Genomic DNA, 115,343 nt, shown 5'->3' on the forward strand with positions numbered 1-115,343 from the left:
CGGGAGCGGACGGCCGCGTGCTCCGCCTGCCGGCGCCGGACCGGTCCCCTTTCAGGTGAAGGGGGCGGCCCCGCCGGTCCGTGGCCTCCCGGCGCAGGGAAGGGGAATGCCCGTCGACGCTGACGAGGGAGAACCCATGCCGACCGACGATGTCGCGCGATTCCTGCATGCCCTGAGCCCGGCCCACCGCGAGGAGGTCCGGCACCAGCCGCGCGAGCGGCAGGAGAAGCTGGCCGCCGCCTGGGAGAAGGAACTGCGGGAGGACACCGCCCTCGACACGCTGAGCGAGCTGTCGCCCGCCGCCGCCGAGAGCGAGGCGGCCAGACGGGTCATCGAGGGCCCTTCGTAACGGCCGGGGGACCGCGAGGTCACGGGGCGCGCCGCACCGTACGCCGCGCCCCGGCGTGGACCCGCAACACCGGGTCGGGGCCGGTCGTCGCTCCGTCAGGAGCCGGGGCACCGCTTCCAGGCGAGGTGGTAGACGAGGCGGGCGTCGCTTCCGTCGGTCGATTCCAGCGTCAGGAAGCTGGTCGTCGTCGAGGTGTCCGAGGTGCCGGCGTTCACCCGCAGGGCGAAGGAGAGGTTGAACGCCTGCGACACGGAGCACGGTGCGTAGACGACGGGGTCGGGGGCGCCGGACAGCTGCCAGTTCTCGCTGACCGGGCCGGTGAAGGTGCGCTTCCGGGGTGCGGGCGGGGTGCCCTGCACGTAGTTGTCGACGGTCACCTCGCCCGAGGCGCCTTTCGCCAGGTGCACCATGCCCGCGTAGTCCGCTCCGTCGAGCGCGTACGTGTATCCCTGCGGCGGGTGGACGGACAGCCGGACCTGACAGCTTTTCAGGGAGTCGGACGGCTTGGAGCCGAGGCCCACCTGGGCGATGACGCTGCCGAACGTGATGGTGAAGGCCGCGTTGTCCGGAGCCACGGCCACGGCCACGGTTCCGGCAGGGCATCCCGCACCGTTGACCGTCGCCACCTCGATGAGCACCCTGCCGGGCGGCGGATCCTCCGCCGCGGCAGCCGCCCGGGGCGTGAACGCCGTGGCGGCGAAGGCCGCGGCCGCACCCATGGCCGTCAACGCTCTGAACATGGAGCCCCCACTCGCTCGCGGACCCGCCCGACGAGGCTCATGGCACCACCGGCACCGGGGCCCGTACAGCTCAACTCAGGTCAACCTCACTGCCGTTCGGCCGGGGCGGGCGGTGGCCGATTTGCGGTGGGGACCGGGGAGCCGGCGTGGCCTAGCGTGTGGTGAGCGCTGCGGCCCGCTCTTCGGGAGGAGCTCGGATGACAACGGCGAAACGCGGACCCGGCGCGTACGAGCGCGCCTACGAGTGTGCCTACGAGCACGCCTACGACCGTGACAGGCTGCGGCGGTTCCTGTCGGGAGAGGCGGTGGGGGAGGGGCTCTCCCGCCGGGGCGTGCTGCGCTTTCTGGGAGCTGTGACGGGGCTCGCCGTCACCGGCACCGGGGCCGGCATCGCGACCGCGGCGTCAGCGACCGCCGAGTCAGCGACCGCGGCGTCAGCAGCCGCGGAGTCAGCGGCCGCGGATCCGCGGGCACCGGGGATCATCAAACCGCTGCCCGCCGAACTGCTGACGGTCCGGGGCACGAACGCGGAGACGAACTGGGCGGCGCTGCGGGGCACGGGCTACCACACGCCGGTCGACCGGTTCTTCGTCCGCAACCACACGGCGACGCCCGTCCTGGACCCCGCGCGGTGGCGCCTGACGGTGTGGGGCAGCGGGCTGCGCGGCGGCGCGGTGGAGTTCTCGTACGCGGACCTGCGGGCGCTGCCCGCCGTGACGTCGAGCGCGTGCCTGGAGTGCGCGGGCAACGGCCGGAGCTACTTCACCACCCAGCAGGGCGACCGGGTCACCGGCACCCCGTGGACGATGGGTGCCGTCGGAGCGGCCCGATGGCGGGGCGCACGGCTGTCGGACGTCCTGCGCCTGGCGGGACTCTCGCCGCGGGCGGTCGACGTGATGCCGCGCGGCCTGGACGCGGCGTTCGTCGCCGAAGGGACGGACCACGGGCGGGTGCGCCGGCCGATGCCGGTGGCGAAGGCCCTCGACGACGTGCTGCTGGCGTACGAGATGAACGGCCGCCCGCTCGTGCCCGACCACGGCCGGCCGGTGCGACTGGTGGTGCCGTCCTGGGCAGGCGTCGCCTCGATCAAGTGGGTCGGGGACATCGAAGTGTCCGACCGCCCGCTGTTCTCCCCGTGGAACACCGTCTTCTACCGGCTCTTCGGCCCCGCGCACCCGCGCGGCGGCAGCGCGCCGCTGACCCGCCAGCCGGTCCGCAGCGCCTTCGAGCTGGCTCCCGGCGCGGTGTTCGCCGCGGGCCGCGGGCACCGGCTGACGGGGCGCTCGTGGTCGGGGCACGGAGGGATACGCCGGGTGGAGGTGAGCACGGACGGCGGAGGCACGTGGCGGCAGGCCCGCCTGCACGACGCCCCGCACCCGGGCGGCTGGGTGCGCTGGAGCACCACCTGGCACCCGCGGGGCACCGGCCCCGCCCACCTGCTGGCCCGGGCCACGGACACCTCCGGCAACACCCAGCCCGCCCGCTCCGTCCCCAACGAACAGGGCTACTTCTTCGACGCGGTGGTCCGCCACGCCGTCGAGGTCGTCTGAGCGCGCCGGAGACGGTGCCACGGCGGCGGCCCGGGCCGCCGCGCTGCGGCCGGGTAGGGTCCGTGCTCATGACCGAACCGGACTTCCTGAGCACGACCCGGGCGTTCTACGACGCCGTGGCCACCGACTACGCCGATCGTTACCGCGATTCCCTTGCCGCCCAGCCGCTGGACAGGGCGATGCTCGGGGCCTTCGCCGAGCTCGTGCAGGACGCCGGTGCGGGAGCCGGGGCGGACGCCGGTGCGGGAGCCGGCGCGGGAATGGTGGCCGACATCGGGTGCGGTGAGGGCCGCGTGACGGCACACCTGAGCGCCCTGGGGCTGTCCGTGTACGGCATCGACCTGTCGCCGCAGATGATCGCGCTGGCCCGGCGGACGCACCCGGAACTGCGCTTCGAGGTGGGCTCGATGACGGCGCTCGACATACCGGACGGCACCCTCGCCGGCGCCCTGGCCTATTACTCGATCATCCACACCCCGCAGGAGCTGCTGCCGGAGGTCTTCGCCGAGTTCCACCGGGTGCTGGCCCCGGGCGCCCACCTGCTGGTGGCCTTCCAGGTGGGTGACGAGCCCCTGCACCTGGACCGGCCCTTCGGCCACCCGGTCTCGCTCGACTTCCACAGGCGGCAGCCGGACCGCATCGCCGAGCTGCTCGGCCGGGCCGGACTGGTGATACACGCCCGGCTGGTGCGCGAGCCCGGGGAAGGCGTGGCCGAGCCTGCGCAGGCCTGTCTGCTGGTCCGGAAGCCGTCCTGACGCCGTAAGTCCCGGAAGCCGTCGCCGCTGCCGCGCGACCGAAGGACTAGGCCCGGCGGCGCGGACTCTGGTCCCCGGGCCCGATCCGGAGTCACGCGGGCCTGCATAGCGTGTCCGGCATGGACACCGACACCACCGACACCCCCGACACGAGCGGTGTGCTCGACGAAGCGCTGCAACGCCTGCACGCCTCGGGCCCCGAGCGGCTCGGGCGGCTCACCAACCACGCCCCGATGGTGGCCGAGGCGCTCGTGGCACACGGGCAGCAGGCCGCGGTGCACCGCTGGCTCGACCGCTACGAGGACCTCCTGGAGGACTTCCCCGCCCCGGTGGCACCCGTCACCGACGCCGACTGGGCCGCTGCGCTGGGGGATCCCCGCCGGGCCGCCGACTGGATCGCGTACTTCACCCGCGCCCTGTCCGAGGACGGCTGGAGGAGCCTCCTCGCGACGTGGTGGCCGCGCCTCCTGCCCGGGATGTGCGGAGGATCCACCCATCCCGTGATCCGGACGGGCCACGCCGTGCGCGCCCTCCTCGACCACGGGGAGACCGAGCCCCGGCTGGCCGAACTGGCCCACGCCCTGGGCTACTGGGCCGCCCGGCACCACCCGCTCCCCGGCATCACGTGGCTCCCCGGCGCGACGGACGCGGACGATGCCCTGGACGCCGTGCCCGCGATCCGTGTCCGTGAGGGAGGCTTTCCCACCCGGCTGGCCCTGGTCGGCGGCCTGCCGGCCTGGTCCGGCGACGTGACCGGCCCCGACGCGGCCCGGCGGGGGCTCACCGAGCTGGTGCGCGCCGCGACCCACCGCTACGCCACCCACGGCCACGGCGATGCCACCATGCTGGTCCACGCGGCCACGGCCCCCAACGCCGTACTGCGCAGCCTCCGCGCCCTCCCGCGCACCCTGTGGGTGCCGAGCCTGCACGCGGCGTGGAAGGCATCGGCCGCCGTGACGGCGATGTACGCCCCGGCGGAGCCCGTCCCGGCCGTGCCTCCCCGCCGCATCTCCGCGGGAGAAGTCGTCGAACGCGCCCTGGCACACGGCGACGAACACGTCATCAAGCTCACCGACACCGCGCTGGACGTCGGCGACGAACAAGCGCTCGCCGCAGCTCTGCGCGCTGTCGAACTGAGCGCCCCCGCCCGCTGAAGCCGGACACCGGGCCGGTGTGGCTGGTGGGGCCGGTCGGGCCGGCGAGACGGAAACGGCCCGCAGTTGCCGAGCCGGCACTCGTTCGGCCCAATACGTGGTGCGCCATTCGGGGTATGTGACATGTGGTACCCGGCCGGTATCGGTGTCTCGGATCCGGCGCGCTCGCTTCTCGAGCACCCGCCCGGCGTACGGCAACAGGGGGCGAGATGACCACACCCGCATCGATCCGCATTCTGCGCGGCACCGATCTGCTGGACCTCTCCTTCGGCTTTCCGGGGCTGAAGTTCGACGACCCCACGGGGAGGCGGCGGCTCGTCCGCGCGGATCCGCAGCGCGAGGGGCTGCTGGTGGTCACCTTCGGCCCCCAGCACGTGGTGGAGCAGGTCTTCAGCGATCAAGTGCCGGGCGAGTCCAGGGACCTTCCGGTGGACTCCCGGATCAGCGGCAGGAGCGTGCTGGTCTTCGAGGTCGGGCCGCAGGACTCCATCGCCTACACCGAGGACGGGCTGCTCGACGCCATGCGCAGGCTCCCCATGCGTGTGGTCGATGCGGCCCGGGAACCCGAGACGGCACCGCTCGCCCTCACGATCCGGCCGGCCGGCGGCACTGCCGATATCGGCAGCGATGAAAGTGACGGCAGTGACGGCAGTGACGGCGACGGCCGGAGCGCCACGGCCAGGACCGTCGCCCTGGTGCAGCTCCTGCGCACCACCGCCGAGCTGACGGCCCGCTACGGTCTCGACGCCACCCTCGAAGCCGCCGCCGCGGCGGGAGCCGTGATCGAGGCCTCGACCGCCGCCCCCCAAGGCACAGCCGCCCCCGAAGGCACCGCCGTCCGCGACGACACCGTCCCCGAAGGCACCGCCACCTCCGAGGACGCCCCCGCCGCGCCGCCGGTGATCCGCCCTCAGGACCCCCTCGCCGACCCCGGCCACCCCGCCACCGGCATCGAACTGCCCTACCGCCTCTACCTCTCCCCCTCCCAGAAGGGCCGGTGGATCCACCGTTCGGCGATCACCGGCCCGGGCCCGGGGGAGCGCGTCGAGCTCTGGCACACCCGGCTGAACGGCGCCACGGTGCGCGCGGTGTGGGACAGGGAGGGCGGCCGTACCCCGGGCCCCGTCGAGCCCTCCCCCTTCAGGGAGCCGATGACGCCGCGGGACCGGCACGACATCGTCGAGCTCACCGCGAACGGCGGACTGCTCAAACCCGACGGGCAGCCGTACCTGCCGAAGCCCGTTGACGTGAACAACCTGATGCTGTCGGCGGTGGGCGGCTGGCTGGACAGCCTCGGCACGTGGCCGGAGCGCCCCGCGGGCGTCTCGCTCTCGGAGTGGCGCCACCGCGCGTCGATGGGCCGGGACCACTACGTCAGGGTGATGCGGGAGGGCTACCTGTGCCCGTTCGGGCACAAGGCAGTCCGCGTCGAGGTCACCGAGCGCAAGTTCGGTGATCCCCGCGGCACCTATCTGATCAAGCGGGTGTTCGTCGTGGTCCGCCAGCCCCTGCGCACCTACGACCCCGGCACGCCCCTGCCGGCCGGCCCCGCGGCGGACAGCGACCTGGCGAACGTGCTCTTCCCGTTCACCAGCGTGCGGATCGACACCGTGGTGACGCCGGATCTCCTCCCGCCCGCGGACGACAAGAAGTTCTTCCCGGCGACCGGCTCCGAGAACCCCTACCGGTTCAAGATCACCGCGGTCGACCACTCCGGGCGGATCGTGGAATTCCGCACCCCGCTCCTCTTCCTCGACGAGACCAAGGCCTTCGGCAGCGAACTCGCCGCCGCCGTAGCGGAGTACAACCGCCTGGACCGGAACCCGCCCACGGCCGCGACGGCCGCCGCCGCGGTGGAGGTCCCCACCGAGACCGGCGCCGACCTGCTCGGGCAGTCCGTGGCCCTCGCCCCCTCGGCGAAGCCCGGCGACACCCGGCTGGAGGTGGCACAGATGGTGTGGGGCATGGCGGCGCCACCGGCCCTGGCCGGTCCCGGCCCCGGAAATCCGTCCGTGTCGCGGAACGCCCAGTTCGTCCCGCAGCTCCGCTGGGCCTACGCCAATGTGCCCGCGGTCAGCAGCCTCTCCGGCGCCGACGCCACGGTGCCGGTGGCCTACGCCAGGCGCTACGCCCTCTCCGGCTTCTCGCAGGCGACGGACCCCGTCCGCCGGGCCAACAAGGGCCAGGTCTTCCTCAGCCTCCTCACCCCGGCCGGCTCGCCGCTGAAGCTGGACTTCCGCAATCAGCGCGACCGCTCCGGAGGGCTCTCGGCGCCGAGCATCGCCGTGGCGGGCCTGTCCCGGCTGACGGGGCCCGTCTCCGGCGTCGCGGCCGCCGCGGGCGGGGACCCGCTCGAAGCCCTCGCGAACGGCACCTTCCAGCCGGACGGGTTCTTCCGCCCGCTGGACGGCCTCGACACGATCGGCCCCAACCTGCTGGGCCTGATCCCGCTGGCGAAAGTGATCAAGGCGGTGGAGGGGCTCGGCAAGCCCCTGAACGTACCGAACTTCTTCACCGAGACCATCACCGCCGTCACCGGCTTCCTCTCCGACCTCGGCCGCGTCCGGGAGCTGATCGACCACGAGATCGACCGCTACCCGGCCGCGGCCCGCCGCGTCGTCGGCACCGCGGAGGCCTTCGTCAGGACCGTCGGCGACTTCATCGCCGAGAGGCTTCCCGGCCGCCCGCCCCCCACCACCCAGATGCGGGACGTCGACAACGCCTTCAACGCCTTCGCCGCAGCCCTGACCGACCTGCTGAACACCCTGCCCGCCGACGCCGACCCCGGCGTCCGGGCCCTGCTGAACCGCGTCCGGCAGCAGGTCGCGACCTGGACCGCCGCCGCCGGGCAGGCGATCTCCCTCCGCGACGCCGTGGAGAAGACGGCCCTGGGCGCCAGGCTCCCCGAGACCGTCAACGCGCGCCTGGAGTGGAGCCCGGCGATCCAGAAATACCCGTCGGACCTGCCGGTCTTCGTCCCGGACGAAGGCGGCCGCTTCTCCGTCGTGGTCGACCTGCGCGGATCGCTGCGCCCGGACCTGTCCGTCGGCGCGGACGTCACCTGCAGCCTGGAGAAGTTCAGCCTCCTCCTCGTGCCGGCGTTCAACGCCCTGCAGCTGTCGTTCACCCGCGTCCGCTTCAGCGCCCGCGCAGGCAAGAAGGCCGACATCGACGTCGTCCTCAAGAGCGTCGACTTCATCGGGCCCCTGTCCTTCGTCCAGACGCTGCGCCGCCTCATCCCCGTCGACGGCTTCAGTGACCCGCCCGGCATCGAGGTCACACCCTCGGGCATCACCGCCCGCTACGCTCTGCCGCTGCCGAACCTCGCCATCGGGGTGTTCAGCCTGGAGAACCTGCGCCTGGGCGCCTACCTCGACCTGCCGTTCATCGGCCGGACGGTGGAGATCGGCTTCTTCTTCTGCACCCGCCAGGCCCCCTTCCGGCTCACCGTCTCCCTGCTCGGCGGCGGGGGCTTCTTCGGCATCGTGCTGACCCCCGAGCGGGTGGCGGTGCTGGAGGCGGCCCTGGAGTTCGGCGCCGCGCTGTCGATGAACTTCGGGGTCGCGAGCGGAAGCCTGTCGGTGATGGCGGGCATCTACTACCGCCTGGAACTACCCTCCAACGAGTCCCGGCTGACGGGCTACTTCCGGGCCCGGGGCGAGGTCGACGTCCTCGGCATCGTCTCCCTCTCCATCGAGATCTGCCTGGAGCTGACCTTCGAGCCGCCGAACACCGTCTCCGGCCGGGCCCGGATCTCCGTCAGCGTGCACATCGGGTTCTGGTCGCAGTCGGTCACGATCGAATGCGAGAAGCGCTTCGTGGGCTCGTCAAGCTCCCTGAGCGCGCTGACCGGTGAGGCCGCCACGACCGGTGAAGCCGCGCTGCCGGGCGAGGCCGCGCCGGCCGCGGCGGCGCCCGGCGCCGGCCGTCCGGTCACCTTCGCCGAGATGATGGCGCCCTACGCCGACCCGGTCACGGGCATCCGGCGCGACCCCGTCGCCGAGTACTGCACCGCCTTCGCGGAAGTGAGCTGAGCCATGCCCGAGACGATCCGGTGGACCGTACTGCCCGACGGCCCGGCCGCCGACGGCAAGCTCCGGCTGACCGTCCTGGTCAGCCCGCGCCTGACCGGCGGGGACACCCTCAGGGCCTTCCCGGGCTTCCTGGACTGGCCCGGGACGCTGCGCACCTACGCCGCGGCCCTCCAGGTGGAGTTCAAGGGCCCCGGCGGGACCGTGACGGTGCCCACCGAGCCGCAGACCGGGCGCTTCCCGCCCGCCGACAGCGCGCTGTGGCCCCAGCTGTTCGGCCCCGACACGAAGGTGAGCGCGCCCGGCGGCGCCCTGGCCGCCGCCCCCCAGGGGCCGCCCACCCTGCGCTCGTTCCCCAGCCGGGCCGTCCACGAGCAGGTCAGGGGACTGTACGAGGCTGCGGTGACCGCCACGGCACAGCGCCGGGCGTTCCCCCGCAGCGGCGGATCCGAGCAGCGCGGCGCCTCCGCCGGCCCCGATGCCGGTACGGACGCCGCAGCCGCTCCCGCACCGCAGGGGAGCTGGGACCATCCCGAGCCGGGCGACCTGCTGGGCAACCTCACGGGCACCATCCTGGGCTTCTCCCGGGACGTGGCCACCGGTTACGGCCGGCTCGACAGCCTGATCCGCGGCACCCCGGGTACGCCGGGCACATCCGACCCGTCCGACCCATCCGACCCGTCCGGCGGCAGGCCGCACGCAGCCCGGGCGGCGAACCCCTACCGGCCGCTGTACATGGACCGCAGCAGCCCCCAGTACCGGGAGGACCACGCCCTGCTGGGGCTCGCCGAGATGTACCGCTTCTACGACCGCGCGAGGCCCGCGCGCCCGCCGGCCCCGGCCCCGGCCTCCGGCACCGGCGCCGGCCCGGACGACGGAGCCGCCGCCGATCCGCCCCCACCGCCCCCGCCACCGGTACCCCCGGACCTCGACTTCCACGCCGCGTGCGCGCTGCTCGCGGACTACCCGGAACTGCTGCGCCGCTTCGGCCTGGCCCTCGACCTGCTGGTCACGCCCCCGCCCGGGCTCGCCGACCGGTGGCAGGCACGGGTGTCCTTCACCGCCGCGCAGGGGCGGCTGAACGCCGACGAGAGCCTGCGGCCGTGGACCGCGCTGCGCCACGTCGAAGGCCGCCGCTTCGAGGCGTACGCGGCCGACGACGGGCTCTACGGCCACCGGATGATCAAGCTGGGAGCCGACGAGGTCCACACCCTCGACCTCGACGTGGACGGCGCGGCGATGAAGTACGTGGAGTTCTCCCGCGTCCTCGACCAGCTGCTGACCCGCGCGAGCGATCCGGCCAAGGCGGCCTCCGGCGACCCCACGGCGCTTCCGGCGCTGCACGGCGCGGGCCTCACCGTCCTCTACGAGAGCCGCGACGCCTCGCTCGCCGACCAGATGGAGGCCGACGCCCGCCACACGGCCGGAGTCGGTCCCGACGGCAACCCGGTCGCCGCGGCCGTCCTCGACGCCGCCCACCTGGTGCGCGGCTACCGGGTCGACGTCGGCGTCGTCGACCCGGCGACGGGCCGCGTCGCCGCCTGGTCCCCCCTGTGCGCCCGTACCGGCGAGTACGCCCTCCGGCGCGCCGGGCAGCCTCCCGTGCCCATCACGGCCGGCCCCGACGAGGGCCACGTCAAGGCCACCGCCGTCACCCACGACAAGCAGGGCGCCAACCAGCTCTTCGTCCACCAGGCCCTCTTCGGCTGGCGGGGCTGGAGCCTGGCCGCGCCCCCGCCCGGCCGGACCATCGGCGCGGACAACCTGCCGCGGGTGCCCGACCCCGAGGTCTCGGACCGCTTCCCGCTGGACGCCACGTTCCGGCCGACCGCCGGGACCCTGCCCGCCCTGCGCTACCGCCGCACCTACCGGCTGCGCGCCCGGCTCGTCGACCTCGCCGGCAACAGCCTCGGCCCCGGCGCCCCGGCCGTGGAGGGCACCGCGACCGACCCGGTCACCTACGCGCGCTGGGAGCCCGTCCCACCGCCCGCGATCGTTCCCAAATGGCCCTTCCTGGAAGGCGAGTCGGAGCCGCGTCTGGTCATCCGCAGCACCGTCGACGAGCACGGCCTGGCCATGTCACCGCTGGAGTGGGCCCAGCGCCGCAACGCCGAGGTGCCCGACCACGGGCCGGGCGACCCCCTCGACGGCCCGGACCGGCGCTACCGCCACTTCGACGAACGGCACATCAGCCCGCCCAAGTCCTCGCTGCTCATGGCCGAGGAGCACGGGCAGTACGACGGCGTCTTCGGCCCCGGCAAGCCGGACGCCGTGCGCGAGGCGTACTTCGCCGCCGCCTCCCGCGAGTCCGGCACCTACCTCGACACGGTCGTGCGCCTGGCCGAGAACCCGCGCGTCACCCGCGACCTGAAGGCACGTCACGAGATCCACGTCGTCAAGCACAACCCGCACGACACCTCGGCGCTCACCGAGCTCCCCGTAGAGCGCGGCAGCGGCCTCAAACAGGGCGAGTACGTCATCCACGACGCCGATCAGCTGCTGCTGCCCTACCTGCCCGACGTCCTGGCGCGCGGCGTCTCGCTGCGCGGGCTGCCCGGCCCGAACCCCACCGAGACGTACGAGTTCACCGGGCCCTGGCCGCAGGCACGCCCGCTGCGGCTGAGGATCGAGGAGGGCGACGGACCGCCGTCTCCGCCGCTGGGCGGCGTCGTGACCGTCTTCCTGCCCAAGGGCGAGACCGCGACGGTCCGCATGAGCTGCCGGGTCGACGCCGCGGGCCTCGGCGTCTTCCGCATCTGGCAGCTCCTGACCGGCTCGTCGCTGTGGCAGGACCCGGTGCGGCTGCCGCAGCAGAAGAAGGACGAGCTGACCGCCGCGGCGGCGGCCGGCGAGAACTGGATGATCACGCCATGGGTGGACGTCACCCTGGTGCACGCCGTGGAGCGGCCGCTGGAGCCCCCGGTGCTGGGCGAGCTGTCGTTCTTCCGCGAGGAGGGGAAGACCTCGGCCGAGATCTCCGGCACCGTGCACTGCCACGCGAAGAGCACCGGCCGGATCGACCTCGACGCGACGTGGACCGAGTGGCACGACGACGTGACCGAGCCCGCCCCGCAGCGCATCACCGGGCAGGCCCACGCCGGCGAGGTCACCGTGATGCCCTTCGAGAACGACCTGCGGATCGGCGGCTTCCGCCACGAGGTCCGGCACGAATTCCGTGACACCCGGCACCGCAACGTCACCTACACCCCGACCGCGACCACCCGCTTCCGGGAGTACTTCCACCCCGCGATCACCGACCGGACCGAGCTGATCACCAGCCGGGGGCCGGCCGGTCAGGGGCCCTCCGGCAACGGCTGGCCGGTGCTCAGCACCCGCCGCCCCGAGCCGCCCGAGGCGAGCCACCTCGTGCCCACCTTCGGCTGGGAACGCACCGTCGACCACGCACGGCACCAGGTCACCCAGGTCCGCCGGCACGCCGGGGTCCGCGTCTACCTCAAGCGCCCCTGGTTCTCCTCCGGCGACGACGAACTCCTCGCCGTCGTCCTCGACCCGGGCAGCCGCCTGCCGGCCGAGCTGGTCACCCGGTGCGGCATCGACCCCGTGTGGGCGGACGACTCCGTCCTGCCCCGCCTGCGGCCCGCCAACTTCCCGAACGCCGAGCGCACCGCCACCGGCGTGCTCGCCGAGCGCGTCGACGGCGCCCCGGTGACCGTGCCGCTCGTGGCGTTCGCCCCGGAGTTCGACGGACGGCTGGGGCTGTGGTCCTGCGACATCGACGTGGACCTCGGCGACCTCGCCGACAGCCCCGCCTACTTCCCCTATGTGCGACTGGCCCTCGCCCGCTACCAGCCGTGGTCCCTCGACCCGCTGCACCTGTCGAAGGTCGTGCTTTCGGAGTTCGTCCAGCTGCTGCCCGACCGCAGGGTCACCGCCGCCATGACGGCGGGCAACCAGTTCCGGATCGAGCTGAGCGGCCCGGCCGCCGCCGACGCCGCAGGCGAGTTCGCGGGGACGGGCCGGGCCGCGATGGCCGCGAGCCGCCGCGTCGTCGCCACGGTGCAGAAGCGCGGCAGCGGAACCGGGGACCTGGAGTGGACGGCCGCCGGCTCCTCCCTCGAACTGACCTGCACCGCGCGCGGCACCGGCTTCGTCTGGTCCGGCGAGCTCGCTCCGCCGGCCACGGCGCTGCTCACCGAATACCGCCTCCTGATCGAGGAGTACGAGACGTACCTCACCGACCCGTCCACGGCCACCGGTACGATCACGGCCGGCGGCACGACGCGTCCGGTGGGCCGGCGGCTCGTGCACGCCGACTACTTCGGCCTGACGGTGACGCTGCTGGGGCGGATCGTCCTTCAGGAATGAGAAGGAGACGGGGTGTGTGACGGGCCTCACGTCCCGTCGGCTGGACCTTCACATATATGTGAGGGTTCCAGGATTCACGTCATGACGATAAGCGAAACAGAGCGGCCCGTTGATTCCGTAGTCGGTGCCGGTGCCGGTCAGGAGAAGCAGGAGAGGCTCCCGCTGGCGGCGCTGCTGGCGCTGGCCACGGCCGTGTTCATCACGAGCCTGACGGAGACGCTGCCCGCGGGCGTGCTGCCCGCGATGAGCCGCGACCTGGGAGTGAGCGAGTCCGCCGCCGGGCAGACGGTGACGATCTACGCGATCGGTACGGCCCTCACGGCGATCCCGCTGACCGCGGCCACCGCCGGCTGGCGGCGCAAGGGACTGCTGCTGACGGCGATGGCGGCCTTCGCCGTCGCCAACACCGTCACTGCGGTCTCGGCGGACTACCTCCTGACCATGGCGGCCCGGAGCGCGGCCGGCGTGGCGGCGGGCCTGGCCTGGGCGCTGCTGGCCGGGTACGCGCGCCGCATGGCGCCGGTTGCCCTGCAGGGCAAGGCGATCGCGATCGTGATGACCGGCATCCCGGTCGCCCTCTCGCTGGGTGTGCCCGCGGGCACCTTCCTGGGCAAGGCGCTGAGCTGGCAGGTGGCGTTCCTGGTCATGACGGGGCTCACCCTCGCCGTCATCGCGTGGATCGTGGCGACGGTGCCCGACTACCCCGGGCAGGAGCGCGGTGAGCGCGAGCCCGTCCTGCGGGCCCTGAAGGTGCCCGGCGTGGCGCCGGTCCTCTTCGTCGTGACCGTCTTCGTGCTGGCCCACACCATCCTCTACACCTACATCGCCACCTTCCTCGACCGGCTCGGCATGGGCGGCTCGACCGACCTGGTGCTGCTGGTCTTCGGCGCCGCCTCCCTGCTCAGCATCTGGATCGTCGGCGTCCTGATCCACCGCCGGCTGCGCGCGCTGACGATCCTCAGCGCGCTGCTGATCGCCGCCGCGGCGGCCGTCCTGGCCTTGCTGTCCGACAGCCCCGCGCTGGTCTACGCGGCGGCGGTGCTCTGGGGCCTGGGCTGGGGCGGCGCTCCGACGCTCCTGCAGACCGCCGTGGGCGACGCGGGCGGCGAGCAGGCCGACGCGGCGCAGGCCATGCTCGTCACCCTGTGGAACGTGGCCATGGCCGGCGGCGGAGTCGTCGGCGGCGTCCTCCTCGGGCTGTGGGGCACCACCTCGTTCCCCTGGAGCGTGCTGGTGCTGCTGGTGCCGGTCCTGGCGGTCGTGCTCGGTGCCCGGGCGCACGGCTTCCCCGCCGCACGCGCGCGTGCGAACTCGTGAACGCCGCACGGCACATCACGGCCCCGCGAAGACCCGGCCGGGTCCTCGCGGGGCCGTTCCCCGCTCTCCGTTATGCTCGAACCGTCACACGTGTGTCAGGGGTCAACTCGACGGACTGCGAGGGTGAATGATGCGGATCGGAGAGCTGTCGGAACGCACCGGCACGTCCCGCCGGCTGCTGCGCTACTACGAGGAGCAGGGGCTGATCGTCTCCGAGCGCTCCCCGAACGGCTACCGCCACTACGACGAGCGCCTCGCGGACCGCGTCCTGCAGATCAGGGGGCTGCTCGACGCCGGGCTGCCCACGCGCATCATCAAGCAGATCCTCCCGTGCCTGGACAAGCCCCGCGTCATCCACTTCCCCGACGCGACACCGGAGATGCTCGCCACCCTCGAACTCGAACGCGACCGCATGACCGAGCGCATCGAGTGCCTGATCCGCAACAGGAACGCGGTGTCCGAGTACTTGGACACCGTGCGCACCAACCGCCGGCCGGACGTGGCAGCGTGACATACGCGCCCGGGACGTGGACCGCCGGGGACGCCGGCGTGCTGCAACTGCCTTCCGGACGCCTCGTCAGGGGTCGTGGACTGCGCCGGCCCCTGCCCGGCGGCCCGGCTCCCTCCTTCGCGGTGTACCTGCTCGGAAAGCAGCCCCCCGAGGTCCCGTGGGAGACCAGGTGGCTGCGCTGGCCCGACTTCCGGCTGCCCAGTGATCCTGCGGACGCCCGTGCCGCCTTCCGCGAGGCGTGGACGCGATCCGCGGCCGAGCGCGTCGAGATCGCCTGCGGCGGCGGCCGGGGCCGGACCGGCACGGCCCTGGCCTGTCTCGCCGTCCTGGACGGGGTCTCCGCCGGTGAGGCCGTGGACTTCGTACGCCGTCACTACGACCGGCACGCCGTCGAAACCCCCTGGCAGAAACGCTACGTGCGCCGCTTCACCGCGTGACGGCCCTGAGCGCCAGGCGGCAGCGCGTACTCACGTCCCGGACCGGCCCGATCTGAGTACGGAGACGGATGTCCGCCGGTGGGCGCGGTTCGTAGCGTCTGTCACATGGAGAACACCAGCACCGCGTCCGACACCCCCGCTTCCACCCCGCCCTCCGCCCCCGGCCCGATCCGCCCGGCCGTGCCCCCGCGGCGTACCGCCGCCGACTGGGTCTGGCTGGTCGTCGTCGCGGCGGCCGTCATCGCCTTCGGTGCCTTCGCCGGTGTGCTGGGACCGCTGCTCGCCATCGCCTGCGACTCCTGCCAGGACGGCATCCGCGGTCCGCTGCGCTTCGACGGGGTGTTCGCCGCCGTGTGGGGCCTGGTGCCGCTCGTCACGCTGGGGACGGTGGCCGGCATCTTCCTTCCCCGGGGCGGCGCCCGGGTGGGCGCCTACGGACTGGGGGCGCTGGCGCTCCTGCTGACGGTGATGCTGATCCTCGGCCGCATCACGGCCTGACCCGGATCCGTGCCGTGGCGGGACCGCCGCTACCGTACACAGGCGATCCCGGCCGGAACCAGGCCCGGACCGGAACGAAAACGACGAGGAGCAGTCCCATGCACGCGGCAGCCCAGGACGAGGCGCACGACGAGTTCTTCCCGCTCGTCCCGGCACCGCAGGACGGCTCACGCTGGCAGGCGCCCACCGATCTGGAGCAGTACCTGTACAAGCTGAGCCGGGCGGACAACGCGTACGCGTACCTCCGCACGCTCGCCATCGAGGGCGTGTACTACCCGGTGCGACTCGACCAGGCGCAGGCCGCCGGCGAGGACGAGCACCCCATGCTGACCATCGAGACCCCCGACGGGCACACCGCGGCGCAGGTTTACACCCCCGGCCTGCTGCCGCGGCCGCACCCGTTCCTCGTCTACGAGTACGCGACCCTCGGCGCGCTCGCGCAGATCGTCCCCGAGGACGTGGGCGTCCTCGCCGTCAACGCGGCGACGCCCTGCGAGCAGTACTTCCTGATCAGCGACGACGAGCGCGAGGTGTGGCTGGACCTGCACCACGAACTGTTCTCGTCCGACGCGCTGATGGACCGTGTGACGACCCGGCGCACCGGCGCCCCCGCGCCCGGCCCGCTGCTGCACGGCCTGGCCTGCGGGGCGCACCTGTGCTACGCCAACGGCGACGCGTGGAACACCCTGCACTGGCACGGCATGGGCTACCGCGGCGAGGTGGAGCGGATCGCCGACAGCTGGGGCGTGCACGGCCGCGAGGACTGGCTCTCGGTGCAGGAGCGGCTCCTCGACCGGGAAGTGAGCCCCTGGTACTGGGACTTCGTCCTGGGGGCGCGCACCGCGCTGGCCCGCGCGCGGGGCGGCCGCGTCGATCCGGGGGAGTGGCGCGACACCGTGGAGACGACGCTGCGTGTCCGCGCGCAGGAGTCCGGGAACGCCGGGGACGGCGACGCCGAGTTCGCCGGTTTCGTGGCGCACCTGCGCGCCCTGGTGGGCGAGGTGCTGCGCTACGAGGCCCGCTTCCGCGCCGACGGACTCCTGCCGCCCGACGGCTTCGTGGACACGATCGCCGCCTGGGACATAGGCCGCGCCTCCAAGATGGCCCGCTGGGGCCGCGGCGCGCGGTATGCCACGGAGGCCGAGATGCACGCGGCGATCGAGCGCGCGTCCGGGGAGGCGCGGGCCGCGTACGACTCGTGGGAGGAGTTCTCGGCCGGTTACGTCCTGGGCCGGTGCCTGCACTTCGACGAGGAGGAGTTCGGCCCCTGGTACACGACGGTCCTCGACGCCCACCTGGCGCTGACCACGGACCCGGAGAGCCCGTGGCGGACGGTGCCCTTCAAGGACTGACCCAAGGACTGGCCCAAGGGCTGGCTCATGGACTGACTCAAGGGCTGACGGTACGGCGGCGCACCACGTAGGCGAAGGGCACGGCCACGAGGGTCGCCGCCGCCAGGGCGGTCAGGGCCACGAGCGTGGGGTTGACCCAGGCCGGGACGATCTCCACGCCGTTGCAGACCGTGCTGAGCGGGAAGAGGCTGGAGGAGTCCGGGTGGTCCCTGTCGCCCATGGTGAACATGCAGGTCTTGTCTCCCCAGAGCCCGGGCGAGTACGTGCCCTCCGCGTAGCTGAAGATCAGGAACGCGGAGCTCAGCGCCGCCAAGGACACCAGAGCCAGCGGTTTGGGGCTCGCCAGACGGGGCCGGTGCCCGCCCCGGAGCCGCCGTGCGGCGTGCACGGCCAGGTGGATGAGGGCCGCCGCAAGGATCACCATCGTCGGAATGATGAAAACGAAGAACATGCACCATGATCACATGTGCCCTCCGGGCCGCTCGCCCCGCAGACACCCGGAAGGCCCAGCTTCACCTGCGCGGCACGGCCCTTCCGGGAGAGCGTGAGGGTATGGAGACGACGCCGCAGGGGCTCGCCCGGCCTGTCGGCGGCACCGGGCCGCCGCCGCTGGTGCTGGTCGCGGGGGCCACGGGCTACATCGGGGGCCGGCTGGTGCCGGTGCTGCTCGGTGCCGGATACCGGGTGCGCTGCCTGGTGCGCGACCCCCGGCGGCTGCGCGACCAGCCGTGGGCCGGCCGCATCGAGGCCGTCCAGGGCGACGTCACCCGCCCGGACACCCTCGACGGCCCCTGCGAGGGCGTCGACGTCCTCTACTACCTGGTGCACGCGCTCGGCACCGGAGCGGACTTCGAGGAGACCGACCGCCGGGCGGCCCTCGCGGTGGGCAGGGCGGCGAAGAAGGCCGGGGTGGGCAGGATCGTCTACCTCGGCGGGCTCGCCCCGCGGCAGGTCGCCGAGCGCGACCTCTCGCCCCACCTGCGCTCCCGCTCCGAAGTCGGACGCATCCTGCTGAACAGCGGAGTGCCCACCGCGCAGCTGCGGGCGGCCGTCATCATCGGCTCCGGCTCGGCCTCCTTCGAGATGCTGCGCTACCTCACCGAGCGGCTGCCCGTGATGGTCACCCCCAGCTGGGTCGCCACCCGCATCCAGCCCGTCGCCGTGCGGGACGTGCTGCGCTGCCTCCTCGCCGCCGCCCGGCTCCCGCCGGACGTCAACCGCGGCTTCGACATCGGCGGCCCGGACGTGCTGACCTACCGGCAGATGATGCTGCGCTACGCCGCCGTGGCCCGCCTGCCGCGGCGGCTCATCGTGCCGGTGCCCGTCCTGACCCCCGGCCTGTCCAGCCTCTGGGTCGGCCTCGTGACCCCGGTCCCCGCCTCGATCGCCCGCCCGCTGGTGGAGTCCCTGCGCCACGAAGTCGTCTGCCGCGAAAACGACTTCGCCCGCTACGCCCCCGGCCCTCCCGAGGGCCTGATCGGGTTCGACGAAGCGGTACGCCTCGCCCTCAAGCGGGTGCGCGACACGGACGTGGCCACCCACTGGTCCTCCGCCTCCCTGCCCGGCGCCCCCAGCGACCCGCTGCCCTCGGACCCGGCGTGGTCGGGCGGCACGCTCTACGAGGACCGCCGCGAGGCGCACATCGAGGCCCCGGCGCGCGAGCTGTGGCGCGTCGTCGAGGGCATCGGCGGCGAGAACGGGTGGTACTCCTTCCCCCTGGCCTGGTCCCTGCGCGGCCTGCTCGACCGGCTGGCCGGCGGAGTGGGCCTGCGCCGCGGCCGGCGCGACCCGTACGCGCTGCGCCTGGGCGACTCGCTGGACTTCTGGCGCGTGGAGGAGATCGAACACGGCCACGTGCTGCGGCTGCGGGCGGAGATGCGGCTGCCCGGCCGCGCCTGGCTGGAACTGACCGTCACGCCCGAGGGGCCCTCGCGCTCCACGTACCGGCAGCGGGCCCTCTTCCGTCCCCACGGGCTGGCCGGGCACGCCTACTGGTGGAGCGTGGCCCCCTTCCACGCGCTCGTCTTCGGCGGCATGGCCCGCAACATCACACGGCGTGCCCTGCAGGAAGCGGCCCGGCCCGGGCTGGAGTGAGCCGTGAAGAGCCCGGGCCGGCCGGCGGAGCGGCTACGAGCTCCGCGTGCCCGTCACGGCGGGCCGGGGCGGTCGTCGATGACGATCACCGTCCGCTGCCGCTCCCGGCCCCGCGCCGCCTGTCCCTCGCCTTCGCCGCCGTCCGGGCGGACGGTGTCCACGACCTCGGCGATGCGCTCGTAGAACTTCGTGGCCAGCGCGCAGTCGCCGGGATCACCGCCGGGGCCCTGATGCCTGACGGCGTCCAGGGCGGTGAGGATCGCCATCAGACTGCGCCCGGACACGATGACGCGTGTCCGGCCGTCGTCCCCGGCCGAGACCTCGCCGGGAACCCTGAAGTGGGCGTTCCGTGCGGCCTGCTCCACGATGAACGCCCAGCTGTCGCGGTGGCACACCAGCTCCGCGGCGCCGACGCCCGCGGCCCTTTCCAGCCGTTGCCCGGGCGTGGCCTCATCGGCCTCCGGTTCCGCGGCCGGGCCGGCTTCCGCCGCTGCGTGCGCCGGAGGGGCGAGGAGAGCATTCCGGGTTGTCCGTCCGGCCTTGCGCGGCCCGGTGCGGCCTTCGGCGGCCTCCCGGCAGGCGGCCCGCAGCTCCTGCCGCAGCGCCTCGTTCTCCCGGCGGGTCGCGGCGACGTCCTCGCGCACCAGGCTCAACGCGCCCCGCAGCTCGCGCAGCTCTTCGTGCAGCTCACCCAGCCTGCCGCCCAGACCGCCGCCGAGTTCCTGACGCAGCTCGCCGTTCTGCCGGCGCAGTTCCTGAAAGCCGTCCCGGAGAGCCCTGCTCATCTCGCTCTGCAAGCCGGCTATGGCCTCTCCGAGCTTCCTCAGCGGCTCCTCGTCCGGCGATTTCCTCCACCTGATCATGCGGCTCCCCGTCCCTGCGGCCAGTCCGGTGACCGGAACCGTTCAAGGATCCCGGCCCCTCCGCAGAGGAGGAGAGAAGTCCGTTAGGGGTGGCTTGTTCCCTCTGGTGGCCGTCCGGAACCGCCTGGTTGCACCGGCCGCTCCCTGCGTCACCGAGAATGCCGGGATGCGCGCGATACCTGACCGACCCTTTCTCGAAGCCGGCTGGCCGTACTGGGCCGGGGTGAGCGCCGACGGCGTCTGGCTGGCCGCCAAGGCCTCCGGGGAGGGACCGGGCGGCGGGCCGCGGGTGGCCGTCTACCGGAAGAGCGACTTCTCCCTGTGGGACCTCGTGGAGGTCGACCACGACGTGGAGGCCTTCTCCTTCCATCCCGTCCTCCCTCTGCTCGCCCTGGTCACCGAATGGGGCGAGGAGGAGGACCGCGTGGGCGGCCTGTTCCTCTACGAGCCGCACACGCGGCGCCGCGTCTCCGTCCCCGTCACCGGCGCGGGGATCACGGGGGTGCGCTGGCTCGACGAGCGCAGGCTCAAGGTGACCTTCTCCCTGCCGGACCTCTCCTACGAGCGGGACGGCGAGGACGGCTACGCGCAATGCGTCATCGAGCGCGACGTGTGGCCGGGTGTCGAGGCCGGAGAGATCGACCTCGGGGTGCGGGAGGCCGTGGCGGCCGAGGACGTGGACTGGGGCCCGCCGCTCGACCCCGGCTACCGGCCGGGCGACCATCTCGCCGCCCTGGCCGCCGAGGCGGGGATGACCTGGACGTACCGCGACGACGTCATGGCGGTGGAGGCGCTGCGGGACGGCCGGGTGATCTGCAGCCTGCTCCGCACGAGCCTGCTGGAGTGCTGGTCGCCCACGGGCTCCCTGCTGTGGTCCGTGCCCGTGCCCGAGGGCACCTTCGACCAGCCCGGCTGCCAGGTGTACGTGGCGCCGGACGAACACACGGCATGGACCGTCGTTCTCCTCGGTGACAGCTCCCACAGGCGGACGCTTCTCCAGCGGATCGACCTCGCGGACGGCACGGTCATCGCCGAGCGCTGTCTCGACTTCCCGGCCAGGCTCTCCGCACGGGCCGACGGTGCGTGGGCGGCCCGTGACGCGCGTGACCGGTACCGGCTGGACCGTGAGCCGCCCTCCGGAGCACCGGTGTTCACGCCTGCGGGACGACAGCTGGGCACGGTGGCGCTGGGGGAGTACGACGCCTCGTCCGCGTTCGACATCCGCCGCTGCCCGCACCTGCTCTTCCTGCAAGGCGCCGGTGACGGGCCGAGCCCGGAGAAGTGGGTGGTGGAGGCCTCACCCAAGGGCGTCGAGAACCTGTTCCCGCTGCGGTGGGAGGAGTGCCCAGCGGGACCGGTCGGCGGTGGGCCCGGGGTGTACGTCCGGGACGCCCTGGGGCCGGGGATCGTGCATGCCGTGGCCACCACGGAAGGGTCGTTGCTGCTCCGCCGTGCGTTCCCCCACGGTGAGGTGGTGTGGGCGCACCGCACGGACGCCGAGGTCAGGGCGGTGGACGCAGGCGGCGGGCTTCTCCACGTCGTGACCGGTGCGAAGGAACTGCTGACCTTGCGCCCGGCCGACGGCGAGGTGACAGCCCGTCAGCCCACCGCCGTGGACGGGCACGACTTCACTCCGCGGAGCCTGAGCGCCGCACCGGGCGGGGGCGTGTTCATCGGAACGGCGGAGGGACGGATCCTCGTACTCGAACGGCCCTAGCTCTCTACCCCTGGCTCTCCACCCCTGGCTCTCCACCCCTCAGCTCTGCACTTCGCGGACCCAGGCGGTGAGCCCCGCCACGAACCCCGCCCGCTCGTCGGGTGTCAGCCCGTCCAGGGCGCGCAGCAGCGGCTCGGTCCGCCGGACGATGAAGGTTTCGAGCGGCGGACGGAACTCCTCGGCCAGGGACACCAGGACACGCCGGCGGTTGGCCGGGTCCTCGGCCCGTTCCACGATCCCGGCCCGGCTCAGGCCGCCGACCAGGTCGCTGGCGGTGGGCAGCGAGACCTGGAGCCGCCGGGCGATCTCACTGACCGTCAGCGGCGGCCCGGCCAGCAGCTGGGGCAGGACAGCGCCGTGACGGGGTGTCAGTCCATGGGTCTCCATTGCCTCGCGCAGTGGTGCCGGCATCAGGCCCCGTACCACCGCGCCGCGGTAGAACGGCTCCAACAGCGGTACCAGGCCGACGACTTCGAGCTCGGCCGGTGTCGGCTTCCGTGAGGGCTTCCCGGATTCTGGGGTGTGCTGCATACTACGAGTGTATATGGTTTTGATCTCCAAACTGTTTGGATAGTCGAAGTTAATCGAAGTTAGCCGAAGGGTCTCACCATGACGTCGATCAGCTACAGCGATGCGCTCAACGATGCTCTTGAACGGATGGACGACCTCGGGTACGAGCGCGGGCAGGGCGCCGACCTCGCCAACCACGGCCCGATGGGCGCCGAGGCGCTCGCCCTGCTCGGGCAGGAGGACGAGGTCGCCCGCTGGGTGGTGCGCTACCGGAAGGCGATGGAGCACCACGAGCCCCCGGCCGCCCGTTTCGCCCTGGACCCCGCGGACGAGTCCTCGTGGCGCCCCGCCCTCGGGGCCTTCGACCGGGCGGGCGACTGGGAGCGGCTCTTCGTCCGCGAACTGGCCGAGGCGCACTGGCGCGAGGTCCTCGTCCGCTGGTGGCCCCGCCTGATCCCGGGCCTGTTCGCCGGCCTCACCCACGGGCTCATCCGCACCGCCCACGCCGTCCGCGGCCTGTACGCGGCCGCCGACAAGCCGTCACCTCTTCAGCTGAACGAGCTGGCCCGCGGCCTGGCGTACTGGGCCGCCCGGTACGCCGAGCTCCCCGGCCGGCCGCGGCTCGCCGGATCCCACGACCTGCCCGCCGCGGTCGCAGCCCTGCCCCGCGTGGCCCCGGACGGCCAGATGGGCCCGGATGCCGCCCGCCGGCGCCTGGAGTCGCTCGCCCAACTGCCCGGCTACGACGAGTCGCTGGGCCGGCTGGCCCCGGAGCAGGCGCCCCGGCTGCTGAGCGAGATGACGGCCCAGTTCGCCGACGTCTACCTCGGCCACCCCGAGGTCTTCCCGGTCCCGCTGATCCACGGCGTGACCGCCCCCGCCGCCGCCCGCATCGTGCTTCCGCACCTGCCGCACGAGCTGTACGAACCGACGCTGGCCCGGCTCTGGCAGGTGCACACGGCCTTCCTGCTGGTCTTCACCACCGACCGGCGCGAGGAGGGCACGGAGGCCTGGCGGGCGGAGGCGCGGGATCTGCCCCCGCTGGACGAACTGGGCGCCCGGGCCGCCGAACACGGCGACGAACACGTCATCAAGTTCACCGAGGCGTGCCTGCGCGAGTACGCGCTGCGCCCCGACCCGCGCTACCCGGCCGCCGCCTACGCCGCGCAGCGCCGCATCACCCGCCTGGACGACGGCGGCGCGATCCGGCGGGTCTGACGCCGGCGAGGGCCCGGTGCTCGTCGTCCCAGCCGCGCAGTGCCGACGACGCCTCGCCCTCGTCGCGACCGGCGTACCGGAACACCACGATGGACAGGCACACGAAGAAGAGGGTCGTCAGGGGCAGGCCGACGTCGTGCAGCAGTACCCCGGCGACCAGGACCGCACCGAACACGAAGGCCGGCTTCGGCAGGCCTCCCCGGATGCCCGCGAGGCCGGCGGGGAGCCACCTGCGCGGGCTCCGGAGGGGCGGCTGATAGGCGGCACCCAGCCGCACGGCCTTCGGCAGGCGGGCTGCGTAGGCCGCCAGGGTCAGCCCGGGCAGGTGCCAGGAGACCGTCGCGGCCATGGACGGCCACGTCCAGCCCCACACGAGCCAGGCCGCAGGGACCGTCACCACGCCCCAGGCCCCCAGCCAGAGCGTGACGCGGGCGGCTGCCCCCAGCCGGGCGGCGGGTGTGCACCGCGCGGCTTCGTAGACGATCCACTGACGCTCGTATTCGGCATGGGCGGCCGCGACGGCACGGGCTTCCGCTTCACGTGCCGCCTGCTGTGCCAGCTGTTGCGCATCGGCTGCGGCGAACGCGGCGAAGTCGCTGCGCACGAGCAGCCCGACGGGGGAGTCCGGATCGCCGCCCTGCGCGCACAACCGGTCGTACCAGCCGACCCTTCCGGGGGCGGGCGGCATCACGCGTCCGAGGGCGGTGCGGATCCGCTCCCCGGCGAGAGGATCGGGCAGAAGCGCTGCGAGCAGCAAGCCGCGTGCGCCGTCGCCGGCCCACTCCCGGGCAGCGTCCGGCAGGCCGGCCGCCCCGGCCACCTCCTGCCAGGCTTGCCAGGTGTCGTCCCATGCCTCCTGCGTCCCGCCGAGGCCGCGCAGGTCGGTGAAGGCGGCCAGGGCGTCCAGCAGTCCGCCCGCACACAGGTCGCGGTAGATCCCCGCTGCCGGGCCCTCGGTGTCCAGACGGCCCTGCAGGCATGCCGTGGCCAGCGATTCCATGGTCACGCGAGTGCCCTTCCAGGCCGCCTCCCCGTCCGGGTCGAGCCAGCCCAGCAGGCGCAGGACCTTCAGGTCGGGCGTCACGTCCGGGTGTGTCAGCCACCGGTCGATCAGGGTGCGCCGGCCCTCGACGTCGTCGGTGAAGGGGTCGTCGAACCGCTGCAGCCACGCCAGCAGATCGCGCCATCCGTCGGTGGGTTCGGAGGGTGTGCCCATGCGGTCGAAGAACTGCTGCCGGGCGGCGGCCCAGTGCGTACGGACGGTCGCCGCCAGATCCCGCGGCGCCGAGTGCAGCGAACCGGCCAGTGCGAGCGGCTTCCTCGCCCGCGTGGCCGACGACAGTCCGGTGACGAGCGGCGCGGTCCCCGCATGGCGGGTGAAGGCGTCGACGAAGGCCGCGTCGTCGAGCAGCGTCCTGCTCTTGACCGCCTCCAGCCGCTGGTGCCGCCAGTTGCGGGGAGCCTCCGCCACGACGCCCAGCAGGAGCCCGTGGGCGAAGAGCGCGGCGCCCGACATGCCCTCCCACGGCGAATCGCCGCTCGCGAGCTCCGGCGAGACGTCCTTGACGTCCAGGACGTACCGGTTGCGGACGATGCCCGAGCCGGGGCGCAGCGCGCACTCGATGTGCTCGATGTCCACGCCCCGTGTCCTGTTCTGCTGCGCACGGGGGAAGCCCATGGCCTGGCAGCCGCCGAGGGGGGAGTCGTCCGTCAGCCTCGCCCAGTGCACCGGGGACAGACGGCCGGCCGTCTCCGGCCGGACGAGGTCCTGGCCGGAGACGAGCAGGGCGGCATCGCAGGCCCCCTCCCCGCGCCACGCCACCTCGGCGCCGTGGCTGCCCGTGCCGCCCACCACCGCCACCCGCGCCCGGCGTTCGTCCTTGACGACGTGGGCGGCGGTGAGAACCAGCCGCGGGGTCAGGAGATAGCCGCTGCCCCGGCTGCCGGTGATCTGCACGGCGGCGACGCGGCTGTGCTCGGGACCCATCGGCCGGCCGGCGCGTAAGGCGCCGCTCACGGCGTGCCGACACCGGCGAGACCGGACACGTCACCCTCGTCGTCGGCGGAGATGAGCACCGGATCCCCGTCGGCCCGGACGGGCTCCAGGGTGAGCGACACGCGGTGCGTGCGCGTGCGGCTCACTCCGGCGTCGGTCTCCCCGGAGACGACGAACGCGCGGATGCCGCCTCGCGCGCGGGCGTCCTTCCGCAGCTCGACGGTGAACTCCAGCGCGATCGGCCCCACCTTGAAGGTGATGTCGCTCCCGGCGCCTTGAGCGGCCGCACTCATCAGCTCGTCGCGCACGGCCTGTACCGCCGCGGCGAGCTCCATGTCCCCGGACCCCAACGCATCCCCCTCGTGCTGTTGTTCGCGCATCGGTTCACGCAGCTGTTCACGTGTCTGTTCACGTGTCTGTTCACGCCTCGAAACTCTGCTGCCCCAGGGTAAATCAGGGGGCGGCGGTTTCGAGGTCGGCGATGCTGCCCGACATGATGGTCCGCACGTGCTCGGTGATGAGCTCCGCAGGCCAGTCCCACCAGGCCACGGCCAGGAGCCGGGCGACGTCCTCGTCGCTGTAGCGGGTGCGGATGAGGCGGGCGGGGTTGCCGCCGACGATCCCGTAGTCGGGCACGTCCGAGGTGACGACGGAGCCCGAGCCGATGATCGCACCGTGTCCGATCCGCACGCCGGGCATGACCGTCGTGCCGTGGCCGAACCAGACGTCGTTGCCGACGACGGTGTCGCCGCGGCCCGGCAGGCCGGTGAGCAGGTCGAAGTGCTCGGACCACGAACCGCCCATGGTGGGGAAGGGGAAGGTCGACGGGCCGTCCATGCGGTGGTTGGCGCCGTTCATGATGAACCGCACCCCCGTGCCCAGTGCACAGAACTTGCCGATGACGAGCTTCTCCGGCCCGTAGTGGTAGAGCACGTTGCGCGTCTCGAACGCGGTCGGGTCGTCCGGATCGTCGTAGTAGGAGTACTCCCCGACCTCGATCAAGGGGGACGTCACCAGCGGTTTGAGCAGCACCACTCGCGGCTGGCCGGGCATGGGGTGGAGCACTGTCGGGTCGGCGGGAACAGGCATGGCGAACGATTCCTCACAGGCGGTGTACCGGTATCCGGTTCCATGATCGCAGCGTTGGATCCGGCTGCGCCCGCCTGGTCTGCGCTACCGGGCGGACGGCGGCGACGTGAGGAAGCGGCCGATCTCGCGGGCCACGGTCTCGGGCTCGTCCAGCTGCGACAGCACGTACGCCCCGGGCACTTCGGCATAGCGCCCCGCGGGGAGCAGCTCGGCCAGGCGGCGGCCGTGTTCGAGCGGCATCACGCGGTTGTCGGGTGACCACAGGACGAGAGCGTCCCCGGCGAACCGGCGCAGCGCCTCGGTGTCGCGGACGAGTTCCTTCTTGTCGAGCGGTCCGCGGCAGTACGCGAGCAGGTCGCGGCGGATGCGGGGGTCGCTCAGGAGGGGTTCGGTCCAGCGGTGGACGAGAGCGTCCGGCAGCGGTCGCCGGCCCATCTGCCCGAACATCATGGGCAGTCGGCGGAGCGCACCGACCCGCAGCCCGCCGGCGGCGAACCGGAGCCCGCCGGGCAGGCGGACCGTCAGTGTCAGCATCTTGCCGGGGAGCCCGGGCGGGAAGTTGCCGAAGGCCTCGCACGGGAGGATCACCTGCCGGGCGATACGCCGGTCCAGGCCGTGGGCGGTCAGGAACAGGCCCCCGCCCCAGTCGGAGTGCACCAGGGTGACGCCGTCGAGGCCGAGGGCGTCGAGGAAGTCGGCGAGCAGGCGGACCAGTCCGCGCAGGGTGAGGTCGGCGTCCGGCTTCATCGGCTGCCGGTGGGCTCCCAGCGGCAGGACGGGGCGCACGTAGGTGAAGCCCTGCGGGAGGAGCGGCAGCACGCGGTCCCACAGGGTGTGGTCCATGATCAGCCCGTGGAGCAGGACCACCGGTGGCCCCGATCCGATCTCGTCGTACTCGATGACACCTGCCGGTAACGCGACGTTCCTCACGACAGCCTCCCGAGAGAACGGTTGCCCTTCGCACGCACAGTCGTTATGGAAGCACTGTACGGAAGCGCTGCAGGAGCGTCGTCGACTGCCGCCCCGGGGCGGGGCCTGACGGCCCGCCCCGGGTCCGGGCCGGGATCAGGGGTGCCAGATCTCCTTGATGGTCTTCACCTTGCCCTCCGAGTCGACCGTGATGTCGTAGATGTTCCCCGAGCAGCTGTACGGCGACTTCACGGCGGAGCTGTTCGTCATGCAGTCACCGGCGTGCATCCAGAGCTCCCCGACGGGAACCGTCTTGGTGGAGCCGGAGCCGGTGGCCAGCTCCGCCTTCACGTTCTCGGAGAAGGTGTAGTAGTTCGCCTTGCCCTCGCCGTGGTAGATCCAGTCGTTCGGCGTGCAGGCCGGCTTGGCGTCCTTGGCGGACATCGAGCCCTTGGAGGGCGGAACGGCGATCTCGACCATCTTGTGGCCGGCCGGGAGCTTCGGCGGCTGCCCGCAGTCGCCGCCGCCGTTGTCCGCGGAGCCGCCCCCGCCGTTGCTCGCGGAGCCGCCGCCTGCGCTCGGCTTCGCCGAGGGCCGGGAGGAGGCGCCGGAGCCACCGGGGCCGCCGGCGTTGTCCTCCTCGGGCCCGCAGGCGGTGAGGGCGCTCAGCGCGGCCACGACGGCGAAGGCGCCGATGAGGCGCCGAGTGTGAAGGTGAGCCATTTCTGATCCCCCGTAGTGAAAAATGACGTGATCATGATCGATCGAGGGGGATTTCTACACCACGGAGCGGGTCGAGATCCAATCGGCGCGGGGGATACGCCGCAGGTGGGGGCGTGTACGCCCGGGCGGCTGCGGTCAGATCACATCCCACGGCGCGGCCTCGTACAGCTGCTTCAGCATGCGCACCGGTTCCGGGTCCGGCGGGAACCGCACGTCGTCGATCAACGGCACGGCGGAGACGCCCACGGAGTTGCAGGCGAACGCCGCGCCGAAGCGCGCCACCTCGTCGAGCCGTACCGGCTGCCGCCGCCACGGCACGCCCGCCCGGTCCAGCTCCCGCTGCAGTACGAGCATGGTGATGCCGTCCAGGGCGGGGGCCGAGGGCCAGATCACCGTGTCGCCTTCGAGGAAGCCCACGTTGGTGATGGCGCCCTCCGCCACCGAGCCGTCGGGCTCCACCAGCAGCGCCTCGTCGAAGCCCTCCGCCTTCACCCGCCTGAGGTGGTACGCCTGCCCGAAGACCCCCACGTGCTTGAGGTGGGCGGTGGGCCGCGCGTACGGGACGCTGCGCAGCCTCTGCGGGCCGGGTTCCGGCACGGCGGGCCGCAGGATCACCGCGGTCACGGTCCTGTCGCCCGGCTCCGGCGCGTACACGTAGACCCGCGCCGATGCGTCGCGCACTCCCGTCTCGCCGAGGGCACGCCGGATCCGGTCGCGGACCAGCCCGCCGTCGAGGCCCTCGCCGAAGAGCTCCTTGGTGGCCGCGTCCAGCCGGGTGAGGTGGAAGTCCAGCCCGCGCACCCGGCCGTCGCGGATCTGCATGGCGGTCATGTGCCCGTAGCCGCCCATCAGCGCGAGGAACAGCGGATCGGCGTCGACGGCGCGGCCGTCGACCTCGACGTACGGAGTGGAAAGATCGTTCATGGCGACCACCGTACGTCGCAGGTCAGGGCGTTGCCCGTAGCCGGGGCACGTTCAACGTGCGGCTGCGGCTGCGGCCCTGCGCACGACCCGGGCCGCGTCGTGCGCCACCCCGGTGAGCCAGGCCTCGGTGTCGGCGATCAGCAGCACCGTGGCGGCAACCGTCGGCTCAGGCCCCGGCTCCGGCCCTTGCGTCTGCAACTGCACCTGTGCCACCGCACAGTGCAACGGCGCCGACTCCGCCGCCGGATACGGCCCGGAGAGTTCCGGCACGTCCGTCCCCGCCGAGCGGACGACCTCGGCGGCCCGCAGGCAGTCGGCCGCCACACGGTCGGCCAGGGCCGTGAGCAGGGCGGCCGCGTCCGGCGGCAGGGCCGCGCCGTCCCCGTCCCGGCGGGACGCGAGGAGCAGTTCGCCGCCGCTGACGGCGTGGTGACCGGGCTGCATGGCCGTCTCCCACGGAGGAGTCGCCGTCTCGTCCCGGCCGGCGTGCTCCGTCCGGTACTGGGTGTGGGCCGCTTGGGCGAGGAGCATCGCGTTGCGGGCCGGGCGCAGCGGATCCGCACTGCGCTCGTCGGCTGAACTGTGGTGGCCGGGCCCGGGCCCGGGCCCGGGCCCGGGCTCGGCCCGGAGCCGTAGCCGGCGTCGTGGCACAGCCGGAAGGTCACCGTCTTGCACGCCTCCGCGCCCCGGCCCATGAAGTTCATGACGGCGCGCCGCAGTTCGCCTCCCGCTCCCTTGGGCCACGCGAGCAGGGCGGCCGCGGCACCCAGGGATCCTCCGATCACCACGTCGAGGAGCCGCACCGCGGGCAGTTGCCGGTCCGGGGGCAGGATCTGGGTGAAGAGCAGGATGAGGACGAGGGTGAGCGCTGCCTGTGTCCAGGCGGTGCCCAGCACGGGGCCCACGCTGAAGCCCACCAGGAACACGACGGGCGCCGCGGCGATGTAGAAGGCGGGCGTATCGCCCACCACGACGAGCATCAGCGTCGCGAGCGCCGCGCCGGCGGCCACCCCGAGGAACGCGGACGGCAGGGCACCCCGGGTGTCCGCGGCCGAGGTGCGCATCAGGCTGATGATCGCCAGCAGCACCCAGAAGCCGTGCGGCAGGTCCAGGGCGCCCACGATCAGCCGTGCCACCGCCAGCGCGAAGGCGAGGCGCAAGGCGTTCTGCAGGAGGACCGAGCGCGGGGTGAGGTGCAGCCGCAGCCGCCGCCACCATCGGGCGGGAGCGTGCAGCGCGGCGTACGGGAACGGTCCGCCCGGCCGCCGCCACCGGGCGTCGAGCGGTGCCCCGAAGGCGATCCGGGCACCTTCCCCGGCCAGCACCGCGCCCGTGGCGGCCGCTTGGACGACCGAGTCCTGCCGCAGCCGCAGGGCCGTGACACCGGCGAGCCGCCGGGCCCGCTCGGCGCGGAAGGCGGACAGGGCGGTGGCCAGCGTGTCGTCGCGCGGCCCCGGGGTTCCGGAGCGCAGGACCCGCCCGGCGCCCCGCAGGGCCGCCGCGGTGCGGTCCAGCAGGTGCGCGGCGCCGGGGTCGGGCCCCCGGGCGCCGACGAGCAGCCGGTCCAGCTGGGCGCGTACGTGCCGCACGGCCGCACGGACGTCGTAACAGGCCCGGTCGCACAGCGAAGCGGAGGTCGGACGCTCCGCCGGGGCCACCCGGGACAGCAGTGTCGCCTGCAGCGCCCGGTAGGCCGCCTCCGCGTCCCGCTGCGCGGTATCGCCGGGACCCGTACCGGCCAGGAGACGCCCGGCGGAGGTGCAGTAGCGGGCCATGGCGTCCACCGCGTCGGCGAGGAGGACCCGGTACGGGACCGGCTGCTCGTCGCGCCACAGGAGCCGGTCCACGAGCGCGGTCAGCAGGATTCCCACGGTGAGCCCGCCGAGCCGCTGCCCCAGCGTCCCGGGGGCGTAGGGCGGGAAGCACGGGAGCAGGTAGTACAGCTGGAAGGCGGAGGCCAGCCCGCCCAGGTGCGGGCCGCCGACCCCCAGGTACGAGGTCGTGAAGGCCACCACGAACATGCCGCAGGCGGCGCTCCACGAATGCGCCGCGAGCAGCGTGCCCGCGGTGACCAGGACCCAGGCGGCCGGCAGCACCGCGAGCACCGTACGCGTCCGCTGCTGCGCAGGCCCCGGGACCTGGGAGAAGAGCGCGAGCGGGAGCGAGCCGAACAGGGCGTAGAGGGCCGTGCCGGGTGCGCCGAAGCCGTAGCGCAAGACGTAGAAGCCGGTGAGCCCGGAGACGGTGGCCCAGGCGGCACGCCGGAGGTGCTCCGGCCCCTGGTCCTGCTGCAGCAGCCACCGGAGTGGGCGGGTCACGTCTGTCACCCTAGGTGAGCTGCGCGCCTTCGCAACCGGGACGGTCGGTCGCCCCCGCCCCCGCCCCCGCCCCCGCCCCCGCCCCCGTCCCCGTCCCCGGCCTCGTCCCCGTCTCAGCTCTCCACCGTCTGGACCTGCGGCGGGTGGCCGTTCCAGGTGACGAACACCGACGTCGTCTTCGTACCGGCCATGAAGTCCACCCGGATCCAGGCGCTCTGCTTCCACACCCGCATCTGCCACCCCTCCTCCGGCGTCGCCGAGACGAGCGTGGCGGAGCTCCGGCCGAGGTCGAAGACCGCCCGGCCGCCCCGGACCGGATAGCTCTTCACTTCACCGTCGCCCGGGCGGGGTTGGGCCTCGGGGTTTTGCGCCGGCCCGGATCCCGGTGCGGGCGTGGACGTGGGCGCCTGCGGCTTTCCGGACGGGGCTGCGGAGCCCGCCGGTGACGGGGAGGGCGGTGGGCCCGGGGCGCGGGTCGAGGAGGCCGGTTCGCCTATTCCCGGCGCCGCCGTGCCGGAGATCGGCAGCGCGCGCGGCGGCTCGTAGGCCGTGCCGGCCAGCACGGTGCGCACCCCGTACCAGGACACCGCCATGGCGGCCGCGGTCGCCAGCGTCCACGCCAGGGCCTGCATGATTCCTCGTCTCACCTGGCTCATGGTGCCTCACCCGTATGGCGTACGGTGCGGGCCATGGCAAGACTGCTCGTAGTCGAGGACGACCCGTTCGTGCGCTCCGCCCTCATCCGGCAGCTGACCGAGGCCTCGCACACCGTCCGCAGCGTCGGAACCGCTCTCGAGGCGCTGCGCGAAGTGGCACAGGTCGGCTTCGACCTGGTCATCCTCGACCTGGGACTGCCGGACCTCGACGGGGCCCAGGCCCTGAAGATGCTGCGCGGCATCACCGACGTGCCCGTCATCGTGGCCACCGCACGCGACGACGAGGCGGAGATCATCCGGCTGCTCACCGACGGCGCCGACGACTACCTGGTCAAGCCGTTCTCCGTGGCGCACTTGACCGCGCGCATGGCCGCCGTGCTGCGCCGGGCCGGCCGGGGCGGACCGGCGGGAGAGCCCGCGCCGTCCGCCGCGCTGCAGGTCGGCGGCCTGTCGGTCGACCCCTTGCGCCGGCAGGCGGAACTGGACGGTGCCCCACTGGACCTGACGCGCCGTGAATTCGACCTGCTGGCCTACCTGGCCGGCCGCCCGGGCGTCGTCGTCCCGCGCAAGGAACTCCTCGCCGAGGTCTGGCAGCAGTCCTACGGGGACGACCAGACCATCGACGTGCACCTGTCCTGGTTGCGCCGCAAGCTCGGCGAGACCGCCGCCAGCCCCCGCTACCTGCACACCGTCCGCGGGGTCGGCGTGAAGCTGGAGCCCCCGGAGACGCCGCCGGGCCCGGGGACGGGGACGGCGTCTCCGGAGAAGCCGTGAGATGGGCGCTCGTCAGGGTCTCGCTGGCCGTCACGGTCATGGTGGTGCTGGCCTTCGCCGTGCCGCTCGGCCTGGTGGTCAAGGAGCTGGCCCGCGACCGCGCCTTCGCCGACGCCGAACGGCAGGCCGCCCAGATCCGGCCCGCGCTCGCCATCACCACCGACCGCGACCAGCTGGAACGGGCGGTCGCCAGCTCCCAGGCGGGCGGAGACGGGCGGATGGCCGTCCACATACCCGGCGGCGACGGCGTACCGCAAGGGGAAGGCGCTGATGCGCGCGAGGGGCACCAGGCCTACGACATCGGCCCCCGCCGGGCCGACCCGCACGCCGTGGAGACGGCCCGCCGCGGCCGCTCCGCCGTCACGTCCGTGCCCGGCGGCTACGCCCTGCTGCAGCCGACGGCCCTGAGCACCGGCGAGTTCGCGGTGGTCGAGGTCTACGTGCCGCACCGCGCCGTCGGCAACGGCGTCACCACCTCCTGGGTGATCCTCGCCGGCGTGGGCCTCGGCCTGATCGCCGGCTCCCTCGTCACCGCGGACCGCCTCGGACTGCGCCTCGTACGCCCGGCGGAGCGGCTCGCGAAGGCCGCCGTCGAACTGGGGGAGGGCAAGCTGGGCGTCCGCGTGCGCGAGGACGGGCCGGCCGAACTGCGCGCCGCGGCCGTCGCGTTCAACTCCATGGCCGACAAGATCGTGCAGCTCCTCTCCCACGAACGCGAACTCGCCGCCGACCTCTCCCACCGCCTGCGCACCCCCCTCACCGTCCTGCGCCTCAACGCCGCATCGCTCGGCGAGGGCCCGGCCGCCGAGCAGACCCGCGCCGCCGTCGCCCAGCTGGAGCGCGAGGTCGACCAGCTGATCCGGGCGGCCCGCGAACAGGGCGAGCAGAAGGAACGGCCCACGCTCGGCTGCGACGCCTGCGAAGTGATCCGCGACCGGATGGACTTCTGGTCGGCGCTGGCCGAGGACGAGGGGCGCACGGTCCGGCTCTCGGGCGTCGACGAGACCGTGCGCGTCCCCGTCGCCCGCCCCGAACTCGCCGCCGCGCTGGACGCGATGCTCGGCAACGTCTTCCGGCACACCCCCGAGGGCACCGACTTCGCAGTGGACGTGCACCACAGCGACGACGCCGTCATCGTGCTCGTCTCCGACGCGGGCCCGGGCATCACCGACCCGGACGCGGCACTGCGCCGCGGCCACGGCGACGGCGGCCCCGGCTCCACCGGCCTCGGCCTGGACATCGTGCGCCGCGTCGCGGAGTCGACGGGCGGTGACGTACGGATCGGGCGGTCGGTGCTCGGCGGCACGGAGGTGCGGGTGTGGCTCTCGCCGGACGGCGGCGGCTCCCGGCACCGCGAGCGCCGCCGCCGGGTACGGCGCGGCCGGCCGCGCCGTTGAGCCTGGTCGCCGACCCGCGCGCCGCCCTCCGTTTCCGGCTCCGCCCCGCCGGCTCCGTCGGCCGACCTGCGGCGCCACCCCCCTCATTAACCCCCGCCGATGCCTTCCTTAAGCCCGCCATAAGGAGTGGGCCCGGGAAGGCGATTCGGCGATTTGCCTGGTTTGCTCTCGCTAGCGTGCCGCAGGTACCCACCCCCCCCAACCCAGAACAGGCAGGCACGCGATGGGTTCCTCCGCACACCGCCGACGAGTGAGCCGCAAGGCGAAGCTCGCCGGCGCCGGCCTCGCCGCGGCGATCGCGACGGGCGCCGCGTTCACCCTCACCGGCACGGCGCAAGCCGCCTCGGTCGGCGCGGCCTTCTCCCGGACCGGCGCCTGGTCGGGCGGCTACACCGGGCAGTACGTCCTCACCAACGACACCGGCAAGGACCTGCCGGGCTGGAAGCTCACCTTCGACCTCCCGGCCGGCACGAAGATCACCTCGCTGTGGAACGGCAAGCACACCGTCAGCGGGCGCAGCGTCACCGTCGAGCCGGAGGGCTGGAACGCGACCATCGCCCCCGGCAAGTCCGTGACCGTCGGTTTCGTCGCCGCCCGCACCGGCGCCGGTACGGACGACGCCCCCGCCAACTGCCGGATCAACGGCGCGAAGTGTTCCGTGGACAAGAGCCCCGGCCCGCAGCCCACGGGGTCCACCGGGCCCACCACCCCCACGCCCGCCCCGACACAGTCGCAGCCGCAACCGCAGCCGACCGTAACCTCGCCCGCCCCCGGAGGCGCGAGCGCCGCGTTCGCCCCGTACGTCGACACCTCCCTCTATCCCGCCTACGACCTCCTCGACACCGCCAAGAAGACCGGCGTCAGGAACTTCAACCTCGCCTTCGTCACCTCAGGAGGCGGCTGCACGCCCAAGTGGGGCGGCGTCACCGACCTCGGGGGCGACGCCGTCGCCCGGCAGATCGGGAAGCTGCGGGAGGCGGGCGGCGACGTACGGGTCTCCTTCGGCGGCGCCGCCGGCTCCGAGCTGGGACTCGTCTGCTCCTCCGCCGACGAACTCGCCGCCGCGTACGGCAAGGTCGTGGACGCGTACAAGCTCACCAAGGTGGACTTCGACATCGAGGGCGCGGCCCTGCCCGACACCGCCGCCAACACCCGGCGCGCCCAGGCGATCGCCACGCTCCAGAAGAAGCACCCCGGTCTCGACGTCTCCTTCACCCTCCCGGTGATGCCCACGGGCCTCACCCAGGACGGCGTCAACCTGGTCGAGAACGCGAAGAAGAACGGCGTGTCCGTCTCCGCGGTCAACATCATGGCGATGGACTACGGTTCGTCCTTCAACGGCGACATGGGGCAGTACGCGATCGACGCCGCCACTGCGACGCACGCGCAGGTCAAGGGCGTGCTGGGGCTGAGCGACAAGGCCGCGTGGAAGGCCGTGGCGGTCACCCCGATGATCGGTGTCAACGACGTGTCCGCCGAGGTCTTCAAGGCCGACGACGCGGCGCAGCTGGCCGCGTTCGGCCGGTCCAAGGGGATCGGCTGGCTGTCGATGTGGTCCGCCGCGCGCGACAAGCAGTGCCCGGGCGGCGCGCAGAACTCCGCGTCCGCGACCTGCAGCTCGGTCCTGCAGGACGAACTCGCCTTCACCAAGGCGTTCGCCGCCCGCAAGGGCTGACACACAGGCCGCAAGGGCTGACGCACTTCCCGTTCCCCTGGTACCCCCCACACCGCCCCGCACGCACGGCACCCCCCACTTCACGGCCGGCGTGCGGGGCCACCCCCTCACCACCCACAAGGAGACCCGCATGCGCACGCGTCACAAGGCCGTACGGATGACCCTGCTCGGCGCCGCCCCTCTCGCGCTCACCGTGCTGACCGCCGCACCGGCCGGGGCGCACGGCTCCATGACGGACCCGGTCAGCCGGGTGTCCGCCTGTTTCGCGGAGGGGCCGGAACATCCGCGCTCGGCCGCCTGCAAGGCGATGGTCGCAGCGGGCGGCACCCAGCCGCTCTACGACTGGAACGAGGTCAACATCGGCGACGCCGCCGGACGTCACCGCCGGATCATCCCGGACGGCAAGCTGTGCAGCGCCGGCCGCGCCAAGTACAAGGGGCTGGATCTGCCGCGCGCCGACTGGCCGGGCACGAAGCTGGCCCCGGGCAAGCACACCTTCCGGTACCGGGCGACCGCACCGCACCGCGGCACGTTCGAGCTGTACCTCACGAAGGACGGCTACGACCCCGGGAAGCCGCTGAAGTGGTCCGATCTGGAGGCCAAGCCGTTCGCCAAGGTCACCGACCCCACGCTGAAGGACGGGAGCTACGTCTTCGACGGCACCGTCCCGAAGAAGTCCGGCCGCCACCTCGTGTACAGCATCTGGCAGCGCTCGGACAGCCCTGAGGCCTTCTACACCTGCTCGGACGTGGACTTCGGCGGAAAGGGCGCGGGGACGAAGGCACTGGCCGCCCCTGAACTGGACGCCCCCGCACCAGATGCCCCCGCACCGGCCGCGTCCGCTCCCAGCGACCGGCAGATAGCCGAGGGGGCCGGGAAGTCGACGGTCGACCACGGGGGTCACGGCGGTGACGGCGGTGACGGCGGTGACGGCCACGGCGAGCACGGCCGGGCCGGGGCCGGAGGCGCCGGAGCGGGGGACCCCGGTGCCGGGAACGAGCCCGGGTCCGCGGTGAAGGCGGCCAACGCCCCGGCCGCCCAGGGCGGGCGCCTTGCCGAGACCGGCGGCGGCGACCGTACGGCCGTGCTGGCCGTCACGGGCGCCGGCGTCCTGGCAGCCGGTTCCGCCACCCTCTTCCTGGCCCTGCGGCGACGCTCGGCCCGCAACCACGCCTGAAACCGGACGGCAGGTCGGCAGGTCGGCCGGTCGGCCGGGCGATCAGGCGCCCGGGCGCCCGGCGGTCAGCCGTCGCGCCCGGGGCCCGTCCGCCGGAGCCATACGTCCGGCGGGCCGACCGGCACCACGACCGGAGCGTGCCTCCGCGGCGGCCGCTCCGCCCCGCGGGCGTCCTTCACGTCCGCCTCGCCGGGGTGGACGACCATGACGGGGCCGCGGGCGTGCCGGAGGCAGTGGCGGCTGACCGAGCCGTGGAGGAAGCGGTGCCACAGCCCGTGGCTGCCCGCCCCGAGCACCAGCATGTCCGTGTCGTGACGGGCGCTGGCCACCAGGGCCGGTCCGGGCTGCGCGCGGATGACCCGCGGGGCCACCCGCAGGCGGAAAGGCGCGGCGCCGAGCGCCCTCTCGCACGTCTTCGCCAGAGCCCTGCGGGCCTGTGCCTCCCAGTGCGCACGGACGTCGGCCGGCGCGGGCTGCAAGGCGTCCGCCGCCTCCCCGCCCGGCGGCGACCAGGCCAGCACCGGGCACAGGGCCGCGCCGTGGCGGGCCGCCTCCTGCGCGCCCTGCCTCAGCGCGGCGACACTCCCTGCCGAACCGTCCACGCCGACCACGACGCGCTCCACCGTTCCGGACATGCCATCCGCCTTCCTCGGGATTCCGCTGAATCCGCTGATCCGCTGTACGGCAACGTGGTCCACGCTAGGAAGCGCCCGCCGGATACGTATCGTCCGAATGGGTGGCAAATCGGGCAATAACCCCCTCCAGTCGGAGGGGGTCCGTTCGACGGACCGGGAAATCCCGTCCCCGGGATCGGGAAATCCCCTCCCGGAGGGTGCCGCCGGCCCGCCCGGGAACCGCAGTCTTGGACGAGACCGGTGACGAGACGAGTGACGACCGGTAACGAACACGGAACCCGGGAGGCACGTGTGGCGCGGGACGACGAGCAGCACACCGGGCGGCTCTGGACGGTGCGGATCACCTCGGACCGGTATCCGCAGCCGGGGCCCATGGCACTCCGGTGCTCCGAGCCCGGATGCCGGCCCGACCCCGTCCCGCTGCCGTCCGCCACGGCCGCCCGTACGGCCGCGGCGGGCCACCTCGCCTCCCACGGGCACACGGCGGGCCCGGTGCCGCAGGCGACCGCGTGCCGCTGCGGCACGGACGGCTGCTCGTGGCACGCCCGGTCCGTCCCGGGGTGCGAGGGGCGGGCGGTCCGGCAGGTGATCACCTATACCTGCGCGGGCCGGGTGTGGCGCCTCGCCGAGATGTGCGCGCAGTGCGCCGGGGCAATACCGGACGCCCGGATACTGCGCCCGCTCAACAGCCACGCCGGCAACCCGCCCGGCATCCAGCCCGACCCGACCGCGATCCCGCCCGCCACTGTGCCGCCACCCGGCGTGCAGTACGCCGGGCCCGTCGTCGTTCAGACCTGGTAGCGGTCCGGGGCGAAGAGGTGCAGGTGGTCCCGGACCCAGTCCGAGGTGCGGGCCAGGCCCTCCTCCAGTTCCACCCGGGGCCGCCACCCGGCCCACTCCCGGGCCCGGCTGTTGTCCGACAGCAGCCGTTCCACCTCACTGCCGGCGGGCCGCAGCCGCGACGGGTCCACCACGACCTTCGCGTCCCGTCCGGAGGCCCGGACCAGCGACTCGGCGAGGTCTCCGATGGAGATCTCCCGCCCGGTGCCGAGGTTGACGGCGTGCCCCACGGCCCGGTCGCAGTCCGCGAGCGCCAGGAAGCCCTCGGCGGTGTCGGTGACGTAGGTGAAGTCGCGCGTCGGCGTCGTGGATCCCAGCCGGATCTCCTCGGCCCCGGAGTGCAGCTGCGCGAGGATCGTCGGGATCACCGCGCGCGCCGACTGCCGCGGCCCGTAGGTGTTGAAGGGCCGCACGACCGTCACCGGCAGCTCGAAGGAGTGCGCGTAGGACAGGGCCAGCATGTCCGCGCCGATCTTCGAGGCCGAGTACGGCGACTGCGGCTGCAGCGGGTGGTCCTCGCCGATCGGCGCGGTCAGGGCCGTGCCGTACACCTCGCTGGTCGAGGTGTGCACCATGCGCCGCACCCCGTGGCGGCGGCAGGCCGCGGCCACGTTCTCCGTACCGGCCACGTTGGTCTGCACGTACGCCTCGGGCGACGCGTAGCTGTACGGGATGCCGATCAGTGCCGCCAGGTGGAAGACGGTGTCGCACCCGGCCACCGCGTCCATCACGCGCCCGGGGTCGCGGACGTCACCGGCGAGCGTCTCCACGGGCGAGCCGGGCCCGAGGTAGCGGGCGAGGTGCCCGCGCTCGGCGTACGGCTTGTAGTGCACCAGGACCCGCACCCGCGCCCCGCGCTCGACGAGCAGGTCGACGAGCGTCGAGCCGATGAATCCCTCGGCCCCGGTGACCAGCACGCTGCGGCCGGCCCAGTCGCCGGTGGTGTTCAGGTCGGTGATCATGCGTGATTCCTCTCGACAGCCTGGAACGGAAAAGGGTTGACGGGGGCGCGGCCCGCCAGGCGCAGCACCCATGCGGCCATGAGGTCGGCCGCGAGCGCGTGGGTGCCCGGGTGCGCCGCGGCGCCCATCGCGGCGAGCCGGCCCGGATCGCAAAGCAGCGGATCGATCAGGGCGGCGAGCCGTTCGCCGGTGGCCTCGCCGTCGGGGAGCAGCAGCCCCGCGCCGGCGTCGGAGAGCACCCGCGCGTTGTGCGTCTGGTGGTCGTGGGGCGCGTGCGGGTACGGGACGAGCACCGCGGGCATCCCCACGCTCGACAGCTCCGCCACCGTCGCCGATCCCGCGCGGCACACCATCACGTCGGCGGCCGCGTAGGCGAGGTCCATTCGGTCGAGGTAGCCCACCGCGGTGGCCACCCGGTCGCCGCCCTCGGCGGCCAGGCGGGCCCGTACCCGCTCCAGCGCATCCGGCCCGGTCTTGATCACCAGATGGACGTCCGGCCGCCCGCGCCACCGAAGGGCCAGCTGCAGCGCCGCCTCCGTCAGGCGCGCCGCGCCCAGGCTCCCGCCGTTGAACAGCACCACCCACGCGTCGTCCGGCACGCCGAACCAGCGGCGGGCCTGTCCGCGCAGGGCCGCCCGCCCGGCCCGGTCGAGCCCCGCGACATCGCTGACCAGCGGCATGCCCACCGTCTCCGCACGCACGGACGTACGCGCCGGCAAGTGCTCGCGGGTGCGGTCGAAGGCCAGCGCCACATGCGGGGTGAGGGTCGCAGCGAAACGGTTCGCCCTGCCCGGCACCGCGTTCGACTCGTGCACCAGGACCGGTCGGCGCGCCATCCGCGCCCCCAGCACCGCGGGCGCACTGGGATAGCCGCCCATGCCGACGACGACCTGCGCACCCTGGCCCTCGATCACGCGCTGCGCCTGTCTGCCGGAGCGCACGAGGTCGGCGGGGAGCAGGTACCGGCGGGCCCCGAGGGAGGAGTCGAAGGGGATCATGTCCACGGTGTGGAGCCGGTATCCCGCATCCGGTATCAGACGGGTCTCCAGACCGCGTTCCGTACCGATGAAACTGATGACGGCGTGAGGCACTGCTCTGCGGAGCGCGTCGGCGACCGCCAGCCCGGGGTAGATGTGCCCGCCGGTACCGCCTGCGCCGATGACCACCGAAAGGGTGTCGTCTGCTGTAGCCATGGCCGCAGCCTGACGAAATGCTTTAAGAGCACCCTAAGAAAGAAAGCCGGTCACCGGTGGCCTGCCTCTGTTCGGCATCCGCACTTCCGGCCTGAAATACAATCTTCCGGTGAACGAGAACCTGCCGCCGTGCCCCGAGTGCTCCAGCGCCTACACCTACGAGATGGGCGTGCTCCTGATCTGCCCCGAATGCGGGCACGAGTGGTCGCCCGCGGCCGCCGAATCCGCGGACGGTGACCAGGAGAACGTCATCAGGGACTCGGTCGGCAACGTGCTCGCCGACGGCGACACCGTCACGGTGGTCAAGTCCCTCAAGGTCAAGGGCAGCGCGACCGGCATCAAGGCCGGCACCAAGGTGCGCAACATCCGCCTCGTCGACGGCGTGGACGGCCACGACATCGACTGCAAGATCGACGGCTTCGGCGCCATGCAGCTCAAGTCCGGCGTGGTCCGCAAGGCCTGACCACACCACAACTTGCTCACTGCATGCGTGTGACTCACTGCATGCGTTGCACATTCCACAGCGGCAGTCCTTCGAAGAAGGCCACCGCCTCCTCGCGCCAGTGGGGCCGCCAGCCGGAGGCTTCCGCGGCGGCCTCCTCGGCGTAGCGGCGCATGCCGGCCCGGAGCGCGTCGTCCACGCCGTGCTCCAGGGCGATCTTGCGGATGCGGTCGACCGTCCCGGCCGTGCAGCGGGGGTCGCCGAGCGCGGACTCCACCAGGCTGCGCTCCGCGGCGGTGGCGGCGGCCAGGACGGCGCGGAGGGCGTAGCTGCGGCGGCCCGACCGGATGTCGGAGCCCGGGGACTTCCCGGTGACGCTCTCGTCGCCGAAGAGGTCGAGGTAGTCGTCGCGCATCTGCCCGCTGATGCCGGCCGGTGTCGCGTAGCGGCGCAGCCGCTCGTCGTGCTCGGCCAGGTTCTCGCCGGCGGCCAGCAGCCCCAGCCTCAGCGGGGCGAGGATCGAGTACCGGGTGGTCTTGTACTCGCAGACGGTGTGCAGCAGGTCCTCGGACGGCAGCGGCTCGAAGTCGCGTTCCAGGTCGGTGATCTGGCCCGCGACCGTCTCCGCCCCCGCACGCAGCTGCACCCCCAGCATGGCCTGCTTGATCTCCGCGGGGGCGTCCGCCTCCAGCAGGACGTGCATGGACAGGAAGGACGCGAGGTCTCCCGCCAGCACGGCGAGGCCCAGCGCGGTCCCGTCGTCGCCGGGGAACTCCCGGCGGTAGGCGTAGTACGTGGACGGGCCGCCGCGGCGTACGGGCGCGTCGTCGATGATGTCGTCGTGGACCAGGCCGTGCGTCTGGAGCAGTTCGATGCTCAGCGCGGCCTCCTCCAGGCCGGGCGGCCGCTCGTCGGTCACCAGCCGTGCCGCCTCGTACAGCAGGGCGACCCGCAGGCGCTTCCCGCCGCGCAGGGAGAGGTCCCGCAGGAGTTCCAGGCAGCGGGGGGTGAAGCGGCTGAGCGCCGGGGTGTCGAGGTTCTCCGCGAGGGCGTCGAAGTACGCCTCGAAGCGGGTGTCGAACCGGTGCCGGCAGCCGGCGACTCGCCGCTGGGCGGCGGCCGCGATCGTTTTGTCCATGGGCCCACCCTTTCAGCAGGCCGGCCGGGGCGGACGAGGGGGCGGCCCTATCATCTCAGTGGCCCGGCGCCCGGCTGCCGAACGCCGGGCCCACCAGCGTTCTTTCGGCGAAAGGCCAACGGGGAATTGCGCAAGAAAAGCAAGGTGCGTATATCCGCCGTCGCGGTGTGTACCGCGGCGGCGATCGCGGGGGGTCTGCAGATCTCGCCCAGCGCGTTCGGCACCGACGAGAAGGAGCCGGAGGCCGCACGCCCGGCCGTGGCTCCGGCGAGCACGGGGGCGGACGCGTCCGCCCCGGAGAACGAATCCGCCTCGGAGGACTCCGGCACCTCCGACACCGACGGGACGCCCTTCAAGGACGGCGTCATGTCCCTGAACACGGCGGTGCCGCACGCGCCGAGAGCGGCTGCGGCCGCCGCTGCGCCGCCCCAGGGGGAAGGGTGGAAGCTCTCCGGCGCGACCAGGATGCTGCCGACCGGCTACACCATCAAGTTCTACGACCAGAAGTCCGTGGACTGGCTGGCCCGCTACGTCCAGGCGTCGGCCGCGGACCTGCAGCGCGTCACGAGCCTGCCCGTCACCGTCGACACCAGGCCGGTGGGCTGGGACTATTCCCGGCCCAAGGGCGAGGTGGTCATCGGCCTCCTGAAGCGCCCGTGCATCCCGCCCGCGGACAACGGCAGCAAGGGGTGGAAGATCGTGCGCGACGGATCGGGGGTCAAGAACCTCAGCTGCGGATTCACCGCCTCCTCCGTCCCCGGGACCGTGACCAGCGGGCACGCCTACATCGACACGGAGTTCTTCACCGCGGACGGCAAACCCCTGCCGGCCTGGGGCGAGCCGTACATGCGCAACCACATCAGCCACGAACTCGGGCACACGCTGGGGCTGACGCATGCGAATCGCAGCGCGGCGCGGGGCGATTGCGTCAAGGGCACCGACTCCGGCGAGAAGCCGGTCATGTGCACGCCGACCTATGCGTACCAGGACAAGCGCGCGGGCACCTACGTCCAGCAATTCGACGTACAGGGCCTGCGTTTCCTCGCCGCCGGTGCCGGCGCGGCGCTGTCCCCGCAGGGCAGGGTGACCGGGCTCGGCGGCAAGTGCCTCGACGTCAAGGGAGGGAGCGCGGCCAACGGCACGCAGATCCAGCTCTCCACGTGCAACGGCGCAGTGGCGCAGTCATGGATCCTGGGCAAGGACGGCACGTTCCGGGCGCTGGGCAAATGCCTGGACAACGCGCGCAACGCCGGCACTGACGGCAACAAGATCGACCTTTACGACTGCAACGGGCAGCCGTCGCAGCGGTGGTCGGTCGATGCGAAGGGCCGGATCGTGCACGTCGCATCGGGCAAGGTCCTCGACGTGACCGGCGGCAAGACCGCCGACGGCACGAAGGTCCAGCTCTTCACGGCGAACACGAACAAGCGCCAGGTCTGGGTCACCCCGAAGTAGCATCCGGCGGCTCCGCCACCGCGTCAGGCGGGACCCGGCCGCAGCCGGGTCCCGCCTGACGGCCGGCTCGCAAGCGTTAGTGCTGGCTGTTGAGGAAGCCGATGACGACGGCTCCCCACCAGCAGATCTGGGAGACCAGGGCAGTGGCTCCGCCCCAGGCCAGGAGGCGCGGTGCGGGCGCGGCGGACGGCTGCTCGGCCATGCGCTTGTTGAGGAGGCCCGCCTGCAGGCCGTTGAGGCTGAGGAGGAGCACCAGCACCAGCTTGACGGCGGTGAGGGTGGAGGACGGGCTGGGGTGGAGCAGCATGCCGCTGAGGACGAGGCCCACGAGACCGGCCCAGATGGGCAGGTGCAGACGGCCGGCGCTGCCGAGGGCCTCCTGGAGGCTGCAGCGGCCCGTGATCCACAGCAGGCCGTAGTAGTCGGCGACGAGTACGGCGCCGAAGCCGAGGACGAGGCCGGTGAGGTGGACGAAGAGGGCGGCGGTGTGAAGCGTCGCGTCGGCCGTCAGGTGGAAGGAGATCCACACGCAGCCGGCCCAGACCGCGCACAGCATCAGCGCGGCACCGGCCACCGTCCACCAGGAGTCGTACAGGCCGAGCGGCCGTGCGTGACGTGCGCCGGAGGTGAGGGTGCGGGTCGGTTCAGGCGGGCGGACGACGGACAGGGGCGTCTCGGACGGAAGAGCAGACACGCAATTCTCCATGGCCTCGAATGTGTCCGGCTTGTTGCCGGAATGAGACCTTCTTTTCTGAATGGCAGAAATCGATCAATGCCATCGGCGTCCCGGCTCCGTCGACTTCTTCGACGTGGTGCCGGGGAAAGCCGGGCTCGGCACTCGACAAACCTGAACACTCTCGTGGAGAAATCGCAAGCTTTGCAGGTCACGGGCGGAATCCGCGCCTATTGATCCATATCCGTTCCGGCCTGATTGCAGGTAATTCGATCGCGGAATGGTGATCGCTATTCTTCGGAATGTGGGACACGGCACATTTCCTGAGCGCGTGAGCGCATGGCTGCGGAGTGTGTGAGCGCATATGTACGGAGGGCTGCGGGCCCGCCCTCGCGGACAGGCCCGCAGCCCCCGTGGAATCAGCCCCTCAGCGGCCCTTCACATGTGAAGTCCGCCGATCCCGCGGGGCGGTCCGACCAGAGGTCGACCTTGCCGAAGGAGCAGTTCATGTCGGCGAAGTTGTTGGTGCCCTTCTTCGTGCGGTCGAGGATGAAGTAGTCGACCGTCCCGGACATGTCCTTGAAGACCAGGTCGGGACTGCCCGGGCTGTTCAGGTTGGCGGTGATGCGGCCGGTGCAGGTGAAGCGGGGGCGTTCCGGGGCCTCATTGGTGCGGCATTCGGGCGTGATGCCGGTGGTGGCCTTGAAGGAGGCGCGGACCGTGGCGGGGTGGCCCGCGTCCAGCCCGCCGACGGGCCGGAACGACGTGCTCGGCACGTACAGGTTCTTGACCTTGGCGATCTGCTGGTCGAGGAAGGTGTCGTACGCGCGCTGCAGGCCGCCGTCCCGGCCGAGCCGGTCCCGCCAGGCGTCGAATCCCGCGACGTCGTTGTCGCGGAGGTGGCCGTACATCTCCCTGAGCAGCGAGGGGTGTTCGCTCCACAGGAACTCGAAGAACGTGCCGGCGTACGAGTAGAAGCGGAATCCGTCCCGGTCGTACTCCGCGTGCAGCAGCTCGTACACGCTCATGCGCGGCTTGGTGCCGCCCGCCGTGTCGTTGATGATGCTCTGGACCAGGGACTTGCGGACCCTGATGCCCTCGCCCCGGGTGGCGCCGTCGAAGAACTCGGCCGTGCCCTCGTCCATCGCCGTGGTGCGGTCGCCCTGGTACCAGGGGCCCTCGCCGAAGAGCCCGGGGACGGCCCAGCGGCCGTTGAGGTAGTGCGTGTACTCGTGCCGGAACAGCTCCTCCAGCGTGAGCGTGGAGTCCTGGGGGACGCGCCGCTCGTACGTGTAGAAGGTGGCGCCGTTCTCGATGTAGATCCCGCCGTTGTTGGTGCCCATGCCCGTCAGCAGCGGGTGGTAGACCTCGTAGTCGGCGCGCGAGGCGTACAGCACGATGTTGAGCGTGGTGTTGGTGTCGCCCGCCAGCGGCTGCTCGGTGCCCAGCACCCGGTGGAACTGCGCCTTGACCTGCTTGCTCGCGTAGTAGAGGCGGTCGACGGTGGCGCGGGGCAGGGCCGTGCGGACCTTGATGCCGCCGTTGTCGTACGTGTAGGTGGACGGGAAGATGCGGCGCTCGATGTCGGCCTTGCACACCCCGTACTGCTTGCAGGCGTCGAACGCGATCAGCCAGGTGACGACCTTGGCCCAGGGCTCGCTGCCCTCGCCGAAGTTGCCGGTGGTGGTGGCCAGCAATCCGCCGAGGGCGGAGGTGATCTCGCTCCTGAGCGCGTCGATCTGGCCCATCCGCCCGTACTCCCCGACGGCGTCGCGCACCACCCAGGCGTTGGACGTGCCCTTGAGGTGGGTGTAGCCGGCGAAGGCCTTGAAGGCCGCGCGGTAGGAGGTGTCGGCGGCGACGGCGGCGTGGAAGGCGGCGTCGTGGTTGCCCGGGTAGACGCCCAGGTAGTTGAGGGAGAGCGCGGCGAGCGCGGCGCCGGCCCAGGAGGTGTCCTTGGCGGTGCCGGGGTGCTCGGCGTCCATGGTGGCGAGGACGCGCTTGATGAGCGGCAGCTGGTGCTGGCGCAGGCCCGGGGCGCTGGCGGCGTAGAGGGCCTCGCGCAGGGTCTCGGCGTTGGTGCGGGTGACGTCGAAGGTGTGCGCGGCGGTGCCGAAGGCGGACACGGCCCGGCGCATGGCCTCCACGGTCGGTGCGTCGGTGACGTCGATCTCGGTGCGCGAGAAGTCGTGGTACGCGACGGCGTGGAGGTAGGTGAACATCTCCAGCAGGTGGCTGCCGTTCTTGCCGTCGTGCGCCGCGGCCAGGCCCTCGATCCGGCGGGAGACCGCCTGGACGTGCGCCCTCGACATGACCGGGGCCAGCCGCTGGTCCCAGGTCCACAGGGTCGTGCGCAGACAGCCGTCGGCGGTGACGGCCTGGTCGGCGAGGAAGTCGGCGAGCTGCTCGGGAGCGAGGCGCGTGATGCCGTCGAGCGTGCACGGAACGGCGGTGCCGCCGAGGGTGGCGCGGGGCGCTGCGGCCGTGGGCTTCGGCTTGGCCGTGAGAGCGCCGGGGACGCGGCCGTCCGTGAGGCCGCCGGGGGCGGTGGGAGAAGCACTGGCCGGCTTGGGCGCGTTGGCCAGCCGGGTGACCTCGTCGAAGGGGTTGGGCGTGGGGGTGTCCTGCCGCACGCCCGCCGCGGGGGCCGCGGCGGAGGGCCTGGGCGCGGGCGAGGGGGAGTCCGCGTGAACGGGCTGGACGGCGGTGGCGCAGAGCGCCGTGGCTATGGCGGTGGTGAGCAGGGATGCGCGCAGCGATCTGCGCAGCGATCTGGAGTGGGACACCGATGACTCCTGTGTGGGAGGTGTGGGTTGAGGCGCGCACGTGAAGGGAGCGGGTGCGCGCGACAACAGGGAAAAGTGCGGAGACAGTGGCGCAGGGGGTGATTCAACTGCCGTCTGACAGGCGGCGCGTGGGGGACTGCTGCTGCGCCATGTCATGCGTAACGTAGTAATGTGAAATGGTACTGACAACCCCTCAGACGCTACGGGTTGTCCGCGGCCGCGAAGTGGCAGGCCACCTCACGCGCCTCGCCGGGCGCGGCGACCCGCAGCAGCGGCGCCTCCGTCCGGCAGATCTCCTGCGCTTTGGGGCAGCGCGGGTGGAACGTGCAACCGGACGGGGGAGCCGCCGGGCTCGGAGGGTCGCCGAGCAAAGTGATCCGCTCGCGCGCCCGCTCGGCGACCGGGTCCGGCAGCGGCACCGCCGAGAGCAGGGCCTGCGTGTACGGATGGGCCGGGGCCGCGTACACCCGCTCCTTGTCGCCCACTTCGACGATCCGCCCCAGATACATCACGGCCACCCGGTTGCACACCCGCTTCACCACCGACAGGTCGTGGGCGATGAAGAGGTAGGCGAGCCCGAGTTCACGCTGCAGCCGCTCCATCAGATTGACGATCTGGGCCTGCACGGAGACGTCCAGGGCCGAGACCGGTTCGTCGGCGACGATCAGACGGGGGCCTGTGGCCAGCGCGCGGGCGATGCCGATGCGCTGTGCCTGACCGCCGGAGAACTCGTGCGGATAGCGGTCGATGTGCTCGGGGATGAGCCCGGTCATCTCCATCAGCTCCGCCGCCCGCTTGCGCGCGCCGGCCGCCGCCATGCCCTGCACCAGCAGGGGGTCGGCGATGATGCGGGCCACGGTCTGGCGCGGGTTGAGGGAGGAGTGCGGGTCCTGGAAGACCATCTGCAGGTCCTTGCGCAGCGGTTTGAGCTCGCGCCGCCCGAGCCGGCTGATGTCACGGCCGTCGTAGGTGATCGACCCGGTGGTCGGTTCCAGGAGCCGTACGATCATGCGGCCGGTGGTGGACTTGCCGCAGCCGGACTCGCCCACCAGACCCAGGGTCTTGCCCGCCGCCAGATCGAAGGAGACGCCGTCGACGGCCCGGACGGGCGCCGAGCGGCCTCCCCGCCGGCCCGGGAAGGTCATCGTCACGTCCCGTACGGAGAGCAGGGGGACGGAGGGAGGGGGGACGGAGGGCAGGGGCGCGGTGCCGGCGGTCATCGGGTGCCTCCCTGTACGCGGGCAGCGGTGTGCAGGGACAGGTGGCAGGAGACCAGGTGCCCTTGGGAGGGCCGGAGCTCTGGACGGACGCCGGCGCAGTGCGCGCGTTCCGCAGGTGTCGCGGCCGCGGCGCGCGGGCAGCGCGGCGAGAACGCGCAGCCCGGGGCCGGGTCCAGCAGCGAGGGAGGGCTGCCGGGGATGGCCCGCAGGGGCGCGTCGTCGCTGTCGTCGAGGCGGGGCAGCGAATCGAGCAGACCGCGGGTGTAGGGGTGGCCGGGGTCGGCGAACAGGGTGTCGACCGGGGCCTGTTCGGCCGCCCGCCCGCCGTACATCACGAGCACCTCCCGGGCCACGCGCGCGACGACGCCCAGATCGTGCGTGATCATGACGACGGCGAGTCCGCGCTGCTCCTGCAGGCGGGCGATCAGCTCCAGGATCTGCGCCTGGACGGTGACGTCGAGGGCGGTGGTCGGCTCGTCCGCGATGAGCAGGTCGGGCTCGCAGGCGAGGGCCATGGCGATCATCACGCGCTGGCGCATGCCGCCGGAGAACTGGTGCGGGTACTCACCTGCCCGCCGCGCGGGCTCGGGGATGCCGACCTCCGCGAGCATCTCCACGGCCCGCTTGCGGGCCGCCGCCCGGCGGGAGCCGAAGTGGACCCGGTGGTGCTCGGCGATCTGCTCGCCGACCGTGTAGTAGGGGTGGAGGCTGGAGAGCGGGTCCTGGAAGATCATCGCCATGCGGCGGCCGCGCAGCCGGTTGAGCTCGCGCTCGGGCAGGCCGTTCAGCTCCCGGCCGACGAGGGCGATGGAGCCGGTGACCCGGGCACCGGTGTGCAGCCCCATCACGGCCAAGGACGTGACGGACTTGCCGGAGCCGGACTCGCCGACGATGCCGAGCGTCTGCCCGCGGCGCACCGCGAAGCTCAGGGAGTCCACGGCCCGTACGTCCCCGTGCCGGGTGGGGAAGGTGACGGTCAGGTCCGTGACGGACAGCAGGGGCTGTTCCTCCGAGGCGGCCGGGCCGGCTGGGGCGGCTGGGTCGGTCGGGACGGCTTGGGCGGCCATCAGTACCTCACTCGCGGGTCGACGACGGCGTAGAGCAGGTCGACGGCCAGGTTGGCGACGACGATGAAGGCGGCCGCCAGGAGCGTGACGCCGAGGATGACCGGCTGGTCGCCGGTGGACAGCGCGCCGTAGAAGAGCCGCCCGATCCCCGGCAGCCCGAAGATCGACTCGGTGATGACGGCGCCCGCGAGCAGCCCGCCCAGGTCCATGCCGAAGAGGGTGAGGATCGGCGTCATGCCCGCGCGCAGCCCGTGTTTGACGACGACGGTGCGCCGCGGCAGACCCTTGGCGCGGGCGGTGCGGATGTACGGCTCCGCCATCGTCTCGATCATCGAGCTGCGGCTCTGGCGGGCGTACATGGCGGCGTAGAGCACGGCCAGCGCCAGCCAGGGCAGGAGCAGGTTGGACGCCCAGTGCAGGGGGTCGTCGCCGAGCGGTACGTACTGCGGGTAGGGCAGCAGCCCGGCCGTGCGGATCAGCCCGTAGATGAGCATCATCGAGGTGAAGTAGACCGGCAGCGAGGCCGCGGCGACGGCGCCGACCATCAGGGCGCGGTCGGTGAGGCTGTCCTTGCGCAGGGCCGCGGTGACGCCGGCGCTCAGGCCGAGCGCCAGCCACAGCACGGCCGCGCCCAGCGCCAGGGAGGCCGAGACCGGCAGGCGGTCCATCAGCAGGTCCCAGACGGCCTCGGAGTTCTCGTAGGAGTAGCCGAGGCAGGGGAAGGCGCAGTGCAGCGCGTATTGGCCGCTGCCCATGGTGCGGCCGGTGAAGATGCCGGTGACGAAGTCCGCGAACTGCCGCCACAGCGGCCGGTCCAGGCCCATGTGGGCGCGGATCGCCTCCAGGCGGTCGGTGCTGCAGGACTTGCCGCAGGCGGCGGCCGCGGGGTCGGAGGGCAGGACGTAGAAGACGGTGAAGGTGACGGCGGCGATGGCGACGAGCACGCCGGCGACGGCGAGCAGCCGGCGCCCGAGGTAGAGGGTCATGTGCGGCCGCTCCTCGGGTCGAGGACGTCGCGCAGCGCGTCGCCGAGGAGGGTGAAGGCGAGCACGGTGAGGAACAGGCAGGTGCTCGGGATGACGAAGTACATGGGATCCGTGTCGTAGAAGGCGACGCTCTCGGCGATCATCTGGCCCCAGGAGGGGGTGGGCGGGCGGACGCCGACGCCCAGGTAGCTCAGGGCCGCCTCGGTGGCGATCATGCCGGGGACGATGAGGGTGGTGTAGGCGATGACGGGCCCGGCGACGCCGGGGAGGATGTCGCGGGTGAGGATGCGCCAGGGCCCGGAGCCGCCGACGCGGGCCGCGTCGACGTACTCGCGGTGTCTGAGCGAGAGGGTCTGGCCGCGTACGACGCGGGCGACGCCGGGCCAGCCGAACAGGCCGATGACGGCGGTCATCAGCAGGATGCGGTTGACGTCCTTGGCCACCGACATCATCGCGATCATGAAGATGAGGGAGGGGAAGGACATGGTGAGGTCCATGAGGCGGGAGAGCACGGCGTCGGTGCGGCCGCCGAAGTAGCCCGCCGTGATGCCGGCCGCCGTCCCGGCGAGGACGACGATCGCGGTGGCGGTGAGGGCGATCAGCAGCGACACCTGGGCGCCGTGCACGACCCGGGCGAACAGGTCGCGGCCGGTGACGGGTTCGACGCCGAGCCAGTGGTCGGCGGAGATACCGCCCAGCGGGCCGAGGGGACGGCCGCCGAGGTAGGGGTCGACGGCCGTCTTGTCGAACTCCTCGGGCGACCAGCCGGCGAGCGAGCTCAGCAGCGGGGCGCCCGCCGCCATGAGCAGGAAGAGCGCGACGACGGCGAGGGAGACCTTGACGGCGGTGCGGCGGCGCAGTTCGGCGCGGGCCAGCTGCCAGGGGCCGCTGCCCGCGGGGACGGCCGCCGGGGCGGGGGAGGAGGCGGGCGTGGGCGTGGTGGTCATGGGGTGACGGCCCTCAGTCCCGGCTCTTGGCGGGGTCCTTGAGGCCGACCGTGGCGTAGTCGATCTGGCCGCCGAAGGAGGTGTGCCCGTACGCGCCCGCGATGTTGGTGCCCAGGACCAGCGGCCACCGCCGGACGAGCACCGGGACGGTCGGCGCCTGGGCGAGGATCCGCCCGTCCAGCTGCTGCCAGGCCTCGGCGGCCGCCTTGGTGTCCGTCATCGCGCCGATCTCGTCCATCCGCTTCATCGTCGCGTCGTCGCGGAAGAGGGAGTGGTTGCCGGAGTTTCCCTTCTCCTTGATGAAGCGGCCGTCGAAGACGAAGGGCAGGAAGGTGGAGCCGGAGGGGTAGTCGGGGCACCAGCCGGTGTAGACCATGTCGGTGCGGTTCTCGGTGTCGCCGATGGTGGCGTAGAAGGCCGACGGGTCCACGGTCTCGATGGTGACCTTGATGCCGGCCCGGCCCAGTGACTGCTGGACGGCCTCGGCCCGGCCCTTGTCGCCGGCCGATGCGGTGATCTTCGTGGAGATGCCGTCGGGCTTGCCCGCCTCCTTCAGCAGCTGCCTGGCCTTGTCCGCGTCGCCCGTGACGGGGATCTTCAGGGTGTCGGGCTGCTTGCCGCCGAAGAGGGACGCCGGCATGTACGCGGTCGACAGGTCGTTGAAGGCCGGGCCGCCGGAGGCGGTGAGGACGGCGTCCCGGTCGAGGGCGTACTGCACGGCCCGGCGGACCTTGGGGTCGTCGAAGGGCGCCCGCCCGGTGTGCATCTGGACCATGTCGGTGCAGTTGGTGGACTCGGCGAGCAGCCGCTCCCGCACCCGGGCGTCGGGCAGGACCTTGGCTGCGCTCTCGGGACGCAGGGCGCCCCAGGAGACGGCGGAGGCGTCGGCGCCCTGACTGGCTATCAGCCGGTCGTCGATCTGGTTGGCCTTGAGGCCCATCAGGACGACCAGTTTGTCCGGGTACGCCTTGCGGACCTCGTCCGTACCCGGGTCCCAGTGGTCGTTGCGGACGAGGACGAGCTTCTTGCCGCGCGCGTAGGAGTCGACTTTGTACGGGCCGGAGGAGAACGGCCGGTTGTCGTACTGCGGGCCCTTGTCCTGCGCCTGCGGTACGGGGGCGAAGGTCGGCATGACGGTGGCGTTGGGGAACTCGGCGAAGGGCTTGCGCAGTTCGAAGACGATGGTGCGGTCGTCCGGCGTCTTGACGGAGTCGAGGTGCCTGCCCTGGGCGGGGCCCCGGTAGCCCTCGGCGCCGGCGAGGTAGCGGGCGGCGTAGTCGGCGCCGCCGGGCAGGTCGGGGGAGAAGGACCGCTCGACGTTGTACTTGACGTCCTGCGCGGTGACGGGCGAGCCGTCCTCGTACTTCACCCCCTGTTTGAGGTGGAACGTCCACGTCCTGGCGTCGGCGGACGGCGTGCCCAGGTCGGTGGCCAGGTCGGGGACCAGCCCGCCGCCCTGGGTCCCGGGCGTGGCCTTGTACGTCACCAGGGTGCGGTAGAGCAGCCGGGTCCCGAAGTCCATGTCGTTCATGACCCAGTTGCGGGCGGGGTCGAGGTGGGTGAAGTCCTGGTTGGACAGCACCGTCAGCGTGCCGCCCTTCTGCGGAGTGCCGCCGATCGCCGTGCCCTCGTGGGCGGCGGCGGGGTTCTTGCCGTCCTTGCCGCCGGCCGACTGCTTCCCGCCGGAGCAACCGGCCGTTCCCAGGGCGAAGGAGGCCGCCAGCACGGCGGCCAGGGCAGTACACGTGCGCTTGTTCATCAGTGGTCACTCCGTGAACAGTCGAACAGCCGGACGGCTGAAATGTGACCCGTAACATAGTAATGTGAAATTGCACTGACAAGGCGTCAGTCACTCCGTTACCCACCTGTGTCCGAGGAGGAGTCCCGTGCAGGAACCCGCAGTTGCCGCGATCCGTACGGTCAGTCATGACCTGCCGGTTTCAGCCGAGTTCGAGGCGTTCATGGCGGAAGGCTGGGCGGCGACGCCGCTGCCCGCCGACATCCGGCTGCCCGTGGCGGACCTCGCCGCAGCGCGCCGCGCGAAGCTGTCGGCGCGCTTTCCCGGCGAGCGGTTGATCGTGCCCGCGGGCGAGTTCAAGGTCCGCTCCAACGACTGCGACTACCGCTTCCGCCCGCACAGCGCCTACGCCTGGCTGACCGGGCTCACCGGCGAGGAGCAGGCCGGTCACGTGCTGGTCCTGGAGCCCGACGGCCCGCACCGGCACGAGGCGGTGCTGTACGTGCGGCCGCGCTCGCCGCGCGCCGGCGAGGAGTTCTACCGCGACCGCCGCTACGGCGAGTTCTGGGTCGGCCGCCGCCCCGACCTCGCCGAGGCCGAGCGCCTGACCGGCATCCGCTGCGTGCACCGCGAGGACTACGACCGGCTGCCGCCGGGCCGCGACGCCTCCGGCGACGCCGAGCTGGCCGCCGCCTTGAGCGAGCTGCGTCTGGTCAAGGACGCCTGGGAGGTCGCGCAGCTGCAGCTGGCCGTGGACCACACCGCCGCCGGGTTCGAGGACGTCGTACGGGCGCTGCCCCGCGCCCTCGCCCACCCGCGCGGCGAGCGCTGGATCGAGGGCGTCTTCGGCCTGCGCGCCCGCGCGGAGGGCAACGGCCCGGGCTACGAGACCATCGCGGCCTCCGGCGCGCACGCATGCGTCCTGCACTGGATACGCAACGACGGCCGGCTCGACCCCCGCGAACTCCTCCTCCTGGACGCGGGAGTCGAGACCGACACCCTCTACACCTCCGACATCACCCGCACCCTGCCGCTGTCCGGACGCTTCTCGCCCGTCCAGCGGCAGGTCTACGAACTCGTCCTCGCCGCCCAGGACGCGGGCATGGCGGCCCTCAAGCCGGGGGCGAGCTTCCGCGACTTCCACCGGGCCGGGATGCGGGTCATCGCCGAGGGGCTCGCCGAGTGGGGCGTGCTCAAGAGCGCCGAGGGCGACTTCCACCGCCGGTACACCCTGTGCAGCAGCGGCCACATGCTCGGCCTGGACGTCCACGACTGCGCCCAGGCGCGGGCGGACGCCTACCTCGACGGCGTCCTGGAGGAGGGGCAGGTGCTCACCGTCGAGCCCGGGCTCTACCTCCAGCCCGACGACGAGACGCTGCCGGCCGAACTGCGCGGCATCGGCGTGCGGATCGAGGACGACCTGGTCATCACCGCCGACGGGGCCCGGCTGATGTCGCACGCGCTGCCCCGTACGCCCGACGCGGTCGAGGCGTGGATGGGTGAGCTTCTCGGGGGATAGGCCGCGAAATAGGCGGGGGCGTCAACCATCAGGTACGGACCGGCTCTTGGCAGCGCGCAGTGCAATGTGAAATATTACTGACGTGCTCATGAGCAACTCCTCCTCGGACGTCATCGTCGTCGGAGCGGGTGTCGTCGGCGCCGCCTGCGCCTACTACGCCGCCCGCACCGGCCTCTCCGTCACCGTGGTCGACCGCGGCCCCGTCGCCGGCGGGACCACGGGAGCCGGCGAGGGAAACCTCCTGGTCTCCGACAAGGAACCCGGCCCGGAGCTCGAACTGGCCCTGCTCTCCACGCGGTTGTGGCACGAGCTGGCCCGGGAGCTCCCGGCCGGGATCGAATACGAGGCCAAGGGCGGCCTCGTCGTCGCCTCCGACGCCCATGCCATGGCCGCGCTGCGGAAGTTCGCCGCCGCCCAGGCCGAGGCCGGCGTCACGACCGAGGAGATCCCGGCCGACCGGCTGCACGAGGCGGAGCCGCACCTGGCCCCCGGCCTCGGGGGCGGCTTCCGCTATCCGCAGGACGCCCAGGTGCAGCCCGCCCTCGCCGCAGCCCACCTGCTGCGGGCCTCCGGCGCCCGGGTGCGCACCGGCGAGGAGGTGGCGGCCGTCCTCACCGGCGCGAACGGCGAGGTGCGGGGCGTCCGTACGACGGCCGGCGAGCTGCACGCCCCCTTCGTCGTCAACGCCGCGGGGACCTGGGGCGGCGAGGTGGCCCGGCTCGCCGGCGGCCGGCTGCCCGTCCTGCCCCGCCGGGGCTTCGTGCTCGTCACCGAACCGCTGCCGCGCGTGGTGCGGCACAAGGTCTACGCGGCCGACTACGTCGCCGACGTGGCCAGCGGCTCGGCGGCGCTGCAGACCTCCGCGGTGGTCGAGGGCACCCCGGCGGGCCCGGTCCTGATCGGCGCCAGCCGCGAGCGGGTCGGCTTCGACCGTACCTTGTCGGTGGAGGTGCTCCGGCGCCTCGCTGCCCAGGCCACGGCCCTGTTCCCGGTGCTGGCAGGAGTGCGGGCCATGCGCACGTACGCGGGGTTCCGCCCGTATCTGCCCGACCACCTGCCCGCCATCGGCCCCGATCCCCGCGTCCCCGGGCTGCTGCACGCCTGCGGCCACGAAGGCGCGGGGATCGGGCTCGCCCCCGCCACCGGCCTGGCCGTCGCCCGGCAGCTGACGGGCGGCGAACCCCCGCTCGACCTCGGACCCTTCCACCCCGGCCGCTTCGCCGCGGCCGCCTGAACCCCGGGCCGCCTGAACCCCCGCCCCGCGTCCGCCCGTTGTCCCGAACCGTCCCGAGAGGAGGCCCGCACGTGGCCCGTACCCCCGCCGACCTGGTCAGGGCGGAGCCCGACCCGCCCTTCGAGATCACCTTCGACGGCCGTACGGTCACCGCCCTGCCCGGCCAGTCCGTGGCCGCCGCCCTGTGGGCGGCGGGCATCCTCGCCTGGCGCACCACCAGGCACGGCGGCCGCCCGCGCGGGGCCTTCTGCGGCATCGGGCAGTGCTACGACTGCCTCGCCACCGTCAACGGCGAACCCAACCGCCGGGCCTGTCTGGTGCCCGCCCGGCCCGGGGACGCGATCACCACCCAGGAGGGACACGGCCATGCCGGGCTCGCCGTCTGAACCGTACGACCTCGTGGTGATCGGCGCAGGCCCCGCCGGCCTCGCCGGAGCCGTGACCGCCGCCCGGCTCGGCCTGTCCGTCGCCGTCGTCGACGCCGCCGCACAGACCGGCGGCCAGTACTTCCGCCACCCCGCCCCGGGCCTGGGCGCCGCGCGCCCGCAGGCCCTGCACCACGACTGGCCCGCGTTCGCCGAGCTGCGCGGGCGCTTCGAGGCGAGCGGGGCCGCGCACTTGGCCGGACATCATGTGTGGGCCGTCACGCGGCAGGACGAAGAAATGTGGAGCGTGCACGCGCTCGTCGGCGAAGACAGTGGCGCAGTCGGCTCCGGCACCGGCAGCGCCGAGGTTTCGGGATCCCCCAGTGGCGGCGGCACCGGCAGTGACGGCGAAGGCCGCACCCATGAGGGCTTCAGCGCCGAGCGCGAGCGCCCCGTACGCCTGCAAGCCCGCGCCGTCCTGTTCGCCACCGGCGCCGGCGAGCGCCACCTGCCCTTCCCGGGCTGGACGCTGCCCGGCGTCGTCGGGGCCGGCGGCGCCCAGGCCATGCTGAAGTCCGGGCTCGTCCTGCCCGGGCAACGGGTCGTCGTCGCGGGCAGCGGTCCGCTCCTGCTCGCCGTCGCCTCGTCGCTCGCCGCGGCCGGCGCCCACGTGCCCGAGGTGGCCGAGGCATCCGGCTACCTCGGCTACGCCCGCCGGCCGCGCGCCCTCGCGGCCAACCCTCACAAGCTCCTCGAAGCCGCCGTCCACGGCACGGCGCTCCTGCGCCACCGCATACCGCTGCGCACCCGCAGCGCGGTCACCGCAGTGCACGGCACCGACCGCGTCGAGGCCGTCACGGTCTCCCGGCTCGATCGCGACTGGCGGGCGCTCCCCGGCACGGGACGCCGCATCGCCTGCGACGCCCTGGCCGTGGGCCACGGGCTCGCACCGCAGACCGAGCTGGCCACCGGCCTGGGCTGTGCGACCCGCCGCACGCCCGACGGCACGCACGCCCTCGTCCTCGACGGCCTCCAGGAGACCTCGGTGCCCGGCCTGTGGGCCGCGGGCGAGACCGGCGGGACCGGAGGCTGGCAGCTCGCCCGGACCGAGGGCGAGCTGGCGGGCATCGCGGTGGCCGCCCGGCTGCGCGCGCTCCCCGCCCTCACCCGCAGCCGCCGCGTCCGGGACCTGGCCCGGCGCCGCGACCGCATGCGCGCCTTCGCCGAGGCCATGGTCGCCGCCCACGCCCCCGGCCCCGGCTGGACCGCATGGCTCGACGACGACACCGACGTCTGCCGCTGCGAGGAGGTGACCGCCGGCAGCATCCGCGACGCCGTCACCGCACTCGGCGCCCGGGACGCCCGGACCGTCAAGCTCCTCACCCGGGCGGGCATGGGCTGGTGCCAGGGCCGGATGTGCGGCGCGGCGGTGGCCTGCCTGGCGGCGTCCGGTACGGCGCAGGGGACCGTACCGCCGTCCGCCGACCGCAGGCCGCTCGCCGTGCCCGTACCTCTCGGGGCCCTGGCCGCCCTGCCCGAAGAACCCGGACACGCCTGAACCACCGCCCGACCCGCACAACGCGCATGTCCCACGTCACAGAGCCATAGAAGGGTTACCGCTATGACCGCCTCCTCCTGGACCCCCGACCGCCCCTGGCGCGGCATCATGGTCGCCACCGCCCTCCCGCTGCGCGCGGACCTCTCCGTCGACTACGACGCCTACGCCGAACACGTCCGCACGCTCATCGAGAGCGGTTGCGACGGAGTCGTCCCCAACGGCTCCCTCGGCGAATACCAGACCCTCACGCCGGAGGAGCGCGCCCGCGTGGTGCGCACCGCAGTCGAGGCGGCGGGCGACGGGGCGCGGGTGATGCCCGGCGTCGCCGCGTACGGCAGCGCCGAGGCGCGCCGGTGGGCCGAGCAGGCCGCCGAGGCGGGCTGCGGCTCCGTCCTGCTGCTGCCGCCGAACGCCTACCGCGCCGACGAGGAGGCCGTCCGCGCCCACTACACGGAGGTCGCCGCGGCCGGGATACCGGTCGTCGCCTACAACAACCCCATCGACACCAAGGTCGACCTGACCCCCGCCCTGCTGGCCAGGCTGCATGCCGAGGGAAGCATCGTGGCCGTCAAGGAGTTCACCGGCGACGTCCGGCGCGCCTACGAGATCGCCGAACTCGCCCCCGAACTCGACCTGCTGATCGGCGCGGACGACGTCCTCCTCGAACTCGCCGCCGCCGGAGCCGTCGGCTGGATCGCCGGATACCCCAACGCCTTCCCCACCACCTGCGCCGCGCTCTACCACGCCGCCGTCGCAGGGGACCTGCAGACGGCACTGCCCCTCTACCGCTCGCTGCACCCGCTCCTGCGCTGGGATTCGAAGACCGAGTTCGTCCAGGCCATCAAGCTCTCCATGGACATCACCGGACAGCACGGCGGCCCCACCCGCCCGCCGCGCTCCCCGCTCACGGGCGAGACCGAGGCCGCGGTGCGCGCCGCCACGGAGAAGGCCGTCGCCGACGGACACCACTGACCTCCGCCGGCTTCCGGGCCTTCCTCCGATCCTTCTCTCCCGCTGATTCCTGCTGATTCCCGCTGCCGACAGGAAAGGACATCCGTGCGTACCCGTCATGTCTTCCATGCCGTCGACTCGCACACCGAGGGCATGCCCACGCGCGTCATCACCGGTGGCGTCGGCGTGATACCCGGCGCCACGATGGCCGAGCGCCGGCTCCACTTCATCGAGCACATGGACCACCTGCGCACGCTCCTGATGTACGAGCCGCGCGGCCACGCCTCGATGAGCGGCGCGATCCTCCAGCCTCCCACCCGGCCCGACGCCGACTACGGAGTCCTCTACATCGAGGTCTCGGGGGTGCTGCCGATGTGCGGGCACGGCACCATCGGGGTAGCGACCGTGCTCGTCGAGACCGGCATGGTGCCGGTCAGCGAACCGGTGACCACTGTGCGCCTCGACACCCCGTCCGGTCTGATCACCGTCGACGTCCAGGTCGAGGACGGTGCGGCCAAGGCCGTCACACTCATCAACGTGCCCTCTTTCTCCGTCGGTCTCGACCGCAAGGCCGACGTCCCCGGCTACGGGACGGTCACCTACGACCTCGCCTTCGGCGGCAACTTCTACGCCTTCGTCGAACTCGACTCCCTGGGACTGCCCTTCGACCGGGCCCGCAAGGACGACCTCCTCGCCGCCGGGCTCGCCGTCATGGAGACGGTCAACGCCTCGCCGGACCGGCCCGTCCACCCCGAACACCCCGAGATCAACGGCCTCAAGCACGTCTACCTCGCCGCGCCCGGCTCGGACGCCCGGCACTCCGTGCATGCCATGGCCATCCACCCCGGCTGGTTCGACCGTTCCCCCTGCGGTACGGGCACCTCCGCCCGGATGGCACAGCTGCACGCCCGAGGCGCGCTCCCGCTCGACCGCGACTTCGTCAACGAGTCCTTCATCGGCACGCGGTTCACCGGCCGCCTGGTGGGGGAGACGCAGGTCGGCGGCGTGCCGGCGGTCGTGCCCGCCATCACCGGGCGCGCCTGGATCACCGGCACCGCCCAGTACTTCCTCGACCCGGACGACCCCTTCCCCGGAGGTTTCCTCCTGTGACCGCCGCCCCGACCTCCTTCGCCTCGCACAACCCGGCCGACCCGTCCGACACCGTCACCGAGGTGCCCGCGCCCGGTGCCTCCGCCGCCGCCGAGGCCGTCGAGCAGGCCCGTGCCGCCCAGCCCGGCTGGCTGCAGGCCGGCGCCGCCGCCCGGTCCTCCGCGCTCTCCGCCGTGGCCGCGGCGGTCGAGGCCGCGTCCGGCGAACTCGCCGCCCTCGCTGTACGCGAGGTGGGCAAGCCCCTCGCCGAGGCGCGGGCCGAGGTGGCCCGCACGGCCGCGATCTGGCGCTACTACGCCCAGGCCCCCTACGAGCCCACCGGCGCCGTCCACGAGACGGCCGGCGGTCCCGGCCTGCTGCTGACCCGGCGCCGCCCGCACGGCGTCGCCGGCCTGATCACGCCCTGGAACTTCCCCTTCGCCATCCCGTCCTGGAAGGCCGCGCCCGCGCTCGCGGCCGGCAACACCGTCGTCCTCAAGCCCGCACCCGAGGCCACCGCGTGCGCCCTGCGCCTGGCCGAGCTCGTCCGGCAGGCCGTGCCCGCCGAGGTGTTCACGGTCGTGCCCGGCGGCGCGACCGAGGGCGGCGCCGTCCTCGCGACCGCCGACGCCGTCTCCTTCACCGGCTCCACCGCCGTCGGCAGCGCGGTCACCCGCGCCGCCACCGCCCGGGGCATCCCGGTCCAGGCCGAGACGGGCGGGCTCAACGCGGCGATCGTCCTGCCCGATGCCGACATCGAGCGGGCCGCCGCCCACATCGCCGCGGCCCTCGCCGGATACGCCGGGCAGAAGTGCACCGCGACCAGCCGGGTGATCGCCGTCGGCACGGCCCTCGACCCCCTGCGCGAGGCCCTCGCCGCAGCCCTGCGCGCCCTGCCCGTCGGCGACCCGGCCGATGCGGCCACCGTGTGCGGCCCCCTCATCTCGGCCCGGGCCCGGGACCGATTCGACCAGGCCCTGTCCGGCGCCTCCGTCCTCGCCGCGGGCGCCGCTCCGGAAGGCCCCGGCTGGTACGCGGCGCCCACCGTCGTCGAAAAGGTGCCGGCCGGACACCGGCTGCTCACCGAGGAGGTCTTCGGCCCTGTCGCCGCCCTGCTGCCCGCGGACGACCTGGCGCACGCCGTAAGGATCAGCAACTCCGTACCGTACGGCCTGGTCACGTCGGTCCACACCGGCGGGCTCGAAGCGGCGCTGCACGGTCTCGACCACCTCGACACGGGCATGATCCGCGTCAACGCCCCTTCCACGGGCGTCGACTTCCACCTGCCGTTCGGCGGCACCAAGGCCTCCGGCCACGGCCCGCGCGAGCAGGGTCGCGCGGCGCTGGACTTCTACACCTCCGGCCGGACCTACACCCTGGCTCCCTGAGAACGATGTGACATTGTACGCTCGTTGATCCGTCCAGGTACGGACCAGCCGGGGAGCGCGGCTGCGCACGTACCGCGGACGCGGCTGCCGGACCTCGGCCGCCGCACCGGCGACGAAGGGAACGGGACACCATGGGCCACCTCAAGCAGCGCACTCTCATCACCGCCACCGAGCGGCTGCGCGACCAGGTCGCCCATGCCCTGCGGGCCGCGCTCATCTCCGGCGAACTCCGCCCCGGCGAGGTCTACTCCGCGCCGCAGCTCGCGGAGGACTTCGGCATCTCCGCGACCCCGGTGCGCGAGGCCATGCTCGACCTCGCCCGCGAGGGCCTGGTCGAGCCGGTCCGCAACAAGGGATTCCGGGTCACCGAGGTCAACGAGCGCGACCTGGACCAGTACACCGAGATCCGCACGCTCATCGAGGTCCCCACCACGGGCCGCGTCACGCGCACCGCAGCCCGCGAGGACCTCGAAGCCCTCCGCCCGGTCGCCGAGGAGATCGTGCGCGCCGCCCGCGACCACGACCTCATCGGCTACCTGGAGGCCGACCGGCAGTTCCACCTCACCCTGCTGGCCCTCTCCGGCAACGAACGCCTCGTCGAGACCGTCGGCGACCTGCGCAAGCGCTCGCGCCTGTACGGGCTGACCGCGCTCGACCAGCGCGGCGAGCTCATCCCCTCAGCCGAGGAGCACCTCGAAATCCTCGACCTGATGCTCGCGGGTGACGCCGAGGGCGCCGAGCAGTGCATGGCACGACACCTCGGCCACGTGCGCTCCCTGTGGGCGAGGGGCAGCGACAAGGACTCATGACCACGCGCCGGAGGCCGGCGCGAGAAGGAGGGCGGACATGCGCACTTCACCCCTGATCGCGGCGGTCCTCGCCGGCTGCCTGGCGGTCCCCGCGACGGCGTGGGCGTCCCCCGCCCGGCCCCCGTCCGCGCGCGGCTGTGCGCTCAAGGGCACGACCGGCTGGACGGACGAGGGCCATGACACCGATCCCGTCCGCTTCCGGCGCGCCACCGGCACACACCGCGTCCTGACCCTGTTCGCCGACTTCCCCGACGCGCAGGCCACCGGCCCCACCGCCCCGTACGCCGCTCACCTCGCCCCCGCCGCCGACTGGTTACGCACGGCCTCCTACGGCCGGGCGCGGCTGGAGATCACGCCGCTGCACCGCTGGATCCGGATGCCCGCGCCCTCCACTTCCTACGGCTTCCAGCGCGGCCTCACCTTCGAGGCCCACGAGCGCTACCTGCGCGACGCGGTCACGGCCGCCGACCCGTACGCGGACTTCTCCCGCTACGACATGGTCTACGTCGTCCCCGTGAGAGAGGCGGCCGCGATCTCCTTCTCCCCGACCTACCTCTTCGACCCCACAACGCCCGGCGTCACGGCCGACGGCACCCGCATCCGATGGGCCGTCACCTTCGGGCAGGACATGTGGCGCTGGGGCCACAAGGTCGCCGCCCACGAGACCGGCCACGTCTTCGGCCTGCCCGACCTCTACGCCTTCACGGGCGAGACCCACCGCCACGTCGGCGGCTGGGACCTCATGGGCAACATCGCCGGCACCGCCCCGCAGTACCTCGGCTGGCACTCGTGGAAGCTCGGCTGGACGCGGGACGACCAGGTCGCCTGCCTGGCCGGACCCGGTCGGCGCACGGTCCGGCTGACCCCGGTCGAGCGCCCGGGCGGCACCAAGATCACGGTGGTCCGCACGGGGGCGACGAAGGCCTACGTCGCCGAATCGCGGCGCGCAGAGGGCAACGACGAGGGCTCGCCCTCGACCGGCGTGCTGATCTACGAGGTCGACTCCGCGACCCCCACCGGCGAGGGCCCCGTCCGGGTCGTCAAGGCCCGCGCCCACGCCCCCGGAGAGTCCTTCACCGACCCGGCCGCCGGTGTCCGTATCGACGTGCTGGCGGGCGACCGTGGCGGAGACGTGGTGCGCGTCGTCCGCCTGTCGCCCGGGGCGTTGTCAGTGGTCGGTGCGACGATCGTTCCGACGGCGCGGGGCGAGTCCGTGTCGTGACCCTTGGAACGAGGAAGAGGACGGCGTCCCGTGCGCATCGTGGTCAGTGAGTTCATGAGCCTGGACGGCGTCGTGCAGGCGCCCGGGGGACCGGAGGAGGACACCGACGGCGGGTTCGCCCACGGCGGCTGGTCGCACCCGTTCTTCGACCCGGAGACGGTGGGCGGCGCCTTCGCCGATGCCCTGACCAAGGCCGAGGCGCTGCTGTTCGGCCGCCGCACCTGGCAGACGATGGCCGCGGCCTGGCCCGAGCGGGCGGGCGACCCGTTCGCCGACCGGATGAACGCGATCCCCAAGTACGTGGTGTCCGAGACGCTGAGCGACGCCGACCTGACGTGGGACCACACCACGCGCATCCCCGGCGACGAGGCCGTCGCCCGCATCCGGGAGCTGCACGGGAAGGCGGGCGGGGACCTGCTGGTCATGGGGAGCCCGACGCTCGTGCGCACCCTCCTGCACGAGGGCCTGGTCGACGAGCTCCGGCTCATGATCATGCCGGTGCTCCTCGGCGGCGGTAAATCGATCTTCCCCGAGGACGGCGCGCAGCGCACGCTGGAACTGGTCTCGACGGTCACCAGCAGCGCGGGGGTGCAGGTGAGCACGTACCGGCCGGTCGCCGAGGGGCGGTAGGACAGCGGCCCGCCGGGCCGAGCCCTCGGCCTTGATCCGCTCCGGTCAGACGATCGGGGAGAGGAGGTTCGGGAGTACGAGGACGTCCTGGCCTTGGAGGGAGACGGCCAAGGTGCCGTTCGCCTTCACACCGACCACACCCCCCAGGACGGAGGAGTCGATTTCGGCGTGTGCAGGTGCTGCCAGTGCCGCCGATCCGGCGGTGAGCAGGGCGGTGGCGGCGAAGGCGGTCAGGACGCGGCGGAGGGTGGTCTTCATGGACTCTCCCTTGTCGATCAGGTGCAGGGGCAAGCCGAGTTCTTTCCTCCTGGTAGTCCGACAAACGACGGCCGCTCGGTGCGCGGCAGTGTGCGCCCGGCGCACGCACAACTCCTCCGCGCCCCTTACGGGGGCGGCGGCGAGTGGACGGTGCGACCGGCCCAAGCGGCCTTCTGCACTGCCGAGTTGTGTGGTCAGCCCAGAGCGTCGAGCAGTTCGCGCTCGCGCCCGGCGCTGAGACCGGCACGCCGCTCCCGGTGCAGACCCTGCTCGCGTTCCCACACCAGCGTGTCCGCCAGCAGTTCCGCCCGGGGGCGGTGACGCAGCCCGGCTGCGGCCGCGGCGGCGCCGCTGCGGGCCGACCACCCTTCCCACCCCGGTTCGACGATCCACATCGGCAGCGACTCCGGGCCCATGTACTCGGCCACCCCCTGGGTGAGCAGCCATGCCGAGTCGGCGCGGAGCAGCGGTCCCGTGTGCCCGCCCGCGCTGCGGGACATCTCGACCCACTCCTCGAAGGGCAGGGCCGGGCCGACGGCGTTGTACGTGCCGGTGGTGCCCGCCTCCGCGGCGTCGAGCAGCCAGGCAGCGAGGTCCCGTACGTCCACCACCTGCGTCGGCAGGGCGGGCGTGTCGGGAACAAGCATCGGCCCGTGCGGATCCCGTGCCGCACGGGCCGCCCAGTAGCCGGAGCGGCCGCTGTGATCGCCCGGGCCGCCGATGAGGCCGGCCCGGGCGATGAGGAGGCGGTCGCCCACGGCGGCCTCCGACGCCCGCTCGCAGGCGGACTTCGCCTCGCCGTACAGCTCGCGGCCGACCTCGTCCCGGTCGGTCGGTGCCAGCAGCTCCGCGGATTCGTCCGCGCCCGGCAGGCCGTGGGAGGCGTAGGCGCTGACCGAGGATATGTACGCCCAGTGCTTCGCCTTTCCGCCCAGGGCCTCCAGGGCCTCGCGGACGAAGCGGGGCTGCCACGACACCTCGACGACCGCATCCCACTCGCGGTCGAGCAGCGGACCGTACGCCGCCGGATCACGCCGGTCGGCGGCCACCAGCACCGCTCCGTCCGCCACGTGCCCGCTCTCGCCGCGCGCGAGACACGTCACCTGATGGCCGCGGCCCAGCGCCTGCCGCGACAGTTCCCGGCCCACCCATGCGGTGCCGCCCAGTACCAAGATCTCCATGCGGTCACTCAAGCACCGCGCGCGCCGGGTACCAAGGGGATCTGCTGCGGGCAGATCCCGGAACGCCCGCGGCGGAGGGCCGCCGGCCTGCAGTTCCGGTTGTCCGAGCTTCAGTTCCGGTTGTCCGCGGTGATCCGCGCGGCGGCCTGCTCCGCGGCCCCGTTGAGCCGCTGGACGACCTCCAGCAGGAACGCGAGCTGCTCGTCGCCGTAGTCGCCCAGGACGGTGGTCACCTCCTTGCCGAAGCCGGAGAAGATCTCCTGGATCTCGGCGTCGTGGTTGCCGGTGGGCACCACGACGACCTTGCGCCGGTCGGCGGCCGAGCGCTGCCGCTCGAGGAAGCCGCGCCGCTCCAGGCGGTCGAGGACGGCGGTGACGGCCGAGGTGCTCAGGCCGGTGACCGCGGCGATCCGCCCGGCGGTCAGCTCCGGTTCGCTGCGGGCCAGGTCGAGGCACTTGAGGTCGGTGAAGTTCAGCCCGAACCGCTCGGCGATGGCGCCGTGCAGCATCAGCCCGCGGCCCGCCTGGTCGCGCATGGCCTTCATCAGCGACTCGATCAGCTCGGGTCTGCTCTTGCTTGACACGGCTCCTCCTCGGACCCACTATCTCGTTTCAGCGGATATCTCGATGGATGGGAATATCCACTTTCTGGGACTAGTCTAGGTCCCGTGGGAGGGAACCGTGAACACCCAGTCCACTTCTGTCTCTGTCCTGATCGTCGGAGCCGGCCTCGGCGGTCTGTCCACCGCGCTCTTCCTCGGCCTGCACGGTGTGCCCGCGCTGGTCGTCGAGCGCCACCCCGGCACCTCGACGCAGCCGAAGGCCCGCGGCCAGATGCCGCCCGCCATGGAGGCCCTCCGGGCGGCCGGCCTGGAGAAGGAGTTCCTCGCCGCGGCACCCCCGGGGCGGCCCGAGATGACCATCGTCATCGCCGAGAGCGTCACCGGGCGCGTCCTCCACAGCATCACCGAGGCCATGCCCGACTTCGGGCTCTTCTCGCCCGCCCCCGTCGGCATGGTGAGCCAGGAGCGGGCCGAGCCGCTGCTGGCCGCGCGAGCCGCCGGACTCGGCGCCGACATACGGTTCTCGACGTACCTGGAGTCGTTCACCGACGGGCCGGACGGGGTGACGGCCGTCCTGCGCGACACGGCCGGCGGCGAGACGTACGAGGTCCATGCCGCATTCCTGGTGGGTGCCGACGGCCACCGGGGCCGGATCCGCGAGGCGGCCGGCATCGGCACGCACGGTCGCGGCACGCTGGGGGAGAACACCAGCGTGCTCTTCGAGGCCGGCCTCGACCTGGTGCTCGACGGCGCCGCCGTGCAGATGCACTACCTGCAGAACCCGGAACTGCCCGGCGGATCGGGCGCCTTCGTGTCCACCGACACCCCCGGCAGGTACGTGGCGGCGGTGGAGGAGCCGACGGACGACGCGCACGCCCGCGAGCTCGTCCGCCTGGTCACCGGCGTTCCCGGCCTCGACGTGAAGATCCTCGGCAGCACCGTCTGGTCGACCGCCTGCCGGGTCGCGGACCGCTTCTCGTCGGGCCGGGTGCACCTGGTCGGCGACGCGGCGCACGTCATGCCCCCGACCGGGGGACAGGGCGGCAACACCGCACTGATGGACGGCTACCACCTGGCCTGGAAGCTGGCGGCGGTCGTCCGCGGCCAGGCCGGCCCCGGGCTGCTGGACAGCCACGACGCCGAGCGCCGGCCCTTCGCGGAGTTCGTGGTCGAGCAGCAGTACGCGAACATGGTCCAGCGCACGGCACCGCACCTGGCCGACGACACCGTGGCCGAGCTCGTCGACGCCGCGAGCGCGCTGTTCGGCTACCGCTGCCCGGCAGGCGCGTTCCTCCCCGAACCGGGGGACGGCGTGCTCCTGGAGCACCCGGCCGCACCCAGCGGACGCCCCGGGGCCCGCGCACCGCACGTGGTGCTCGGCGACGGCCGCTCCACCCGGGACCTCTACGGCCGGGGGTTCGTCCTGCTCACCGGCAGCCGGGCCTGGCGCACCGGAGCCGCCCGCGCGTCCGAGCGCCTCGGCGTCCCCGTCGCCGTCCCCACCCTCGACGGGGACTGGACCGGTGCGCACGGCGTCACCGCGTCCGGCGCGGTGCTCGTCCGGCCCGACGGCATCGTCGCCTGGCGCAGCGCGGCCGAGGGCGACCCCGGCACGGTCGAACACGCGCTGCGGACCGTGCTCGACCGCTGATCGCGCTGTTACATCGTCCACATTGTGTATCGGGAAGGTAACCGGCTGAGGCTTTCGCGGAGCAGGCTCCGTACAGGGGGGTGATGGCCCTCGGGGAGGAACCGGGGCCCACGACTGGGGGGATCTCCCATGTTCCGCAAGAGCACTGCAGCGATCGTGACGTCGGCCGCCGCCGGAGCCCTGCTGCTCACCGCCTGCGGGGGCGGGGGCGGCGACGGCAAGGACTCCTCGGCGCCGGCCACCTCGGCCTCCGCCGGTGCCGCCGCCCGGGCGGGCGCCAACGCCGATGCCGGGTCCGCCGGGCAGGAGCTGAACCTGCTCAGCGGCACCGCGAAGAAGAACAACGCCCAGCCCATGACCGGCGACTGGGCGAACGAGCCCGGGAAGCCCGCCGTGAAGCCCGAGGCGCGGCGGTGGGTGCAGCTCTCCGCGTCCAAGGCGGGCGGCCTCGACCCGGTCGTGGTCAACGGCGCCGGCTTCACCCTCTACCGCTTCGACAAGGACACCGCGAACCCGTCGAAGTCCGCCTGCAACGGAGACTGCGCGGTCACCTGGCCGCCGGTCGTCGTCGCGCCGGGCGGCAGGATCTTCCTCGACGGCGTCGACAAGGCGAAGACCGGCACCGTCAAGCGGGACGACGGCACCCTTCAGGTCACCGTCGGCGGCTGGCCCGTCTACCGCTTCAGCAAGGACACCAAGCCCGGCGACACCAAGGGGCAGGGGGTCGGGGGCACCTGGTTCGGCGTCACCCCCGACGGCAAGAAGGCCGGCGGCACCGGCGCCGGCACAGGCACCGGCGGGAACAGCGGCAGCGGCGGCCCGCAGAACAAGCCCGCCACCAGCGTCGTCCTCTTCGACAACCGCAACTTCGGCGACCCCGCCCAGGGCCTGGCGGGCAAGGGCTGCCAGAACGTGGCCCGGGACAACGTCGCCTCCTCCCTCCAGGCGCAGGGCAGCCTGAAGATCTGGTCCGAGCGCAACTGCACCGGCAAGTCCAAGGTCGTCAACGGCGACGTCGCCGACCTCGCCGCCATAGGCTTCGACAACGACGTCTCGTCGGTCTTCTTCGGCTGATACGGGTAAAGTCGCGCTCTTCGGAAGCGCCGGCTTCCGGAGTCCGGAAGGCTGCGGCCACGATGCATTCCGATCCGTCCCTCGACGCGGCACTCGACAGGCTCGCCGAAACGTTCCGCGGTATGACCGCTCATCCGCAGGAGAGCAACTGCGAGTGCCACTGGGGCAGCGCGGAAGAGCTTGCACAGCTGAAGACGCCGGACACCGAGCTCGACCCCGATCTGCTGCAGCGGACGTGGTCGGCCGTCGACTGGAGCGACCATCCGCGCGTGCTGCGGCGCATCCTGCCGCAGTTCGCTGCGGATCTCGCCGACGGCCGTGCAGAGCCGGTCTTCGGTATGGAGGCGGTCGGGCGCTCCTTCGCCCGTGGCCACTGGCGGCAGTGGCCCGCCGAACAGAGCCGGGCGGTCGAGGAGTTCCTGCACGCCTGGTGGTCGTGGACGCTCACCGACCCGGCTCCCGCCGTGCCCGCCCATGAGGTCCTGGTCGCGGTGTCCGAGGCGTCCGCCACGATCACGCCCTGGCTGCGCATCTGGCAGTCCCTGCCCGTGCCCCACCCGGTGGCCGACCGGCACCTGACGGAGCTGGTGGACTCCTGGGAGTGCGACCTGCTGAGCGACATGCTTCCCTGGGATGCCTGGGACAACAGGGAAGCGATGCGCGACGAGCTGACGGCCTGGCTGGTCCGCCACGCTCCGGCCCGGCTCGGGGCCGACGGGGCCTCGCCGGACCTCCACGAGCGGATACGGCTGCTCGGTCTGCCCGCCCCGGCGCGCTGGGAGGATCCGTACTGGTCCCGCCGTCCGGCGGTCGCGGGCGTGTGGTGGCCGCCCGGAGCAAGCGGTGGCGAGTGCGGTGGCGAGTGACGAGGGTGGTCCTGGCGCACCCAGGATAGGCAGGGTCCTGGATCACCGTCCCGGCCGGGCGGAGAGTGGTCTTGCATCAACCACCCCTCGCGTAACAGATCCAGGAGCAGCACCCATGAGCTACCCCGCCCTCGCCGCCCGCACCGCCGTCGTCACCGGAGCCGCCAGCGGCATCGGCACGGCCACCGCCCGTGCACTCGCCGCGAACGGTGCGCGCGTCGCCCTGATCGCCCGGCGCACCGAGCGGCTGGACGCGCTGGCCGCGGACATCACCGCCGCCGGAGGCCAGGCACTCGCCGTCACGGCCGACATCACCGACCAGGCCTCCGTCGACGCCGCCGCCAAGGCCGTGCACGACGCCTACGGCCGGGTCGACCTGGTGGTCAACAACGCCGGTGTGATGCTGCCCAACCCCCTCGCCGACGGCCGGATCGACGAGTGGACCCGCATGATCGACACCAACCTCACCGGCGCGCTGCGCGTCATCCGTGCCTTCACCGCCGACCTCACCGCGACCGCCGCCGACGGGCGCACCGCCGACCTGGTCAACGTCTCCTCCATTGCCTCCCACGTCCTCTTCCCCGACTACGCCGTGTACGGGGCCACCAAGGCCGCCGTCACCCAGCTGTCCGCCGCGCTGCGCACCGAACTGGGCCCGCGCGACGTCCGGGTCAGCGCCGTCGAGCCGGGCCTGACCGACACCGAGCTCGGTGACCACGTGGACAACCCGGCACTGAGCGAGCAGCTCGGCGGGATGTTCAGCGCGATCCCCGCCCTCTCCGCGGAGGACATCGCCGACCTCGTCGCCTACACCGTCAGCCGTCCCCGGCACGTCAACCTGCGCCAGTCGGTCGTCCTGCCGACCCGCCAGGCCTGACGCTCTCCCGGGGCCGCGCGCCCGGGCGGTTCGCACGTGCTCGGTGAGCCTGGCCCTGACAGGGCCAGGCTCACCGCCGGTGCCACCAGGCACAATCACCGCATGAGCACAACGATCGACCTCGGCGCGTTCCTGCGGGCCCGCCGCTCCCGTCTGCGCCCCGAAGACGTCGCCCTGCCGGACTTCGGCGGCCGGCGCCGGGTCGCCGGACTGCGCCGCGAGGAGATCGCCCAGCTCGCGGGGGTCAGCGTCGACTACTACACCCGGATGGAACAGGGCCGCGTGCCCAACCCCTCGCCGTCCGTCCTCGACGCCCTCGCCCGCGCCCTGCGCCTGGACGAGGAGGAGATCCGGCACCTGCACCGCCTCGCCCGGACCCGTCCCGCGGCCGGGCGCACCCCCCGGCCCCGGACCGAACGGCAACAGGTGCGCCCCATGCTCCGGCTGCTGCTGGAGGAACTGCGGGACGTCCCGGCGATGGTGATGGGCCGGCGCATGGACGTCCTCGCCTGGAACGCGGCCGCCTCCGCCCTCCTCGGCGACCTCGGGGCCAGGGAGCCCGCCGAGCGCAACATCCCCCGCATCACCTTCCTCGACCCCGCCTCCCGGGACCTCTACGCGGACTGGACCGCCTGCGCCCGCGAGAACGTCGCCTACCTGCACCTGGAAGCCGGCCGGTACCCCGACGACCCGCAGCTGGCGAGCCTGGTCGGCGAACTGTCGCTGAAGAGCCAGGACTTCCGCCGCTGGTGGGCCGAGCACCCCGTCCAGGACAAGACTTCCGGCGTCAAGCACTTCCACCACCCCGTCGTCGGCGACCTGGACCTGACCTACGAGACCCTGCGGGTCGCGGACGATCCCGACCAGGCCCTGATCACCTACGCCGCCGAACCCGATACCCCCTCGCACGACGCCCTGCGCATGCTGCTGGCCTGGGCCGCCCCGACCACCACCCCGGCCCGCAAGAGCGAAGGCCTCGGCCAGGCCAAGCGCTAGCCCGGAGCCGCCGGGCCCACGACGGACCGCCGGTGCCCGGCAGCCGGGCCGGCCGTCGCGGCTCAGTGGTCGTCGTGGTGCCTGTGGCCCGGGTGGCGGAGGCGCAGCCAGATGTCCCGGGCGCGGCGTCCGGCCTCCGTCCGGCTGTCGGCGACCAGTACCCGGGCCTCTTCGTGCGTCTCCACCATCGGCCCCGAGCCGCGCAGCGGCTTGCCCGCCGTCTCGTGGAGGAAGAACGCCGAGACGAGCCCGATCACACCCGCCGCCATCAGGTAGTACGCGGGGACCATGGCGTCGCCGGTGGTTTCGAGGAGGGCGGAGACCGCAAGCGGAGTGGTACCGCCGAAGAGCGACACGGAGATGTTGTACGAGACGGACAGCGCCCCGTAGCGCAGCCGGGTCGGGAAGAGGGCCGGAAGCGTCGCGGCGGCGGTGCCCGCGAAGCACACCAGCAGCAGCCCGAGGATCAGGCAGCCGAACGCCGGGAGGAGGGCCCCGCCGGCGCGGACCAGGAGCATGGAGGGGTAGGCGAGGGCGATCAGGGCGGCGCTGCCCGCCATGAACATGGGCCTGCGCCCCCACAGGTCGGAGGAGCGGCCCACGACGGTGATGGTGAGGGCCACCAGGACCATGGTGCCGAGGATGAGCAGCTGGGCGGTCGTGGCGTCCTTGTCCAGCGTCTCGGTCATGTACGTCGGCAGGTACGAGGTGACCATGTAGCTGGTGACGTTGTAGACGACGACCAGCCCCATGCAGATCAGCACCGCATGCCAGTGCCTGGTGAAGATCTCCTTGAGCCGCCCGTGCCCGGACTGGCGCGCCTGTTCGACTTGCTCCTCGCCGGAGCCGGAGCCTGCGGCGGAACCGGCGGCGGCACCCGACGCCCGGGCCCGGGCGGCCTCGGTCTGCGCGCGGAAGGCGGGCGTCTCCTCGAGCCGCATCCGCATGTACAGACCGATGAGCCCGAGGGGCCCGGCGACGAGGAAGGGCAGGCGCCAGCCCCAGTCGGTCATGCCGCCGGTGCCGAGGAGCGCGGTGAGCACCGTCACGAGACCCGAGCCGAGCGCGTAGCCGACGAACGTACCGAAGTCCAGCCAGCTGCCCAGGAACCCGCGGCGCGTGTCGGGCGCGTACTCGGCGATGTACGTGGTGGCTCCGGCGTACTCACCGCCGGTGGAGAAGCCCTGCACCAGACGGCAGATGATGAGCAGCACGGGTGCGAGGAACCCGGCCGTCGAGTAGACCGGCAGGAAGCCGACCGCGAACGTGCTCACCGCCATCATGATCATCGTGGCGGCGAGCACCCGCTGGCGTCCGATGCGGTCGCCGAGCGGGCCGAAGACCAGACCTCCGAGGGGGCGGACGAGGAAGGCGGCCGCGAAGGTGGCGAAGGCGGAGATGACCTGGGCGCCGGGCGAGCTGGCGGGGAAGAAGACCTTGCCCAGGGTGACCGCCATATAGGCGTACACCCCGAAGTCGAACCACTCCATCATGTTGCCGAGCGCGGCGGCCAGCACCGCGCGGCGGACCTGGGGACGGTCGGTGACCGTGACGTCGGCGATGTCCAAGGACTTCTTGCGGCGCCGCAGCAGGGTGCGCAGCATCCGGTCGGTGGCTGCTGCGCCGCCGCGCGCAGGGACGCGGTGCCCGGGCTTGGGGGTCTTCCTGCGGTCGGGACTCACACTCACCTGCCGGCGGGTCGGGGATCCGGTCTTGGAGGCCCTGAAGTCCTGAGGTCTCTGAGGCCCCTGAGCCCCTGGGAGGCTCTGTGGCTCCTGGGGCTTTCTTGTACTCATGGGCCGAAGTTTGCGGTTTATGCATTGAACCTCGTCCGGCCCCGCGGCGGACCTGTGACCCGCCCGGCGGCAAGTGCTACGTTGCGTGAGGTGTCGGGAGCGCAGCGTCATGCAGGGAGGCGTCGGAGACGCCATGCCTACGCGGTGCTGCTGGCCGCCGTCGCCGTCACGCTGCTGGCCGCGCTGTACGGGTACGGCGTGCGGGAACAGCTGTCCGTCGGGGGAGTCGAGCCGACGACGTCCGAGTCGGCGCGCGGCTCCGCCTGGCTGACCGCGCACTTCGCGGCCGGCCTGCCTCAACTGGTGCTGATCGCCGACGCCGCCGGCCCGGTGGACGGGGAGCGGGCGGCAGCCGAAGGCCGGCGCCTGACCGGGCGGCTCGCGGCCGACCCTGCGGTGGCGCACGTGACGTCGTACTGGTCGGGCGCGTCCCGCGAGCTGCGGTCCGCCGACGGCCGGGGCGGGCTGATCCTGGTCCAGCTGCACGGCCGGGAGCAGAGGCAGGTCGCAGCGGCCGAGCGCCTGGCAGGGAAGTGGACCGGCTGCTCCGGGCCGCTGCGGGTGACCGCTGCCGGCGCGGCGATGGTCCGCGTGGAGTTCCAACGGCAGGCCGAACGGGACCAGGAGCGGGCCGAGGTGTTCGTCGTTCCCCTGGTGGCCCTGCTGTTGCTGTTCGGCTTCCGCTCCGCCGTGGCCGCGGCCCTCCCGCTGGTCATCGGCGTGGTGTCCGTCATCGCGACGTCGGCCGTGATGCGCGCGCTGTGCGCCTCCATGCAGATGTCGGTGTACGCCTGGAACATCGCCGTCGCCCTGGGCTTCGGCCTGGCGGTGGACTACAGCCTGTTCCTGGTCAGCCGGTACCGCGAGGAGCTGGCGCAGGGCGCCCCCGTGCCCGGGGCCGTACGGACGGCGATGCGCACGGCGGGCAGGACGGTGGCGTTCTCGGCGGGCGTGGTCGGCTTGCCGATGGCCGCCCTGCTGCTGGTGCCGATCCCCGTGCTCCGCTCCATCGCCGCCGGCGGTCTGGCGGCTGCGGCGCTCACCGCCGCCACCACGTTGCTGATCCTGCCCGCGCTGCTGACGGTGCTGGGCGAGCGGGTGCACCGGTTCGACGTCTTCGGCCGCTGGCGGCGGCGTCCGCGTCCCGGCGGCGACGGGCGTGGCGAGCTGTCCCGCTGGGGACGGTGCGCAGCAGCGGTGATGCGGCACCCGCTGCGGTTCGCCGTGCCCGTCCTGGTGCTCCTCGCCGTCTTCGTCGCCCCTCTCTCAGGGGTGCGGTTCGGGCTGTTCGACGACCGGTCGATGCCCGCGGGCTCGGCGATCGCCCGGGCGTCCGCCACCCTGCGCGCCGACTACCCCGCGTACGAGGCGGTCAGCAACACGACCGTCGCGCTGCCCGGCCTGGATCCGGTCACGCGCAAGGCCGACCTCGACCGCTACGCGCACCGGATCTCCGGGCTGGACGGAGTGCTGCAGGTGCGGACCGCCGACGGCGTCCATGTGCACGGGGGACCGTTCCTGCAGAGCCGCCGGGAGAGCGCCGTGTTCGGCAACGCCCACGGCACCTGGCTCAGCGTCTCCACCGCCGACCGGAGCCCCGGCCCCGAGAGCGGCGCGCTGGCCCGGCGGGTGCGTGCCCTGCCCTCACCCGTCCCCGCCCTGGTGAGCGGCCCCGGGGCCCGGCTCGCCGACGTCCAACAGGCCATCGGCCACCGGCTGCCCTACGTCCTGGCCCTGGTCGTGCTCGCCATCACCACTCTCATCCTGGCGCTGACCCGCCACCCGGTGCTCGTCCTCAAAGCCCTCGTCCTCAACGTGCTGAGCATGGCCGCCGCCTTCGGCGCGCTGGTCCACATCTTCCAGCGAGGCCACCTCCGCTTCCTCGTCGGCGACTTCACGGCCACGGGCACCTTCGACGCCCTGCAGCCGATCCTGGTGTTCTGCGTCGTCTTCGGGCTGTCCATGGACTACGAACTGTTCCTGCTGTCCCGGATCGTGGAGGAGTACCGGAACACCGGGTCCACCAGAGAGGCCGTCGTACGGGGCATGGACCGCACCGCCTCCCTGTTCACCCTGGCCGCAGCGACCCTGGCCGTGGTCACCTCCGCCCTGGCGACCTCCGACCTGGTCGTCCTGAAGTTCGCCGGAGTCGGGACCGCCCTGGCCGTCCTCCTGGACGCCACCGTCATCCGCGGCCTGCTCCTGCCCGCCGTCATGCAGCTGGTGGGCCGGGCGAACTGGTGGACGCCCGCGCTCCTCCGGCGGCGCGAGCCGAAAGCCGGCACGGCCGGCCCGGTGGACCCCACCACCGCGTAACGTAACCTCGCCCGTCAGGGGTCCATGACACGCAAGGAGGCAGCCGCGTGAAGGGGACATTCGAGGCGGTCACCGGGGACGCATGCCCGCCCGCGGGGAACGCTTCCGAGCGAGCGTCCGCGGTGCGCGAGGCGATGGAAGGGCTGCTGCAGATCCGGCGGCTGATGAACGGTCACCTCACGGAGCCGTTGTCCGGCCCCGCCGACTGGGAGCGGCGTCAGCCCGTGCGCGCCGTCGCCCTCATCCTCGAAGCCGCGGGCATCCCTCCCTCCGCCCTCGACGCCGAGGGGCGGCGTTGTGCGACCGGCTACTGCGTCCGTCCCGGCGAGCAGCCGGGGACCGTACGGGTCGAATGGCTCGGCCCGCCCGGCAGCGGGGCGGCCGCTCGACAGCACGAGGCCCTTCAGCGGTGCGCCCGCGCCCTGGAGGACGCGGGGTGGCCGGCGCTGGAGTATCGCGGGGCACGCAAGCAGCGCTGGCTGGAAGCCGAGCCCCTCGTTCAGCGGGGGCGCTAGGAGGCCCGCCGGGCGACGGGATGCGCGGGACGCGGCGCCCCCGCCGCGGCCGCCCTCGCCACCGCCCCCGCCGCATCGCTCCCCAGCAGGTCGCGGAGCAGCCGCGTGGCGGGCAGGGCCTCGTGCAGATAGACGTGCTCGCCGCGCGCCTCGACCGCCGAGAGCAGGTCGCGGAAGGTCGCCCTCGCCTCCTCGGACCGCCCGGCGTGGTGCTGGGCCTCGCCGAGCAGGCCCAGGTGGAGGGGGTGGCGCAAGCGCGTGCTGGAGTCGCGCAGTTCGGCCAGGGAGGTGTGCATCAGGGCGAGGCCGTCGTCCTCCCACCCCGAGTGCGTCAGACCCCACCCTTCGAGCAGGCCCAGCATCCCCTTCCAGTACAGGAGCCCGTGTTCGCCCGCCAGGCGGGCACCCTCGGCGCCGGAGGACCGCGCCGTGCGGGCGTCGCCCTCCCAGGCCGCCACGACCGCGTCCACGTAGAGGGCGAAGGACCGGTCGGAGGGCCTGCTGTCGCATGCGGTCAGGTGCAGCAGCTCGCGCCGGCGCGCCGTGGCGGTCTGCCGGTCGCCGAGGAGCCAGTGGGTGAACGTGTTGTACGAGCGGCAGGAGACACGCGGGTCGTGCTGGAAGGTGCGGGCCAGCGAGTGGCCTTCACGGGCGTAGCGGTCCGCCATGCCGACCCCGTGCTCCAGTTCGGCGAGCGCCTGCGGCAGCCGGCCGCGGATGTGCAGCACGATGCCCTCGCCGTACGCCGCGCCGAGCACCGCCACGGGCTCACCGGTCCGTTCCGCGATGCCCCGCAGCAGGCCGGAGAAGCGCCGCGAGGCGTCGTAGCGGCCGGTCACCAGGTACGCCGCGCACAGCGCCCAGAGCACCGACGGGTCCTCGGGCGCCTCGGCGGCCGCGCTGAGCGCCCGGCCGTGCGCGAGCGCCGTCTCGGCCTCGGGGTGGCCGTAGCCGCGGGTCGTGGCCAGCACCTGGCCGAGCTGGATCTGCAGCCGCCGCTCCAGGGGCAGGGCCGAGGGATCGTCGTGGGGCAGCAGGCCGACGAGGTGCACCGCCCGGCGCAGCCAGGTCTCCACGCGCTCGTACGCCCGCTGCTGCTCGGCCTGCTCGGCCGCGCGCAGCAGCCGGGGGAGCGCCTGCGCAGGGGGCAGCGCGCTCCCGGCGTGCCAGGTGTGGTGAGCCACCTGCTCGGTCTGCGCGTCCCCCGCGTGCCCGGGCCTGCGGGCGCACAGCGACTCGGCGACCCTGGCGTGCAGCCACTGCCGGTCCTCGCGCGCGAGCTCGTCGATGAGCGTCTCCTGGACCAGGGCGTGGGCGAAGTGGATCCGCCCCGGACGGTGCGGGTCCTCGCCGAACAGCCCGGCGCGGATCGCCGACTCCAGCGCCTCGGCGACCGGTTCGTCCGCGGCGGCCGTGCGGTGCAGCAGGTCGGTGTCGACCTCGGAGCCGATGACGGCGCACAGCCGCAGCACCTGCAGCACCGGTTCGGGCAGCGCGGCGAACCGCTGGTGCAGCACCTCGCGCACACCCGTCGGAACGCGGGTCAGCAGCACGTCCACCGCGTCGGGGCGGCGCAGGCTGCCGGGATCCCCCAGGAGGGACAGGAGCTGCATGACGAAGTACGGATTGCCCTCACTGCGCCGGTGCAGCACCTCGACGACCTTCGCGTCCACCCCCGGGCCGGCCTGCGCCACGACGATCGCGGCGACGGACTGCCGGGAGAGCCCGCCGAGCCGCAGGGTCTCGGTCCTCGGGCCGCGCAGGACCTCGGAGAGCATCCGGCGCATCGTGGCGTCCGACTCGACCTCGAACTCGCGGGCCGTCAGCACGATGCCCAGCGGGTGGCCCTGGCGGCGGGTGCTCAGCAGCCGGAGCAGGTCCAGCGAGGCGGTGTCGGCCCAGTGCAGGTCCTCCAGGAACAGCACGAGCGGACGCTGCCCGGCCAGGGTGAGCAGGACTTCGCAGACCGCGTCGTGGGTCAGGAAACGGGCCTGCCCCCAGTCGGAACCGGCGCCCGGCCCGCTCCCGCCGGGGCAGGCCGACCGCTCGGGCATGAGGGGGGCGAGGAGGGAGCCGAAAGGTTCCGTCGCGCGGCGGAAGGCGTCCGGGCGGGTGACGGACAGCCGCCGGAGCACCTGCGTCCACAACCAGTAGGGCGGTACGCCCTCGCTCAGGAAACAGTGGCTCCAGACGACCTCCAGACGCGCGCCGCCCTGGCTCGCACAGGCGGCTTCCAACCGCGGGGCGAGTTCGAGGAGCAGACGGGTCTTGCCGACCCCGGCGGGGCCGAGGACACCGGCCACGTGGCCGTGCCCGGCCAGCGCGCTCGCCGTCGCGGTCGTCAGCCGCTGCAGCTCCTCGCTGCGCCCGGTGAACGGCGACTGGCCGATCGGCTGCCCGGGCTCGGCGGTGTCGCCGGTGTCGCCCATGCCGCGCGTATCGCCTGCGCCGTCCGTGTCGGCTGTGGCACCCGTGCCGGCCGTGGCAGCCGTACGAGGTGCTTCGGCTGTTCCGTTGGCGTCGGCGTCGGCGTCGGCGTCCGCGTCCGCGTCGGCGGCTCCGGCCGTGCCGCTCTGCTCACCTGAGGTGTTCGGCGCGACCTCGTGGACGACGTGAACGACGTGGTCGGCCGGGGCGGTCTCGCCGGCCGCTGCGGTTGCGCCGGCCTGGTGGAGGATCGCCGTCCTGACGCGGCGGAGTGCGGCGGTGGTGCCCACCCCGAACTCCTCGGCCAGGTGGCTGCGCGTCCGTTCGTAGACCGCGAGAGCCTCGGCCTGCCGGCCGAGCCGGGACAGAGCGGTCATCAGGTGGCCGACGAGCCGTTCCCGCGCCGGATGGCGGCGCACCTCCCGGTCGAGGTCCCCGGCCACCTCCTCGGCCGCTCCGAGGGCCAGGCGGGCCTCCGCGCAGGACTCCACGGCCGTGAGCCGCAGGTGTTCCAGCCGCGCGCTCTCGTCGCTGAGCGGCGGGTGGCCGTCGAACTCCCCGTAGGGCGTGCCCCGCCACAGCTCCAGCGCCTCGGTCAACCGGTCCCGTGCGGCCGCCGGATCGCGCTGTTCCAGCAGCCTCCGCCCCTCGGTGACCAGGAGCTCGAAGCGGCAGGCGTCGATCCGTGCGGGGTCGAGCTCCAGGACGTAGCCGCCCGCCCGGTGGCGCAGCACCGGCACACCGTCCGGCCCGGCCGCCGGCTGGAGGGCACGGCGCAGGTGGGAGACGTGGCTCTGGAGCGTGGCGACGGCGCGGCGCGGCGGTTCCTCGCCCCACAGCTCCTCGACGAGCAGTTCCATGGGCACGACGCGACCGAGGCGTATGAGGAGCAGTGCGAGCAGCGCCCGTCGGCGGGGCGGCCCGATCGGCAGGTCATGCCCGTCGTGGCGCGCCGTCATGGGGCCCAGGACGCTCAGCAGGGGCTCGATCGGGGCGGTGGCCGCCGGCCGGGCCGCCGAATGAGCCGCCGGCCGGGCCGCTGAGTGAGTCGCCGGCCGGGCTGCCGGTGCCGGAGCCGGTGCCGGATCCGGCGTCGGGGATGCGGGCATGTGGCTCCCAATCGTTCTCGTACGCGCGACTGATGTCGGTCGTCCGGCGCAGAGACGCAGGCGCCTTCCAAAACGGATCTTGGCATACGCACCAGGGCATTCCAAGATCGCGACAAGCCATCGGCAAGTGAACGGCAAGGGAACCGCAAGGACTTCGCCAGGGCGGCCGGAACCGGCGGCAGGCGACGGCAAGGAAACGTCAGTGGCGCGGCCAGGCCGCTGCAAGGACGGTGCTGCACGATGTCCGTCGCCGGAGGAGACCGCCGCTGCCGGGAAGCGCGGGAAGCGCGGAAACGCATGAACGCGACGGGATCCCTCACGCCGACGGGGGTGACGTGAGGGAATCTCTCGATTCCGCTGGTTCAACAGACATGTCTCAGAAGAAAGCGGAGGATCTTCCGTGTCCAGCGCTCACACCGTCTTCCCCGTCCCCGAAGAAGTCGGACGCCTCTACGACCGCCTGACCGCGCTCGACACCGCGCAGACCGGCGGAAGCCTCCACCTCGGCTACTGGGAGGCCGAGGACGACGGTGTGCCGCTCGCGGAGGCCGCCGACCGGCTCACCGACATGATGACGGACCGCCTGCGGGTCGACGGGAGCCATCGCGTGCTCGACGTCGGCTGCGGAGTCGGGCAGCCGGCCATGCGAATCGCCCGGCGCACCGGCGCGCACGTCACCGGCATCTCCGTCAGCCGCGGGCAGGTCGCGCGCGCCACGGCGCTCGCCGGGGCGGCGGGGCTGAGCGGCCGCGTGGAGTTCCGCTACGCCGACGCCATGCAACTCCCCTTCGAGGACAACTCGTTCGACGCCGTCATCGCCATCGAGTCGGTCTTCCACATGCCCGACCGCGAGCAGGTGTTCCGCGAGATCCGGCGGGTGCTGCGCCCCGGCGGCCGGCTGGTGCTGACCGACTTCTTCGAGCGGGCTCCGATCGCGGCCGGAATGCGGTCCGTCATGGACCGGTGCCTCCGGGACTTCATCATGACCCTGGCGCGGCCCGAGGACTACGTGCCCATGCTGAGCCGCGCGGGGCTGCGCTTCACCGAACTCCTCGACATCACCGAGCAGAGTGTGCGCCGGACCTTCGAGCAGATGAGCAAGGCCCGCGGGGACGGGGGAGAGCTGCGGACCGCGTTCGACGAAGCGGCGGTGGAGAAGTTCGGCCCCGCCGACATGGTCGACGTCGACGAGTTCGGCTCCGTCCTGCTGTCCGCGGAGAAGCCCCTCTGACGGGACCGGACACGACGCGGATGGGCGTGGGTGAGGTGAGGCAAGGCGAGCAGGCACGCGATCAGGTGCGCGATCAAGGCCTCTGGGGGAGTGGTGTGTCCGCAGCGAGGGCTGCCGGGTGCCATGCGGGCGCGAGGATCCGGCGGACGGCGTCGTTGACGTAGTCGATCTGCGGGCCGGTGAGATAGTCGCGGAATCCGCCGATGACGCCGCGGCGCGTCTTGTACGAGTCGGGGTCGCCGGGCACGGCGGGCCGGAGCCGGTCCGTGCCCAGCGCGTCGGAGAGCTCCATGGCGCGCATGGAGTCGAAGCCCGCGAAGTCCACCGCGGCCCGCAGCGCCTGGTCACCGGCCGGCGGCAGGCCGCAGAAGCCGAGTATGCGGGAGAGTTCTCCGGCGGTGTCGGCGGTGAGCCGCTCGTAGGAGGTGACGAGGAAGCCGGCGGGCACGTGCTGCCGGGCGTGCCAGATGTTCCAGAAGGACAGGCAGGTCCTGACGCTGCCCCGCTCCTCGGACAGGAAGGCTCCGAGCCCGGCGTCGTAGGGCCGGCCCTGCCGGCGGGTCTGCTGGAAGTAGCAGGAGACGGCGGTGTCCCGGATGTCGCGGAGGATGAGGACCACCTTGCGGTCGTGGTAGAAGTCCTTGTCCCGGGACAGCTCGCCGGGGGTCCGCCACAGGACGCGGTCGTCGTGCCAGAAGACGATGCGCGGAACGGCCGGTGACACGTCGCTGAACCCGGTCAGGTCCAGGTTCCTGCAGGCCTCCATGGGGATGTGATGCGCGGCCGAGATGGCCTTGGCCATCAGGACCCGCAGCCACGTCCGGCCGCACTTCGGGAACGAGATGACGTAGACGTCACCGTGCGCGTCGACGGCCTTCACGCTCTTGTCCGGGGGCGGAGTCGGGAACATGGGACTCCCTTCGGCGGCGGTGCCCGGGGCTGGACCCAGGCGGCCACGATCCCGGATCACCGGCCCTCCGGCAACAGGGCGTCAGGGCATCGAGGTATGGGGGCATCGGGGTGCCGGGGAACGCCGGTCGGCACGTACTGCCGCGGCGGACTGACGCAATGTCATGCCGCAAGAGGCCCGACCGCACACTATCGGCCACCTCGCCCATGGGGTCGGGGCTCTCCGGCTCACCGGCCCGCGGTGATGAAAATGCGGACATTCCCACCACATCGTGAGTGATGGCCGCCCCTGGGCGCACGACAAGCTCGGTGTATGCCGCACGAACCATCGCCCTCTCATGGCGCAAAGGTGACGGTGCAGCCTCGGCCATCTCGACCAACATCATCAAGCGCTGCTTCACTTGCGCGGCGGGAGCCCCCAGTCGCCCGATCGGGCTATTGCAAGGGCTCCCTCTTGACGCATGCGCCCAGATGGAAGAGGGACCGGGATGTCGACCGCAGCGCACCGGCAGCACCAGCCGGAGCAGCCCGAACAGCAAGCAGGCCGGGCCCAGCTCAGCCTGGGGATCGCCGCTGCGCGGAACCTGGCGAGTACCACCAAGACCGCCCCGCAGATGCAGGGCATCAGCTCGCGCTGGCTGCTGCGCATGCTGCCGTGGGTGGAGGTGAAGGGCGGCACGTACCGGGTCAACCGGCGCCTGGTGTACGAGGTCGGCGACGGCCGCGTCACCTTCGTCCAGGAAGGCGCCGCGGTCAAGGTCGTCCCCGCGGAGCTGGGGGAACTGCCGCTGCTGCGCGGATTCCACGACGACGAGACGCTGCGCGCGCTGGCCGAGCGGTGCCGGCAGCAGGAGTACGAACCCGGCCAGGTGATCGCCGAACGGGGCCGGCCCGTCGACCACGTCTATCTGATCGCGCACGGCAAGGTGGAGAAGGCCGGAGCCGGGAGGTACGGCGAGGAGACCCGTCGCGGCGTGCTGGCCGACGGCGCGTACTTCGGCGCGCAGGCGGTGGCCGAGGAGCCGGGCACCTGGGAGTTCACGGCCCGCGCGATGACGGCGTGCACCGTCCTGGCCCTGCCCCGGTACGCCTACGAGGAGGTGGCGGGCCGCAGCGAGCGGCTGCGGGTCCACGTCCGGCAGCGTCAGGCCGAAAAGGCGCGTCCGCAGAACAAGAAGGGCGAGGCGAACATCGCCCTCGCCTCCGGCCACGCCGGTGAGCCGGTGCTGCCGGGCACCTTCGTCGACTACGAGCTCGCCCCCCGCGAGTACGAGCTGAGCGTGGCGCAGACGATCCTGCGGGTCCACAGCAGGGTCGCCGACCTCTACAACGACCCGATGGACCAGGTCGAGCACCAGCTGCGGCTGACCATCGAGGCGCTGCGCGAGCGCCAGGAGTCCGAGCTCGTCAACAACCCCGAGTTCGGCCTGCTGCACAACGCCGACTACAGCCAGCGCATCTCCACCCACTCCGGCCCGCCCACGCCCGACGACATGGACGAGCTGTTGAGCATGCGGCGCGGGACCAAGGCGTTCTTCGCCCACCCCCGGGCCGTCTCCGCCTTCGCCCGCGAGTGCAACAAGCGGGGCCTGTCCTTCGACAGCGCCGACCTGAACGGCCACCCCGTGCCCGCCTGGCGGGGCGTCCCGATCCTGCCCTGCGGCAAGATCCCCGTCTCGGAGGAGGGCACCTCCTCCATCCTCGCCATGCGCCTGGGCGAGGGCGACCAGGGAGTCGTCGGCCTGCGGCAGACCGGGATCCCCGACGAGTACGAGCCCGGCCTGAACGTGCGGTTCATGGGCATCAACGACCAGGCCCTCATCTCCTACCTGGTCAGCACCTACTACTCGGCGGCCGTTCTCGTCCCCGACGCGCTCGGCGTCCTGGAGAACGTCGAGGTCTTCCACACCCCGTCCTGACGGGCACCACCCCCCCGGAACGGAGAGAAGAACCTGTGTCACTGCTGTCCAGGATCACCGCGCCCACGGCCCGCCACGACGTGGCGCGGCTGGTGGCCGCGCTGCTCACCCATCACCAGGGCGTCCGGCGTTCCGCACCGAAGGCGCTGCCCGGAACCACGCCCCGCCCGGCGGGCACCCGCCTGCCCACCGGGCCCACGGGGCTGGGCACCTCCGCCGCCCGCATCGCGGCCGGGAAGGCTGCAGGGAAAGTCGCAGAGAAAGCAGCAGAGAAGGCAGCAGAGAAGGCAGCAGAGAAGGCAGCAGAGAAGGCCGCAGGGAAGCCGGTGGGTGGCGCCCCTGACGTCTCCGGTGCCTCTGGTATCTCCGGTGCCCCCGGCGTCTCCCGCGGCGCCTCGGGTGACCGCGGCACCGGGGTCCCGGAGCTGTACTGCCCGCCCGCGCTCCGCGACGACCCGGCGCTGGGCCAGGAGGTCAACGACCGGCTGGTGGCCTGGGCGGACGAGGTCGGCATATACGACGGACGGCTGGATCGCGTCCGGGCGGCCGACTTCGGGCGCCTGATGATGCTGGCCCACCCCGACAGCGACGACCCGGACCGGCTGCTGGCGGCGGGGAAGTGCGCCCTGGCCGAGTGGGCCACGGACGACTACTACTGCGATGACGAGACCATGGGCTCCAGGACCGAACTCCTCGGCTCCCACCTCGGACTCGCCTACACGGCCCTCGACCCCTCCCACCTCCCGGCCCGCTACGCGCCGACCTGGGAGGAGGAGATGCGCGAGGACCCCGTACGGGTCGCCCTGCGCTCGGGCCTGGACCACCTGTCCCGCTACGCGGAGCCCTCGCAGGTCGCCCGGCTGCGGCACGAGGTCGCCGTCCTCTTCGTGGGCTACGAGCAGGAGGGTTCGTGGCGCTCCCAGGGCCGCATGCCCGGCGTCCGCGAATACCTGGCCCACCGTCAGATCAACAGCTTCCTCCCCTGCATCGCACTCGCCGACGTGGTCGGCGGCTACGCGCTGCCCGCCTCCGTATACGCCGAACCGCGCGTGCGCCGCGCCGTGACGATGGCCGCCACGGCCGCCACGCTCGTCAACGACCTGTACTCGATGACGAAGGAACACGACTCCTCGGGCGTGGAGTTCAACCTCCCCGTCGTGATCGCCGAGGAGGACGGCTGCTCGCTGCGCGAGGCCATCGAGCGGAGTGCGGAGATCCACGACGAGCTCGTGCACACCTACGAGACGGAGGCCGCGGCCCTCGCCCTCACCGGATCGCCCGAGCTGCGCCGGTTCCTCGCGGGAGTCTGGGCCTGGCTCGGCGGCAACCGCGAATGGCACGCCGGGAGCCCCCGCTACAACAGCGCGTGAGCCTGCCCTGCTTCGCGTCCGTCCCCTCTGTTCCTTGAACACCCACGCACATCACGCACATCACGCACATCACGTACGCCACGCACACCGCGCGTACTCACGCATGCCCTGATCCGTAAGGAGCACCACCATGACGACCACGCCTGCCCCCGAAGCGTCCGCCGGCGTCCTGCGCACCGCCTACCAGAAGTCGGTCGCGGAGTACTGGAACAACGAGAAGGACCCGGTCAACCTGCGCCTGGGCGACGTCGACGGCCTCTACCACCACCACTACGGCCTCGGCGACTACGACCCGTCCGTCCTGGAGGGCCCCGAGGAGACCCGGGACGCGCGCATCATCGAGGAGCTGCACCGCCTGGAGTCGGCGCAGGCCGACGTCCTCCTCGACCACCTCGGCCCCATCGCCCCCGACCAGCGCGTGCTGGACGCCGGCTGCGGCCGCGGCGGCACCAGCATCATGGCCAACGCCCGCTTCGGCTGCCGGGCCGACGGCGTCTCCATCTCCCGGAAGCAGGTCGACTTCGCCAACGAGCAGGCCCGCAAGCGGGGCGTGGACGACAAGGTCCGCTACCACTTCGCCAACATGCTGGACACCGGCCTGCCCACCGGCGCCTTCCAGGGCATCTGGAACAACGAGTCCACCATGTACGTCGACCTGTTCGAGCTCTTCGCCGAGCACGCCCGCCAGCTGGCGTACGGCGGCCGCTACGTCACCATCACCGGCTGCTCCAACGACGTGACGGGCCTGCGATCCAAGGCCGTCAGCCGCATCGACGAGCACTACACGTGCAACATCCACCCCCGCAGCACGTACTTCAAGGCCATGGCCGCCAACGGCCTCGTGCCCATCAACGTCGTCGACCTCACGGCCGCGACCATCCCGTACTGGGAGCTGCGCGCCCAGTCCTCCCTCGCCACCGGCGTCGAGGACCCCTTCCTGACCGCGTACAAGGAGGGCAGCTTCCACTACCTCCTGATCGCCGCCGACCGCATCTGACCCACGGGCGGCGGGACCCCGGCCCGGTCCCGCCGCCGCAGCCCGGCGGAGTGCAGGGTGAGAACAGAGCCGAGGGTGGCCTTCGGCAGCCTCAGTCGGCGGTTCCGAACAGCTCCTCGGCCTCGGCGATCGCCCTGGTCAGGGCCTCGGGCCGCGGACGGAGCCCGGACAGGATCGCGTCGATGCCCCGCAGACCGGCCTGCTGCAGGAGCCGCTTCTCGTTGGTGACCCACTCGCCGCGCGCCGCCAGCACCGCGTGCCCCGTCTGCAGGGCGGCGGTGGCCAGCGCGCCCGCGACCTCCGTGGCCTGGCCGCGCCCGGCGTACGCGCCCTTGGCGTAGCGGAGCGTCAGGGCCGCGCGCTCCCGCCACATCCGCGGGGCCGTCTCGCGCAGGGCCTGCGGGTACTCGGGGCGCGGCAGGGTGCCGCGCAGCACCTGGTTGACGGCGAGCTCGGCGACCACCAGGTAGCTCGGGATGCCCGCGAGGTGGAACATCAGGGGCTCCCAGTGGAAGCGGCCCTGCCGGGCCTCGGCGAGTTCGTGGTCCACGACGTCGAGGTCGCGGTAGTGGACGTCGACGGTCCGGCCGTCGATCGTGAGCCAGGCCCCGCCGTTGAACACGCCGCCGCCCCAGCCACCGATCTCGGAGACCTCGCCCTCCCAGCCGACGGCACGCAGATCCGCCGGGTCGAAACCGCCGCGGTAGTACACGGCCATGTCCCAGTCGCTGTCGGGGGTGTGGGTGCCTTGAGCGCGCGAGCCGCCGAGGGTGACGGCGCGTACGGCGGGCAGCGCCGCGAGCCGGTCGGAGACGTGGTCGAGGAAGAGTGCGTCGTCGGTCATGAGGATCCGATCGTGAGAAGCCGCGGGAAATCGCGAGAAGTGGATGACGTTGTGAGCCATGAGGGCGATGCGGGCACACCGGGGGAACGCCGGAGCGGCTGGGCTCGGACGGCGTTCCGTGGATCGGTGTGCGGGCGTGTCATCACTTCATGAAGCAGACTCTATCGACGAGATACCCGGCGCGCTCGGCCGGCCTGCCCGTGACTGCCGGTTGTACCAGCACCTCTTGCACTTCTTGTGATCGACTGGCGCTGTGGAAGCTATCTGGACAAGTGTCGTAGCGGTGATGGGCACGCTGCTGGGTTCCGTGGTCACGCACACCTTCCAGCGCCTCGCCTCCAGGCGCAGTGAGCTGTTCACACGCTCCGAGGCGCTTCGGCAGGAACGTATAGCCACGTACAGTGCGTTCGCCGCAGCGGTGGAGGACTACCGCCGTGGCCAGGCGGACCGCTGGTACCGCAAGCGAGAGGATCCGGACGGGGACGCGTTCGTCACGGCGCGGGACGAGGCACACCGGCTCCGGACAGCGGCCTTTGTCTCCCGCGCTTCGCTGCTGGTGCGGTGAGCGGAGGGCGTCCGCTCACTCTGCTCACTCCGCGCGGTCAGCAGTCCGCACTCAGTTGTGCGGGCGGATGTGCAGGTCGAGCCCGCTGGTGCCCGGCGTCTCCACGCCCGGCAGGAGCCGCATGTCGTGGTCGTAATCGCCGCCCGTGAGCGACCGGAACGGAACCGGCTCGTCCGTGAAGAGCCCGTCGAGCCGGCGCCCGTACTCCCGCTTCGCCGCCTCGAACCGCTCCTCCGGCAGGGCGTTCGCGTTGTACATCACGAACGGTTCGAGCGGCGCCATGCCGGTGAACCAGAACAGGCCGTGCTGCACCGGGTGGAGGACGTCCGCCAGCCGTCCGTGAATGCCCCGGTCGGAGAACGACGACTCCCGGGCGCCGGCCGTCACCGACACCAGCGCCCGCCGTCCCTCCAGGGCGCTCCCGGTGTAGGGCGGAGGGAGGGCCGGGCCGTAGCCGAACCCGGCGGTGAACACCCGGTCGACCCAGCCCTTGAGTATCGCGGGCATGGAGAACCACCACATCGGGAACTGCAGGATCACCGCGTCCGACCAGCGCACCTTCTCCTGCTCGGCCGCGACGTCGGCGGACAGCCGGCCCGCCAGCGTGGCCCGCTCGGAGGCGGCCATCACCTCCAGCCGACGGTCCCCCGCTTCGTCCGGGAAGTCGTCCGCGTCGACCGTCGCCTTCCACTTCATCGCGTAGAGGTCGGAGACCTGCACCTCGTGTCCTGCCGTGCGCAGGTGCTCGGCCGCGAAGGCGGCCAGGGAGGCGTTGAGCGAGCGGGGCTCGGGGTGGGCGGTGACGAGGAGGATCTTCTTCTGCTGGTGCTGCTGCGGTGCGGTGTCGTTCATGCAGCTACGGTCTCCCGAGCGCACCCGGGTAGCCAGCACCCTGTTTTACCTGCGGATCCGTGATCCTGGTACTGCCAGGGCCACCATACTGGAGCGTATGAACGGCGTGGACGGCAGTCACATCGGAGGAGTCGGCGGGGTCGGCGATGCCCAGCGGGCGCTCGGCGGATTTCTGCGCGCCCGCCGCGGGCGGGTGGCACCGGAGCAGGTCGGGCTGGCCGGCGCCGGCGGTCGCCGTCGGCGCGTGCGCGGGCTGCGCCGCGAGGAGCTGGCTCAGCTCGCCGGCATCAGCGTGGACTACTACGTCCGCCTGGAGCAGGGCCGCGCCACCCAGCCGTCCGCGGAGGTGCTCGACGCGCTCGCGGGGGCGCTGGGCCTGGACGCGGCGGAGCGCAAACACCTGGACACGCTCGCCGGCGCCAGGCGCGACCCCATGCCCAGGGCGGAGGTCAGCCCCCTCCTGCAGCGGGTGCTGGATTCCCTGGACCGCTTCCCGGTGTTCGTGACGGACCACCGCATGGACGTGGTGGCCTGGAACGCCCTGGGTGCCGAGCTGATCGGCGGCGCGCCCGGGCCGGGGAGCCGCGACCGGAACAACGCCAGGTACCTCTTCCTCGACCCGGCCTCCCGGTCCGTCCACCCCGACTGGGAGGCCAGGGCGGCGGAGGCCGTGGGCCAGCTGCGGGTCGCCGCGGGGCGTTACCCCGACGATGCGGAACTGTCCGCCCTCATCAACGAACTGTCCGCGCACAGCGCCGACTTCCGGAGGATCTGGGGCACCGGCGAGGTCGTGATGTGCGCAGCGGGCCGCAAGCGCCTGCGGCACCCGGTGGCCGGGCTGCTCACCCTGGACTTCGAGACGCTGCACGTGCCGGCCGCGCCCGGGGAGACGGGGTTGGTGGTGCACGTGTTCAGCGCGGGGGAGGGCAGTGAGGCGGCGGCGGCCCTCGCCGGCCTCGCCGGGCCGGGCGCGGCCGTAGTGGAGGCGCCTGGTCTGCGCTGAGCTCCACCGGCACCGGCACCGAGGCCAGGGAATCGCGACCGTCCCGTCGAGCTGGTCGGACGCCTGCGCTCGGACCGCGTGCTGAGGCTGTCGAAGCCGCCGCGCGGCTACGATCCCAGGGGTGGCCGGCCGCCGAAGCACGGCAAGGAGTTCGGCCTTGCCAGGCCCGAGTCATGGCCGGAGCCCTCTGTGCCGACGGTCAACGACACCCCCCGATACGGCAAGGTCGAAGCCGAGGCGCTCGCGGAGGTCGTTCTTCCCGGTCTGGATGGTGGGTTCTTCGCGATGCCCGGGACGGGGACGCCCTTGTCCTTCAGTGCGAGGGCAAAGGTGCCGGTGAGCGGTTTTGAGAGTCACGCAGCGTCGGGCCGTGGTCCCGCCGTCACGGGTTGAAGAGCCCCTCCTTCTGGTTCCTCGTGCCCGGGCGGCCGGTCTCCACGAAGCGGCAGGCCGCGAAGTGCACGTCGCCCATGTCCGTCTGAAGGATGTCGCTCAGCAGCACATCGCCGTCGAACACGATCGAGTGCCCCGCGAGTTGGGGGTCGAGGAGCGTGGCCACGGTGATGACTCTGGCGGCCGGGGTTGCCGGGTCGAGTTCGACGTCGTACCCGCCCGCCACGGGTGTGGCAATCACGGGGTTGCCCCTGATGGTGAGCCCGGAGGGGTAGGAGATCCGGTAGTTGGGAGCGGATCGGCCGCCCGCCAGGGTGCGCGAGGCGCCGGGCTGCCGGCTCTGCTCGACGCTGCCGCGCTGCTCGTTGCCCTGCTCCACCTGGCCGCCCAGGTCGTCCGGGACGGTCTGCCCGTGGACGGTGTAGAAGTGCAGCCTCGTGCCCCTGGGCACCCGGAAGTGGCCGTCCACCCGCTCCCAGCCGCCGTGACCGCTCAGGACGAGGCCATCCGCGCGCACGGCGGTGGCGTTGTCGGCGAACCAGTCGTCGTTCGGGTTGGCGTGGCTGATCAGGGGCCGGTTTCCCGAGTCGTTCACGCGCTGGACTGCGGTTTCCTCGCGCTGGGTCAGCTCGTGCGCGAGCGTGTGCTTGTCTCCGCCCCCGGCGCCGATGACCACATGGCTGCCCGAGGTGTACGCGCGTGCCCCGATCTCTGCGGCGGAGGCCCTCGCCGCGGCGCCGCTGTGCACCCGTACGTCCGAGAAGTCGGCGCCGAGCCGCGCCTCCATGTCGGCGCGGGTCGCGTCGTCGAGCGGCCGCCCTGGCCTGCGGAGGACCTCGTGCACCGCGGAACGTTGCACGGCGGGTCGCCCGGTTTCGCCGTGCCGACGATGGACGGCGTGCCGGGGTTCGCCCTCCTCCCCGAGGTGCCCGGCGGCGCGGAGCATCTGCACGACGGCCGCGTTGCCGACGGCGCCTTGCAAGCCCATGAGCGCGGGCGGTACGCCCCCTCCGGCACCTCGGCTCCCCTGTCTGCCCGGCGTACGGCTCGACGTACGGGTATGGGCCGAGACGGGCGCGGTACCGGGGCTAGGGCCCTCGGACTTCTCTCGGGCGCGCATGGACCTTCTCCTCACATAGGACGCAACCCCTCCCGCACAGCCGCCGCGTCTCCGTGGACGCAAGGTCCGTGCGGGAGGGCCTTTTCGGCTGCCTGACCGCGCGCTCGCCGGGCTGGCTCAGCCAACGTTCGCCCTGTTGTCGGCCGGCGGTGCCGGCTTGCGCTCAGTGGCGCGGTTACTCGGCGTCGAGCTGGTGGTCGGCCCAGACGTAGCTTTCCGGCAGCAAGTCGGTGATAGGGACGGTTCGGACGCGGTCGCCCTCGCCGACGATGACCTTGAGGGCGGGAAAGTAGTCGAGAAGGACCTGACGGCACCGGCCGCACGGGGGAACAACCCCCCGGTCGCGGTCGCCCACGGCGACGATCGTGTCCAGCTCGTAGGCGCCCTGGGCGGCTGCCGCTCCGATGAGGACCAGCTCGGCGCAGGGGCCTCCGGTGAAGTGGTAGGCGTTCACCGCCGTGACGATCCGGCCATCCCGGGCACGGGCCGCGGCCGCCATGGTGTGGTTGTCGCCTCGGCAGCGAGTGCGAGCGACGTGGGCCGCCGCCTGGACGAGTTCGTGGTCGACGTGGTGGGTCTGCGTGGTCATCTTCTCTGCCTTTCGTCAGGTGTCAGGCGACGTTGACCCAGGTGACGAGAGTGCGCAAACGAATATCGGCGGTGTGCTTGTTCCGCCAGGGCTCCAGGTCGGCTTCGATGCCACGATGGTCAAGCTGCGCTGCCCGGAGTAAGCCCCTCGATGAACGGTTGAAAGTCCCCAGCCAGTGCGAGCTCCGTGCTGAGGTCTGTATCGACTTGCCGCGCCGACGAAGTTCTCGCTGGAACAGGCCATCGTGCTGCCTGATTCGGAGGAGGTTGCACCGACCAGGGCCGTTGCCCGGGAGGTAGTAGACGTCCATGGCGGCGGCGCGGACGAGTTCGCCCGCGCCGCCGGCTTTCAGGGCATGACCGGTCATGCGTCGATTCTGCCGAGGCCCACTGACAGCACCACCCCCGGCACGGCCCTGCTCACTGTGTGCGGTAGGCGTCGACGATGGTCTGGGTGAGGGTGTTCCCGTCGGTGTCGGTCAGCTCTGCGCGCAGCGTGACTCCGGTGCCCGCGCGCGGGTTGCGGATCGTGACGGCGCCGCTCTCGACCGGGATCCGGGTCCAGGAGGCGCCACCGTCGACGGACATCGAGATGGTCAGCGAGCGGACGCGGCCGTTCGCCGCTGCGCCCTGCACGGTGACGGGCACGCGGAGTGCCGTGTTCGCCGCCGCGGTTCCGGTCGGGCTGAGCTCGGGCGAGAAGCGCACGGCGCTCACCGGCACCGGGACCGGGCCGGTCGTCGTGCGCGAGGCGAAGGTCCACGCCGAGGTCACCTGGGTGGCGGTGCCGGGTGCACCATTGCGCTTCACCGTGCTGGTGAGGCGGTAGGACGCGTCGCCCGCCGGCACGGTGAACCCGGCCCGTCCGGGGGCTCCGGACTTCGTTCCGACGAGCACGCCGTCGCGGTGCAGAGTGGTCGAGGCCGAGGCGTAGGACGGTGACGACGGTACGTGGCCGTCGCCGTCGGCCAGCATCGGGACATCGACGGTGAGACGGTCGCCGTCGCGGACGACGCCGGGGCGATCGGGGAGGGCCGGTCCGAAGACGGCGTTGTCGAAGGTGTGCGTGGTCGTGCTCCCGGCGCGCACGGCGATGCCGTTGGCGGTGTATCGGTTGGAGGCCCCGCCGGGCGCAGCGGGGGGCCAGTAAGTGACGTCCCAGGTGCCGCGTTCAGGCGTGACGAAGTAGGTGGCGTCGCCGGGGCTCGCGAGGCGCTGGGAGACGCCGAGGGTCACTCCGCTACTCGGCTGCAGGTCGATGGACGCGGGCCCGGCTCCGGTGGTGCCCGGCCGGGCCGCGCCACGGATCTGCAGGGCGGCCAGGTCCTTCGCGGAGGGGTGCCGGGTGAGTCCGGTCAGGGCGCGGGGGCCGGTGAAGACGTAGCCGAGCGCGTAGTCGGCGGACTTGGTCGTCCAGTAGGCGTCGAACCACTGCTTCACCGAGCCGGGTTCGGCGTCGGGGCCCAGGTGCGCGACGCGCAGGTTCGGCTTGGCGGCCATCCGGTTGAGGAGGCGAGTGGTGCCGCCGTGCTTGACCTCGACGACCATCATGCTGTGCAGGAACTCCGCGGAGCCGTCGGGCGGCCGTACGTCCACGGGTGCGGTGGTCCGCGCGTCGACCGTGACGGTGGTGTCGCGATCGAGGTCGAGTCGCGGCTGGACGATCCAGTCCGTGCCGTCCGTGCCGCCCGCGGCGTTGCCGGTGGTCAGGTAGCTGTCCAGCACGTAACGGCCCTTGGGCAGGCGCACGGTGGTCGTGCCGGAGGCGTCGTGCGGCTGGACGGATTTGTCAGCGCCGGGGCCGGAGATGCCGGTGACGGTGGTGGCGTAGTCCCCTGTCGAGCGGCCGCCGCGGTCTAGGTGCTTGATCGTGAGACTGTACGTCTCCGGTTCTGCGGCGAAGGCCGTGGCGTCCCAAGCGGGCGTCGCGCTGCCGACCAGGGCGACGGCGACAGCCAGGGTCCGGAGGACGCTGCGGCGGGGTACGGAAGAAGTGGTCATGATCTGCACTGCTCCGCGGGGCGCCGGAGTTCCTGTGGCCTGCGTCACTGAAAGGGTGCTGTTGCTGCCGCCCGGACGGCTCCTGTGGTGCACGTCACCGGAACCGGTGCGACCGACGTGGCAGAGCAGAATGTGGAATCACTCATGAGGAACCGCTTCCGCCGCGGAGACCGCGACGCCTTGGCGGAGCTGTACGACGAGCACGCCCAAGTGCTGTACCGCTACGCCCTGCGGGTGACGGGCGACTGGGCGGAGGCCGAGGACGTCGTCTCGGCATCCTTCCTGGAGGCATGGCGCGGCCGGGAGCGCGTGCGGCCCGACGGGGACAGCCTGCGCCCGTGGCTGCTGGGAATCGCCACCAACATCATGCGCCGCAACGCACGCGCACGCCGGCTCCGCGACATCGCGCTCGCCCGTGTCCCGGAACGCGGCTCGATTCCCGACTTCGCCGACGACCTCGTCACGCACATGGCGGACACCGAGCAACTGCGCGCCGCACACGCCGCGCTCGCCCGCCTGCGGCGCCGCGACCGGGAGGTCTTCACTCTGGTGGTGTGGGCGGGCCTGGACTACGCGGCGGCGGCCGAGGCACTCGGCGTGCCGGTCGGTACGGTCCGGTCACGCCTGTCCCGTGCCCGCACTCGGCTGCGCGAACTCGCCGACGCCGAAGCCCGCACCGCGCGCTCGCAGGCTTCGCGGTTCTCGCGGTCTTCGCGGGACGTGGCCGAGCGGCCTCGTGCGGCGGACAGCGGGGGCTTCTCCGGAGGAGTCCTCGAAGAAGCCCCTGGAGAAGTCTCCGCCACCCCCGACATGCCCGTAGCGGGCCGCATCCCCCTGGCCCGGCCCTTGACCCAGGAGAACCACGGATGAACACCACCCCGCGGCGACGTCCGCTCCACGGGTCCGAGGAGACCGAACGCCTCGGCCTCACCGACCTGCTGCCCCCACCACCGGTCCCCGGCCTGAACCCCGACCGTGAACTGCTGCTGAAGGAAGCACTGCTGCGCAAGGCCGCCACCGACGCACCGCGTGGGAGCCTCGCCGCCCGGGCCTCGCGCCTGCGCCCGCCCCGGCGCCTGGCCGTCCGGGTCATGGCCCCGGCGGTCGCCTGCGCCCTGGCCGTCGGCGGCATCGTGGCGGTGAATCTCGCGGACACGTCCGGGCGCGGCGCCCCCGCGGTCCCTGGGCGCGACGGTGCCGACCGTACCCCCGAAGCGACGCGGCTCCTCGACCGCATCGCCCTCGCCGCCGCAGCGGCACCACAGCCGACGGTCCGTGCCGACCAGTTCGTGTACGTCGAGAGCAAGGTCGCCTACGCCGCGCAGAGCGCCGCGGGGGGCTCCGTGGCCATGGCTCCTGTGCGCACGCGTCAGGTGTGGCTGTCCGCCGACGGCAGCCGCCCCGGCCTGCTGCGCGAGGAAGGCCGCGCAGACGCGCCGCTCGGCGGCGACGACGCTCCGGTCTACGCCCTCGACGGCCCGGGGGCGACGCCCCGGCCGACCACGCTGCGCAAGGGCCCGTCGATCAGTGACCCGACCCACCAGTACGTTGCTTCACTGCCCACCGACCCCGACGCCCTGCTGAAGCTGATCTACGACGAGACCCGCGGGGGAGGCCGAGCCCCGGCCCCGGCCTCGGCCTCGGATCCGGCCTCGGACCCGGACCGGGACTCGGATCAGCGAGCGTTCGCGGCGATCGGCGACCTGCTGGCCGAGACCTGGGCGCCACCGCGGGTCAGCGCCGCGCTCTACAAGGCCGCCGCGAAGATCCCCGGGGTCACGGTGGTCCGTTCGGTCGCCGACGCCGCGGGCCGCGAAGGCATTGCCGTCGCCCGTACGGCACACGGTCGGCAAACGCAGTGGGTCTTCGACCGGAACACATACGCGTTCCTCGGTGAACGTACGGTCCTCACTGAAGCGGGCGACGCGGGCCCGGCCGGGACCGTCGTCGGCACCTCCGCGGTCCTCACGAAGGCCGCGGTCGGCCGTGTCGGCGAGATTCCCGCATCGGTGGCGCAATGAGGTCGTGGCCGGACGGGTCGTTTCGCGTCATTGGACAAAATTTTTGGGCATGAAAGCGTTCTTCGGGGAAATTCGGCCACATCGCACCACCGTATGCCACCCGGGTGACGGGGCTCTTGACAGCAGCCTGGCGGCATGACGGGACGATGCCGGATACGGAACTCGGCATGTCGGATGTCTCCATTTGCAGGTGGAACGTGCAACGGGACGCCGGGCGGCTGTCGAACTGTCCGGAAGCCGCAACTTGCCTTCCTGGGTGGCTGGTTCGCTCGGATGCGGGGGGAGTGCTGACGGCATAATCTCGACCGGTCTGAGTCGCCCCCTGCGTGGGTCATCGAAATCCGGCTGCCTCTTCGTCACACCTGCAATGGGTGTGCTCTGTCCTGTGCGCTGTCGATGAGTTCACGCATCAACCAGAAGAACCGGACGGAGCGCGCTGTGACAGATGGCATTCAGGAGTTCCCGCTTGGGCTCGGGACCACATTCGCACCGCACTCGGTGTGTGCCGGCAACCACGGCAAACTCTGGGTCACCACGACCAACACAGCCACCACGGGCAGTGGGTGTGTCGTTGGCGTCAAGACTCTGCGGCCGGGGGAGTTGAGCCCGGCGAACCATTCACACATGCCCCGGCTCTCCGCGGGGATCATGAAGGATCCGCTCGGCGCCGCCAAGGTGTGGTTCGCCGCGCCGGCGCCCCCGCAGCAGCAGGACCCGATCGTGTCGATGCTGACCACGGCGGGATACCCCGTCACGTTCTATCCGCTGGAGCCCGACGCCAAGGCGGAGAGCATCGCACTCGAGACGACGAAGAAGGGCGGCTCGGGAGAGCCGACGTACGAGTACAGCCTGCTGTTCGCCGAACCCGTGCATAAGTACGTGGGCGTGCTGCCAATCACGCAGTCCGGCGCCGGCCAGGTCGAGAAGATGGTCGTCGAGCACAACACGTGGCTCTGGGACGTGGCCGTCAGCACCGAGGCGGACGGGAAGACCCACACGTACTGGGTCACCGGTCAGGCGAACACCACTCCGGCCCGCACCGACAACGGCCTGTACAAGCGTGGCCCCGGGGAGCGCACCTGGGAGCGCATCATCCTGCCCGGCGGGGCGACGCAGAAGCCCTTCTACGTGAAGGCCGACACGGAAGCGGTGTGGGTGACCGCCACCAACCCGAACCAGGTGATCCGGATCAACCTGGCCACCGGGCGGTCGAAGGAGCGGAACCTGGGCACGGCTGTCCCGCAGCAGCTGACGTTCACCCCGGAAGGCGAGGTCTGGGTCGCCTCCAGCGAGGGGATCCACGTGTTCGACGGTCAGATGGAGGAGGAGGGCACCATCATCCGGCTCCCCAGTGGCGGCAAGGCCAAGGGGATCTGCGTCGGCAGCGACGGCAACATCTGGTACACGAACCCCGACAAGAAGACCTTGGGCAGGTACCCCACCGCGATCGCCCGACTGGGAGCGCCCACCCGTCTCGGCCGGACCCAGGTGGTGTCCCACACCGAGACCGTGCTGCACTCCAAGGAGCACGTCGACGCGCCGCTCGTCGCCGAGTACGTGGCCGGCGGCCGGCCGATCCCGGGCATCCCGCTCACCTGTCGCATCGAGGCGGAGGGCGCGACCTTCGAGGACAACACCCGGGAACGGGTGATCCTGACCGACCAGCGCGGCCGTGTCTGCCTGCCTCCCGTGTACGCCGGGGAATTCGAGGAGGAGGCGCTTCTGAGCGTCGGCCTCGGGGACACCGAGCCGCACGTGGCCACGACGCTCCACGTCAGGCCCGCGTAACGCCTTCCCCGCCGCTGACGGACCGCCGCCGGTCCGTCAGCCGGTCCATGTCTTTCCCCCGGAGGGAGCAGCAGAATGCCGGCCGACGTGACACCCGTAACCCCCGTGACGCCCACCTCCACCAGCGACAGCGACAAATTTCCTCTGCAAGGCGCAGCCGTCGACCTGACATGGAACGTCGAAGACAACCGTCTGTGGTTCGTGACGGCCGAAGGCGGCATGGGATATCTCGATCCCCGCGGCCACAGCAACACGCTCTTCCCCCCGGCCTTCGGCTTGGCGGGCCGGGCGGATTCCCTTCTCTCCTGGCCGGGCCACGGTGTGTGGTCGTATGTCGCCAGGGAAGGCGAATCCGCCTTCGTCCGGTGCGACCAGGACGGCAACTACCAGGTCCGCTCCGTGAGCGGCAGTTCCCGCTGCCGGGCGCTGGCCCTCGCTGAGGACGAGCACGGCGGCTCCGTGCTCGTCGCCCCGCTCGCGGACCGGAATGTGCTGGTCTTCCTGGAGCCCGGGGGAGGCGTCGAGACGTCCCAGGTCTACTTCGCCGGCCTGTACGGGATCGCTGTCGCGGAGCAGGACCCGACGCAGGTGTGGCTCAGCTCCCCCGAGAGCAAGGCCGTGTTCGCCTACGACATGGTCACGGGCCGATTCGGCGAGCCCATCAGCGTCGGCGCTGAGGCCCAGGACCTGGCGATCAGCGCCGCCGGAGACGTCCTGTGGGTGGCCACCCCCGGAAACCGGCTCTACCGGTACGCCGTCAAAGACCACCGGTTCACACAGATCGACATCCCCTCCCCGGCCCACCGGCTCCTCGTGTCGGGCGACGGCACGCTCTGGTTCGCCAGTGTCGAGGGGGACACGATCGGGTACGTCCTGCCGGGGGAGGGCACGGCGTCGGTGATCTCCACCGGCTCCCGGTCTCGCCCGTCGGGCCTCGCCCTTGCCGGGGACGGCCAGCTGTGGGTGGCCCTGTCCGGGGAGAACGCCCTGCAGCGCGTGTCCCGGCACCGGCTCGCCGTGCAGTCCGGCGACCACCAGACGGCCGAGGTGGGGCAGCGCTTCCCCGAGCCGCTCGTCGTCAAGGCGACGCTGCTGGACGGAACGCCCGTGGCCAAGCAGCGGATCGAGTTCTCGGTCGAGGCCGGGTCGGCCGTCTTCGAGAACGGCAAGTCGACGGAGATCCGCTACACCGGGTCCGAAGCGGACCAGATCGGTGTGGCGACCAGCTCGCTGCTCAAGGCGCTCAAGGAAGGGCCCTGCGTCGTCACCGCCCGCTGGACCGAGGCCGACGCCGTGACTTCGTTCTCCCGGCTTGTCGTCACTCCGGAGCGGGGCGTCGCGGACCACGTCCGTTACGTCTCGGGAGCGGGTCAGACGGTTCCCGCGGGCAAGTCCTTCGACGAGCCGATGAAGGTCGTCGTCGAGGACAAGAACGGCAACCCCGTCGAGGGCGCCGAGGTCACCTTCAAGATCCGTGGCGAGAACGTGGCGTCGTTCCCGGGCGGAAAGGACACCGTCAAGGTGAAGAGCGGGCCCGACGGTTCGGTCGAGTCGCCCGTTCTGACCGCCGGGGACAAGCCCGGCGTGTTCTCGGTGCGGGTCTGGGTCGTCAAGACCGCGGTGAGCCTCCTGCTCGATCAGACCATCGAGTGACGACCGCAATGTGCTGAACGGCTGAACGACATCCCGGCTTCCGTCCGTCCGTACGCCTGCTGGCGCCGGTGGGCGGGCGGAAGCCGGCCCCGACGGCCCGGTGGCCGCACGCCCGATGCCCGATGGAGGAACCGCACCGCCATGCCCCAGACCGGATCGCAGGACAACGGATCCCCGCTGCGCACCGAGTTCGACTTCGAACTGCCCCACGGCTACGTGGACGCCGCAGGAACCGTCCACCGCCGCGGCGCCATGCGGCTCGCCACCGCCCGGGACGAGCTCTCGCCACTGATCGACCAGCGTGTCCGGGAGAACCCCGCCTATCTCGGGGTCGTCCTGCTCAGCCTCGTCATCACCCGCCTGGGAACGGTGACCGACATCCACGCGGGCGTGGTGGAAGGGCTCTTCGCCACGGACCTCGCCTACCTCCAGGACTTCTACCGGCGCATCAACGGCCTCGACTCCGGCCACGGCGCCGTCGCCTGCCCGTCCTGCGGCACCAGCTTCGCCGTGCCCGGCGTGGTGGCCGGTGGCCGCCTGGGGGAAGCATGACGCACCCTGCGCACCGGCTCCGGGAAGAGGTGGCGTACATCGCCTACCACTTCCACTGGGGATACGAGGACCTCCTCTCCCTGCCGCACGAGGAGCGGCGCGCCTGGGTGCGTGAGATCGCCGGGATCAACACCGCGCTCACCGAGGGGCGGGGTGCGCGGTGAACCCGATGGGGCGGTGGCGCCGCCCCCGCACCGTCCGCAAGGACTCCGCCCCGGTCGTCGTGGCCGCCCCCGCCGTTCCGGAGCGGCCTTGCGGGGAGTGGCGGACGCTGGCGCCCGTCGGGCTGGTGCGGCTGCCGGTCCTGGGCGCCGGCGGGCCTGCCGCCTTCCGGGAGCAACTCGCGGCGTGGCGCCCGGCGCCGACCGTCACGACGGCCGGCCGTCTGCTGCCGCGTGCGGTGCCGCTGGCCGGGGTGGCGGCGCAGGGGCCGTTCGCGGCCTTGCCGCGGTGGAGCCCTCCGGGCGGGGCATCGGTCGCTTCGGCGCTGCCGTACGCGGTGGTGGACGGCATACCGATGCTCCCTGACGGGGTGCTGGGCGAGGCCACGGGCGGCGGTGCTGACGGCTCTCCTGAGGCTGCCTCTGAGACTGCTCTTGGCGCCTCTGTCGAGGTCTCGGACGTTTCGGTTTTGCCTCGGACGGGGCGGCGTGACGTGCTGAGATCGGCGCTCAAGTCCCTTGGGGGCCGGGGGAGGTGGGCGGAGGCGCCGGGGGTTCCTACGCCGGTCGGCGCGACGGCCGCGCCCGCGTCGGGTCGGCTGCCGGGTGAGGCCGCCGGGGTGGCTGTGCCCGGCGGGCACGGTCGGGGTGCGACAGCGGCGGGTCCGGCTGCCGACGCGGGCCGGGGATCGGCCACGACCAGGGCCATGGCCGCGATACGTGCAGGTCGTGGTGGGGTCACGGGGGGTCCGGCCGGCGACGGGGCCGGAGGATCGGCCACGACCAGGGCCACAGCCGCGGTACGTGCCGGTCGGCCGGGCCCGAGGGCCGGTGGCCGCCCCGATCCCGCTGCAGGCTCCCGTCCCGGCCGGGATACCGGGGCGGTTCCCGGGACGGACGCGAGCGCGGCCGTCGCCGACGGCTCTCCCGGGCTAGGTCGTGGTCTCCGCGAGGGAGCCGCCTCGGCGCCGGCGGAGCCTCTGCACGGCCGTAGACGTGACGACGGGGCGGCCGGTGCCCATGCGGGGGCCGGCGCCGTTCTGAGCGGCCCCGGGGGCGGGCACGGTCCGCTGCCTCCGTCTGTGCCCCTTCCTCCGGCTGGAGCGGGCCCCGGCGCCGGGCCGGGTACGGGGGCGGGTACGGGGTCGGTTCCCCGCGTTGATGCCGGGGGGCGTCGGGGCTCGCCGGGCGTGGAAAACGGCTCGCAGGCGGGGCCTGTTGGAGGCACCGGCCTCGGCGCTGGGCCCGTTTTCGGGCCTGTCCCTCATCCAGGCGGCGGCCATGGGGAGGGTTCCGGAGAGTTCTCCGGCCCGGTATCCGACTCACCTTCGGGGCGGTTCGTAGAGACCGGTCGTGGCCCGGGTGCCGGGGGACGGACGGGCTCCGGCTCCGGCGTCGGGCCGGGGTGGGGATCTGCTGCCCGTGCCGGTGTCGGCCAAGGGGACGTTCCTGGTGAACCCGGTGCAGGGTCGGCCTTTGTTCCCCCTCGCGGCACCGGTCACGGGGACGGCCTCGGCGAATCCGGTGCTGCACCGGGCCTGTCGACGGGGCCTGTTGCAGGCACCGGCTTTGGCCTGGGGGTCGGGGGGTGGGTGAATTCCGGTCCCGGTGCAGGGCCGGGCTTTGTTCCCCTGCGCGGTACCGGCCACGGGGACGACGGTGAATCCGGCGCGTCATTCGGCTTACCGGTGGGGCCCGTTGCAAGCCCCCGCCTCGGCCCTGGTACAGGGAGACGGATGGGCTCCGGCCCCGGTGCCGGGATCCGTACAGGGTCCGCCGCGGAGGCCGGGCCCAGCGGTTCAGGACCAGCCGCAGAACCTCCGGCCGTCTCCGGTGGGCTAGGTGGCCCGAGGCCCCTCCCCGGGTGGATTGCAGGGACCGGTCCCGGGACCGATCCGTTTCCCTGGAGCCTTCCGCATGCGGACATGACCTCCCCGCCGCCGCTCCCCGGCCACGGCACCGCTTTCCCGGGCGATTCCCACCCGGAATCGCCCGCTCGCAATGACGGCCCCCCGCGCGTAGGCATGAGGCTGTCTCCCGCTGCCGCTGCCGCTGCCGATCCCGGGCGGGCCGCCGAGAACGGCCCCCGGCCCCACTCCGCCCCCCGACGGCTGGGGATCGGTCAACCCCTGCGGGAGGTGCCCCGTACCGCCATGCCTCTCGCAGCGCCTCCGCCCACCGGCGGCCCCGGTGCGACGCCGCCCCATGGAGGCGGGATCTCCGTCCCGCCCTCCACGACCGCGCCCTCACCCGGGTCTCCGATCAGCGGCCCCGCCCCTGTCGCCATCCCTGACACCGCCTCAGTCGCCCGAGAAGTCGCCCGCAGCCACACGAACCTCCTGGCCGAGGCCGTACTCCCCGCCCTGGAGGCGTCACCCCGCGCCCGGCGGGCGCAGCGGTCCCGCCCGTTCGCGTACGACCAGCCCACCCCCGCTCCCGCCGCCCCCGCTCCCTTCCCCTGGGGATCCGCCGATCCCCGTTAGCAACCCGCCGCCCCCGCCCCCGACCCGACGGAGCCCCCGCACATGCTGGACCAGCCGTTCGCCGTCAGTTCCCACTTCCAGCTCTCCATCGGCCTCCACGCGCTGGGTTCGTTCACGTCCTGTGACGGCCTGGGCTGCGCGATGGAGGTCGAGGAGCGCGTCGAGGGCGGGATGAACGGGCACGTCTGGCAGCTGCCGACCCGGCTGCGCTACACGAACGTCGTGCTGACCCGGCCGCTGTCCCAGCAGACGGTCCTCATCTGGGCCTGGCTGCAGCAGCAGGTCCGTGAGCCGGTGCGGCTCCCGGGGCAGCTCGTGGCGCTCGGCCCGGACCGGCAGCCGATCGTGCGGTGGCTGCTGGACGGGGTCCTGCCGGTGCGCTGGAGCGGTCCGACGTTCGACGTGGACCAGTCCCAGCCGGCCCGGGAGACCTTGGAGATCACGCACAACGGCTTCCTGGGGATCACGGTCTGACCCGTACCAGCCGGCCCGTACACGCTGGGCCGTACCCGTCGGCCCGGCCCCGCCCGCACACACCCTCCGAGAGGACCGCATGCTGTCCGAGCTGCTGGGAGGCGCCCCGGTACGGGCCGCCCTCGTGATCTACGATCCGCCGACGGGCACCGGCAACACCCCGGGTCCCGAACGCGGGCGCGTCCGGCTGCACTTCAACCCGGACCGCGTCCAGGTGGGCAAGCAGGCCCGCTGGGACCGCAGCAGGGCGCCGTCCAACGGGGAAGCGGCCCAGGCGCAGTTCGTGGGTGCGCAGCCGCGGACGATGACGCTGGAAGTGTTCCTCGACGCGGGGGACTTCCGGTCGAGCGTGCAGGACCAGGTCGAGAAGCTGCTCGACTGCTGCGCCCCCACCTCCGCGAGCACCACGGCCAAGCCGGCCTCCGCGCCGTGGGTGCGGCTGGAGTGGGGACGCTCCCGGACGACGGCGTTCCTGGCGCTGGTGACGCAGGTCGACGCGACGTACACGCGGTTCGGGCACGACGGCACGCCGCTGCGCGCCACCTGCAACGTCTCCCTGGAGGAGGTGGGCGGTTCGACGCCGCGGCAGAACCCGACGTCGGGCGCGGACGGGCCGGTGGCCTCGCACCGGGTGGTCGCGGGCGACACCCTCGCCGGGCTGGCCTGGCAGACGTACGGCGACGCCACCCGCTGGCGGGCCATCGCCCGTGCCAACGCCGTCGACGACCCCTCCCGGGTGCCGCCGGGCACCGTACTGGTGCTGCCGGTCCTGGAGGAGCAGGCCGCGGAGGCACGCACCCGTGAGGCACGCACCAGTGGGGCGCACAGCGATGAGGCACGCACCGCGGAGGACCGCACCGTAGGAGGTCCCGCGTGACGCAGAGGCTGTACGCGGCCGAGCCGGTGATCGCCTTCGGTTCCGTTCTGCAGGAGCTGTGGGCCGACCGGCTCGTGGAGGCCGTGGTCGACACCGCCGTGGGCGCACCGGCCCGTGCCCGCCTGCGATTCCGGGATCCCGGCAACCGTCTCCTGGCGGCGGCCGGCATCAAGGTCGGTTCGCCCATGACGGTCTCCGTGGCCGCCGCCCGCCGCCGCGCCCGCGCGGAGATCTTCGACGGGGAGGTCACCGCGCTGGAGACCGAGGTGGACAGCGACGGCACCTTCACGACCGTACGGGCCATGGACCGGGGGCACCGGCTGATGCGCGGGCGGCGCGTGGCCGCCTATGCCGACACGACCGTCGCCGAGGTCGCGCAGACGGCCGCGGGCCGGCACGGGCTGAAGACCGGCACCGTCGACGCGGAACGTACCCGGATCGAGCACTTGGCCCAGCCCAACCTGACCGACTGGGAGCTCCTCACCCACCTCGCCGACCAGCGCGGACTGCGCCTGTCGGTCGAGGGCAGCACCGTACACATGACCCGCCCCGCGGCAGCGAGCGGCGCGCCCGCGCCCACCACGGGAGCGGACCGCAGTCCGTACGTCCTTCAGTACGGGGTGAACCTGATGGCGCTGCGTGCCGCCGTGTCCTCCGAGGGGCAGGTCGCCGACGTGGAGGTCCGCGGCTGGGACCCCGACACCAAGGCGGCGCTGTCCGCCACGGCGAGTGCGGGCCGGAGCGAGCGGCTGAGCGTGGGCGTCACCCCCGGGCAGCTCGGCGGCGCGTTCGGAGGCGCGTCGGCCGGGCTGCTCGTCAGCGGCCGTCCCTACACCGCCGCGCAGCAGGTGGACATCGCGGCCCGCGGGGTGGCGGAGGAGGCGGCCGCCGCCATGGCGCAGCTCTCCGCCGAGGCCGCGGGCGCCCCGGAGCTGCGGGCCGGCGTGCCGATCGCCCTGGCCGGAGTGGGCGAGCCGTTCACCGGCAAGTACACCGTCACCGCCTGCCGTCACGTCTTCGACGGCGAACAGGGCTACCGCACCCACGTCCAAGTGGGCCCGCTGCCCCCGCCCGTGGTGCCGTACCCGCCGCCGCTGTGCGGGCTCGGCGTCGCGGTGGGCGTGGTGACCGACACCAAGGAGTCGGGCCAGGGCGGGCGCGGCGCCGTACGGCTGCGCCTGCCCTGGCTCTCCCAGGACTACGTGACCGACTGGATCCGTACCGTCCAGTGGGGCGGGGCCGGCGGCGGGGGCGTCTTCGCGCCGGAGGCCGGGGACGAGGTCCTCGTCGGCTTCGAGCACGGGCGGCTGGACCGGCCGTACGTCATCGGCGGCCTCTACAACGGCGTCGACGCCCCCACCGAGCACGACCTGCCGCTCGTCGACGCGGACACCGGGCGCGCCAACCGCCGCTCGTTGGCCTCCCGCACGGGGGACCGCCTCGAACTCCTCAGCACCACCGACGGGCCCCAGGGCGTCCGGCTCCTGACCGGCGACGGCAAGCTCACCACCCACCTCGACCGGAAGGACACCACGATCGCCCTCGCGGCGGGAGAGGGCGAGAAGACCGTACGGGTCTCGCTCGACGGGCGCGGCGACGGCACCCTCACGATCGACGCAGGTGAGGCGGGCAGCGTGGTCATCAAAGCCGGCACCGTGACCGTCAAGGCGGAGGGCAGCGGCGGCGGGGAACTGCGGCTCGAAGGCGCCACCGTCACCGTCGAGAGCAAGGGCGAGCTCAAGCTCAACGGCAAGAAGACGACCATCACGGGCGACACCGTGGACATCAACTGACGCCCCGTCGGGCACCGGTGAACCTTCCGGGAAACCAGGAAACCAGGAGACCAGGAGAGGACGGACCGTGGACATCATCGGCGCGGGGTGGGCCTTCCCCGCCGTCATCACCGGCACCGGCCGGGTCGGCCTCGCGAGCGGCAGCGACGACGTGGAGCAGGCCGTCCGCATCATCCTGTCCACCGCGCCCGGCGAGCGGCCCATGCGCCCGGAGTTCGGCTGCGGCATCCACCGGCTCGTCTTCGACTCGGTCGACGCCACCACCGTCGCCCGCGCCGACGTGGAGGTGCGCCAGGCCCTCGACCGGTGGGAGCCGCGCATCGAGGTCGACGACCTCCTCTTCAGCACGGACTCCGAGGACACCGGCGTGCTCTACATCGACATCCGCTACCGGCTGCGGGCGACCAACGAACCCCGCAACCTCGTCTTTCCCTTCTACACCCTGCCCGGCGAATCCCCGGATGAGTGACCCATGTCCATCGTTCCCGTCCCCGACCTCGACGACCTGCGTTTCCAGCCGCTCGTCGACGCCGCCAAGCGCGCCCTCCCCGAGCGCGTACCGGAGTGGACCGACCACAACGTCTCCGACCCCGGCGTCACCCTGATCGAAGCCTGCGCCGAACGGGCCGATCAACTGGCGTATCGCATCGACCGTATGACGGACCGGCAGTGCTCCGCCTTGCTCCGGCTCATGGGGATCACGCCGCTGCCCGCTTCTCCGGCCCGCGTCGTCGTCGAGTTCTCCCGCGAGGGCTCCTTCCCCTCCTGCGTGATCCCGGAGGGCACGGAGGTCCGGGCCGGCGGCGGCGAGGACGCCGTCGTCCTGCGCACCGCCGCGCCGCTGACCCTTGCGGAGCAGCAGGCCTCCGGGCGCGTGGAGGCCGTCGAGCACCCCGTCACGCACACCGAGGTGCTGGGCGTCGCCGACGGTTCCCCCGGCAGCCGGTTCGCGACGGCGCACCGCCCGTGGGGCGACGGAGCACCGGTCCCGGACCCGCCGTTCGGGCCGCCGGTCACCGTCCGCGTCGGGACGACGGAATGGCATCGGGTCCGTACCTTCGCCGAGGCCGATTGCAAACAGCCGGTTCACTGGTGGGACGACGCCGCATGCGAAGTCGTCTTCGGGCCGCTGGTTCCGGCGGAGGGCGGCAGCGAGCAGCACGGGGCCGTGCCACCGGCCGGCGCGCCGATCAGCGCCGAGTACGCCGCCTACCGGGGCAGCGCGGGCAGCCTCCCCGTCGGTACGTCCCTTGTCATCGCGTCGCCGGCCGGGCTGAGCGCCGTCGTCCACGCCGTGGTCGCCCCCGCGCGGGACGCGGAGGACCGGCGGCAGGCGCTGGAGCGAGCCGGACTGGTCCTGGCCCCCCTGCGGAGTGCGGTCACCGCGGCCGACCACGAGCAGCTGATCGAGGAGCACGTCGACGGCCTGGCCCGGGTGCGGGTGACGGCGATGACCCGCCCGACCGACTCCCGCGTACCGGCCGCCCTCGACCTGCCGTCGCGCCCGGCCGAGGTCCTGGCCTGCGCCGTCGCCGCCCGGAGCCCGGAGCGGGCCGTGCACTACTACGACGAGAACGGCACCATCACGGCACGCCCGCTGCCTCTCCGCAGACCCGGGACGGAGGACGGCGGGGACGGGCCCCTCTCCGCGGGCGTGGAGGACGACGTACCGGCACCGGTCCAGGAGGCGAAGTGCCTGAACGCCGTCATCCGCCTCGGCGAACAGGAGCCACGGCTGTGGTTCTTCGGGCCGTGGTGCCTGTGGGACGGGGAGGGGCAGGAGCCGCGCGACGTCCGGGAGGCGTTCCCCGGACTGCCGGAGGCCTTCGGCTCGGACCTCGACGAGGTGGCCGTGCTGGCCGACCCCGACGTGCCCGACGCCTACGAACTGTTCTTCTTCAAGGGCGAGATCTTCTTTCACCGCGCCTACGTCCACGTCCCCGCCGACGCCCCCGGCGGCCCGGGTTTTCAGCCCGCGGACGGCAGCAGGGGCGTGACGTCGCGCATCCCGGAGGCCTTTCCCGGCCTCTCCCCGCAGTGCCAGGACACCCCGGACGCGGTGGCCGTCTTCGACGGCGTGTTCTTCTTCATGAAGGGGACGCGGACCGAACCCGCCCTCTGGCGCCCCGAAGACGCCCTCCTGCACGTCCTCCTCGTACCCCGTACGGACGGGGACCCGGCGCAGGTGCCGTCCGCCGGAGTGTTCGACATCCCTGAGGACGTTCTCGCGCGGGTGAGTGACGTCGTCGGGTCCTCGCGGCTGCTCGGCGAACGGCTCGGCGCGGGCCCGCCCCGCTACCACCGCTTCGGCATCACGGCCACGGTACGACCCTGGAGCAGCACGCCGCAGGACACGGAGCGCGCCAGGCAGGCCGCCGAACGGGCCCTGCGCCGCTTCTTCCACCCGACGGCCGGGGGACCGGACGGGCGGGGCTGGCCGTGGGGGCGCAGGGTGCACGCGGGCGATGTGTTCGGCGCGCTGGAACCGCTCCCGGAGCTCCGCGGCACGCTCGCCGTCGGCCTGACCGAGGGCGGCGCGGAGCGGGACGGCCGGGTCGTCACGTCCGTAGAGGTCTCGGACGGCGGCCTGGTGCTGCTCGGCGACGTGGACATCACCGTGGCCCGAGCCGAGGACTGACCCCAGGACTGGCTCCAGACCTTAAGCACAACGGCTGCCCCCAGGGCTGACCACAAGGGCCCGGCGCCGGGCGCGCCGGGACCCCGGAAGAGAGGACCGCATCGCACATGGATCCGCACCCCGAATCCCGCACCGGACGCCCGCTCGGCCTGCCGTCCGTCTACTCCGGCGACACGGTCGTGGAGGCGTTCGCCGCCGCGATCGGCGAGGCCATGGCCCCGGCGGAGGAGCGGATCGAGAGCCTCGACGCCGTCCTCGACCCGTGGCGCGCGCCACCGGCCTTCCTGGACTGGCTGATCCGCATCACGGGCGCCCGGGTCGAACCGGGCTGGACCGAGGTCCAGCGCCGCAAGGCCGTCGATCTGGCGCCCCGGCTGACGGCATACCGCGGCACCCCGTACGGGCTGCTGCTGGAGGCCGAGGAGATCCACGGCTGGGACCGCCTCGTCATCGACGACCCCGGTGGCGTCTTCACCGGCAGCCACCGGCCGCCCCGGGCGGGCCGCATGCTCACCGTCACCCTGACCGCAGGGCGCGAGGAGGACCGTACGGCCCTCGAACACCGGCTCACCCGCCTGGTGCGCGCGCACTGTCCCGCGCACCTGCCGTTCAAGGTCGCGGTCCTCAGCGACCCCGGCGACGGGAAGAGCGCACAGCACACCGGGCAGGCCCGGCGCGGCCGCCCCGAAGGCACTTCTGCCGCCCCTGACGAGAGGTCACAGCAGGGATGAGTCTGCCGACACCCGAGTACGACGGGCGCACCCGCGACCAGGTCGTCGCCACCGCCGTCGCCGCCGTACGCCGGAGGGTCGGCGTCTGGAGCGGGCAGGACCGCACCGACCCCGGCCGGGGCCTGATCGAGACCTGCACCGACATGGTCGTGGCCCTGCGCGACCGGCTCAACCTGGCCCCCGACCAGCGCCGCCTGCAGGTGCTGAGCATGCTGGGCGTGCGGCCGTACCAGCCTGCGCCCGCGCAGACCGAGGTCGTCTTCCGGCTCGCCGCACCGCCGCCCGAGCCGGTCGTCGTCCCCGCAGGGCTGGAGGTGGCCACGCGGCCGGTGGGGGAGGAGGAGCCGGTCGTCTTCAGCACCCTGACGGACGCGGTGCTCAACCCCTGTGTCCTGCTCGCCGCCGGCGACTTCCTGGAGCGGGCGACGGGCAGCGGGATCCTGGAAGGCACGCTGACCGGGCTCGGCCCCGGGGCGGACGATCCCGTCGAGCTCGCCGGCCCGGCCTTCGCCGGCCCGCCCTTCCACCTCAACCTCCCTTACGCGGCGGACTTCCCGCTCACAGGGGACGCTACGGACGGCCTCGGTCCTGAGCCTGTCCGTCCTTCCGGCAGCGGCTCCTACGCCTTGGTCGTGCTCTCCGTACCCGTGCCCGGCATCCGGTTGACGCTCGACGTCCGGCTGGGGGAGGCCTCTGTCCCCGCGCCCGGCGGCAACAGCGCCCCGGTCAAGGGCCGGTGGGAGGCCTGGCAGGGAACGCACTGGACCTCCTGCCGCGTCGTGGCGGACGGCGTCACCGGGCCGGACCGCCCGGGCCGGGTCACGCTCGACCTTCCGCCCGCCCACGCGCCCGCCCAGCTCCTCCTCCACCAGGGCGCGGCGGCCACCGGCCGGGAGCCGGATCCGCACCCGGGGCAGGAACAGGACGCGCCGCGGCGGCTCCGCGACGTGGGCCTGATCCGCTACCGGACGGAACCGGGACAGAGCCCCCTGGCCGAGGCCGCACTCGTCCCCGTACTGAGCGTCCCCGTCCCCGTCGTCCAGGCCCGGCTCGTCCAGGACGAGGTGCTCGGCACGGCGTCCGGCACCCCCGGCGAGCGGCTGCGGTTCGCCCACCCGCCGATGCCGCGGTCCACCGACCCCCTCGTCGTCGAGGCCACCGCCGGCGGGCGTACCGAACGGTGGACGCACGTCGCTTCGCTCGCCGGATCGGGGCCCGGCGACCGGCACTTCACCCTGGACCCGCGCACCGGCGAGGCCGTCTTCGCGCCCGTGGTGGCCGGAGCCCGCGGCCCGCGGCAGCACGGGGCGGCGCTGCCGCCGGGCGCGGTCGTCCGGGCACGGCGCTACCTGACCGGCGGCGGCGCCCGGGGCAACGTGCCCGCGCGGACCATCACCGTGCTGCGGACACCGCTGCCCTACATCTCCTCGGTGACGAATCCTGCGCCCGCCGTCGGAGGAACGGAGCGCGAGAGCGCCGCCGCCTGTGCAACCCGACTGCCCCTCGGCTCGCCCGTGCCCGAACGGGCCGTCGTTCCGCGCGACTACGAGCAGCTGGCCCTGGCCGCCTCGGCCGGCATGGCCCGCATCCACCACCTGCGGGACGTGCCCGACGACGCGCTCGACCCGGCACGCAACTACGTGGCGTGGGAGCCCGCGACGACGGAAGTCCGGTTCACCGTCGCGGCCGGCGTGCCGGAGGTGCCTGCGGGGACTCAGGTGACGACGGCGGACGGGAAGGTGGTCTTCACGACCACCGAGTCGGCCGTGCGGACATCCCCCGAGCCCATGGGCGCGGCATCCCTCGGTCTCGTCGCCGAAACCACGGGCGCCGCCGAGATGTTCGCCGCCGGGGACTACGCGACCTCCGGCTTCTCCGGCCCCTTCACGACGGGCGGCAAGCTGGTCCTCGCTCTGGTACGGATCGCGAAGGCGCACGACCTGCGGAACCTCATGCTGTGGGTGGCTCCTGCCGGGGCCGGGGCCGGGGCCGGGGCCGGGGCCGGGGCCGGGGCCGGGGCCGGGCGGCGGCGGTCAGAGGGCCGGATCGCGGTGTCCGTGTTCGCCCCGAGGAAGGGCGAGCCCTGGTGGGACACCGCCTCCCCGCTTGCTTACGCGTCCTCGTCGGCGCAGCTGGTCACGGGCGCGGGCGCGGGCGCGGGCGGGGGCGAGGGCGGTGGAAGCGGAAAGGGCGTGGCGGCCGTGAACGCTCACCCCGTCCCCTTGGGCACCTCCGCACGGTGGCTGGCCGCGGTCGGCCGGGGCGAGCTCGCCACGACGGCGCAGGAGGCCGTAGCCGACCTGGGGTCCGGCTTCCCGGCGGACGAGGCCGCATGCTGGATCGCCGTGCAGATCCTCGACCCCCAGGGCGACGACGCCACCACGTACACGGTGTACGCCGACTCGGGCACCACATCGGCCGTGCCGGCAGTGCAGTTCGAGGAGCACAGCACGGGCCACAAGGAGGTCGCCTCGAAGGGCGAACCCGGCCAGGTCTTCTCGCTGCTGGAAGCGCCGGTGTACGGCCAGCCCCCGCCGATCCGCGTCGGCGCGGGGGACTGGCACACCGTCCCCTCCTTCGCCGAGTCGATGCCGGACGACGAGCACGTGGTGGTCAACGCGAGTACGGGCCAGGTCCACTTCGGCCCCAAGACGGACGGCCCCACGGGCAACCACCAGTACGGCGCCGTTCCCCTGCCGGAAGGCACGAAGATCACGGCGGGCGGCCCGTACAAGGTCACCCTCGGCGCGGCCGGCAACGGCATCCCTCAGGGCGGCATCAGCAGCCTGAAGCACGCCGTGGAGGGAGTGCTGGGCGTGTCGAACACCTCCCTCACGGCAGGTGGCAAGAACGGCTACACCGACACCAGCGGCGGCAGCACCCAGGCCGGCGTACGGCTGATGGTCATCCCCTTCGTCACGACCGACGAACGCGGATGGTTCCCGTTCCACATGCTCACGCCCGGTCGCGACGCCCGTGACACGCTGCGGCGCTCCTTGCGGGCCTGCCAGCCGGAAGGCGTGCCGGTATGGCTGGTGGAGCCCGGCTACCGGGGCATTCGTATCGACGCCCGCATCGTGCCCACCGACTACCGGACCGCCTCCGAGCGTGCCGCCCTCGGAGCAGCCGCCGAGCGCGCCCTGTACCGGTACTTCAGCCCGGTCGGCGGCGGTCCGGACGGCACCGGCTGGCCGCTGGGGCGCCCGGTGCACGTGGGGGAGGCGTTCCGGGTCCTGGAGCAGGTGCCCGGGGTCGCCCGGGTGGCCACCGCGACCCTGACGCCGGTCGATCCGCGCACCGGCGCGGCCGAGAAGTCCGTCGACCTGGTCGACTGCGGGCCGGGCGAGACCGTGTATTCCGTCGAACACCGGATCACCGTTGCGGAGGTGCCGTCATGAGCGGGACGGAGCAGAGGGGCGACGGGGGGACGGGGACGGAGACGGGCCAGGGCATCGCGGGAGAGCCCCGGCTGCTGGCCGTGGACTGGGCGGCGGACCGGCTGGCCGTGGTGGGCCTCGGCACACCGCAGACCCCGGAGCCGCCGCGGACCGTCGAGGTCGGGAGCAACCCGCGCGCGGTGGCCGTCGGCGCGGACGGCACCCGCGCCTACGTCGCCGACCACGGCTCGGGGACGCTGTCGGTGGTGGACCTGACCGGCGCCGAGCCCGTCCTGCTGCACACCGTCCCTACCGGTCCGGGCCCGGCCTCCGTGGTCGCCGGACTCGCCCGCGACCGCGTCTGCGTGGCGGACGAGTCGGGCGGGGTCGTGGTCTTCGAGGCGGACGGCGAGCGGGTGGCCGAGATCGCGGTGGGCACGGGACCGTGCACCCTGGCAGCGGCCTCCTCGGGGGAGCGGGTCTGCGCCGTCGACGTGACGGGCGGGACCGCCTCGGTGATCGGTATCGCCGGCCCGGCCGCGCCGTCCGTGACCGGCTCGGTGCCGGTGAGCGGGGCCACCGGGGCGGTCGCCGTGTCCCCGGACGGAGCATTCGCGTACGTCGGGGTCAGGGTGGACGACGCAACCGGCGCAGTGAAGGTCGTCGATCTGGCCCGGGGCGTCGAAGTGCCCGTGGGAGCCGTGGGGGCCGTCGGCGCGGAGCCGCGCGCGATCGTGGTGAGTCCTGCGGGTGACCGTATCTGCGTGGCCGCCTACGGCTCGGCGTCGGTCGCGATCGCCGGACTCGACCGGGAGAGCGGCCGGATGGGCTCCGTCGCTACGGTCGCGACCGCCCCGCACCCGGTCGCCGTGGCCTTCACACCGGACGGCCGGCTGATCCACGTCGTCAGCCAGACCACGGGGAAGGTCACCGCCATCCGCCTGGACGCACCGGAGAAGGAGCCGGAGACCACGGACCTTGTCGTCGCGACCGTGCCCTCGGGCGTCGTGTTCGGGCCCGGCGGCCACTACGCCTACGTCACCGACCAGGCGACAGGACAGCTGGTCACCGTACGCGCGGCCCCGTACAAAACGGGGGAGATCGGCACGGGGGACGGCTCGAAGCCGGTCGGCGTGGCGGTGTCCCCGGACGGCCGGTGGGCCTACGCGGCCGACTCCGCGTCCGACAAGCTCGCGGTGCTGGATCTCGAACGCCTGACGCCCGGCACGCCCGTCGGCCTCGGGACCGGGCACAAGCCCTGGGACGCCGCCGTGGCGCCGAACCGGACGTTCGCCTGCGCCACCAGCCCGGACTCGGATCACCTCCTGCTGCTGACGCCTGCTGCGGGAGACACCCTGGAGACCGGCGAAGGCGCCCGGGTGACTCCGGTCGCCCTGGCGCCGGGATCCCGGCCGCACGGCGTGGCCGTCACCCCGGACAGCCGGTACGCGGTGACCGCCGACCACGGCACGGCGACGGTGTCCCTCGTCGACCCGCACGGGGGCACGTACACGATCGGCCCGGAGACCCTCAAATGCGATCACCCCGATGGCATCGCGCTGTCCAAGGACGGCCGGACGATGTACGTCGCGGACTTCGTCGAGCCTCCGACGAACCAGTTCGGCGGGAAGATCGCCATCCTCCGCAGGGACACATCGGGGCGATGGGAACACACGACGGTCATCGACGCCCAGACGGGGCGACTGGCGGGGGCCCATGAGCTGGCATTGTCGCCCGACGAACGGCTGCTGTACGTCGCCAACTACACAAATGGGACCGTGTCGGTTCTCGGGCGCGACAGCGAAGACGGCCCATGGACCTTCCGCCGGACCATCACCAAATCCCAATCCTTGCAGCACCCCTACGGCCTGGCCCTCTCATCGAGTGGAGACACCCTCTACGTATCCAATGACGCCGATACGGAGGGCTCCGTCGAGGTGTTCGACGTCGCCGACGGCCGGGCGGACTTCAAGGAAAGGATCGTCATCAAGCGGGGCCAGCCCCACGTCCACCTTGGTCTCGCACTCTCCCCGGACGACCGGTTCCTCTACGCGGCCGACAAAGAGTTCCGGACGCCGGTACCGCAGACAGCGACCGGCACGGTGTACGGAGTGCCTCTGGACGGGGACAAGCAGCCGGTTGTCGTGGCGAGGGCCTCAGAACACGGCACCGACATGCCCAGTGGACTCGTCTGCCGCGACGACCGCACCCTGTGCGTCGTCAACCAAGGCGAAAAGACTGTGCCTTCCCGCTCCGCATGCCTGGCCGTGCTCACGCTGGACGAATCCCGACTGGCCGTACAGGAGAGCAAGACCGTCCCCCTCGACAAGGATGTCCTCCCGTACACGCCCGCGGTCTCGGGCGACGGCACCCTCTGCATCGCCAACTTCGACGGACCGACGGTCACGGTGTTCGGATCCATGGTCACCCCCGTCCCGGTCGATGAGCCGGCCGAGTCCCAGCCGTGGGACGTGGCCGTCACCCAGGACGGCATCTATGCGTACGTCACCGACCGCCACGCCGACGCCGTACGGTGCATTCGTCTCGCCGACCGTGACGTGAGCACGCTCCCCGTCGGCGACGACCCCATGGGCGTGGCGAGCGGGCCGGGAGGCGTCCGCGCCTACGTCGCCGACCACGGCGGCAACAGCATCACCGTCCTCGACAGAACCCCTGAACGGACCGGTACGCCCGTTGTCTCCGTGGCCGGGGTGGAGAGTGCCCGCGCCGTGGCGCTCCATCCCCGGGCTTCGTACGCCTACATCGCCCGGGCCAACAGCCTCGACGCCGCGGCCCTCGACGGAGCCACGGCCGGGACCGCCCTGAGCGCGGGCGCGTCCCTGAACACCGGCGCGTCCCTCTGCTCCGTCGCGGTGCATCCCGACGGAGCGTACGCGTACGCGGTGGACGCCGGCGGTCCCGTGCCCGAGGTGCGCGTCGCCGACCTGTCCGCGGCCGAGCGACCCGTCCGCGCAGCGGCGGAGCCGGTACAGCTCACCGGCGGTGCACGGCCCACGGGCATCGCCCTCCACCCCTCGCAGCCGTGGGGGTACGTCAGCGGATTGAAGGAAGGGGACCACGACCGCGCTCCGGGCGTCCTATGGGTGCTCGACACCTCTCAGCCGGACCGCCCTTCCCTGACCGGCACGGTGCAGCATCCCCTCCCCGCCGTCGAAGGCATCGCCGTCCACCCGGGGACCACCGGCCACGCCTATCTGGTGACCCGCTCCGGCGACGACTGCCGGCTCCACGTCCTGCACGTCACCGGTGACCCGGCCAAGCCTGTCCTCCTGCCCGGACCTGGTCTGTTCCTTCCGCCCGGTGCCCGGAGCATCACCGTGCACCCGCAAGGCGGTTACGCCTTCGTCGGGGGAGACGGCGGCAGCGTCCACGTCCTGGAACTGGGCGATCCCACCCGCCCACGGCTCGCGGGCGGCACCCCCAACCTGGGCGCCCGCCCCGGCGCG

Annotated in this window: 94 protein-coding genes and 1 pseudogene (1 of these 95 only partly in view); 59 read left to right on the plus strand and 36 right to left on the minus strand. The window is 72.9% G+C overall.

Annotated elements, in window-relative coordinates:
• Window positions 1-136: 136 nt before the first annotated feature.
• Window positions 137-349, plus strand: coding sequence for a hypothetical protein (locus tag IE241_RS27575; protein WP_190024562.1), 213 nt, complete (start codon window positions 137-139; stop codon window positions 347-349).
• A 95-nt stretch (window positions 350-444) separates the two neighbouring features.
• Here IE241_RS27575 and IE241_RS27580 read toward each other — a convergent pair whose 3' ends face one another.
• Window positions 445-1,089 (minus strand): DUF4360 domain-containing protein, encoded by a 645-nt coding sequence (locus tag IE241_RS27580; protein WP_190024563.1) that lies wholly within the window; start codon window positions 1,087-1,089, stop codon window positions 445-447.
• A gap of 197 nt (window positions 1,090-1,286) precedes the next feature.
• Here IE241_RS27580 and IE241_RS27585 point away from each other — a divergent pair, with 197 nt between their 5' ends.
• From IE241_RS27585 to IE241_RS27630, 10 genes are all read left to right on the plus strand, one after another.
• Window positions 1,287-2,639, plus strand: coding sequence for a sulfite oxidase (locus IE241_RS27585; RefSeq protein WP_190024564.1), 1,353 nt, complete (start codon window positions 1,287-1,289; stop codon window positions 2,637-2,639).
• 68 nt (window positions 2,640-2,707) lie between these two features.
• On the plus strand, window positions 2,708-3,394 hold the full coding sequence (locus IE241_RS27590) for a class I SAM-dependent methyltransferase (protein ID WP_190024565.1): 687 nt from the start codon (window positions 2,708-2,710) through the stop codon (window positions 3,392-3,394).
• A 119-nt stretch (window positions 3,395-3,513) separates the two neighbouring features.
• On the plus strand, window positions 3,514-4,548 hold the full coding sequence (locus IE241_RS27595) for a questin oxidase family protein (protein ID WP_190024566.1): 1,035 nt from the start codon (window positions 3,514-3,516) through the stop codon (window positions 4,546-4,548).
• A gap of 209 nt (window positions 4,549-4,757) precedes the next feature.
• On the plus strand, window positions 4,758-8,582 hold the full coding sequence (locus tag IE241_RS27600; protein ID WP_190024567.1) for a hypothetical protein: 3,825 nt from the start codon (window positions 4,758-4,760) through the stop codon (window positions 8,580-8,582).
• Window positions 8,583-8,585: 3 nt separating this feature from the next.
• Window positions 8,586-12,905 carry a hypothetical protein gene (locus IE241_RS27605; protein WP_190024568.1) on the plus strand — a complete coding sequence of 1,440 codons (4,320 nt, stop codon included), beginning with the start codon at window positions 8,586-8,588 and terminating at the stop codon, window positions 12,903-12,905.
• Window positions 12,906-12,986: 81 nt separating this feature from the next.
• Window positions 12,987-14,222, plus strand: coding sequence for an MFS transporter (locus IE241_RS27610; RefSeq protein WP_190024569.1), 1,236 nt, complete (start codon window positions 12,987-12,989; stop codon window positions 14,220-14,222).
• Between the two features lie 130 nt (window positions 14,223-14,352).
• The gene (locus IE241_RS27615; RefSeq protein ID WP_190024657.1) at window positions 14,353-14,733 is read left to right on the plus strand and encodes a MerR family transcriptional regulator; all 381 of its coding nucleotides are present in this window, start codon (window positions 14,353-14,355) and stop codon (window positions 14,731-14,733) included.
• A 38-nt stretch (window positions 14,734-14,771) separates the two neighbouring features.
• Window positions 14,772-15,170 carry a protein-tyrosine phosphatase family protein gene (locus IE241_RS27620; protein WP_229899893.1) on the plus strand — a complete coding sequence of 133 codons (399 nt, stop codon included), beginning with the start codon at window positions 14,772-14,774 and terminating at the stop codon, window positions 15,168-15,170.
• Between the two features lie 105 nt (window positions 15,171-15,275).
• Window positions 15,276-15,668 carry a hypothetical protein gene (locus tag IE241_RS27625; RefSeq protein WP_190024571.1) on the plus strand — a complete coding sequence of 131 codons (393 nt, stop codon included), beginning with the start codon at window positions 15,276-15,278 and terminating at the stop codon, window positions 15,666-15,668.
• A gap of 98 nt (window positions 15,669-15,766) precedes the next feature.
• Entirely contained in the window at window positions 15,767-17,020 is a 1,254-nt protein-coding gene (locus IE241_RS27630) for a DUF1266 domain-containing protein (RefSeq protein ID WP_190024572.1), read from the plus strand.
• 37 nt (window positions 17,021-17,057) lie between these two features.
• Here the strand turns inward: IE241_RS27630 and IE241_RS27635 are convergent, their stop codons facing one another.
• Entirely contained in the window at window positions 17,058-17,444 is a 387-nt protein-coding gene (locus IE241_RS27635) for a hypothetical protein (RefSeq protein ID WP_190024573.1), read from the minus strand.
• 128 nt (window positions 17,445-17,572) lie between these two features.
• Here IE241_RS27635 and IE241_RS27640 point away from each other — a divergent pair, with 128 nt between their 5' ends.
• On the plus strand, window positions 17,573-19,114 hold the full coding sequence (locus tag IE241_RS27640) for an SDR family oxidoreductase (protein ID WP_190024574.1): 1,542 nt from the start codon (window positions 17,573-17,575) through the stop codon (window positions 19,112-19,114).
• Between the two features lie 53 nt (window positions 19,115-19,167).
• Here the strand turns inward: IE241_RS27640 and IE241_RS27645 are convergent, their stop codons facing one another.
• Window positions 19,168-19,977 carry a hypothetical protein gene (locus IE241_RS27645; RefSeq protein ID WP_190024575.1) on the minus strand — a complete coding sequence of 270 codons (810 nt, stop codon included), beginning with the start codon at window positions 19,975-19,977 and terminating at the stop codon, window positions 19,168-19,170.
• A gap of 166 nt (window positions 19,978-20,143) precedes the next feature.
• Here IE241_RS27645 and IE241_RS27650 point away from each other — a divergent pair, with 166 nt between their 5' ends.
• Window positions 20,144-21,694 (plus strand): hypothetical protein, encoded by a 1,551-nt coding sequence (locus IE241_RS27650; RefSeq protein WP_190024576.1) that lies wholly within the window; start codon window positions 20,144-20,146, stop codon window positions 21,692-21,694.
• A 39-nt stretch (window positions 21,695-21,733) separates the two neighbouring features.
• On the opposite strand, the gene IE241_RS27655 is transcribed toward IE241_RS27650, so the two are convergent.
• Window positions 21,734-22,225, minus strand: coding sequence for a MarR family winged helix-turn-helix transcriptional regulator (locus tag IE241_RS27655; RefSeq protein ID WP_190024577.1), 492 nt, complete (start codon window positions 22,223-22,225; stop codon window positions 21,734-21,736).
• Window positions 22,226-22,303: 78 nt separating this feature from the next.
• On the opposite strand from IE241_RS27655, the gene IE241_RS27660 reads away from it, so the two are divergent.
• Window positions 22,304-23,422, plus strand: a complete 1,119-nt coding sequence (locus IE241_RS27660; protein ID WP_190024578.1) for a questin oxidase family protein — start codon at window positions 22,304-22,306, stop codon at window positions 23,420-23,422.
• Here the strand turns inward: IE241_RS27660 and IE241_RS27665 are convergent.
• The 8 genes from IE241_RS27665 to IE241_RS27700 all read right to left on the minus strand — a co-directional run bounded on the left by IE241_RS27665 (window position 23,382) and on the right by IE241_RS27700 (window position 32,037).
• A complete protein-coding gene (locus IE241_RS27665; RefSeq protein ID WP_190024579.1) occupies window positions 23,382-25,439 on the minus strand; it encodes a trypsin-like peptidase domain-containing protein in 2,058 nt (685 codons plus the stop codon). The genes IE241_RS27660 and IE241_RS27665 overlap by 41 nt on opposite strands.
• The gene (locus IE241_RS27670) at window positions 25,436-25,798 is read right to left on the minus strand and encodes a trypco2 family protein (RefSeq protein ID WP_190024580.1); all 363 of its coding nucleotides are present in this window, start codon (window positions 25,796-25,798) and stop codon (window positions 25,436-25,438) included. The genes IE241_RS27665 and IE241_RS27670 overlap by 4 nt, the downstream gene beginning before the upstream one ends.
• Before the next feature lie 73 nt (window positions 25,799-25,871).
• The gene (locus IE241_RS27675; protein ID WP_190024581.1) at window positions 25,872-26,507 is read right to left on the minus strand and encodes a CatB-related O-acetyltransferase; all 636 of its coding nucleotides are present in this window, start codon (window positions 26,505-26,507) and stop codon (window positions 25,872-25,874) included.
• An 84-nt stretch (window positions 26,508-26,591) separates the two neighbouring features.
• Complete coding sequence (locus tag IE241_RS27680; protein ID WP_190024582.1) at window positions 26,592-27,437, minus strand: alpha/beta fold hydrolase; 846 nt, start codon at window positions 27,435-27,437, stop codon at window positions 26,592-26,594.
• Window positions 27,438-27,572: 135 nt separating this feature from the next.
• Window positions 27,573-28,139: a hypothetical protein gene (locus IE241_RS27685; RefSeq protein WP_190024583.1), complete on the minus strand. Its 567-nt coding sequence runs from the start codon at window positions 28,137-28,139 to the stop codon at window positions 27,573-27,575.
• Between the two features lie 135 nt (window positions 28,140-28,274).
• Window positions 28,275-29,063, minus strand: coding sequence for an aminotransferase class IV (locus IE241_RS27690; protein WP_190024584.1), 789 nt, complete (start codon window positions 29,061-29,063; stop codon window positions 28,275-28,277).
• 137 nt (window positions 29,064-29,200) lie between these two features.
• Window positions 29,201-31,381 (minus strand): FUSC family protein, encoded by a 2,181-nt coding sequence (locus tag IE241_RS27695; RefSeq protein ID WP_190024585.1) that lies wholly within the window; start codon window positions 31,379-31,381, stop codon window positions 29,201-29,203.
• 113 nt (window positions 31,382-31,494) lie between these two features.
• Window positions 31,495-32,037, minus strand: coding sequence for a hypothetical protein (locus tag IE241_RS27700; protein ID WP_190024586.1), 543 nt, complete (start codon window positions 32,035-32,037; stop codon window positions 31,495-31,497).
• A 33-nt stretch (window positions 32,038-32,070) separates the two neighbouring features.
• On the opposite strand from IE241_RS27700, the gene IE241_RS27705 reads away from it, so the two are divergent.
• The 4 genes from IE241_RS27705 (at window position 32,071) to IE241_RS27720 (ending at window position 37,060) form a co-directional block, all read left to right on the plus strand.
• Window positions 32,071-32,811 carry a response regulator transcription factor gene (locus IE241_RS27705; RefSeq protein ID WP_190024587.1) on the plus strand — a complete coding sequence of 247 codons (741 nt, stop codon included), beginning with the start codon at window positions 32,071-32,073 and terminating at the stop codon, window positions 32,809-32,811.
• Window positions 32,808-34,208 (plus strand): sensor histidine kinase, encoded by a 1,401-nt coding sequence (locus tag IE241_RS27710; protein WP_190024588.1) that lies wholly within the window; start codon window positions 32,808-32,810, stop codon window positions 34,206-34,208. The genes IE241_RS27705 and IE241_RS27710 overlap by 4 nt, the downstream gene beginning before the upstream one ends.
• Before the next feature lie 223 nt (window positions 34,209-34,431).
• A complete protein-coding gene (locus IE241_RS27715) occupies window positions 34,432-35,883 on the plus strand; it encodes a glycoside hydrolase family 18 protein (protein ID WP_190024589.1) in 1,452 nt (483 codons plus the stop codon).
• Window positions 35,884-36,013: 130 nt separating this feature from the next.
• Window positions 36,014-37,060, plus strand: coding sequence for a lytic polysaccharide monooxygenase (locus IE241_RS27720; RefSeq protein ID WP_190024590.1), 1,047 nt, complete (start codon window positions 36,014-36,016; stop codon window positions 37,058-37,060).
• 65 nt (window positions 37,061-37,125) lie between these two features.
• Here the strand turns inward: IE241_RS27720 and IE241_RS27725 are convergent, their stop codons facing one another.
• A complete protein-coding gene (locus IE241_RS27725; protein WP_190024591.1) occupies window positions 37,126-37,695 on the minus strand; it encodes a universal stress protein in 570 nt (189 codons plus the stop codon).
• A 291-nt stretch (window positions 37,696-37,986) separates the two neighbouring features.
• On the opposite strand from IE241_RS27725, the gene IE241_RS27730 reads away from it, so the two are divergent.
• On the plus strand, window positions 37,987-38,496 hold the full coding sequence (locus tag IE241_RS27730; RefSeq protein ID WP_190024592.1) for a hypothetical protein: 510 nt from the start codon (window positions 37,987-37,989) through the stop codon (window positions 38,494-38,496).
• On the opposite strand, the gene IE241_RS27735 is transcribed toward IE241_RS27730, so the two are convergent.
• Both IE241_RS27735 and IE241_RS27740 read right to left on the minus strand, forming a co-directional pair.
• A complete protein-coding gene (locus IE241_RS27735; protein WP_190024593.1) occupies window positions 38,484-39,497 on the minus strand; it encodes an SDR family NAD(P)-dependent oxidoreductase in 1,014 nt (337 codons plus the stop codon). The genes IE241_RS27730 and IE241_RS27735 overlap by 13 nt on opposite strands.
• The gene (locus IE241_RS27740; protein ID WP_190024594.1) at window positions 39,494-40,690 is read right to left on the minus strand and encodes a UDP-N-acetylglucosamine--N-acetylmuramyl-(pentapeptide) pyrophosphoryl-undecaprenol N-acetylglucosamine transferase; all 1,197 of its coding nucleotides are present in this window, start codon (window positions 40,688-40,690) and stop codon (window positions 39,494-39,496) included. The genes IE241_RS27735 and IE241_RS27740 overlap by 4 nt, the downstream gene beginning before the upstream one ends.
• A gap of 109 nt (window positions 40,691-40,799) precedes the next feature.
• On the opposite strand from IE241_RS27740, the gene IE241_RS27745 reads away from it, so the two are divergent.
• Complete coding sequence (locus IE241_RS27745; protein ID WP_190024595.1) at window positions 40,800-41,153, plus strand: zinc ribbon domain-containing protein YjdM; 354 nt, start codon at window positions 40,800-40,802, stop codon at window positions 41,151-41,153.
• 34 nt (window positions 41,154-41,187) lie between these two features.
• On the opposite strand, the gene IE241_RS27750 is transcribed toward IE241_RS27745, so the two are convergent.
• Window positions 41,188-42,270 (minus strand): polyprenyl synthetase family protein, encoded by a 1,083-nt coding sequence (locus IE241_RS27750; RefSeq protein ID WP_190024596.1) that lies wholly within the window; start codon window positions 42,268-42,270, stop codon window positions 41,188-41,190.
• 144 nt (window positions 42,271-42,414) lie between these two features.
• Between IE241_RS27750 and IE241_RS27755 the strand changes: the two genes are divergently transcribed.
• The gene (locus IE241_RS27755; protein ID WP_229899897.1) at window positions 42,415-43,725 is read left to right on the plus strand and encodes a ricin-type beta-trefoil lectin domain protein; all 1,311 of its coding nucleotides are present in this window, start codon (window positions 42,415-42,417) and stop codon (window positions 43,723-43,725) included.
• Window positions 43,726-43,801: 76 nt separating this feature from the next.
• Here the strand turns inward: IE241_RS27755 and IE241_RS27760 are convergent, their stop codons facing one another.
• From IE241_RS27760 to IE241_RS27790, 7 genes are all read right to left on the minus strand, one after another.
• Window positions 43,802-44,419: a hypothetical protein gene (locus IE241_RS27760; protein ID WP_229899899.1), complete on the minus strand. Its 618-nt coding sequence runs from the start codon at window positions 44,417-44,419 to the stop codon at window positions 43,802-43,804.
• Between the two features lie 398 nt (window positions 44,420-44,817).
• Complete coding sequence (locus IE241_RS27765; protein WP_229899901.1) at window positions 44,818-47,184, minus strand: collagenase; 2,367 nt, start codon at window positions 47,182-47,184, stop codon at window positions 44,818-44,820.
• A gap of 200 nt (window positions 47,185-47,384) precedes the next feature.
• Window positions 47,385-48,404 carry an ABC transporter ATP-binding protein gene (locus tag IE241_RS27770; RefSeq protein WP_190024598.1) on the minus strand — a complete coding sequence of 340 codons (1,020 nt, stop codon included), beginning with the start codon at window positions 48,402-48,404 and terminating at the stop codon, window positions 47,385-47,387.
• On the minus strand, window positions 48,401-49,471 hold the full coding sequence (locus IE241_RS27775) for an ABC transporter ATP-binding protein (RefSeq protein ID WP_190024599.1): 1,071 nt from the start codon (window positions 49,469-49,471) through the stop codon (window positions 48,401-48,403). The genes IE241_RS27770 and IE241_RS27775 overlap by 4 nt, the downstream gene beginning before the upstream one ends.
• Window positions 49,471-50,457: an ABC transporter permease gene (locus IE241_RS27780; RefSeq protein WP_190024600.1), complete on the minus strand. Its 987-nt coding sequence runs from the start codon at window positions 50,455-50,457 to the stop codon at window positions 49,471-49,473. Before IE241_RS27780 ends, IE241_RS27775 begins: the two co-directional genes overlap by 1 nt.
• Entirely contained in the window at window positions 50,454-51,404 is a 951-nt protein-coding gene (locus tag IE241_RS27785; RefSeq protein WP_190024601.1) for an ABC transporter permease, read from the minus strand. Before IE241_RS27785 ends, IE241_RS27780 begins: the two co-directional genes overlap by 4 nt.
• 13 nt (window positions 51,405-51,417) lie before the next feature.
• Entirely contained in the window at window positions 51,418-53,163 is a 1,746-nt protein-coding gene (locus IE241_RS27790; protein ID WP_190024602.1) for an ABC transporter substrate-binding protein, read from the minus strand.
• Window positions 53,164-53,290: 127 nt separating this feature from the next.
• On the opposite strand from IE241_RS27790, the gene IE241_RS27795 reads away from it, so the two are divergent.
• The 10 genes from IE241_RS27795 to IE241_RS27840 all read left to right on the plus strand — a co-directional run bounded on the left by IE241_RS27795 (window position 53,291) and on the right by IE241_RS27840 (window position 63,907).
• Window positions 53,291-54,661 (plus strand): aminopeptidase P family protein, encoded by a 1,371-nt coding sequence (locus IE241_RS27795; protein WP_229899903.1) that lies wholly within the window; start codon window positions 53,291-53,293, stop codon window positions 54,659-54,661.
• A gap of 88 nt (window positions 54,662-54,749) precedes the next feature.
• On the plus strand, window positions 54,750-55,895 hold the full coding sequence (locus IE241_RS27800; protein WP_190024603.1) for an NAD(P)/FAD-dependent oxidoreductase: 1,146 nt from the start codon (window positions 54,750-54,752) through the stop codon (window positions 55,893-55,895).
• Window positions 55,896-55,966: 71 nt separating this feature from the next.
• Window positions 55,967-56,281, plus strand: a complete 315-nt coding sequence (locus tag IE241_RS27805) for a (2Fe-2S)-binding protein (RefSeq protein WP_087924869.1) — start codon at window positions 55,967-55,969, stop codon at window positions 56,279-56,281.
• On the plus strand, window positions 56,262-57,818 hold the full coding sequence (locus tag IE241_RS27810; RefSeq protein WP_190024604.1) for an NAD(P)/FAD-dependent oxidoreductase: 1,557 nt from the start codon (window positions 56,262-56,264) through the stop codon (window positions 57,816-57,818). Before IE241_RS27805 ends, IE241_RS27810 begins: the two co-directional genes overlap by 20 nt.
• A 63-nt stretch (window positions 57,819-57,881) precedes the next feature.
• Window positions 57,882-58,790, plus strand: a complete 909-nt coding sequence (locus IE241_RS27815) for a dihydrodipicolinate synthase family protein (protein WP_190024605.1) — start codon at window positions 57,882-57,884, stop codon at window positions 58,788-58,790.
• A gap of 84 nt (window positions 58,791-58,874) precedes the next feature.
• The gene (locus tag IE241_RS27820) at window positions 58,875-59,879 is read left to right on the plus strand and encodes a proline racemase family protein (protein ID WP_190024606.1); all 1,005 of its coding nucleotides are present in this window, start codon (window positions 58,875-58,877) and stop codon (window positions 59,877-59,879) included.
• Entirely contained in the window at window positions 59,876-61,246 is a 1,371-nt protein-coding gene (locus IE241_RS27825; protein WP_190024607.1) for an aldehyde dehydrogenase family protein, read from the plus strand. The genes IE241_RS27820 and IE241_RS27825 overlap by 4 nt, the downstream gene beginning before the upstream one ends.
• Window positions 61,247-61,377: 131 nt before the next feature.
• Window positions 61,378-62,055 (plus strand): GntR family transcriptional regulator, encoded by a 678-nt coding sequence (locus IE241_RS27830; protein ID WP_190024608.1) that lies wholly within the window; start codon window positions 61,378-61,380, stop codon window positions 62,053-62,055.
• A gap of 37 nt (window positions 62,056-62,092) precedes the next feature.
• Window positions 62,093-63,277, plus strand: coding sequence for a M6 family metalloprotease domain-containing protein (locus IE241_RS27835; RefSeq protein ID WP_190024609.1), 1,185 nt, complete (start codon window positions 62,093-62,095; stop codon window positions 63,275-63,277).
• A gap of 30 nt (window positions 63,278-63,307) precedes the next feature.
• Window positions 63,308-63,907 (plus strand): dihydrofolate reductase family protein, encoded by a 600-nt coding sequence (locus IE241_RS27840; protein ID WP_190024610.1) that lies wholly within the window; start codon window positions 63,308-63,310, stop codon window positions 63,905-63,907.
• Between the two features lie 45 nt (window positions 63,908-63,952).
• On the opposite strand, the gene IE241_RS27845 is transcribed toward IE241_RS27840, so the two are convergent.
• The 3 genes from IE241_RS27845 to IE241_RS27855 all read right to left on the minus strand — a co-directional run bounded on the left by IE241_RS27845 (window position 63,953) and on the right by IE241_RS27855 (window position 65,930).
• Window positions 63,953-64,165, minus strand: a complete 213-nt coding sequence (locus IE241_RS27845; protein WP_190024611.1) for a hypothetical protein — start codon at window positions 64,163-64,165, stop codon at window positions 63,953-63,955.
• A gap of 194 nt (window positions 64,166-64,359) precedes the next feature.
• A complete protein-coding gene (locus IE241_RS27850) occupies window positions 64,360-65,346 on the minus strand; it encodes an NAD-dependent epimerase/dehydratase family protein (RefSeq protein ID WP_190024612.1) in 987 nt (328 codons plus the stop codon).
• Between the two features lie 110 nt (window positions 65,347-65,456).
• Complete coding sequence (locus tag IE241_RS27855) at window positions 65,457-65,930, minus strand: MarR family winged helix-turn-helix transcriptional regulator (protein ID WP_190024613.1); 474 nt, start codon at window positions 65,928-65,930, stop codon at window positions 65,457-65,459.
• Between the two features lie 97 nt (window positions 65,931-66,027).
• On the opposite strand from IE241_RS27855, the gene IE241_RS27860 reads away from it, so the two are divergent.
• From IE241_RS27860 to IE241_RS27880, 5 genes are all read left to right on the plus strand, one after another.
• Window positions 66,028-67,560, plus strand: coding sequence for an FAD-dependent monooxygenase (locus tag IE241_RS27860; protein ID WP_190024614.1), 1,533 nt, complete (start codon window positions 66,028-66,030; stop codon window positions 67,558-67,560).
• A gap of 129 nt (window positions 67,561-67,689) precedes the next feature.
• The gene (locus tag IE241_RS27865) at window positions 67,690-68,634 is read left to right on the plus strand and encodes a hypothetical protein (RefSeq protein WP_190024615.1); all 945 of its coding nucleotides are present in this window, start codon (window positions 67,690-67,692) and stop codon (window positions 68,632-68,634) included.
• A 122-nt stretch (window positions 68,635-68,756) separates the two neighbouring features.
• On the plus strand, window positions 68,757-69,500 hold the full coding sequence (locus tag IE241_RS27870; RefSeq protein WP_308433751.1) for a hypothetical protein: 744 nt from the start codon (window positions 68,757-68,759) through the stop codon (window positions 69,498-69,500).
• Between the two features lie 115 nt (window positions 69,501-69,615).
• Entirely contained in the window at window positions 69,616-70,377 is a 762-nt protein-coding gene (locus IE241_RS27875; protein WP_190024617.1) for an SDR family oxidoreductase, read from the plus strand.
• Between the two features lie 102 nt (window positions 70,378-70,479).
• Complete coding sequence (locus tag IE241_RS27880) at window positions 70,480-71,373, plus strand: helix-turn-helix transcriptional regulator (RefSeq protein ID WP_190024618.1); 894 nt, start codon at window positions 70,480-70,482, stop codon at window positions 71,371-71,373.
• A gap of 62 nt (window positions 71,374-71,435) precedes the next feature.
• Here IE241_RS27880 and IE241_RS27885 read toward each other — a convergent pair whose 3' ends face one another.
• A complete protein-coding gene (locus tag IE241_RS27885; protein ID WP_190024661.1) occupies window positions 71,436-72,977 on the minus strand; it encodes an MFS transporter in 1,542 nt (513 codons plus the stop codon).
• Window positions 72,978-73,313: 336 nt separating this feature from the next.
• On the opposite strand from IE241_RS27885, the gene IE241_RS27890 reads away from it, so the two are divergent.
• Window positions 73,314-75,485, plus strand: coding sequence for an MMPL family transporter (locus tag IE241_RS27890; protein WP_190024619.1), 2,172 nt, complete (start codon window positions 73,314-73,316; stop codon window positions 75,483-75,485).
• 47 nt (window positions 75,486-75,532) lie between these two features.
• Window positions 75,533-76,000: a hypothetical protein gene (locus IE241_RS27895; RefSeq protein ID WP_190024620.1), complete on the plus strand. Its 468-nt coding sequence runs from the start codon at window positions 75,533-75,535 to the stop codon at window positions 75,998-76,000.
• On the opposite strand, the gene IE241_RS27900 is transcribed toward IE241_RS27895, so the two are convergent.
• A complete protein-coding gene (locus tag IE241_RS27900; RefSeq protein ID WP_229899904.1) occupies window positions 75,997-79,386 on the minus strand; it encodes an ATP-binding protein in 3,390 nt (1,129 codons plus the stop codon). The genes IE241_RS27895 and IE241_RS27900 overlap by 4 nt on opposite strands.
• A gap of 550 nt (window positions 79,387-79,936) precedes the next feature.
• Between IE241_RS27900 and IE241_RS27905 the strand changes: the two genes are divergently transcribed.
• A complete protein-coding gene (locus IE241_RS27905) occupies window positions 79,937-80,767 on the plus strand; it encodes an SAM-dependent methyltransferase (RefSeq protein WP_229899907.1) in 831 nt (276 codons plus the stop codon).
• A 73-nt stretch (window positions 80,768-80,840) separates the two neighbouring features.
• Here the strand turns inward: IE241_RS27905 and IE241_RS27910 are convergent, their stop codons facing one another.
• Entirely contained in the window at window positions 80,841-81,677 is an 837-nt protein-coding gene (locus IE241_RS27910; protein WP_190024622.1) for a sulfotransferase domain-containing protein, read from the minus strand.
• Between the two features lie 487 nt (window positions 81,678-82,164).
• On the opposite strand from IE241_RS27910, the gene IE241_RS27915 reads away from it, so the two are divergent.
• The 3 genes from IE241_RS27915 to IE241_RS27925 all read left to right on the plus strand — a co-directional run bounded on the left by IE241_RS27915 (window position 82,165) and on the right by IE241_RS27925 (window position 85,962).
• Window positions 82,165-83,595 (plus strand): family 2B encapsulin nanocompartment shell protein, encoded by a 1,431-nt coding sequence (locus tag IE241_RS27915; RefSeq protein ID WP_190024623.1) that lies wholly within the window; start codon window positions 82,165-82,167, stop codon window positions 83,593-83,595.
• Between the two features lie 35 nt (window positions 83,596-83,630).
• Window positions 83,631-84,965 (plus strand): family 2 encapsulin nanocompartment cargo protein terpene cyclase, encoded by a 1,335-nt coding sequence (locus IE241_RS27920; protein ID WP_190024624.1) that lies wholly within the window; start codon window positions 83,631-83,633, stop codon window positions 84,963-84,965.
• Window positions 84,966-85,095: 130 nt separating this feature from the next.
• Window positions 85,096-85,962, plus strand: a complete 867-nt coding sequence (locus tag IE241_RS27925; protein WP_190024625.1) for a geranyl diphosphate 2-C-methyltransferase — start codon at window positions 85,096-85,098, stop codon at window positions 85,960-85,962.
• 91 nt (window positions 85,963-86,053) lie between these two features.
• Here IE241_RS27925 and IE241_RS27930 read toward each other — a convergent pair whose 3' ends face one another.
• The gene (locus tag IE241_RS27930; protein WP_190024626.1) at window positions 86,054-86,806 is read right to left on the minus strand and encodes a nucleotidyltransferase domain-containing protein; all 753 of its coding nucleotides are present in this window, start codon (window positions 86,804-86,806) and stop codon (window positions 86,054-86,056) included.
• Window positions 86,807-87,092: 286 nt separating this feature from the next.
• On the opposite strand from IE241_RS27930, the gene kilB reads away from it, so the two are divergent.
• Complete coding sequence (gene kilB / locus IE241_RS27935; RefSeq protein WP_506004940.1) at window positions 87,093-87,371, plus strand: plasmid transfer protein KilB; 279 nt, start codon at window positions 87,093-87,095, stop codon at window positions 87,369-87,371.
• Between the two features lie 51 nt (window positions 87,372-87,422).
• On the opposite strand, the gene IE241_RS27940 is transcribed toward kilB, so the two are convergent.
• On the minus strand, window positions 87,423-88,223 hold the full coding sequence (locus IE241_RS27940) for an NAD(P)H-dependent oxidoreductase (protein ID WP_190024627.1): 801 nt from the start codon (window positions 88,221-88,223) through the stop codon (window positions 87,423-87,425).
• A gap of 97 nt (window positions 88,224-88,320) precedes the next feature.
• Here IE241_RS27940 and IE241_RS27945 point away from each other — a divergent pair, with 97 nt between their 5' ends.
• Window positions 88,321-89,226: a helix-turn-helix domain-containing protein gene (locus IE241_RS27945; RefSeq protein WP_190024628.1), complete on the plus strand. Its 906-nt coding sequence runs from the start codon at window positions 88,321-88,323 to the stop codon at window positions 89,224-89,226.
• A 39-nt stretch (window positions 89,227-89,265) separates the two neighbouring features.
• Window positions 89,266-89,619, plus strand: a pseudogene (locus IE241_RS35040) (transposase); the annotation flags it as partial.
• Here IE241_RS35040 and IE241_RS35045 read toward each other — a convergent pair.
• From IE241_RS35045 to IE241_RS27970, 4 genes are all read right to left on the minus strand, one after another.
• Window positions 89,609-90,607: an eCIS core domain-containing protein gene (locus tag IE241_RS35045; RefSeq protein ID WP_373300782.1), complete on the minus strand. Its 999-nt coding sequence runs from the start codon at window positions 90,605-90,607 to the stop codon at window positions 89,609-89,611. The pseudogene IE241_RS35040 and the gene IE241_RS35045 overlap by 11 nt on opposite strands.
• A 307-nt stretch (window positions 90,608-90,914) precedes the next feature.
• Window positions 90,915-91,328 (minus strand): cytidine deaminase family protein, encoded by a 414-nt coding sequence (locus IE241_RS27960; RefSeq protein WP_190024630.1) that lies wholly within the window; start codon window positions 91,326-91,328, stop codon window positions 90,915-90,917.
• Between the two features lie 22 nt (window positions 91,329-91,350).
• Complete coding sequence (locus tag IE241_RS27965) at window positions 91,351-91,695, minus strand: hypothetical protein (RefSeq protein WP_190024631.1); 345 nt, start codon at window positions 91,693-91,695, stop codon at window positions 91,351-91,353.
• Window positions 91,696-91,747: 52 nt separating this feature from the next.
• Window positions 91,748-93,328, minus strand: coding sequence for a serine protease (locus IE241_RS27970; RefSeq protein ID WP_190024632.1), 1,581 nt, complete (start codon window positions 93,326-93,328; stop codon window positions 91,748-91,750).
• 144 nt (window positions 93,329-93,472) lie between these two features.
• On the opposite strand from IE241_RS27970, the gene IE241_RS27975 reads away from it, so the two are divergent.
• The 6 genes from IE241_RS27975 to IE241_RS28000 all read left to right on the plus strand — a co-directional run bounded on the left by IE241_RS27975 (window position 93,473) and on the right by IE241_RS28000 (window position 99,506).
• Window positions 93,473-94,198, plus strand: a complete 726-nt coding sequence (locus IE241_RS27975) for an RNA polymerase sigma factor (RefSeq protein WP_229899909.1) — start codon at window positions 93,473-93,475, stop codon at window positions 94,196-94,198.
• Window positions 94,195-95,349, plus strand: a complete 1,155-nt coding sequence (locus IE241_RS27980; protein WP_190024633.1) for a CU044_5270 family protein — start codon at window positions 94,195-94,197, stop codon at window positions 95,347-95,349. Before IE241_RS27975 ends, IE241_RS27980 begins: the two co-directional genes overlap by 4 nt.
• A gap of 624 nt (window positions 95,350-95,973) precedes the next feature.
• Complete coding sequence (locus IE241_RS27985; protein WP_190024634.1) at window positions 95,974-97,137, plus strand: Vgb family protein; 1,164 nt, start codon at window positions 95,974-95,976, stop codon at window positions 97,135-97,137.
• A 75-nt stretch (window positions 97,138-97,212) separates the two neighbouring features.
• Window positions 97,213-98,790, plus strand: coding sequence for a hypothetical protein (locus tag IE241_RS27990; RefSeq protein WP_190024635.1), 1,578 nt, complete (start codon window positions 97,213-97,215; stop codon window positions 98,788-98,790).
• A gap of 141 nt (window positions 98,791-98,931) precedes the next feature.
• A complete protein-coding gene (locus IE241_RS27995) occupies window positions 98,932-99,342 on the plus strand; it encodes a hypothetical protein (RefSeq protein WP_190024636.1) in 411 nt (136 codons plus the stop codon).
• The gene (locus IE241_RS28000; RefSeq protein WP_190024637.1) at window positions 99,339-99,506 is read left to right on the plus strand and encodes a DUF6760 family protein; all 168 of its coding nucleotides are present in this window, start codon (window positions 99,339-99,341) and stop codon (window positions 99,504-99,506) included. The genes IE241_RS27995 and IE241_RS28000 overlap by 4 nt, the downstream gene beginning before the upstream one ends.
• Here IE241_RS28000 and IE241_RS28005 read toward each other — a convergent pair.
• Window positions 99,481-99,855, minus strand: coding sequence for a hypothetical protein (locus IE241_RS28005; protein WP_190024638.1), 375 nt, complete (start codon window positions 99,853-99,855; stop codon window positions 99,481-99,483). The two genes, IE241_RS28000 and IE241_RS28005, sit on opposite strands and share 26 nt — an antisense overlap.
• Window positions 99,856-102,028: 2,173 nt before the next feature.
• On the opposite strand from IE241_RS28005, the gene IE241_RS28010 reads away from it, so the two are divergent.
• The 8 genes from IE241_RS28010 to IE241_RS28045 all read left to right on the plus strand — a co-directional run.
• Window positions 102,029-102,460, plus strand: a complete 432-nt coding sequence (locus IE241_RS28010) for a phage tail protein (protein ID WP_190024639.1) — start codon at window positions 102,029-102,031, stop codon at window positions 102,458-102,460.
• A 79-nt stretch (window positions 102,461-102,539) separates the two neighbouring features.
• Window positions 102,540-103,337, plus strand: coding sequence for a CIS tube protein (locus IE241_RS28015; protein ID WP_190024640.1), 798 nt, complete (start codon window positions 102,540-102,542; stop codon window positions 103,335-103,337).
• The gene (locus tag IE241_RS28020; protein ID WP_190024641.1) at window positions 103,334-105,130 is read left to right on the plus strand and encodes a VgrG-related protein; all 1,797 of its coding nucleotides are present in this window, start codon (window positions 103,334-103,336) and stop codon (window positions 105,128-105,130) included. The genes IE241_RS28015 and IE241_RS28020 overlap by 4 nt, the downstream gene beginning before the upstream one ends.
• Before the next feature lie 67 nt (window positions 105,131-105,197).
• A complete protein-coding gene (locus tag IE241_RS28025) occupies window positions 105,198-105,599 on the plus strand; it encodes a GPW/gp25 family protein (protein WP_190024642.1) in 402 nt (133 codons plus the stop codon).
• 3 nt (window positions 105,600-105,602) lie between these two features.
• The gene (locus tag IE241_RS28030; RefSeq protein WP_190024643.1) at window positions 105,603-107,768 is read left to right on the plus strand and encodes a baseplate J/gp47 family protein; all 2,166 of its coding nucleotides are present in this window, start codon (window positions 105,603-105,605) and stop codon (window positions 107,766-107,768) included.
• Between the two features lie 107 nt (window positions 107,769-107,875).
• Window positions 107,876-108,499 carry a phage tail protein gene (locus tag IE241_RS28035; protein ID WP_190024644.1) on the plus strand — a complete coding sequence of 208 codons (624 nt, stop codon included), beginning with the start codon at window positions 107,876-107,878 and terminating at the stop codon, window positions 108,497-108,499.
• Entirely contained in the window at window positions 108,496-111,897 is a 3,402-nt protein-coding gene (locus tag IE241_RS34700; protein WP_190024645.1) for a baseplate J/gp47 family protein, read from the plus strand. Before IE241_RS28035 ends, IE241_RS34700 begins: the two co-directional genes overlap by 4 nt.
• A protein-coding gene (locus IE241_RS28045) for a beta-propeller fold lactonase family protein (protein WP_190024646.1) crosses the window boundary here: on the plus strand, window positions 111,894-115,343 show its 5' portion. The gene runs 402 nt beyond the window's last position; 3,450 of the gene's 3,852 nt are visible here — the first part of the coding sequence; its start codon is at window positions 111,894-111,896; its stop codon lies beyond the right edge, outside the window. The genes IE241_RS34700 and IE241_RS28045 overlap by 4 nt, the downstream gene beginning before the upstream one ends.

The organism is Streptomyces hiroshimensis (assembly GCF_014650335.1).
In the GTDB taxonomy this organism is placed as follows: domain Bacteria; phylum Actinomycetota; class Actinomycetes; order Streptomycetales; family Streptomycetaceae; genus Streptomyces; species Streptomyces hiroshimensis.

What these genes read in the sequence shown, in the direction of transcription:
- IE241_RS27575 (WP_190024562.1), top strand. Translation starts at nt 137, where the DNA reads ATGCCGACCGACGATGTCGCGCGATTCCTGCATGCCCTGAGCCCGGCC.
- IE241_RS27580 (WP_190024563.1), bottom strand. Translation starts at nt 1,089, where the DNA reads ATGTTCAGAGCGTTGACGGCCATGGGTGCGGCCGCGGCCTTCGCCGCC.
- IE241_RS27585 (WP_190024564.1), top strand. Translation starts at nt 1,287, where the DNA reads ATGACAACGGCGAAACGCGGACCCGGCGCGTACGAGCGCGCCTACGAG.
- IE241_RS27590 (WP_190024565.1), top strand. Translation starts at nt 2,708, where the DNA reads ATGACCGAACCGGACTTCCTGAGCACGACCCGGGCGTTCTACGACGCC.
- IE241_RS27595 (WP_190024566.1), top strand. Translation starts at nt 3,514, where the DNA reads ATGGACACCGACACCACCGACACCCCCGACACGAGCGGTGTGCTCGAC.
- IE241_RS27600 (WP_190024567.1), top strand. Translation starts at nt 4,758, where the DNA reads ATGACCACACCCGCATCGATCCGCATTCTGCGCGGCACCGATCTGCTG.
- IE241_RS27605 (WP_190024568.1), top strand. Translation starts at nt 8,586, where the DNA reads ATGCCCGAGACGATCCGGTGGACCGTACTGCCCGACGGCCCGGCCGCC.
- IE241_RS27610 (WP_190024569.1), top strand. Translation starts at nt 12,987, where the DNA reads ATGACGATAAGCGAAACAGAGCGGCCCGTTGATTCCGTAGTCGGTGCC.
- IE241_RS27615 (WP_190024657.1), top strand. Translation starts at nt 14,353, where the DNA reads ATGCGGATCGGAGAGCTGTCGGAACGCACCGGCACGTCCCGCCGGCTG.
- IE241_RS27625 (WP_190024571.1), top strand. Translation starts at nt 15,276, where the DNA reads ATGGAGAACACCAGCACCGCGTCCGACACCCCCGCTTCCACCCCGCCC.
- IE241_RS27630 (WP_190024572.1), top strand. Translation starts at nt 15,767, where the DNA reads ATGCACGCGGCAGCCCAGGACGAGGCGCACGACGAGTTCTTCCCGCTC.
- IE241_RS27635 (WP_190024573.1), bottom strand. Translation starts at nt 17,444, where the DNA reads ATGGTGATCCTTGCGGCGGCCCTCATCCACCTGGCCGTGCACGCCGCA.
- IE241_RS27640 (WP_190024574.1), top strand. Translation starts at nt 17,573, where the DNA reads ATGGAGACGACGCCGCAGGGGCTCGCCCGGCCTGTCGGCGGCACCGGG.
- IE241_RS27645 (WP_190024575.1), bottom strand. Translation starts at nt 19,977, where the DNA reads ATGATCAGGTGGAGGAAATCGCCGGACGAGGAGCCGCTGAGGAAGCTC.
- IE241_RS27650 (WP_190024576.1), top strand. Translation starts at nt 20,144, where the DNA reads ATGCGCGCGATACCTGACCGACCCTTTCTCGAAGCCGGCTGGCCGTAC.
- IE241_RS27655 (WP_190024577.1), bottom strand. Translation starts at nt 22,225, where the DNA reads ATGCAGCACACCCCAGAATCCGGGAAGCCCTCACGGAAGCCGACACCG.
- IE241_RS27660 (WP_190024578.1), top strand. Translation starts at nt 22,304, where the DNA reads ATGACGTCGATCAGCTACAGCGATGCGCTCAACGATGCTCTTGAACGG.
- IE241_RS27670 (WP_190024580.1), bottom strand. Translation starts at nt 25,798, where the DNA reads ATGCGCGAACAACAGCACGAGGGGGATGCGTTGGGGTCCGGGGACATG.
- IE241_RS27675 (WP_190024581.1), bottom strand. Translation starts at nt 26,507, where the DNA reads ATGCCTGTTCCCGCCGACCCGACAGTGCTCCACCCCATGCCCGGCCAG.
- IE241_RS27685 (WP_190024583.1), bottom strand. Translation starts at nt 28,139, where the DNA reads ATGGCTCACCTTCACACTCGGCGCCTCATCGGCGCCTTCGCCGTCGTG.
- IE241_RS27690 (WP_190024584.1), bottom strand. Translation starts at nt 29,063, where the DNA reads ATGAACGATCTTTCCACTCCGTACGTCGAGGTCGACGGCCGCGCCGTC.
- IE241_RS27700 (WP_190024586.1), bottom strand. Translation starts at nt 32,037, where the DNA reads ATGAGCCAGGTGAGACGAGGAATCATGCAGGCCCTGGCGTGGACGCTG.
- IE241_RS27705 (WP_190024587.1), top strand. Translation starts at nt 32,071, where the DNA reads ATGGCAAGACTGCTCGTAGTCGAGGACGACCCGTTCGTGCGCTCCGCC.
- IE241_RS27715 (WP_190024589.1), top strand. Translation starts at nt 34,432, where the DNA reads ATGGGTTCCTCCGCACACCGCCGACGAGTGAGCCGCAAGGCGAAGCTC.
- IE241_RS27720 (WP_190024590.1), top strand. Translation starts at nt 36,014, where the DNA reads ATGCGCACGCGTCACAAGGCCGTACGGATGACCCTGCTCGGCGCCGCC.
- IE241_RS27725 (WP_190024591.1), bottom strand. Translation starts at nt 37,695, where the DNA reads ATGTCCGGAACGGTGGAGCGCGTCGTGGTCGGCGTGGACGGTTCGGCA.
- IE241_RS27735 (WP_190024593.1), bottom strand. Translation starts at nt 39,497, where the DNA reads ATGATCACCGACCTGAACACCACCGGCGACTGGGCCGGCCGCAGCGTG.
- IE241_RS27740 (WP_190024594.1), bottom strand. Translation starts at nt 40,690, where the DNA reads ATGGCTACAGCAGACGACACCCTTTCGGTGGTCATCGGCGCAGGCGGT.
- IE241_RS27750 (WP_190024596.1), bottom strand. Translation starts at nt 42,270, where the DNA reads ATGGACAAAACGATCGCGGCCGCCGCCCAGCGGCGAGTCGCCGGCTGC.
- IE241_RS27770 (WP_190024598.1), bottom strand. Translation starts at nt 48,404, where the DNA reads ATGACCGCCGGCACCGCGCCCCTGCCCTCCGTCCCCCCTCCCTCCGTC.
- IE241_RS27775 (WP_190024599.1), bottom strand. Translation starts at nt 49,471, where the DNA reads ATGGCCGCCCAAGCCGTCCCGACCGACCCAGCCGCCCCAGCCGGCCCG.
- IE241_RS27780 (WP_190024600.1), bottom strand. Translation starts at nt 50,457, where the DNA reads ATGACCCTCTACCTCGGGCGCCGGCTGCTCGCCGTCGCCGGCGTGCTC.
- IE241_RS27785 (WP_190024601.1), bottom strand. Translation starts at nt 51,404, where the DNA reads ATGACCACCACGCCCACGCCCGCCTCCTCCCCCGCCCCGGCGGCCGTC.
- IE241_RS27790 (WP_190024602.1), bottom strand. Translation starts at nt 53,163, where the DNA reads ATGAACAAGCGCACGTGTACTGCCCTGGCCGCCGTGCTGGCGGCCTCC.
- IE241_RS27800 (WP_190024603.1), top strand. Translation starts at nt 54,750, where the DNA reads ATGAGCAACTCCTCCTCGGACGTCATCGTCGTCGGAGCGGGTGTCGTC.
- IE241_RS27810 (WP_190024604.1), top strand. Translation starts at nt 56,262, where the DNA reads ATGCCGGGCTCGCCGTCTGAACCGTACGACCTCGTGGTGATCGGCGCA.
- IE241_RS27815 (WP_190024605.1), top strand. Translation starts at nt 57,882, where the DNA reads ATGACCGCCTCCTCCTGGACCCCCGACCGCCCCTGGCGCGGCATCATG.
- IE241_RS27830 (WP_190024608.1), top strand. Translation starts at nt 61,378, where the DNA reads ATGGGCCACCTCAAGCAGCGCACTCTCATCACCGCCACCGAGCGGCTG.
- IE241_RS27835 (WP_190024609.1), top strand. Translation starts at nt 62,093, where the DNA reads ATGCGCACTTCACCCCTGATCGCGGCGGTCCTCGCCGGCTGCCTGGCG.
- IE241_RS27845 (WP_190024611.1), bottom strand. Translation starts at nt 64,165, where the DNA reads ATGAAGACCACCCTCCGCCGCGTCCTGACCGCCTTCGCCGCCACCGCC.
- IE241_RS27850 (WP_190024612.1), bottom strand. Translation starts at nt 65,346, where the DNA reads ATGGAGATCTTGGTACTGGGCGGCACCGCATGGGTGGGCCGGGAACTG.
- IE241_RS27865 (WP_190024615.1), top strand. Translation starts at nt 67,690, where the DNA reads ATGTTCCGCAAGAGCACTGCAGCGATCGTGACGTCGGCCGCCGCCGGA.
- IE241_RS27870 (WP_308433751.1), top strand. Translation starts at nt 68,757, where the DNA reads ATGACCGCTCATCCGCAGGAGAGCAACTGCGAGTGCCACTGGGGCAGC.
- IE241_RS27875 (WP_190024617.1), top strand. Translation starts at nt 69,616, where the DNA reads ATGAGCTACCCCGCCCTCGCCGCCCGCACCGCCGTCGTCACCGGAGCC.
- IE241_RS27880 (WP_190024618.1), top strand. Translation starts at nt 70,480, where the DNA reads ATGAGCACAACGATCGACCTCGGCGCGTTCCTGCGGGCCCGCCGCTCC.
- IE241_RS27885 (WP_190024661.1), bottom strand. Translation starts at nt 72,977, where the DNA reads ATGCTGCGCACCCTGCTGCGGCGCCGCAAGAAGTCCTTGGACATCGCC.
- IE241_RS27900 (WP_229899904.1), bottom strand. Translation starts at nt 79,386, where the DNA reads ATGACGGCGCGCCACGACGGGCATGACCTGCCGATCGGGCCGCCCCGC.
- IE241_RS27910 (WP_190024622.1), bottom strand. Translation starts at nt 81,677, where the DNA reads ATGTTCCCGACTCCGCCCCCGGACAAGAGCGTGAAGGCCGTCGACGCG.
- IE241_RS27915 (WP_190024623.1), top strand. Translation starts at nt 82,165, where the DNA reads ATGTCGACCGCAGCGCACCGGCAGCACCAGCCGGAGCAGCCCGAACAG.
- IE241_RS27925 (WP_190024625.1), top strand. Translation starts at nt 85,096, where the DNA reads ATGACGACCACGCCTGCCCCCGAAGCGTCCGCCGGCGTCCTGCGCACC.
- IE241_RS27930 (WP_190024626.1), bottom strand. Translation starts at nt 86,806, where the DNA reads ATGACCGACGACGCACTCTTCCTCGACCACGTCTCCGACCGGCTCGCG.
- kilB (WP_506004940.1), top strand. Translation starts at nt 87,093, where the DNA reads ATGGGCACGCTGCTGGGTTCCGTGGTCACGCACACCTTCCAGCGCCTC.
- IE241_RS27940 (WP_190024627.1), bottom strand. Translation starts at nt 88,223, where the DNA reads ATGAACGACACCGCACCGCAGCAGCACCAGCAGAAGAAGATCCTCCTC.
- IE241_RS27945 (WP_190024628.1), top strand. Translation starts at nt 88,321, where the DNA reads ATGAACGGCGTGGACGGCAGTCACATCGGAGGAGTCGGCGGGGTCGGC.
- IE241_RS35045 (WP_373300782.1), bottom strand. Translation starts at nt 90,607, where the DNA reads ATGGGCTTGCAAGGCGCCGTCGGCAACGCGGCCGTCGTGCAGATGCTC.
- IE241_RS27960 (WP_190024630.1), bottom strand. Translation starts at nt 91,328, where the DNA reads ATGACCACGCAGACCCACCACGTCGACCACGAACTCGTCCAGGCGGCG.
- IE241_RS27965 (WP_190024631.1), bottom strand. Translation starts at nt 91,695, where the DNA reads ATGACCGGTCATGCCCTGAAAGCCGGCGGCGCGGGCGAACTCGTCCGC.
- IE241_RS27970 (WP_190024632.1), bottom strand. Translation starts at nt 93,328, where the DNA reads ATGACCACTTCTTCCGTACCCCGCCGCAGCGTCCTCCGGACCCTGGCT.
- IE241_RS27975 (WP_229899909.1), top strand. Translation starts at nt 93,473, where the DNA reads ATGAGGAACCGCTTCCGCCGCGGAGACCGCGACGCCTTGGCGGAGCTG.
- IE241_RS27980 (WP_190024633.1), top strand. Translation starts at nt 94,195, where the DNA reads ATGAACACCACCCCGCGGCGACGTCCGCTCCACGGGTCCGAGGAGACC.
- IE241_RS27985 (WP_190024634.1), top strand. Translation starts at nt 95,974, where the DNA reads ATGCCCCGGCTCTCCGCGGGGATCATGAAGGATCCGCTCGGCGCCGCC.
- IE241_RS27990 (WP_190024635.1), top strand. Translation starts at nt 97,213, where the DNA reads ATGCCGGCCGACGTGACACCCGTAACCCCCGTGACGCCCACCTCCACC.
- IE241_RS27995 (WP_190024636.1), top strand. Translation starts at nt 98,932, where the DNA reads ATGCCCCAGACCGGATCGCAGGACAACGGATCCCCGCTGCGCACCGAG.
- IE241_RS28000 (WP_190024637.1), top strand. Translation starts at nt 99,339, where the DNA reads ATGACGCACCCTGCGCACCGGCTCCGGGAAGAGGTGGCGTACATCGCC.
- IE241_RS28005 (WP_190024638.1), bottom strand. Translation starts at nt 99,855, where the DNA reads ATGCCGTCCACCACCGCGTACGGCAGCGCCGAAGCGACCGATGCCCCG.
- IE241_RS28010 (WP_190024639.1), top strand. Translation starts at nt 102,029, where the DNA reads ATGCTGGACCAGCCGTTCGCCGTCAGTTCCCACTTCCAGCTCTCCATC.
- IE241_RS28015 (WP_190024640.1), top strand. Translation starts at nt 102,540, where the DNA reads ATGCTGTCCGAGCTGCTGGGAGGCGCCCCGGTACGGGCCGCCCTCGTG.
- IE241_RS28030 (WP_190024643.1), top strand. Translation starts at nt 105,603, where the DNA reads ATGTCCATCGTTCCCGTCCCCGACCTCGACGACCTGCGTTTCCAGCCG.
- IE241_RS28035 (WP_190024644.1), top strand. Translation starts at nt 107,876, where the DNA reads ATGGATCCGCACCCCGAATCCCGCACCGGACGCCCGCTCGGCCTGCCG.
- IE241_RS34700 (WP_190024645.1), top strand. Translation starts at nt 108,496, where the DNA reads ATGAGTCTGCCGACACCCGAGTACGACGGGCGCACCCGCGACCAGGTC.